Consider the following 115,343-nt stretch of genomic DNA (forward strand, 5'->3'; position numbering starts at 1 on the left):
CCCCCCATTCTGGCCTTGGCGCCCCCCATTCTGGCCTTGGCGCCCTCGAACCGGACCACACCGGAACTGTGGGCTACTTTCGCGCCTTCAATTCTTCCTTCTTCCATTTCCGCATCCGGCTCTTGCAGCTGCTACCTGATATGCCTACCATCTTTCACAACTTAGCTGACGCGGCCGACTACCTGGCCGAAGCGCCCGGCTTCATGGAAAGCTTCGGCTACTATAGCGCCACGACCAAGCCCTGGTTCTACTCCTTCAACTCGCGCCTGGCCGGCAGCGCGGCCCGCCCCAAGGCCTTCCGCACCTGGGACGACTGGCACGGCTTCAAGATGAACCAGAAGCTTTACCTCTGCTCGCAGGCGGGCCTGAAGTCGAATGCCATCGGCGAGAATTCCGATACCCTCGACCAGCTACGGGAGCAGTGGGCGGCCTGGCCCCGGGACTACTACGTCATCAACTGGGCCACCACCACGGCCCACGGCTCAACCTGTAACATCTTCTTGGGCGAGTGCCTGACGCTGTGCGGCTACGAAAACCAGGCCCAGCACGCGGGCAAGTACCTCTCGGCCTCCAGCTACTGGCACAACCATAATCGAGGCCTGGTTGATGAGGTTGGCAAGCGCGCTGGCAATGTTAAACGCGGGATGATTATGGGAGTGAACTACGGTGGGGGCACCTTTCACTTGGAGGTTATCACCAGCACTCTGATTGGCCATGATATTTTTGGCTTCAGCGTTGGCACCCCTTTTACCTGGCGTTCACGCGGAGGGGGGCGTAGCGGCGGACAGGACGGCGTAGAAAAATCGGGTGGCCCAGAGCGCACCCTGACTGACTCCAGGGTAAAATTGTTCCGATTAAGTCACTAACATCAACTGTTGTTATGAAAAACATCGGAAAGATATTATTGGTCCTTATAATCACCTTGTGCGCTTACTGGCTGTATAACGCACTCTGTCATTGGACGTGGGAAAACATCGGGGCCAGCTATGCAATGGGTGACTTATGGGAAGTGAGTCTTTTCTATGGGTTTCTTTACCTACTGTGCTTTACTAGGGTGATAGTGTTTGGAAATTCAACTCCGAGAAGAGTCGCCTATGGTTCGCTCATTGCGCTCATCGGAGGCTTGCTACCCCTATTCTCAGCAGGTATCTGGGAGTATATGCACACGAATATTCCTTACAGGCAAATAATGGCTTTAGAGCAAGGCTCTTACCCTGCTCTTCTGCTCACGCATGGCATGACCTTACTGGTAGTAAACATGCTCTTCCTGCTTCGCAGATATTTCGCTTCCCGCCCCCATGCTGTATCCGCCTAAGCGTGCCAGCAGTGTTAAATGGGCTACCGCTATAATGCTTCAACGTATCATCTAGAAGTAATTACCAGCGGGGCCGTGGGCGAAGAAAAATGGTTCGGCTTTGCCGAAGAAGACAAGAAAACGACCTTCAAATCGCGTGGTGGCGGACGGGGTGAGGGCGGCGATGGGATCGAAAAACGAGGAGGTGTCGCCCGTACTCTTAGCGAGCCGGGCTTGAAATTGTTCCGCTTGTCTCACTAGCCATAAACGGTATGCGAATGGTTTTACGCACGCTGGCCAGTTTAGTCGTTGCTTTTCTGGGCCTGCATGTATTCGAATTGCTGCTGGACCAGTTAACCAACTATGATTGGCTGGGATACAGCTACCGGGCGGACGAGTTGAGGGATGTACATTCCTTCTATGCCTTCAGCTACGGGCTAGTCTTTGCCCTAACCTGGTTCCTGCGCTGGCCGACCACGCCCCGGCGACGGGCGGCAGCCAGTGCCATCACCTTGCTGGGTGGGGTGCTGCCGCTGCTCAGCGTGTGCCTGGGCTACTACCTGCACACCGGCTGGCGGTTTCCCGCCCTGTTTGAGCACGGCCGACGCTTGCTCGCCGACGTTTTCTACTTGGAGAAATGGGCGCTGCTTTCACTGCTCGTCACGCACGGGGTGCTGCTACTGCTGCTCAACGGGCTGTTTTACTTCCGCCGCCCTCTGCCGCCGTCGCTCGCTTCCCGCCCAGTGTCTACCTAGCGACCCACGGCTCAACCTGCAACACCTTCCTGGGCGAATGCCGGACGCTATTGGGCCAGCTGCTTTAGCAGCCAGCCCACCACGTCTTCATCTACCTGCTCGCGGCACTCATTGAGGCCGTGGCGGCAGTTGGGGTAGAGGCGCAGCTCTTTGGGCTCGTGGGCACGGGCGTAGATACTACGGGAACAGGCGTCGGACAGCACTTCATCGGCCGACCCGTGCACCAGCAGCAAGGGGCGCGGGCTCACCTGCGCGGCGAGGTCGGTGCCGTAGGTTTGGCTGCTCATGGCCACCACGGCCGTCACGGTCTGGCTGAGGGCGCCGGCCGAAATCACCACCGCTCCCCCGAATGAGTGCCCTACCAGAGCCACGGCCCCATAGCCGCGCTGCTGCACCAGGTATTCGGCCCCCACCAAGGTGTCCATCACGCAATCCTCTAAATAGTTGGGCTTGCGGTAGTATAGCCGGAGCGAGGCAATGCCTTGCGCTGCCAGCCGCCCGGCCAGCCGCGGGTACATGCCCCAGGCCGGGCCATCGAGGCCGCCCCCGCTCCCCCTACCCAAACCACGGCCGGCGCGCCTGCTGGGGCCGGGTGTAGCCGCGCCGCAATGCCGCCCTCGTTGGTGTTCAGGGTCAGTTCTTCCACGCCCTCAACGGTCTGGTGCGAGGTGACGGACTCCAGAATGAATTCGAGCTTTTGTTTGCGCGCCATGACCACCTTTTCAGAACTACCGGGATGTTGGCTGTACTCAAGGAGGCCGATTTGGTCATGGCCGGGCCCGGTACGCCAATGCAGAAATAGCACTGAGTTGCGGCGGCTTGTAAAGCCCAATTCTAAACCAGCAGCTCGGCGCACTGCCGGGCAATTTCCAGCTCTTCGTTGGTGGGCACCACCAGCACTTTCACAGCCATCTCGGGGGCGTTGATTTCGCGCAGCTGCGAGCCGCGTTCTTGGTTGCGTGCTTCATCGAGGCCGATGCCCAGGAAGGTGAGATTTTCGCAGGCGAGGCGGCGCACGGCGGCATCGTTCTCGCCCACACCGGCCGTGAACACAACGGCATCGAGCCCACCCAGCGCGGCGGCGTAGGCCCCAATGTATTTCTTGATGCGGTAGGCGTAGAGTTGCAGCGCCAGCGTAGCGGTGGCATCGCCGGCCGCGGCGGCCTGGTTCACGTCGCGCATGTCGCTGAAGCCGGTCAGGCCGAGCATACCGCTTTGCTTGTTGAGCAGGGTGTTGGCTTGCTCGACGGAGTAACCGAGCTGGTTAACGAGGTGGAAGATGACGGACGGGTCGAGGTCGCCGGAGCGGGTGCCCATCACCAGGCCGCTGAGCGGGCCGAAGCCCATGCTGGTATCGAGGCAGCGGCCGTTGCGCACCGCGGCCATGCTGCACCCGTTGCCGAGGTGTACCGTAATGAGGCTAACATCGGGCGAGCCGAGGTAGGCGGCAGCTTGCTCGGCCACGTACTTGTGGCTGGTGCCGTGGAAGCCGTACACCCGAATGCCGTGTTCGGTGTAGAGGCTCGCCGGCAGCGCATAGCGAAACGCGTACTCCGGCAGCGTTTGGTGGAAAGCCGTGTCGAACACGGCCACTTGCCGCGCCCGCGGAAATATCTGCTCCGCCACCTCAATACCGAGGAAGTTGGCCGGATTGTGCAGCGGCGCCAACGAAAACAGCCGCTTGATTTCGGCCTTCACCGCTTCGGTGATGATGGTGGTGGCGGCAAAGGTTTCGCCGCCGTGCACCACGCGGTGGCCCACGGCCTCAATCTCGACCGGGTCCCGAATCACGCCCGTGTCGGCATCGGTCAGCAGCTCCAGTACCGCCTCCAGGCCAGCGCGGTGGTCCGGCAGCCGCTCCGGCGCCCGCTCAATCACCTGCTCCTCCCCGCCCCTGAACACTTTATGCCTGATACGCGGCTGCTCCAGCCCAATGCGCTCCACCAAGCCGCTGCACAACGGCTGCTCGGCCGGCCAGCGAAAGAGTTGGTATTTAATAGAGCTACTACCGGAATTGAGGACGAAGATGTTCAATGTTTTGAATTAAATATAAATTAAATCAGCTCTGCTGACTTTGAATGGCGGTAATGACTACCGTATTAAAAATATCATCTACCGTGCAGCCACGGCTGAGGTCATTCACCGGCTTGTTCAGGCCTTGCAATACGGGGCCAATGGCCAGCGCGCCGGTTTCGCGCTGCACGGCTTTATAGGTGTTGTTGCCAGTGTTCAGGTCAGGGAAGATGAGGACGCTGGCCTGGCCGGCCACTTCCGAATCGGGTAGCTTCTGGCGGCCCACCAGCGGGTCCACGGCGGCGTCGTACTGAATGGGACCGTCCACTTTCAGGTCGGGGCGCTTCTGGCGCACCAGCTCGGTGGCCTGGCGCACCTTCTCCACGTCGGCCCCCGCGCCGGAAGTGCCCGACGAATACGACAGCATGGCCACTCGCGGCTCGATGCCAAACGCCTGGCTGCTTTCGGCCGATGAAATGGCGATTTCGGCCAGTTGCTCGGCCGTGGGATTGGGGTTCACGGCGCAGTCGCCGAACACGGCCACCCGGTCGGGCAGGCACATGAAAAACACCGACGACACCACCGACACGCCCGGCTTGGTTTTGATGAACTGCAACGCCGGCCGGATGGTGTGCTGCGTGGTGTGCACCGCCCCCGACACCATGCCGTCGGCGTGGCCCTTATACACCATCATCGAGCCGAAATACGATACGTCGCGCAGCAGGTCGCGAGCCATGTCCTGGTTCACGCCCTTGTCCTTGCGCAGCTCGTAAAACGTCTCCACGTAATCGGCATAATACTCCGATTTCACCGGGTCGATGATGCGCAAGTGGCCGGCGGGCAGGCTCAAACCCAGCCGCTTGGCCGAAGCCGTCACTTCGCTGGGGTCGCCGAGAATGGTCAGGTCCACGATGTCCTGGTGGAGCAGCTGCGCGGCGGCCCGCAGAATACGGTCGTCGTTGCCCTCGGGCAGCACGATGTGGCGCCGAGAACGTTTGGCCCATTGCAGCAGCCGGTACTGAAACATGTGCGGCGTGATGCCTTCGGAGTGGAAGCTGACCAGTTTTTCTTCCAGTACCCGCACGTCCACGTATCGCTCGAAGGTGCTGATGGCTAGTTGAATCTTCTTCGGGTTGTCGGGCGTAATCCGCGACTTGATAGCACCCACGCGGGTCGCCGTTTCGAAGGTGCCCGTGGACACGCCCAGGATGGGCACCACGTTGGGCAGGCCTTCGAGCAGGCGGCGGATGGGCTCATCGGGCTCAGCCCCGGCCGTGAGCACGATGCCCGCCACCCGCGGGTAGCTGGCCGACAAATTGGCCTGCAATGCGCACACGATGATGTCGCCCCGGTCAGCGGGCGTCACAATCACCACGTTCTCCTTGAGGTAATTGAGAAAATTGGGCACCTGCATGGCTCCGATGACGTAGTTGTCGACCTGATTGCCCAACCCGGCTTCGCCAAACAGCAGCCGGCCGCCCAGCCCGGCGTGAATTTCGCGCATGGTGGGGTGCAGCAGCGTGGGGTCTTCGGGAATGACAGCCAGCAGCACGTCGGCCGGAAGCTGGTTGCGCAGCAGCTCGCGCACGTCGTCGGCCTGCGCGGGCGCCACGCGGTTGGCCACCGCCAGCAGCACCGGCACCTCACGCGCCTCAAAGTTGCGCAGCAGCGTCAGCACCGCGCTGATAACCTGCGCCGTGCTCTTGCCCTCGCCCGATACTACCAGCACTACCGGCACGCCCAGGTTTTTGGCCATCGACACGTTGGCATCGAATTCAAACACGGTGCCAGGCCCGAGGAAGTCGCTGCCTTCCACCACCGTAAAGTCGTAGTTATCCTCCCACTGCTTGAACTTGCGGATAACAGTATCAATCAGCTCGCCCTGGGCATCGGCCTCGAGCAGCCGCAGGGCCTCCGGGCGGGTGTAGGCGTGGGTGGGCGCATCAGCCAGCGGCAGCTTGAAGTAGCTCACCACCGTCTCGATGTGCGGGTCGGGCTGCTGCGCGGGGTCGTAGTCGATAATGGGCTTGAAGTAGCCCACCTTCCGGGCCTGGCCCAGCAGCATATTTACCAGTCCCAGCGCAACGAGGGACTTGCCACTGTAGGGCTCGGCGGCAACAATGAAAACGGCTTTCGTCATGAACTGATTAACGTAGCAGTTGGGGCTGGCGTTGGCCGGACGGGTGCTAGTGCACCACCAACCTGGCATATGTATAGGTGCTGCCCGGGTTTTTGCCAGTCCACATTACCTTGCTCAACAACAAGGCAGTGGCCGAGGCCCAGCAAACTCGGTACGGCTCCCAGGTTTTGGGCTCCAGCTTCCAGATTTGTCTCAAACCGCTCTTTTGAAGCTCCAGCAGTTCAATCACATTGGCCTGGCCTCCGCCGTACTCAATACCTTGAGAGCTAGCCACAATATAACGCATATCAGGCGAGAAAATAGGCTCACCGCACAGAGTAATCTGGCGGCCTGCTTCGTCAATCATCAAATACTCTGAGGTTTCATAGTAACTAAGCTTAAGCAGGTGGCAATGGAACTCCGGCAGAAAGCCCAGATAGTCGTGAATTAAGGTTTCTTCCTCTCCAATTCCCTTTTGCAGCGCCACCTCGTCCACGATGACATCCTTAAAAACCTTAGGACCTTTAGTTGTGGGAATCGTGATGCGTCCGTTGGCCTTTTTAAGGGGAAAGGTGCGCTGCGGCTGGGCCGCTCTACATGCCTTCTTTGCCTCCATATAAGCTGTCTTCATCAGCGGGCTACTCGTGACGCGCCCAGGCGCTGGATCGGCGACCGAGGTTTCAAAAAGCAGCGCCAGCAGCAGCAGCAAAGTGAGTTTCATAAAAATACTTGGGGAGTAAATGCTCTCACAAGGTACTGCCGCTCCCATCTTTGCAACCATGCCCAATACTGCCGCTCCCCTGCCCTACCTCGTCTTCGACTTCGACTCCACCTTCACTCAGGTTGAAGGCCTCGACGAGCTAGCCGACATTGCTCTGCAAGGCCTCCCCAATCAAGCCGCCGTAGTAGCTCAAATCCGCGCCCTTACTGACCAAGGCATGGCTGGCGAAATTGGGTTTCAGGAATCCTTAGCCAAGCGCCTGGCTCTACTCGGGGCCAACGAGAAGCATTTGGCGTCGCTGGTGGCCCGCCTCAAAACCAGGGTGAGCGAAAGCATCCGGCGCAACGGCAACTTCTTCCGGCAATTTGCCGACCGGATTTACGTGGTGAGCAGCGGCTTCCGCGAATTCATCGAACCGGTAGTAGCCGATTTCGGTATTACGGCCGACCACGTACTAGCCAACACGTTCACGTTTGACGAAGAAGGCCGCATCACCGGCTGCGACCCCGGCAACGTGCTCAGCCGCGACGGCGGCAAAATCCGCCAGCTCGTGCTGCTCGATTTGGACGGCCCCGTCTACGTATTCGGCGACGGCTACACCGACTACCAAATCCGCGAGGCCGGCCTGGCCCACCGCTTCTATGCCTACACTGAAAATGTGGCCCGCCCTACCGTGGTGGCCCGCGCCGACGAAGTGCTCCCCACCTTCGACGAGTTTTTGTACCAACTAAAACTTCCCATGACTCTTTCGTACCCCAAAAACCGCATAAAAGTCCTCCTCCTCGAAAACCCCGATATCCGCGCCAAAGAACTGTTTAGTGAAGAAGGCTACCAGGTAGAAACTGTGCCCGGCGGCCTCGACGAGGACGAGCTCATCCAGCGCATTGAGGGCGTAAGCATCCTCGGTATCCGGTCCAAAACTCAGGTTACCAAGCGCGTACTTGACGCCGCCAACCGGCTGATTTCTATTGGCGCTTTCTGCATCGGCACGAACCAGATTGACCTCAATGAGGCCATGAAAAAAGGTGTGGCCGTGTTCAATGCGCCCTTTTCCAACACTCGCTCGGTGGTGGAGCTGGCTTTGGGCGAAATCATTGTGCTGGCACGCCGCATTCCTGAAAAGAACCCCAAGATGCACGCAGGCAAGTGGGACAAATCAGCCAAAGGTTCCTTTGAGATTCGCGGTAAAACCCTGGGCATCGTGGGATACGGGAACATCGGCTCGCAACTATCGGTGGTGGCCGAGGCCGTGGGCATGAAAGTGGTGTACTTCGATGTGGCCGAAAAGCTGCAACTCGGCAACGCCGTGAAGTGCCGCACGCTGGACGAACTACTCGCCCAAGCCGATGTGGTGACCCTGCACATCGACGGCCGGCGGGAAAACGAAAACTTCATTGGCGAGAAGGAATTTGCTCAAATGAAGCCCGGCGCCCTTTTCCTCAACAACGCCCGCGGCCACGTGGTGGACGTGCCCGCCCTGGCTGCCGCCCTACGCTCAGGCCACCTCGGCGGGGCAGCCATCGACGTGTTTCCTTACGAGCCCAAAACCAATAACGAGAGCTTCGAGAACGAACTGCGCGGCCTGCCCAACGTGCTGCTCACGCCCCATATCGGCGGCAGCACGGCCGAGGCCCAGCGCAACATCGCCGAGTTCGTGCCCGAGCGCATCATGCAGTACATCAACACTGGCAACACCCAGCAGTCGGTCAATTTCCCCAATATCCAGCTGCCGTCGCAACAGGCCCACCGCCTCATCCACATCCACGCCAACGTACCCGGCGTACTGGCCAAAATCAACAACGTGCTGGCCGCCCACCACGTCAATATCCTCGGCCAGTACCTGAAAACCAACGAGCACATCGGCTACGTCATTACCGACATCAACCGTGAATACGACCAGGATGTAATTCAGGCCCTACGTGCAGTGGAGCACACCATCAAGTTCCGGGTGCTGTACTAAGCTTTTATGACGTTCTGGCGGCAGTCTTCAGGCAACGCAGTTGTCGTGATTGCCCGCCCGGAGGACGGGGGCAGTCTCCAGACTGCCGTAGCACAAGCAATGCATTCCCGCGCAAACTGGTTATGCACTAATACGGCAGTCTGGAGACTGCCCCCGTTCTTGTGGCTGGCAGTCACGGCAACTGCGTTGCCTGAAGACTGCCGCCAGGTCGTTTGTCATTTTCAGCAGAAACCACACAAATTATGGGTTACCAAATCCGCGACCAGCAGGCTCTGTACTTCCTCACCTTTACCGTCGTGGGCTGGATTGACATCTTCACTCGGCCTCGGTACAAAGACATTGTCATCGACAGCCTGCGCTATTGCCAGCAGAAGAAAGGCCTGGAGTTATTCGCCTATTGCCTGATGACTAACCACCTGCACCTCATCGCCCGCGCTGCTGATGGATATGAACTGTCGAACATCGTGCGGGATTTCAAAAAATTTACTGCCACTGAGCTGTTCAAGGAAATTACCAACTCGCCCACCGAAAGCCGCCGCGGCTGGCTGCAATGGCTCCTGAAACAGGAGGGCGAACGCAACCCGAGTAATCTGAACTTTCAGCTGTGGCAGCAGCGGAGCCATGGCGTGGAGCTGCGCACCCAGGAGATGGTCCAACAACGGCTGGCCTACACCCATGCAAATCCGGTGCGAGCGGGTATTTGCTATCGGGACGAAGATTATCTGTACTCCTCGGCTTCGTTTTATGCGGGGTTGGAAGCGGTGTTGCCAGTGTCGCTGCTGTTTTAGGCAGGTCTGTTTACGGCAGTCTGGAGACTGCATTCGTTTTTGTGGCTGGCAGTCGCGGCAACTGCGTTGCCTTGAGACTGCCGCCAGTAGCTATAGGACGAAAGCATTACAGCCGCTCGCGCACCTGCCGCAGCACCCGCTCCACTTCGTTGCGCATCGGGTAGCTGTCGACCACGTGGTTATTGTTCATAAAGCTGAATGCCACCAAACGGCCGCTTTTGGTGCGCAGGTAGCCGCACATGTTGAGGTTGTTGCTGAGGGTGCCGGTTTTGCCCCACACCCAGGGACCGGCGGCGTCGTGGTAGCGCTTACGCAGGGTGCCCTGGCCCCCACCGGCCGCCAGCAGGCTCAGCAGGCGCCGCTCGGGCACTTCCTGGTGCAGCTTGAGCAGCAGGGCCGTGAGCGTGCGTGGCGTGATAAGGTTGAGGCGGGAAAGCCCCGAGCCATCGGCCCAGAAAATGGGGTCGGGCAGGCCGGTGAGGAAGTTTTTGCGGGTGTAGCGGATGACGCGACCGGTGCTGAGCGAATCGTGGTTACCGATTTTGGTGGAGCACATCAGCAGCAGCTGCTCGGCCAGGAAATTATCGCTCACGCGCAGCATGCGGCGGTAGAGCGAGTCCACGCGCAGGCCGTGCAGCGTGCGGATGGAATCGAGGCCGGGGCGGGGACGCCACACGGCGCCGGTGGTGGCCCGGCGCAGGGTATCGCCCAGCAGCCGCAGCATCAGCCCGCTGCTGGTGCGAAAGGGCGTTTCATCAACCCATTTTTTGTGGGCCGGTAGCACGTAGAAGCGGTTTTCGAGCGGGGCACGCAGCACGTGCACGTCCTTGTCGAGGCCGGGCGTGAGCAGATTGGGCGTGGCCGGGCTCACCAACGGCGCGAAGAAGCGCGGAAATACCCGCACCCGCGGCATGACGGGCAGCGCCGGGCGCACGGCCGCCACCCCACCGGCCCGCGCTGGCAGCGGCGCGGAGGCATAAAAACGCACCGTGTGCCCGTATATCGGGAATGCTCCGCGCTCGGGCTGGAAGTAGTAGCCGTAGTCGTCCCAGGTCCAGCTCGGGCCGAAAGCGGGCACGCAGTTGATGGCACAGTAGGCCAAGCTTTTCTCCGGCCGGTTCAGCAGGAAGTTGTAGGCGCGGCGGCTGGGCACGTCGCCGTGCAACAGCGTAGGGTCGCCGGTGCCCTGGAAAAACAGCGTGTCGTTGCGGCTAAAGTAGCGCAGGCTGGGCAGGGAGTCGCCGAGGATGTGCAGACCGGCGTAGAAGCTGAACAGCTTCATGGTGCTGGCCGGGGTGAAATACTTGCTTTCCTGATAGCCAAACAGGTCTTCGCCGGTGGCGGCATCGGCGATGCTCAGCCCCACCTGGTGCTGGCGCAGGATGGCCGAGCTATCGAGCAGCCCTTGCAGCCAGGGCAGGCGCTGGGCGGTGGGCGGCGCGGCAGCCACGGGCGGCTTTTCGGGGGCCTGGGCGCAGGCCGACAGTTGGGTAGCCCCCAAGGTGAGCAACAACAGAAAGTAGAGAGGACGTAGCATCGGCCGCAACTTACGCAGCAAACGGGGCTGGGGTAGCTGAAGCAACCGCAAAAACCTCATCCATTGGTGTATTTTCTATTTTCGAGTAGCTACTCCGTAGTTTCGCGGTATGCTAAAACGCCTGCACCTCCGCAATTTCACCGTTTTTGAAGACGCCGACTTTGAGTTCGGACCGGGATTGAATGTGCTTGTAGGGACGAATGGCACCGGCAAGAGCCATGCGTTGAAGGTGGGGTATTCTATGCTTCATGGATTGTTAGATGCCTTTGAACAAATTCGCAAACCTTCAAATGCCAAGGTGGAACTGCTAAGCAAACGTGAGTTGCTTTTATGGAGCATAGAGGATAAAATTAAAAGTGTTTTTCAGCCAGTACCCCTTGTTTCAAGTGATCTAATTAGACATGGTGTAGATGCAAATGAGTCTAAAGTATCTGTAGAGGTGAACCATATCAATGAGCAAGTACAAATTTCAACTTCACTTACTTCAATATTTTTAAAAGGACCGACTGATGCTGAGACAACTGAATTTGAAAAAATAACCAATTTTGTATTCCCTGTATTAATTCCTGCCAAAGAGGTGCTAACGATGGGATGGTTGCCATCTATATACAGCCGTTATGTTATTCCTATTGATCAAACCTACCCCGACCTCCTACGCCTACTAATGGGCCCGCCCCTACGGCAGCCCGAACCGGCCCACATCGTAGCGCAGCTCCAGAAACTCATCGGCGGCAAAGTGGAAGAAGAAGGCGGCCATTTCTACCTCTCCTCTCCTAATCAGCCGCGCATGGAAATGAACCTCGTGGCCGAGGGTTTCCGCAAATTCGCTACGCTCTACAAGCTGCTTGTCAACGGCACGCTCACGCCCGAAACCACCCTGTTCTGGGACGAGCCCGAGGCCAATCTCAACCCGGCGCTGCTGAAGGAAATGGCCGCGGTGCTCACCGGGCTGGCCAAGGCAGGCTTCCAGATTATTCTGGCTACGCACAGCCTTTTTTTGCTGAAAGAGCTACACATTCTGGCGCAGCGGGAGAAGCAACCGGTGCGCTACTTCGCGCTGTATGCGGGGGAAGACGGGGCCACGCAGGTAGAGACGAAAGACGATTTTATCCAGCTCGAACACGTAGCAGCACTGGATGCTGAGCTGACCCAGACGTTCGATTTTGAAGCCGCTTTAGACGACGAACATGCCGGTGATTCCTGAGGGTAGTCTCGTCTTCAACTTTCCAGATGCCGATGACTGGCACGCGTTCAAATACGACGAGAAGGACCCGGCAAAACCCAGCTTTTACCGCGAGCGCATCGAGAAAATCAAGAGCATGAAAGGCGTGGATATCGTGGCCGGTATCCGCCCCGATTTTTACGACCTCATCCTGATTGAAATCAAGGATTTTAGGAACGATGCCCCTGGTTTGCGCGAAAAGATTCGTACGAAGGAAATTCCACTTGAAATCCTGCAAAAAACGCTCAACACTTGGGCAGCCCTTAGTCTGGGGGCTCGTAACGAGGATGCTTTGCTGGCACCCGACTTACGGGCCGCTATCCGCCGATCACCCGAACGGCTGAAGCTGGTGTTTTTTCTAGCGCAAACTCGCATTCAGCAGTCGCCACAGGAGCGCGACACGCAGCAGAAGATGCAGAACCGTCGCGTCCAGCGGCAAGACCTGCTGAAGAAGATGCGGGAAAAGCTAAAGCCCCTGGGCATTCAGTGCGATTTGGCCGATTTCGACGACCTACCCCCGCGTTGCGGCTGGGTGGTGACGGACCAATTAGTAGACTGATGCTATGGCGCACCTTGAAACATATTCGGCTTGCAAATGAGAATATGTTTCATACCTTGAAACATATTCTCATTTGCAAGCCGAATATGTTTCACCCCTAGCCCGTTCCATAATGGCCCGCCCCTCCAATTTTCCCGACTCGCGCCTGGCCGTCCTGCGGCAATACCTGGGCTTACCGCAGCAGGAACTGGCCGACTTTCTGGGCATCAGCCGCGGCATGCTGGCCAACCTCGAAGCCAACCGGCGCTCTATGAGCCAGGCCGTGTACGAGCGCGCGGCGCCGCTACTGGCCCTAGTGCCCGAAGGCGCGTTGCTGGTCGTGCTGGCCGCGCCGGTGCCGCCCCCTACCCTGCCCACCGCGCCGGCCCCCGGCCCGCTGGAAGCCCGCCGCGACTATTGCGTGTGGCGGGCCGCCAACCTGCGCTACGAGCTGCGCGCCCTCAACGGGCGGGCCAACGTGGGCCTGCGTTGGCAGCAGGCCCTACCCGCGCTGCTGGCCGCCATGCCGCCAGCCGCCCCGGACGCCCCCGACCTGCCGGCCCCCGATGCCAGCCTGGCCACGCGCGCCGCCTGGGTCCGCTTCACCTACCCTCGGCATCTAGTCCAGCAGTGGGCCACCGCCTTCACCCCCGACGATGCCGCCCGCCACCACCTGCTGCGCCTCCAAGCCGAAGCCTTCGAAACCGAAGCCGCCGCCCTGGCCACGTTGCTGAAGAACTAAGCCGCCAGGAAAAAGCCCGTCATGCTGAGCGGAGTCGAAGCATCTCTCCCGCGCAAGTATTGAGTTTACTGCTATGGGAGAAATGCTTCGACTCCGCTCAGCATGACGTTCTGGTTGGCGAAATTTGACGTTTTTTTTTTTTAAAGAGCCCCTTACCGCCAGCATGACGGGCTGGTTGGTGACGGTCTTTTCTAAAGAGACGCTTACCGCTCGATGTGCTTGATTTTGGCCTCGTCGAGGTCCAGTTGGGCTTCCTGTTGGCGCAGCACTTCTTCCTCGAAGGTGTCGTGGTGGCGCAGGTGGGCCAGAGCCTCGCGCTGCACGCGCAGCACGTCGAGCAGCACCAGGTGGTACTGGCGCAGGGCCTCGCGGCCCGACTCATCGGCTTCGAGGGCATTCAGGGTGCGGGTGGTGAGGTTCAGCTCGGTTTGCATGCGCTGTTGCAGGCGGGCAATGAGTTCATTGCCTTCGGTCTCGGCAGGATATTGGTTTTTGAGATGGTCCACGGCGGCCTGGCGCAGGTGCAGGCGCACCCCGGCTTCCTGCTCTTCGGGCGGAAGCCGGTCGTCGGGGTCGGCCAGCCGGGCGAAGCGGATGATGGCCGGCAGCGTGAGGCCCTGCACCACCAGCGTGACCAAAATGACCACGAAGGTGATGAACAGCATCAGGTTGCGCTGCGGGAATTGCAGGCCGTCGGCCGTCGTCAGGGGCACCGACAGCGCGGCGGCCAACGATACTACCCCCCGCATGCCAGCCCAGCCCAGCACCAGCGGGCCCTGCCAGCCGGGACTGGCCTCGCTGGTGCGAATGCGTTGGCTGAAAAAGCGTGGAATAAAGGCGGCCGGGTACATCCACAGCAGCCGGATGACAATCACGAGCACGCTCATCAGCAGGCCGTAGGCAATGGCTTCGTGCAGGGAATACTCGCCCAGCCCCTCCACCGCGATGGGCAGCTGCAAGCCAATGAGAATGAACACCAGCCCGTTGAGCACGAAGCTCACGCTCGACCACACGCTGCCAGCCTGCAGGCGCGTATTGGCATCGAACACCCGGTGCGAGAGGCGCGAAAGCAGCAGCCCGCCGCTCACCACCGCAAGCACGCCCGAAAAATGAAATTCTTCGGCCATCAAATACATCACGTAGGGCGCCATGAAGGTGAGCACCGTGTTGATGCTGGGCGTGGTAGGCAGGTATTTATGAATCAAATAAAAGCCGTAGGCCACGCCTATTCCTATCGCCAGCCCCATGCCGCTCACCAGTAAAAAACTGCCCACCGCCTCGTGCCACACAAACGTGCCCGACACCACGGCCGCCAGCGCAAACCGAAATACAATCAGGCTGCTGGCGTCGTTAATCAGGCTTTCGCCTTCCAGAATGGCCGTCACCCGCCGCGGCACCTTGATGCCGCGCAGCACTGAAGTGGCCGCCACCGCATCGGGCGGCGAGATGATGCCACCCAGCAAGAACCCCAGCGCCAGCGTGAACCCCGGAATAATGGCCTGCGCCACCACCGCCACGATGACCGACGTGAAGGCCACCAGCCCAAACGCGAGCAGCGCAATGGGCCGCCGCCAGCGCCAGAAGTCGTGCCAAGACGTGTACCACGCCGCCTCATAAAGCAGCGGCGGCAGGAAAATCAGAAATATCAGGTCGGGGGCAATGGCAATGTGCGGCAAGCCCGGCACGAAACTCAGCACCAGCCCGCCCAACACCAGAAAAATAGGGTAAGAAATCCCCAGCTTCTGCCCCAGCATCACCAACAAAAAGACGGCGAAGAGCAGACCGATAATGAGCAAAAGGGTTGAGTGCAGCATAAGTAAGCGCAGCGGAAGAAAGCTCCAAAGAAACGTCATGCCGAGCATAGCGAAGCATCTGGCGTGAGCTGGCAATCCCGACGCAAGAAAAAATATAGTGGCGGCACACGAGATGCTTCGCTGCGCTCTGCATGATGGTTTTATCAGACGAAAAGCCTGCAAGCAGCTACCCCGCGACGCAGATTTTTTCCTATTCCAAATCCGGAAGCCGTACTTTTGACCCCCGTCATGCCCGAACGCCAAACCCCCACCCCCTCCGCGTCGGCTGCGAAATTCATTTTCGTTACCGGCGGCGTCACTTCTTCATTAGGCAAAGGAATTATTTCCGCCTCTCTCGCCAAGCTGCTGCAAGCTCGCGGCTTCCGAGTCACCATCCAGAAGTTCGACCCCTACATCAACATCGACCCCGGTACGCTCAACCCGTACGAGCACGGCGAGTGCTACGTGACCGACGACGGCGCCGAAACTGACCTCGACCTCGGCCACTACGAGCGGTTCCTGAACACACCCACCTCGCAGGCCAACAACGTCACCACCGGTCGCATCTACGACCACGTCATCCGGCGCGAGCGCGAAGGCGCGTTCCTCGGCAAAACGGTGCAGGTGGTACCCCACATCACCGACGAAATCAAGCGGCGCATGCTGCTGCTGGGCCAAAACGGCCAGTTCGATGTGGTCATCACCGAAATCGGCGGTTGCATCGGCGACATCGAGAGCCTGCCCTTCGTGGAGGCCGTGCGCCAGCTCCGCTGGGAGCTGGCCGATTCGGATTCGCTGGTTATTCACCTCACGCTCCTACCCTACCTGAAGGCGGCCGGCGAGCTGAAAACCAAGCCTACGCAGCACTCCGTGCGCGACCTGCGCGAGGCCGGCCTGCAGCCCGACATCCTGGTGTGCCGCTCCGAGCACCCGATTCCGATGGAGATGCGCCGCAAAATCGCGCTGTTCTGCAACGTCAAAATCAACTCCGTTATCGAGTCGCTCGACGCCGACAGCATCTATTCGGTACCGCTGCTCATGCGTAAGGAGGGCCTGGATGAGCGGGTTATCAAGCGTCTGAAAATGACTGGCGGCGCCCAGCAACCCGATTTGGAAGCCTGGAAAGACTTCCTCGGCAAGCTCAAAAATCCCACCGAGGAAGTGACCGTGGCCCTCGTGGGCAAGTACGTGGAGCTACCCGACGCCTACAAATCCATCAACGAGGCCTTTGTGCACGCCGGCGCGCAGAACGAGTGCAAAGTCACCGTCCGCAGCATTCAGTCCGACCACATCACCCCCGACAACATTGCCGGCCTGCTCCACGGCTGCGATGGCGTACTCGTAGCCCCTGGCTTCGGCGAGCGCGGCTTCGAGGGCAAGATTGCCGCTGTGCGCTACGTGCGGGAAAACAATATCCCCTTCTTCGGCATCTGCCTGGGCATGCAGGTAGCGGTGGTAGAGTTTGCCCGCCACGTGCTGGGCCTGCAAAACGCCAACTCCACCGAAATGGACGCGCTGACGCCCAACCCCGTCATCGCCATGATGGAGGAACAAAAAAACATCACGCAAAAGGGCGGCACCATGCGCCTCGGCGCCTACGCCTGCGACTTGCGCCGCGGCTCCCGCGCCGCTAAGGCCTACGGCCGCAACCACATCAGTGAGCGCCACCGTCACCGCTACGAGTTCAATAACCAGTACCTGGCCCAGTTTGAAGAAGCCGGCCTGCAAATGACTGGCACTAACCCCGAAACCGGCCTCGTGGAAGTAATCGAGTTGCCAAGCCACCCCTGGTTCGTGGCCGGCCAGTTCCACCCCGAACTGAAAAGCACCGTGGAGCAGCCACACCCGCTGTTTACCCGCTTCGTGCGCGCCGCCATCCAGCACCGCAAAGCATAAGCTAAATGTGGTGCGGAGCCTTCGCTCCGCGAGTACGCGCCGCACAGGTAATTGTGGCATCAAGGCAGGCAGGCAGAAACGCGCAGCAAAGGCTGCGCGCCACTGTGCGCCTAGCCCACTATCCGCGCCGTACCTTTGCCCTTTCGCAACCTCATTACGTAATGGATAAAAATCAAGCAACCGGCCTGTTCCTCATCTCGGCCTTGCTCCTCGTGTACCTGTTCTTCTTCAGCCCGAAGAATCCTGACGAAAAAGCGCCCGGCAAAACCCCGGCCGCTACCACTGCCGCCGGAAGCACCGCCGCCACTCCCGCGGCAGTTCCGGCCATCGCCCCGGAAGCCGCCCTCGACACCACGGCGGGCGTTGTGCAGGACCTCACCTTGACGAACGCCAACCTCACCGTCACTTTCTCGACCCGCGGGGGCCGCGTGACCGCCGTGCGCCTGAATAAGTATAAGACGTTTTTCGGCCAGCCACTCGATTTGTTCGATGCCAAAAGCGCCCGCCTCGACACCCGCTTCCGCACCGTGGACGGCAAAACCATCAAGTTTTCGGACCTGGTTTTCCAGTCGGCTACCTCGCAGGCGGCCGATGGCGCAGCGGTGCTCACCTTCACGGCGCCGGTGGCCGGTGGCAGCATCGTGCAGGCTTATACCCTGCCAGCCAACAGCTTTGAGCTGAAGTACGACCTGCGCCTGAATGGCCTGGAGCGCACCTTGGCCCAGGAGCCACTCACGTTCACCTTCGTGGACCAGGTGCGTCAGACCGAGCAGGACCTCAAGCAAAACCGCAACCACACCACTATCAACCACTACCTCGCGGCCGGCGACCAGGGCTCGCTGAACGAAACCAGCGAAACCCCCGAAGAATATAAAGCCACGGGCCCGGTAAAATGGGCCGCTCACAAGCACGACTTCTTCGTGGCCGGCCTCATTGCCGACCAGCAGCCCTTCAGCGGCGGCGCGTTCAATTCGAATGTGAACCTCGCTGACTCATCGACTATCAAAACCTTGAGTACCACCCTCACCCTGCCGGTGAGCGAGGTGGTGCAGGGCCGCGGCCAGTACCGCTTCTTCTTCGGCCCTAACTCTTTCAACCTGCTGAAAGATGTGGCGCCCGAGTTCGACCGCAACGTGTATCTGGGCTGGGGCCTGTTCCGCTGGGTCAACCGCTTCGTGGTGCTGCCGGTGTTCCACTTCCTGGAGCAGTTCATCAGTTCTTACGGCCTGATTATCGCGCTGTTGGTGCTACTAATTAAGCTCGTAACGTGGCCGCTCACCTACAAAACCTACGAGAGCCAGGCCCGCATGAAAGTGCTGAAGCCAGAAATTGACCAGCTCAAGGAAAAGTACGGCGACGACCAGACCAAGGTGCAGCAGGAAACGATGAAGCTCTACTCCACCTTTGGGGTGAGCCCCCTAAGTGGCTGCGTGCCCACGCTGCTCACCCTGCCCATTCTGTTCGCCATGTTTCAGTTCTTCCCTAACGCTATCGAGCTGCGCCAGCAAAGCTTTCTGTGGGCCAAGGACTTGAGCAGCTACGATGTATTCGTGAAGCTGCCTTTCTACGTGAAATGGTACGGCGACCACGTTTCCATGTTCACGCTGATGATGACGGCCTCTACCCTGCTCATGACCTGGCAAAGCAACCAGACCAATACAGCCATGCAGGGCCCGATGAAGACCTACAGTTACCTGATGCCCATCATCTTCCTGTTCGTGCTGAACAGCTTCGCTGCCGGCCTCACCTGGTACTACTTCGTGTCAAACGTCATCACTTTCGCCCAGCAAGCCATTACTAAGTCCTTCGTCGACGATACTAAAATCCGTGCCCAGCTCGAAGCCAACAAAATCAAAAACAAGGACAAGAAGCCCGGTGGCCTGCAAGGCCGCATTGCCGAAGCCATGAAAGCAGCGCAGGAGCGCGAAGCGCAGGCCCGGCGCAAATCGTAGTCGCAAGTTTAGCATATAGGAGAAGCCCATTATGCTTCGGCTCCGCTCAGCATGACGGGCTTTAGCTTAGCATTAACTTCCTTTTCTCAAATACCCTAAGCCGGCAGAATGAAACCCTAGGCATGGTTTTCGTTCTGCCGGCTCTTTGTTCACCTACTTTCGGGACCTCACCTTCACTGCTTCATCCGCCGCCTACTATGCGCTATTTCACTGCTCTGCTACTTCTTTTCGCCTTGGGGCTCACCTTCCCGGCTTGCGCTCAAAAGACCACGCCCCAGCAAACGAAGACTAAGAAAAGCCCTAAAAAGACAGCTACGCCTCAGGGTGATACTAAGACTGAAGTGGGCCCCGTGCTCACCTTTGAGCGCACGCCCTGCTTTGGCACCTGCCCGGCTTACACGATGAAGGTATTTGCCGACGGCCGCGTAGCCTACGAAGGCCGCCACGCCGTGCCCGTGATGGGCCAAAAGGAGCTTAAGCTCCCTGCTACTACTGTGGCCGACATGTTGCGCCAGACCCAGGAGGCTCATTTCGACCAATTCCAGGACCGATACTCGCATGGTGCTACCGACTTACCCAGCACCGTGGTGGGTGTCCGGCAAGCCAATGGTCAATTGAAAACCGTGGTGGTGGAAGACGGCGCGCCCGATGAACTTGTAGTCCTCATTAGCTATCTGCGCAACCAATTCGACCCTCTAGTCGGTCTCTCTACCACTCCAGACCGCTAATCCATAGTAACTTTATCCCTGAAGCAGCCTCTTTTCTACCCGCTATGACCGCAGCTCACCGCCTCGACTACATCAACATCAGTCTAATGCTACTTTCATTCAGCATAGCTATGTTTTTGCCCTTCGAATTATTCTTGTTTTCGTACGCTGTGTTGGGCCCCGCTCATTATCTCACCGAAATTTCCTGGCTGCATCAGCGACGATACTTCACCCATGGCCCCCGCGACTACCTGGCGCTGGTAGCACTGGCCGTGGTGGCGGCGTTATTCTTCCTGAGCTATACCACTGAGCTACTGGTTCCAGTTCGCCCTTCGTCGCCCCTGCCCTACAATACGGTTGTATATCTGGCTTTTGCTGGGGCACTCATCATGGTGGTGGTAAAGAGCATGTTTTATCGTTTTGTGAGCGTGACTTTACTCATACTCTGCGCCACGTTTTCGCGGAGCTACATCCTGTTCTTCTCGTTTTTTCTACCCACCCTCATTCACGTCTATCTGTTCACGGGCTGCTTCATTTTGTATGGCGCGTTAAAGTCGAAGCACCGCACAGGCTTAGTTTCGCTGGTCGTTTTTGTACTCTGCCCCGTGCTGTTTCTGCTCTTACGCCCCGTGGGTGGGCCTGCTACCGCCTACGCGAGCACCGCTTATAAGATGTTTGAGGGCATCAATTCAGTTATTATTAGCTGGTTTCAGGACGGCCAGCCGGGAGGAGACTCCCTGCACAGCTTGGTTTACGCCTCTCCCACCGGCCTAATGGTGATGCGCTTCATTGCCTTCGCCTACACCTATCACTACCTTAATTGGTTTTCCAAAACCAGCATCATTCAGTGGCACCAAATGCCCAAGGCTCGTTTGGCCATGCTTGCGCTAATTTGGGCGGCTTCCGTCGGCATCTACTGGATTGACTATCAACTGGGAATGAAGTGGCTCTTTTTTCTGAGTCTGGCCCATGTCTTCCTGGAGTTTCCGCTCAATCACCGCACCATCCTGAATATCGGCAAGGAATTGCGTGGGATGCTATTCGGCCGTAAGCAGTTGGCATCATCTCAGAGCGTGTAAAAGCCTTTGGGTCGGTGCAGTGTGGTGCTGGCGCGAGCATTCGACAAACCCGAAATGCTAACTTATCTGCTGAATCGCGGCGGTGTGAGCTACTAGCAGTTCTCAACATGAAGCTATCGGTCTCCTTCAAATCTACTCCTTTTGCACTCGCTCCAGCAGCAACTGGTTCATAGGATTGGGAGTAAGGCCGCGCACGTTGTTCTGCGTCAACCGGACCACTTCGTCGTAGTATAGGCTAATAACCGGGCTTTCCTCCACGATTATGCGGTCCATGGCCTGGTAGAGGGCCGTACGCCGGGCCACGTCCTGCGTGCGGCGGGCTTCATCATACAGCTTATCATAAGCCGCATTTTTGAAGTGGGTTTTATCCGGGCCAGCGGGACTGAAATTGGGACTGTAGAACAAGGCTAAGTAGTTCTCAGCATCGGGGTAGTCACCTAGCCAGCTTTTGGCGAAGAAGGCAACGCGGCCATTATCCACCAAGTCCTGCTGGGCCGCCGATTGATTGATATCAATCTGGACCTGCGCGCCCACATCAGCCCACTGCTTTTGCAGATATTCGCCTATTTCCTTGCGTTCCAGCACCGTGCTCAGGCGCAAGCGCAGCGGGCGCTGCGGTCCGTAGCCGGCGGCGCGCAGCAGTTGCCGGGCCTTCTGCGGCTGGTAGGTGTAGCCGGGCACTTCTTTTTCGGAGAATGAGGGCAACGCCATGGGCACGAAACCGGAGGTGCCGGCGTGCCCCACCCGATTCAGCAGATAAGTTAGCATTTCGGGCTTGTTCAGAGCATAGTTCAGGGCTTGGCGCACGCGCTTGTCGCGCAGGGCGCGGCCCTGCACGGCCTGCTCGCCAGTCAGGTTAGCCGAATCGAGTTGAATGCCGAGGTACTCCGTGTTCAGGTAGGGCACTTTCTCCACCCGGAACTTGCCCTGAAAATCCTCCCGAATAGTGCCGTCGGGGTGCATAATCAAGTCGCGCGAGCCAGCGCGGATGCCCGACAGAAAATCCAGCTTGCCTTGCTGAAAGGTCAGAAACTCGGTCTTGCGGTCGGCCAGGAAGCTCACGGCCACGGCATCGAGGTACGGCAGCGGGCGCCCTTGCCGGTCGCGCCGCCAGTACGTCGGGTTTTTCTCGAAGAGTAGCACGTTGCCCTCGTCCCACAGCTTGAACCGGAATGGCCCGGTGCCCACCGGGTGCTCGCGGAAGTCTTTGCCGTACTTTGCCACGGCCTCGTGAGGCACCACGTAAGCGTAGTGCATAGTCAGGATGCCCAGAAACGGAATAAACGGCTCCTTGAGATGAATGCGCAGTGTCGAGTCATTTGCCGCTACGAAGGCGGTATCGCTGGGGCTGCCGTCGGGCTTTTCCAACACTTTGCCCCGGAAAATCCAGCCCCCAGTGCTGGCCGTGGCCGCATCCAGAATGCGCTTGAAGGAATACACGAAGTCGGCCGCCGTCACCACGCGCCCCTTGCCGCCGGGGAAAACCTCGCTGTCGTGAAACCGCACGCCCGACCGCAGCACGAAGGTATAGAGCCGCCCATCGGGTGAAATGCTGAACCGCCGCGCCAGGGCCGGAGCTGGCAGCAGGGTCGAATCCAGCTCCAGCAGGCCGTTGAACAGCTGCTCATCGGCCCAGCGGTTGGCCTGGTTGCGGGCAAAGGCGGGGTCGAGCGAAGTAAGCGCCTCGGGCTGGTTGTAGCGGAACACGCGGCGCTCGTCGGCGGCCGGGCGGGCCGCGTCGTGGCAGCCAGCCAGCGCCAGCAGAGCCAGCCAGCATCCAAAAGGTTTAGCCAATAAGCTGGCCCAACGAGCCAAAAAAGGGGGCATGCGAACAGGGAAAGAATGTATCTTTGTGCAATGCTACGGCAAAAGTTATTAGTTCTTTGTTGGCAGTTATTCGTCGTCAGTTATTAGTTAATCAGGGTCAGAATGACCATCAACTGATAATGAACCGCCAACAATCACTAACTAAGAACTAGCAACTGACAACTGACAACTAGAGACTCATGGGAAAAATCATCGCGGTAGCCAATCAAAAAGGCGGGGTGGGCAAAACCACTACCTCCATTAACCTCGCGGCGTCCCTGGCCGCCCTGGACTACCGGACCCTGCTCGTCGACGCCGACCCTCAGGCCAACGCCACTTCCGGCGTGGGCTACGACCCCAAGGACATCCAGAACAGCATCTACGAGTGCATGGTGGACGGCATCAATGCGCACGACATCATTCTGCCTACCAACATTCTGCCTCACCTCGACCTCATGCCCTCCCACATCGACCTGGTGGGCGCCGAGGTGGAAATGATAAACCTGCCCAACCGCGAAGAGAAAATGAAGGAGGCCCTACGCCCCCTCGCCGACCAGTACGACTTCATCATCATCGACTGCTCGCCTTCGCTCGGCCTCATCACGGTCAACGCACTCACGGCCGCGCACTCGGTCATCATCCCCGTGCAGTGCGAGTACTTCGCCCTCGAAGGACTGGGCAAGCTTCTGAATACCATTAAAATCATTCAGAGCCGCCTTAATACTGAACTCGAAATCGAAGGCATCCTGCTCACGATGTACGACGTGCGCCTGCGCCTCTCCAACCAAGTGGTGGAGGAAGTACGCATGCACTTCCAGCAGCTGGCCTTCGACACCATTATTCCCCGCAACGTGAAGCTAAGCGAGTCGCCCAGCTTCGGCATCCCCGTCATTCTGCACGACGCCGAGAGCAAAGGCTCCATCAGTTACCTCAACCTGGCCCGCGAAATAGTGGAGAAGAACAGCGTAGAAGCCCGACCCGAGGAAACTGCTGAAGACGAGCGGATTTAGCGTTTTATAGCGAATCAACTAATGGCGCCAGAAACAACTGAAGATGCTTATCACGAAGGTGGCATGTTCTTCAAGCCGGGCTTTGGAGTTGACGAATGGGAGGCACTAAAGCAACGCTTACCTGTTGGCTCAGTTATCACTGGCAAAGTCGTTTATCAGGCCCCTTTCGGCGTCTTCATTGATGCCGGTTTGGGCTTTCCAGTGTTGATGCACCACGGCTGGTTTGCTTGCGGAACTCGATTTCCTGATGATTACCCCCCTTTACACAGTAAATTAGTTGGCCAAGTACTTGATTTCATTGGCGTTGACATCAGCACTCACCGAGAAATTCTTATTTGTCCAGTAAGCCCCAGCGGGGCAACTTATCGGTAGCAACCTCAGTTTCTCCGGATTCTCGAAGCCCCGTCGGGGCGGCATTCGTTGAACGAGTGTCGCCCCGACGGGGCTTCATGATTCTTCTCACCCAGTTTTGCTACCGATATGCCGCCCCGATGGGGCTTTTCATCGGCTTGATTTCAAGCTCAACCGCCCACCTCAAACTTCCAGCTTGCCCTTCGCCCAACAATCCGTATTTTTGACGTTCGGTTGCCGCTTGCCTTTTATGGACCCGGCCGATGTACTATGCCTGTAGAGAAGAACGAAGAGAAATTGCAAGCTGCCCTAGCCGCCGCCGCCGCAGTAAAACGCAAGAGTGGCCTGGGCCGGGGCCTCAACGCCCTGATTGAGGGCAGCTACGAAAAAAAAGGTGACCGGCCCGGCTCCGGCGACCGGCTGGTGTCGCACCCCGTCAATTCAGTGGGCTTTATCTCGGTGGAGCATATTGAGGCCAACCCCTACCAGCCCCGCACCCACTTTGACCAGCAAGCCCTCCAGGAACTGGCCGATAGCATCAAGATTCAGGGCATTATTCAGCCCGTGACCCTGCGCCAGCTCGGCACCAATTCCTATCAGCTCATCAGCGGGGAACGGCGCTTGCAGGCGTCTAAACTGGCGGGGCTGGAGACCATTCCCGCCTACATCCGCAAGGCCGACGACCAGCAAATGCTGGAAATGGCCCTGATTGAGAACATTCAGCGCGAAAACCTGAATGCTATTGAAATTGCCCTCAGCTACCAGCGCCTGCTGAGCGAGTGCAACCTGCGCCAGGAGGAGTTGGGCGACCGGGTGGGCAAAAACCGTTCAACCGTGACCAACTACCTGCGCCTATTGAAGCTGCCACCCGATGTGCAGATTGGCCTGCGCGACGCCGAAATCAGCATGGGGCACGCCCGCGCGCTCATCGGCCTCGACGATTCTAAGGCGCAGGTAGACCTGTTTCGCAAGATTGTGGCCGAGGAGCTGTCCGTGCGCCGCGTTGAGGAACTAGTGCGGGCCGGTTTTGGTCGGGCTACTGCGAATGGTGAAAAAACGAGCGATTCTGCCACCACCGACGCGCCCCCCCAACCGGTGGTACCAGCGGCCGAGCTGCGCCGTGCTGAACGCCACCTCACCGACCGGTTTGGCTCGCGGGTGCAGGTGCGGCCCGGGCCTAAGGGCAATGGAGAAATTAAAATTGCTTTTGATTCAGTTGAGGACATGCAACGGATTCTGCACATTTTGCAACCATCCTAAAGCCTCTGGGTTCCGCCGACGCCCAATGCGCCGGACGTTCTTGGGAATGCTAGCTTGCTAGTATGCTAAATCCCGGGCGCTTTCCGTTAGCGGATTTGCTATGAAAAAATTGCACCACCACATCGCAGCCTTTTTGATTCTGGCTTGCACCCAGCTGGCGGGCCATAGCGGCTGGGCGCAGGTATTTAATCCGAACAATCCGACTAACCCCAACGACCCTACCGCGCCATCGCCCGCCGCGATTCTCGGCGACACCACCGAGCGCCGGGAAGTGGTGGTGACACCCGAAGCCAAGCGCCTAAAAGCCGCCGCCGACTCCGCCAAACGCACGGAGCACATGTTTCGGGCCTTTGGTTTCAAAGGCATCCGGCTCACGCGCCCCGGCAAGGCCGCGCTGCTGGCTATGGTTTTGCCTGGCGCAGGCCAGATTTATAATCGGCGCTGGTGGAAATTACCCCTTGTGTATGGAGCACTCGGCGGCGTGATATACGGCGAGTATTTTTATCAGACCCGCTACCGCGAATTCGCTGACGCCTACAACAACATTACCCAAGCCAAAATCAACCCCGAAACGAATGCCCCCTTCAAGGTTCGCGATGCGGCGCTAGGTCCTCGGGCCCGGCTGGTAAGCAGCGTCCAAGGACTGAACAGCGGCGTGGTATTCTACCGCGGCTACCGCGACATCTTCTACCTCTACATCGGCCTTGCTTATAGCCTGCAAATTGTGGATGCGCTGGTTGATGCCCACCTCAAAGACTTCGACGTGAGCGACGACCTAAGCCTGCACTGGCAGCCAACCATGCTGGCGGTGCCCGGCCAGCCGCTGGCGCTGCCCATGGCTCCGGGTGTTATGTTCGCGCTCCGGGTGAAATAATTTTTAGTTGTCCGTTGCGGATAGTCAATTGCCCGTTTTCAAAGCCCCGCCGTTGACAGCCACGACATCCAACCCAGTACATAACTGATAATCACTCCATGAAGATTCTACTCGTCGGCTACGGTAAAATGGGTCAAACCATTGCAGCACTGGCTGCCCAGCGAGGCCACGAAATTGCTGGCATCGTAGACCTGTATACCAGCACGCTAACCATCGCCGACTTCACACCCGCCACGGTCGATGTGGCCATTGAGTTCACTCACCCTGATTCGGCCTTTGTCAACGTCACGGCATGCCTGCGCCAGGGCCTGCCGGTGGTGTGCGGCTCCACAGGCTGGCTCCACCATTTCGACGAGGCCAAAGCCCTGACCAGCGAACTCAACGGCAGCCTGTTTTACGCCTCCAACTACAGCGTAGGCGTGAATCTGTTCTTTCATTTCAATGAGTATATCGCGGCCAAAATGCACCAGTTTGGCGGCTACGACGTGGCGGTACGGGAGATTCACCATACCCACAAAATCGACCAGCCCAGCGGCACGGCCCTCACCACTGCCGAGGGCATCATGCGCCACTTCCCTGCCAAAACCACTTGGCGCAATGCCCCCGCCGAAGCTCCCACTGAGCTGGCTATCCTCAGTGAGCGCACCGGCGATGCGGTGGGCACGCACATTGTCACCTACTCGTCGGCTGTTGACACGCTGGAGCTTAAGCACGAGGCCCACAGCCGCGAAGGCTTTGCGCTGGGCGCCCTCTTGGCGGCCGAATGGCTGCCCAGCCGCACGGGTGTATTTGGAATGAAAGAACTGCTGGATTTGTAACATCCTAGATTTCTGCCGGAGGCAACGGCGTCTTCTGGCGTTCTGCTGCGTTTCTTTGCCTGATTTTCACTGCCAAGCCCAAGCTTGCCTCCCATGTCCTTGCTCAAAACCGACCCCACTGCTCCCCCGAAGCCCCCCAAAACGAAAACCCGCGAGTGGGCCGATTCGCTGATTTTTGCCATCGTGGCGGCCACGCTCATCCGTTGGGCCACGTTTGAGGCGTACACCATCCCCTCGCCCAGTATGGAAGGGTCCCTGTTGGTGGGCGACTATCTGTTTGTGAGCAAGCTACACTACGGCCCTATCACGCCCCAAACGCCGCTGCAAGTGCCCCTCACCCACCAGACAGTGTGGGGGACGGGCCTCAAAAGCTACTCTGAGCTGATTCAGTTGCCTACTTACCGGCTGCCGGGCTTCAGCAGCATTCAGCGCAACGACGTGGTGGTATTTCACGTGCCGTGGGAGGCGCAATACCCCGCCGACCTGCGCACCAACTACATTAAGCGGTGTGTGGCCGTAGCCGGCGACACCCTCGAAATCAAAAACGCTCAGGTGTACCTCAATGGTAAGCTTGGCGTGGCACCTCCTGGCCTGCAAACCACCTATTTCATGCAGGTTGACAACCCCAACGACGAGGTACTCGCGGCCCTGCGTGCCCAGGGTGTGGTCGACTACGAGCAGCCCGGCGGCCTGCCACAAGCCATTTCCGGCCCCGATGGCAAGTTTGGCTACATCATCAGCTGCACGAAAGCCGCCGCCGACTACTTCCGCCAGCAGCCCTACGTGAAGGGCCTGACCGTGCAGGAGCCCCAGGTGCAGCTGTTTCCGGATGTGGCTGACTTCCGCAACTCCGGCGCTATGAGCGCTACCCCCCGCAACTGGTCGCTCGACGGCTACGGCCCGCTGCCCATCCCCAAAAAAGGCCAAACCATTGCCCTGAGCCCTGGCAACGCCGCCATCTACTACAAAATCGTGGCTCGTTATGAGCACAACGAAGGCATCACCTGGCAGGATGGCATGATTTACCAAAATGGTAAAATGCTCACCAGCTACACCGTGAAGCAGAACTACTACATGATGATGGGCGACAACCGCCACAACTCCGAAGATTCACGCTTCTGGGGCTTCGTGCCCGAAGACCACATCGTGGGTAAAGCAGTGCTCATCTGGCTGTCCGTCGACCCCAACGCCGACTTCTGGCATAAAATCCGCTGGAGTCGCCTCTTCAACATCATCCATTAATGCTCCTCTTCAGCCTGACCGCTGGCGGCAGCCAACGGTGATAGAGCAAAACACCGCACCTCTCCAAAAGATAAAAAGCCCCGACTCGCTGTAGCGTCGGGGCTTTTTCATGTCTTCTCTAAACGTGAAGCTCAACTGACATTCGCTACGCGGCTACCAGGCGCTTCCCGGCCACATTCGAGATGACCTCAGAGCAGATGAAGTCAATGAACGACTTACCGGTTGATTAGCAGGCTACGAGTAATCGTTGCTCCCTGCTTGGTCCGTAGCAGCACCCGGTAGAATGTTTCGTTTTTAAGAGTCGATACGTTCATCTCACGAATGCCCTCTTTGGAAGCGCTATGCAGGACGGCCGTTCCCAATGAGTTGAATACCATAACATCTGTTACAACATCGTCATTTTCGAGGCTGAACTGGATGGTAGTGCGCGCAGGAACTGGGTACAGCACCAGTGAGCCCTGAACCAGGGTTTCGGCAGCAGAGGCCTGGGCAGCATCGGTCGGCTGAATAGTTGAGTCGGCTACTCCACGGGCGGCGGTACCAAAGCTCTGACGCGATGTCTGTACCGAAAGCGTGTAGGCCGCCGACGAAAGGACGGCCCCATTACCGGCCACTACCCGTACTCTATACGTGCCTACTGCCAATCGGCTGCTCGTCGTGATAATGTCGGCAGACGTACTGGTGTTTGAGCTGGCCCCAATAACTCCACCCGACGCGTTGAGAAGTTGAACGTCGTAGTTGCTGGGCAGATTATTGAGCGTTACGCGCACGAACTGCGACTGTCTGGAAACTGCAAATGAGTAGAAGTCAACGTCTGTCAGACCACAAATAGTAGCTTGCACGCTACTGCCTACGGTTAGGGCACGGGCCGAGGCGAGGGTATTATTCGGCTCAAAAGCATCGCCGTTGCAAGTGGGTGCCTGCGGGGCCGCGTTTACCGTAACGAGCACGTCGTCGCTTCCCGTACTTCCTGAATTATTCGCAACGGTCAGGCGGAACGTGTACGTACCCTGCACTAGGTTGCTGACGGTGGTTGTGGCCGAAGACACGTTCTGGAAGCTAGCCGTCGCCGGTCCCGCTACCTGCGTCCAGGCAAAACTGGTAACACTGCCGCCAGTGCTGATGCCACTACCCGTCAAGGTCACTTGATTAGTTGGCAGCGCAATCGTTTGGTCGGCGCCAGCATTGGCGGTGGGTGCGGTATTGGGGGTTGGAGTGGTCGTGGTTCCGTTCACCGTAATCACGATGTCATCACTGCCCTTGTTCCCAGCGCGGTCCGTCAGCGTCAGGCGAAAAGTGTACGTTCCCTTGACCAGGTTGTTGAAAAGAGGATTAAGCGAACTAGGGTTTTGGATAGAAGCCGTGCTTGGCCCGGATAGCTGAGTCCAGCTGACAGTTACAATGTCTCCGTTGGGGTCTTGTCCGCTCGCCGCTACGCTAACACTATTGGTGGGTAGTGTAATGGTGCGGTCGGCTCCCGCGCCGGCAAAGGGCTTGGTGATGTTGGGGTCCGATACGGTAATCATCCGTCCTATATCGCCACCCGTGCCATTGGTGCTGGGCGTCGTAAAGGTGTATACGCGATGTTCGCCCTTCACCGGTAGTAACCCCAGGCTGCTACCCAGTCTTCCATCGCTCCTGAAACTGATGAGTTCTGGATAAGGAAACGTGGGTGGCGCAACGTCAAACACCCAAACCAGGAGGAAGGTATACGTGGTGTTGGGCGCAAGAGCCGATAGGGAGATGCCAGACGTCAAAAACGTACTGGCAACCATAACATTTGGGTTTGGGTTAAATGTCAAACGCTCGTTATATAGCGTATCAGTATTTTTGCGGGCAAGCACCAAGACTCGGGCAAAGTTGGATGGATTCGTAATGAACTCCTCATTGGGGTAGTCAAAATCCAGCTGGGCCGACGTGGGCTGGAGATTACTGAGCCTCAGATTATAGACAGGATGTGGGATTTGTTGTGACTGTCCCAGTGAAGGAAGGGCTACTCCAACCATCAGGAGCAGGGCGATTATCGGCCAAGCAAACAAGGAATATAAGGTGTGTTTCATGATTTTGTTGAATGGATCAATTGATTTGAGCTTGTTTTAGTCCAAACTCGGAACCTGATGCATTATGGTTGCCTCAAACTCAAACCAAGGCTGATACAACAAAATATAGTAAAATGAAAGACGTAACCTTGTATCTCCCACCCTAATGGTGAGCCCAAATGTGGAGCAAGCCCACCAATTAGGAGCACGTCTCAAAAATGTAGCTGTGCGCTATTGTACTATTTGGCTGAATGCACCTGATATTCCTGACAGCAAAAAAGCCTGGAGATTATGTACTGCCCGTCTGACTAAATTGCCACAGGCTTATTTAAAAGGCTAAAAGGCGGCAGGCAGGTTACGCCACGTACCGCGGGTGCGCGCTTGGCAAAAATAGGATGGCCGTACGAGTGACCCTCAACTTGTAAGACCCCTCCTTCCCAAACCCTCTCGGCATCGTTAAAACATTCTCCGTAGCCCCTCCAACATCCTCCGATCCCGCTAAAACAGTACCAAGTAAGCACAACAAGACGTTACCGAGGCCGCCAAAACAGCCCCGGCTTACCGGAAACACTCTCTGACATCAACAAAACACTACCCGATGGATCAAAAACACCCACTGGGCTTACCAAACCCTACCATTCTATCGGCGTCAGCCCCTGACTCTCTAGCCAGGCATTGGTCTTGCTGAAGGGCTTGCTACCAAAGAATCCCTTGTCGGCCGCGTACGGCGACGGGTGCACTGACTTTAGTACCAGATGCTTCTTCTCGTCAATCAGCTCGGTCTTTTTGCCCGCATAGGCTCCCCAGAGAATGAATACGACGTGCTCTTTCTCCTCCGAAACCTTGCGGATAACGGCGTCGGTGAACTCCTCCCAGCCCTTTTTCTGGTGCGACGCCGGTTCGCTGGCCCGCACCGTGAGCGTGGCATTCAGGAGCAGCACCCCCTGCTGAGCCCAACGGTCGAGGTTGCCATTGGGCGCCGGCGGCGTGCCAGGAATATCAGTTTGCAGCTCCTTAAAAATATTTTGCAACGATGGCGGCGTGCGCTGCCCTTCCTGCACCGAAAACGACAGCCCGTGCGCCTGATTGCGCCCGTGGTACGGGTCTTGCCCCAGAATCACGACCTTGACCTTGTTGAACGGTGTGGCATCGAAGGCGTGGAAAATTTGAGACCCGGCCGGGTAAACCGTAGCCGTAGCGTATTCGCCTTTCACAAAAGCGGTAAGGCGTTGAAAATACGGCTTCTCAAACTCATCAGCTAACACCGGACGCCAGCTTTCGGCTATTTTTACCATCGAAGTTTTTTTAAGAAAATAAACGGGCTTTTGCGGCGTTGAAGTGTCGCTTTTGCGTAAAACCAATTCCGGCGGGCTACTGTTACGCCCGCAGCTCCCAATTAGCTCGACACCTATGCCAACCATCACTACGCAAGGCGTCACCGTTTCGGTTACGACCAATTACTTGCCCGATTACTCCAGTCCCGGTCAGGAGCACTTCGTTTTTGCCTATAAAATCGATATTCGAAATAATAGTGAGTTCACCGTGAAGCTCCTTCGCCGCCACTGGCACATTCATGACGCCAACGGCGTGGTGCGCGAGGTAGAGGGCGAAGGCGTAGTAGGCCGCCAGCCCGTACTGGAGCCCGGCGAGTCGCACCAATACGTGAGCGGCTGCAACTTAAAATCGGGCGTCGGCAAAATGCGCGGTACCTACCTCATGGAGCGCCTCGCCAACGGCCAGGAGTTCACGGTGGAAATCCCGGAGTTCACCCTCATGGTGCCCTACCGCCTGAACTAGCAGTTAGTTTTGAATGAAGTAGCGCGAACTTTGCAGACGCGTCCCCGCGCCGCAAGGTTGTCGTTCCGGGACACGGCCTACACAGTTCGCGCTACTTGTTTCAACTTCTCGCTTACCTCCGCTTCTGGCTTCGTTCGGGCAATGCCCACGGGCTGCACTCGCCGTTCGTATTTGGCCTCTATACTACGGTGGTGCGGCACACCGGCCGCTTTGGGGCCTATGCGCCCATTGAGGCGCGTCGGCAGCAGCTGCTTCAGAGTGCCACTAGCGTCAGCGTTATCGATTTCGGTGCGGGGTCGCACACCGGTGCCGGCCAGCAGCGCCGCGTAGCTGACATCGCCCGCACGGCGGCCAAACCGCCGCACCTGGCGCAGCTGCTTTTCCGGCTGGTCAATCATTTTCGCCCCGCCACCATCCTGGAGCTGGGTACGTCGCTGGGCCTCACGACTGCCTACCTCGCCGCCGCCGACTCGCGCCACCGCGTCCTCACCTTCGAGGGCTGCCCCAACATTGCGGCCCTGGCCCGCGAAACATTCGCCACGCTCCACCTGCGCAACATCGATATCATCGAAGGTAACATCGACCACACCCTAGCCCCCACCCTAGCCACGCTCACGGCCCCCCTCGACTTCGCCTTCTTCGATGGCAACCACCGCTACGAGCCGACCCTGCGCTATTTCGAGCTTTGCCTGGCTCACCGCACCAACGACTCCGTGTTCGTCTTCGACGACATTCACTGGTCCGCTGAGATGGAGCGGGCCTGGGAAGCCATCAAGGCCCACCCGGAGGTAAATATCACCGTCGATTTATTCCATATCGGACTCGTCTTCTTTCGGAAGGGTCAGCCCAAGCAGCACTTCTGGCTGCGCACGTAAGCCTGTAGCGCGGACTCTGCGAGTCCGCGTCGGGACCGCACGAAACGCGGACTCACAGAGTCCGCGCTACGATTATGGCAGTTGGTTCAGTTCTACTTCTCCCGTTTCGCGAATAGCCTGCCGCACTCGTGTGAGCTTCACCAGCAATGCCTCCAACTGGTCGAGCGGCAGCATATTGGCGCCGTCTGACAGGGCGGTGGCCGGCGTGGGGTGAGTTTCGATAAACAGGCCATCAGCGCCCACGGCAATGGCGGCTTTAGCAATGGTTTCGATAAGCGCGGGCTGGCCGCCGGTTACGCCGCTGCTTTGGTTGGGGCGCTGGAGCGAGTGCGTCACGTCCATCACCACCGGCACCTGGAACTCGCGCATCGCGGGCAGGTTACGGAAGTCCACCACAAGGTCAGAATAGCCAAACGAGTTGCCGCGCTCAGTGAGAATGACGTGCTCATTGCCCGATTGGCGCACCTTATCCACGGCCCACTTCATGGCCTCACCGCTCAGGAACTGGCCTTTTTTGATGTTCACCACCTTGCCCGTTTCGGCGGCAGCGATGAGTAAATCTGTTTGCCGGCACAGAAACGCCGGAATTTGCAGCACGTCTACATACTCGGCCGCCAGCGCGGCTTCCGTCGACTCGTGGATGTCCGTCACGGTCGGCACGCCGATTTCACGCCCCACTTTTTGCAGGATGCGCAAGGCCGCTTCATCGCCAATGCCCGTGAAGGAATCGAGCCGCGACCGGTTGGCTTTGCGGTAAGAACCCTTGAAAATATAAGGAATCTGGAACTTGTCGGTGATGTGCCTGATGCGCTCGGCAATGCGCAGGGCCATGTCCTCCCCCTCGATGACGCAGGGACCGGCCATGAGAAAAAACTGGCCGGAATTGGTATTACGAAAGTGCGGAAGGGTTTGAGCGAGGGCAGTAAGCATGAAGTTGGTTGTTAGTTATTGGCTGAACGTCATGCTTCGACAAGCTCAGTATGACGTTTTAAGTATTAAGTATTGGTGTTACGCTTCAAACAAATAAACAGCTCCCTCCCCTGCCGCGGTTTAAGCGAATTATGCGCGGTTTCGAAATGCCGAAACTCGAAATACGGCGCGAAGTATTCCCGGTATTCCTCTTTAGTGCCCCCAAACGGCGGCTCCTGCACCGGCCCAAAATCCGTGTCGAACAGCAGCCCCATCAGGGTGCCACCGGGCCGCAGCAGCGCCGCGCACTGCCGGGCATAGGCGGGCCGCAGGGCCGGATTCAGGGCACAAAAAAACGTTTGCTCCACAATCAAATCGTAGGGCTCCGCGTTAGGCAGGGTGAAGAAATCAGCCAGCAGCAGGTGTTGGACGGGGAAATCGGGCACGCGGGCCGTGAGGGCCTGCAATGCTTCCGGGGCAATATCTGCCACGAATACTTCCCGGAAACCGCGCTGGTGCAGGTACTCGGCCTCGTAGGCCCGGCCCGCGCCGGGGATTAAAATGCGCGGCTGCGTGGCTACGTCGAGTTGGTCGAAATAGGCGCGTAGTGGCGGGGTCACTGCATGGGCATCCCAACCGTCGCGGCCTTCAGTGTAACGGCCTTGCCAATAGGCTAAATCAAAGGGGGGTAAAACCGTTTCCATCCCGTTAAAGTATAGTTGAAACTTGCCAGGGCACGGAAGTCCCCTATTTTTACGCCAAATGTACGTGTCACATTGTGGCCTAGTCCTTAATTACATCACGCTTTTCTAGTTTAATTATTCCCGCATGGACCCTAACGAAACTCCTGAACCCCGCTCCAATAATAGCCGCGTCCTGCTGTGGGTAGCCCTCGTGCTTGTGCTGCTGGGCATCAACGGCGTCCTGTTTTATCTCAATCAGCAAAAGGGCGAGAAGAACGAGGAGCTAACCACCGAGGTACGGGCCAAGGACAGCAAGCTGCAAGAGCAAATCAAACAATATGAAGCGCTAAAAGCTGATTTTGAGCGCCAGAGCCAGGAGTTACAAGCCTTGGGTCTAAGCAACGATTCCCTCGAAAACAAGATTGCCAACGTCAACGCCGACTTGCTGAAACTGCGCTCCTTCCGGGCCAACAGCTTTTCCCTCGCGCAGCAAAAGCTGTTTCGCCAGCGTGCCGTGAACCTCGAAAGCCAGCTGCGTAAGAAAGACAATGACATTGCCCAGCTCAAGAAAGACAATGAGACGCTCTACACCGAAACCACCACCCTCAAAGAGCGCCAGAACAAGCTGACCGACACCATCAGCACCCTGGCTCGTAACAACCAGGACCTGTCGACTAAAGTAGGCGTCGCCTCCCGCTTGCAGTCTGAAAACATCAAAGTGGCCATCATCACGTCGAAAAACAAAGAGCAGGCCGACGACAAAGAAGAGTTCAAGGCCAAAAAAGTAGAAAAGGTGAGAGTAACATTTAACTTGGCCCGCAACGACGTTTCCGCGAAGGAAACCAAAGCCATTTACATGCGCATTCTGGAGCCCGACGGCGCCGCCCTCTATAACCTGAGCACCGGCGGCGGCACCTTCACCGTGGACGGGCAGGAGGCCTTCTACACCCAGAAACAAGACATTGTGTACGACAACACCAAACAGAGACTGGACTTCACCTACGCCAAAGGTGCCGAATACAAGAAGGGCCAGCACACGGTGGAACTCTACGAAAGCGGCCAGCTGATGGGCAAAAAGACGTTCACCCTGAAGTAGAGGTCCTCTCAGAAAACGGAAATTATAGCACGTTAAGCCCATCGGGCATGGGTGATAGTGTTACAACGCTACAGGCGTGATGTATAATCAGACGCCTTACCCGACCACGAAAAAGGCCCTCAGCAGTGCGCTAAGGGCCTTTTTCGTGGTCGGGAGGCGGAAATGATGGCAGAACTCAACAAGCTTCTGGCTGAGAATCACAAAAATTTGGTTAATCCCCCCAATCTCACAGTATTCACAGAACAAACAGAGCGCATTTACGGCACCACCCTTTTCTTGAACTTTCTTTGATTGAGTCTACCAGCGCTATCGTTCGGAGACTGCGGAATTGAGGCCGGGGGCTACGCGCTCCACCACGAGGCGCTCGGCACTTTTAGCCGCTGCCAGACGTAACAACTCGCGCAAGGCTGCCAAGTCGGCTGCACCGTAGGCCGCTTGCTGAAGCTGGAGCCTGTTCGTGAACACGACCTGAGTCGGCGTCAGGTGCGTCACGGTGAAGGAATACCGACCTGCTCCCTTGGGCAACGCCAGGGCTAGCGGCGCAGGGGCGGAGGCCACAGCAAAGCCCGGGGGCAGGGTGAGAATTACTTGGCTCAACCACTCCTGTGGGGCACCCAAGTCGGCACCGGGCGCAGCCGAGGCATGCAGTACCTCCTGCAAGAGCGAGGGTAGCTGGGCGGGTAGCTCCAGCAGCAAGGCCGTCAACGGCCCGCCGGGGTGCACCCGAGTCGCGGCTACGTCGAGCGTGAGGGGTTTGGTGGATTCTGCGTGGGAGTTTAGGCGGAAATTGGTGAGCGTCCACGTGTCGTAACCCGCGAAACGCCGCCCGAGGTAGGCGCGTTCGGAACTGGTGCGCAATGCGTGCCGCTCGCGCAGGCCCGCGTAACCGCCTTCCTCTAGGTGAATTTGTCCCTGCAAATCACCGGCCGGGGTGAGCTGGAGAGAGTACGTGGCTCGGTGGACGTAGCCTTGCCCCGGCTCCAGGGTCACCCACCGCCCCGGGCCTTTGGCCGGCAGGACGCGGCCCCGAACGCCGTGCAGCCGTTCGGGTAGCAAGCCCACGGGCACCAAGGGGTCCGTAGCGTCGAGAAATAGGGAAGAGCTATCGGGACGGAGGAGCACAGCGGCCAGGTAGTTGAACCGGTCCTGAGACGGATAGTCTTCCAGCACCCGCCCATGGGCCCGCGTGCTGAGCACCACCGGGTCGGCTGGCAGGCCGGCTTCGCGCAAGGCCAGCACCAGCAACAGATTTATCTCGGCAGCATTGCCCCGGTGGGCGGCCCACGCCTGCCGCAGGGGCCGTTCCGCCCAGAAAACTTCTTGGTCATCATACTTCATGTGTTGCTGCACCCAGGCGTACACGGCCGCCGCGCGAGCCGCGGCCTCCGGATGCTGCCGGCGCAACTGAACCATCTCGTCACGCAGAAACCCGCCCCCGTGCAGGCGCTGGCCTACTTGTTCATCGGCGCGCAGCCGCTCGTCGATTCGCTCCCAGGTGGTGGTGTAGTTACGCTCGGGATACCCGGGAAGGGCCATGCTTTTCAATTCGATTTCCAGTTGGGCCTGGTAGTCCCGGACGGTGGGCAGGAACGACCAGTCAGGGAGCACGGGCACGTCGCGCAGGACCCAGCGGGAGAAGGTAGCGCCGACGCCACGCTGCAAATCGGTTGGTCGGATGGGCAAGTTGTAGGCCTCCACGGTTTGCGCCGTCAGCGCCTGCATCGTCAGGCCGCCCCGGTGTTCGTTGACGGCCGGGGGATGGGCACTGCGCAACACCATGTGGTAGTTGAGAAAGGTCGGAACCTCCAGTCGAAACTCACTCCAGCGGACCGGAATGCGCCGCTGGAATACCCAGACGGGCAGGCGCTGCAGGTCATCCGACACCAGGGTGTAGGTAAACTCCACAATGGAGCCCACCCGCACTTGCGGCAGCGTAAAGCGCTGGCTGCGCCAGCGGGGCGTCTCGAGCAGGGTAAACACGGCCTCGGAGGCGAGGGTGTCGCGGTGAATCTGCCCCCCAACTAGGTTATAGGTGGCCCCGCGCAAGCCCCGGAGAGAGGCATGGTCGCCTTTCTCGTCCTTCCACAAATCCACAATGCCGCTGGCGTAGTCAAAGCCACTGGGCTTGCGAATCAGAATACGCGTGTGGCGCTTTATTACTACCTGCAACTGACCTTGACGCCCATCGATATGCGCCTGGGCATAGTCGCACAGCACAACCGCCACGGCAGCCGTATCGGTTGCGGTCAGGACGGGCGCAAAGTCCTGCGGCATGACCTGACCATACTGAATAGGTGACGGCTGCGCTTCAATATGCCGCGGCCACAGTCCAAGGCTCAACAGCAGCATCCAACCAACGAATGTGAAGCAGATGCCTGGGGTTGTGTTTTGTTGCGCAATTCGGAGGATACTCATCCCCACAAATGTAGTCGGCCCACACCACCAGGGGACGTTAACGATTTGTTACGAGCAAGGCCAGTGCCCTTGGCCATTCAGGGGGGCGAGAGGGTGTTTTTTTAAGCACTGCGCGGAAGCAGTGTGCCAGTGTGGCCGAAACCGGAGTCTACAGGCACACCGCTTAAAAGCGGGGTTCCGAGAAGTTGGAGCAGCAGGGCCGTGTAATAAAGGTAGGCCCGCAAGCGAAGGTAGAATTGCTGTCAGTTCAGTTCTCTAGCACGGAGCGCACCGAATAGACTTCCTACTAAACTTTATCTTCTTTTTAGTAAACGGGCACTTTGAGTTGGACACTTCGAAAAACGGCTTCTCCACCCCTCCAAATAAACGGTATCAAAAAACGGCTCAGAAAACCGGCGTTTCCAGGCCGTTTGGGCACCCGCAACAACCCTCCAGAAAACGACCGTTTGTTAGAGGAGCTGGCGTTCCCGAAACTCATCCCTTTGGCGCCTTTCGTAAATGTTGATTCGTAGACGAATTTCGTAAACTCTCCCGGACCCACAGTAACTTCCTGGCCACCTGATAGTGGACTGTTGCTAGTACTTTAGCGACAGGAGGGTTTTACCTTTGCTGAAAACACGACGATGATTAAGCTAGCCCGTATGCAGCCGGAAGAAGGCGCCTGTTTTTACCCATGGATTGGCGACCCCGACGTCATTCACTATTCGCTGTCTGCTTTCCAATCCCTGAAAACGCCGGCGCAGATTGACCACTGGTTCGCGGCGACCTTACGGGACGAGAAAAGTATCAATCTGGGCATTTACTTGCAAGAGACCAATGCCTTAATTGGCTACGCGGGCCTCTCGAACCTTTCTGCCACCAACCAGTCCGGTGAATACTTCATCCTGATTGGGGAGAAAGCCTACTGGGGGAGGGGGGTAGGCACGGCGGTCACGAAACAGGTGCTGACCCTCGGCTTTACCGTGTACCGGCTCAATCGCATTATGCTCACGGTTTCCGAATTGAATCTGAGCGGCATAAAAGCCTATACTAACGCCGGCTTTGTGGTAGAGGGGCGCCTGCGAGCGGCCTGCTGTCGCAACGGCCTGTTCCACGATAAAATCGTCATGGCTGTCCTGAAGGCAGAATGGCAATCGTAATAGGGGCTAGTGATCCACGAAAATGGTCCGAAGGGAAACGCGGCCATTCAGTCTAGGGAGCCAATTAACGAGAAGGCTCTGCTTGTACTGGAGGCTTTCTAAAAAGCAGCACCAGCGCCACGACATCGGCGACCAACGTAACGGCCTCCTTCCCGGCTCCCCACACGTCCTCACGCACCCCATTGAGCGCCTCTTCGTCCCCGCTGAGCAGGGGCCACACCGTGGAAACAAGGGTAAAGGCCACCAACAACAGGAGCAGAAGTTTCGCCCAGCGTTTGCCTAACCGGATGGCGTAATAGAGCAACGCTTGGAGCAAGTGAACCAGCAACAGCATGCCAAACAACGGCGACTGGGTGCCCTCTGGCGCATCAATGAGAAATAGCCCCATTATACTGAGCACGAAGGACACGCTCAAGGCGGCATACAGAATATTGGAAGCCAGGACGTCCTTCGGGTGCGGTTCGACTGCTTGCATCATGGGCGGGATAGGAAAGCGTGCAAAGGTACGTGTCAACCAAAAGCGCCGAACAAGCACCGAATGCGGCCTTGTGGTTGACTAAATTCTATGACTGGACCTGTAATTAGAGTTTAGTCAACCGGTGGTTTAAACTTAACTAGACTTGATGTTCATTACTGCGTTTAGAAAAGATTTCTTGTTTGAACGCCTTATAGCATCCGCGCTGCGGTCTTGAAAACAGCGTTTCTGATGCTTTATTCGGAGCGCTTAATTTGAACATCCACGACCAGGGTGGAGACGCTTAACGTACTATTTTTCCGTTTTCTGAGAGGACCTCAAGTAGGTTCGGCATTGGCCGGAATCGCTGGCTCGGCACAAACGGCCAAGCCCCAGGTTGCCCCAAAAAAGCCGCTCCTGGGAGCGGCTTTTTTGGGGCTGGCAGTTCGCGCTAGGGTGTGCTGGTAGTAAAGTTGACAAGCCGGCCATGCAGATTGCTCTGCATGGCCGGCTTTTGCTTACCTAATTGGCCTTCCTACGCGGGCAGGCTGGGGCGCAGGGCCACGAGGGCGTCCACGTAGGCCGCGGCCTCGTCGTAGAGCAGCGTGGCGATGTGCAGCTCGTACTTGAGGAGCTCCCGGTCGTCCTCACCCCGGCTCTCGGCCTGGCTGGTGAGGCGGCCCTGGCGGGTGAAGAGGCGGCCGATTTCGGCCTGAGCGGCGCCAATGAGCTTCGGGTCGGTGAGGGTGGCCAGGTCGGCCTGGGCCTCGGCGATGTCGGTGGTGAGGCGCGCGGCCTCGCTCTGGCGGGCTTCGGGCGAGCCGAAGGTTTGGATTTCGACGCCGAGCGTGCCCTTGCGGGCACCGGCCACGTCGCGCTTGAGGGTGAGCGGGGGCAGCAGGGCATCCACGGTGCGCTGGGATTTCACACCGCTGAGGTCGGGGGTAGGCATAAGCTGAGGATTAGGTTGAGATTGGGGTTGAGGAAAAAGAACTTGCGGGCGCAAGGTAAGCGCCGCATCCGGTTTGGCAAGGGCCGGGCGCGGGCCGGCTGGCGCGGCGCTCGCGGGGCCGGGCTTTTCGGCGGCCAGGGCCTGGGCCAGGGCGGCGGCTTCGGCCAGCAGGCCGGCGTGGCGGGCGGCCAGCAGCGCGGCCGGCGCGGGCCCGCTGTGGGTGTGCCATTCGACGGCCGCCCCGCCTTGCAATTGCAGCAGCTGCCCCAGCTGGCCCTGGCGCTGGGCGGGGGTGAGCGGGGCGGCCTCAATGGCGGCCAGGGCAGCGGGCAGGGCCTCGGCCGCATCCAGGCGGGCGGCCGCCGCGGCGGCGCGGGCGGGCACCTCGTGGGCCAGGCGCACCCGCAGCACCTCGGCCTGGGCGCGGCACTGCGCCAGGCGCTCGGCCACGGGTGCCCAGTCGACTGGGAGCGGGGGGCCGGGCGGGGTGGCCAGCAGGGCAGCCAACGCCCGCAGGCGCCGGGCGGCGGGAGCCGGCAGGGGCCGGGTGCCGGCCTCGGCGTCGTTCACCTTCGGTTGCGACACGCCCAGCAGGCCCGCCACGTCCGCCTGCGACAACCCGAAGTGCTTCCGCACGGCTCCCAGCAGGCCGGGCGGCGTATTCTTAATCCAACGCACCATATAGGGGGGTTCTGTCGGGGCCGCCGCTCGTCGGCAGCCCTCCTACAAGTTTACATCCTTTAGGGGTTGGATTTAGAAAAAATAAAAAATCCAACCCCGACCCTACTTCACCGCCAAGCGCTGGGGCCGGCTGGCACCGCGCAGCAGGTAGAGGCCGGCGAGCAGGTCCCGCAGGTCGAGGGCAGTTTCGGGGCCAGTTGGGGGATGACTATCCTACAAAGACCGGAGAATCCAACAGCGGCTAAAACGCGGTAGCCGTCGCAGAAGGTGCCGAAGCCATGCTGCTCCCAGACCTCCAGGATTTCCGGGGCACCGAGTCGCGGTAGCGGGCCAGGAATGCCGGGGTAGGTCGGTCAACAATGGTGTAAGCGAGAAAAGGGGCAAGCAGGTGAGCACGGGCGGCGACTAGCGTTCGAGGATACCGGTGAACTGGCTGATGAGGAAGATATGCTCCCGTAGCTTCACTTTCTCCAGGTGCTCCACGGTTTCGGGACCGCCCAGGGCCAGCAGGGGCACGTAGCCGAAGCACTCGTCAAAGGACGGTTCACCCAACCACTCCCGGGCGGCAGGGTACGGCTCCCAGAGCAATTGATTAGACAGCGTTTCACCATCGGCTAAATCGTCAAAGAAAAAATCAAGCCCCTTGGCTATGATGCTGACGTTGCCGTGACGATAATCTACCAGGGATAAAAAATCAAACTCCCAGATGAGCAGGTCACCCATTGCGGTGGCAAAGAGGACGACGGGCGGGCCTTGGCTAGGGGTACTGGTGAGTTGATAGGTGTCGGCCAACAGATCGGCGTAGTCGTCGGGGTTCACCACCTTCAGGTAGCCGTCGCAGAACGTACCAAAACCGTACTGCTCCCAGACCTCTAGGACTTCCGGCGGTACCAAGTCACGATAACGAGCGATGAATTCAGGGGTGGGCCGGTCAACAATAACATATTCTGGGAAGTGTTCAAGCAGCGTAGTGAGCATAACAAAGTAGGGAACAGGTAAACAATGGTGGCGCAAGCGAAATGCGGCCTAATTAGAGTACTGGCAAAACAATGTCCAAGTAAGTAGTGGCTTGCTCCTCGGGTGTCATGGCAGTGGCATAAGCACGGATTTGGCGGTCGATACCTTTGATGCGTTTGGGCCAAGCCCCGCCGATGGCGTAGTTGACCCGGGCATCGCCTACGCCCGTAATCAGGTGGCCGTGGCCGCCGGCAATCTGGTCTGGGTCATGCAACGCGGTTTGGGTCTGGAGCCAGTCGTTGGCCAACTCAGTAGCTTTAGCTCGACTTAAGGTGCGGTCTTGACGACGTAATTCATCTATTTTATACCCAAGAGCTTTTTCCCGCGCCAACTCCTGGGCCTTCTTGCCCTTGGGGTCGCGGCCATCGGGTTTGGTCTTTTTGCGGTTCTGGTAGGCATCACGGTTGGCGAGAAACTCGGCCACGGTGAGCCGGTTTAGGCCTTGCTGCTGGCCCGTGAGTTGGCGCACGTACTCGCCCCGGTCTAGGGCGGGCTTGCCCTTCGAGGGGCCCTTTACCTCAAACGGCGGGTCGGCCGTGATGCGCGGCAGCCGTGGTACCCCGTCGGCCCCCACCACGAAGGGCAGGGCCGCCGCGACGGCCACCGGCGGCACCCCGTGGTCCCGAGCCGCGGGCGCCACAAATGCCGCGGCCGGTCCGCCCGCGCTCATCGTGAAGCCACCGGGGCCGGTCAGCGCCACATGGGCGACGTAGCGGCCGTTTTCCCCTTCCTCAAACTCCTCCTCGTAGCCCGTGCAGTAGGCCGGGGCCAGGCTCACCGTTTCGATGGCGCTGCCCCCAGCGCTGTCGAAGAAGATGACATCGGCCGGGTAGTGCGTGACGGGCGCGGCGGCCAGGGCGGCTAGGAAGTCGTCGGTCGGTACGTCCATCACCAGGGCCAGCTTGCCGTGGCGGACCCGCTCAATGGCCCGGCCCCGGTCATTGGTGCTCTGGTCAACCCCGTAGGAACAGGTAATGAGGGGGTAGATGTGCCCGGCGATATGCAGCTCGGCATAAATGGCGCCAATTGGTAGAAGGGGATAACGGTGGAAGGAGGCCTCAAAGCTAGTGGATTCTACTGTCTTTGGGGAATAGTCATCGGGGTACGTTTTGTATTTGATTTTAAAACGTACCCCCTTGCCATCATCGCACCGCCCAACCCCAAAAAGCCCGCCAGCCCTAACGGGTGGCGGGCTTGGGGATGAGGACCTATACAGAAACAACACCAAACAGAAGCTGGACTTCACCTACGCCAAAAGCGCCGAATACAAGCAAGGCCAGCACACAGCGAAACCCTATGGAAGCAGCCGGCTGATGGGCAAAAAGACGTTTAAAATGAAGTAGTTCAGAAGTGCAGATTCAGTAATTTTTAACACAAAAAAGCCTGGTTCATCAATTGATGGCCCAGGCTTTTTTGTACGCTTTGCTTGCTGCCTACACGGCATCCGCTACCAGCGCCTCGTATTTATCGAGCTTGGCAAGCACGGCCAAAATGTTCTCGGTAAAGAGCGTAATAACGGAGCCCTCGGGGGCCGTTTCCAGCACGTGGTCGATGGCGGCCATCTCGTTTTCGATGTACGTGATGGGCAAATCAGGTTTGTCGAGGCGCAGGCCGCGTTCCATCAAGACTTTGATTTCCTCGGCGGTTTTGCCACGCAGGTCGCGGTCCTGCCGCAGCACCACTTCGTCGAAAATACGGCCCGCCACGCGGGCAAAACCCATGGTATCCTCGTCGCGGCGGTCGCCCAGGCCCGAGACTACCCCAATCTTACGGGTAGCGGTGGTAGCGTCCATGAACTCGGCAAATTTCTGAATGCCGGCCGTGTTGTGCGCGTAGTCCACGATGACTTCGGACTTCGGAAACTTGTAGATGTTCATTCGGCCTGGTGTTTTCGAGGCCGATGGTACGAAGGCGCGGAAAGCCGTTTTGATATCGTCCCGGTCGAAGCCCGCCAGGTAACCAGCCAAGGCCGCCGCCAGGCTATTTTCAATATTGAAGCCCGCCCGGCCGCCAAACGTAACCGGGAATTCGGCCGCCCGGTCGATGCGCAGCTTGTAGCTGTTTTTATAGATGGTGATGTAGCCTTCCTCGTACACGGCCGCCACCCCGCCCGCTTCCACGTGCTCCAGAATGCGGGGGTTCTTCTCGTTCATGCTGAACAGAGCCACGCGGCAGTCCACGGTGCGCGCCATGGCATACACTAGGTCATCGTCGGCATTGAGCACCGCCCAGCCGCTTTTGCGCACCGTGCGGGGCAATACGCCCTTCACCGCCGCCATTTCTTCCACGGTGTAGATATCCCGCATGCCCAGGTGGTCGGCCGCCACGTTGGTCACCACCGCAATGTCGCAGTTGGTGAAGCCCAAGCCGGAACGGAGCATGCCGCCGCGAGCGGTTTCCAGCACGGCGTAGTTCACGGTGGGGTCTTTTAGTACAAATTCGGCGCTGACGCCGCCGGTACAGTCGCCCTTTTGCAGCTGCACGCCCTGAATGTAGATGCCATCCGTAGTGGTGAACCCTACTTTATAGCCTTTGCTGGCCACCAAGTGCGCAATAAGGCGCGTGGTGGTCGTCTTGCCATTGGTGCCCGTTACGGCAATGATGGGAATGCGGGCAGTGGCGCCGGGCGGAAACAGCATGTCGACCACCGGAGCGGCCACGTTGCGCGGCAGCCCATCGGCGGGCGAAATGTGCATGCGGAAACCGGGCGCGGCATTCACCTCAATCACCGCCCCGCGGCTCTCGTTGAGTGGCACGGCAATATCATTTGCCATCAGGTCAATCCCGCAGATGTCAAGCCCCACAATGCCGGCCACCCGCTCGGCGAGCAGCACGTTATAGGGGTGCATCTGGTCGGTAACGTCGCTGGCCGTACCACCGGTGCTGATGTTGGCCGTGCTCTTCAGATACAGCGTTTCGCCGGCCGGCAACACCGACTTTAGCGTCAGGCCCTTGCTTTTCAGAATATTGGTAGTGTGCTTGTCAGCTTTAATAGCGGTCAGCACTTTTTCGTGGCCTACACCACGGCGGGGGTCTTTGTTGACCTCGTCAATGAGCTCCTGAATAGTGCTGCGGCCATCACCGGTCACAGCGGCTGGCGTGCGCTTGGCGGCGGCAATCAGCTTGCCATTGACTACGAGCAGGCGGAAGTCGAAGCCTTCCACAAACTGCTCCACAATCACGGCCCGCGAGTATTCCTGAGCCGCTTTCAGGCCGGCCGTCGCGTCCTCCCAGTTTGTAATGCGAATGGTAGCGCCTTTGCCGTGGTTACCATCGAGGGGCTTGGTCACGATGGGAAAGCCCAGCCGGTCGATGGCATCGCGCAACCCTTCCTCCGAATACACGGTGGTACCGCGCGGCACAGGCACGCCCGCGTCGTCGAGCATGGCCTTGGTGCGGTTCTTATTGCCAGCCACCTCCACCCCGGCGTGCGAAGTGTAGCTCGTAGTAGTGGCCCAGATGCGCTTTTGGTTGACGCCGTACCCCAGCTGAATGATGTTGCTATTCTTGAGCGCGATGTAGGGAATGTTGCGCGAGGCCGCCTCCGCCACGATACTGTAGGTGCTGGGCCCGATAAACTCCTCCTCCCGAATTTCGTGCAGTTCGTCGATGATGCGCTTCAGGTCGACCTTCTGCTTGCGGCAGGCTCCTTCCACAATTTCTACTGCGGCCTCAATGGCCCGGCGGCCGGCCCGCTCCTCCTGGTAGGCAAAGACGACGTACTCGACGCCTTCTTCGCGGGCGGGATACGACTTACCCCAGTACACGGGCATGCCAGCCAGTCGCTGTAGTTCCAGGGCTACGTGGTAAATAACGTGGCCCAAGGGCTCACCGTCGTTCAATTGGTCGAGGTCCAGCGGCGGGCGCTTCGCCGACTGCTTGCCGCCGCTCATGCCATTGGGCTGGGGCTGGCCAATGTCGGGAAATAATTTCATGAGCCGGTCTCCCAGCCCAGGCATGGTATTGGACCATTTACCCGCGAATTCTTCTAAATCAACTTTGGAAACGATGAGCTTGGTGTGTTTCACGGACCAGTAGCTAGGTCCACGCATGGTACGTAGGTCTATTATTTTCATAACACTAAAGGATGGGCGTTTGAAATACCGTACGTACGGATTTCCGGCTTGGCTGCGAAATGTAGGTATAATGCTGCCTAAAACTGTAAATCATGATTTCCGCCATGAAAAAAGCCCCGTCTGCCAAGTGGCAAACGGGGCTTCTTCGTTGGTAATCAGAGGTGACGGGCGGATTCGAACCGCCGTAGGAGGTTTTGCAGACCTCTACCTAGCCACTCGGTCACGTCACCAGTAGTGGTCTTTTGGGAGCGCAAAGGTAGGCAGCCCAGTTGGGGTAGGCAAGATTTCAGTATAAAAAAAGCCCCGGCGTTGCGGCCGGGGCTTTTTCTCAATCAAAGTCAGGCACTAAGCTTTGGCTTCGTTATCCTTTTTGTCGGCGGCATCGTCGCCGGCAATCAGGTCTTTGGCTTTGTCAACCAAGTCACCGGCTGCTTCCACAGCATCCGTAGCAGCGTGCTTCACCGTGTCGAAAGCCGCAGAAGCAGCACCGGTGATGCCGGCCAGCAGGCCACCTTCCTCAGCAGCCGGAGCGGGCTTAGCAGCAGCAGCGGCTTTCAGCTTCTGCTCACCAGCCTTGCGCTCGTTGCCCATCATCTGGTCGCGCAGGGCGCTCAGCGCGTCGAGGTCGCCCAAGGTCGATTTCTCTTCCGGCTTCTTCAGGTCGCTGATTTTGCCTTCGCCCTGGGGCTCACCGCCTTTGGCATTGGTTTTCTTCTTGAACTTGGCGTTGCGGCTGTCGTCTTCAGCAGCAGCTTCCTTGTTGAAGATAGCCGTGTGCGAGAGCACAATGCGACGGTCATCCTTCGAGAACTCGGTCACGCGGAAGTCCAGCGCTTCGCCGTTCTCGGCAGTCGTGCCGTCCTCTTTCACCAACGATTTGGGGTAAGCAAAGCCCTCGATGCCGTAAGGCAATTCGAGCACCGCGCCACGCTCCGACTTCTCGGTGATGGTAGCCCGGTGTACCGAGCCAGGCGTGAATACCGACTGGAACGTGTCCCAGGGGTTTTCTTCCAACTGCTTGTGGCCCAGGGCCAGGCGACGGGCACCCAGGTCCAGCTCCAATACTATTACGTCCAGCTTGTCGCCCACCTTCACCACTTCAGAGGGGTGCTTGATTTTCTTGGTCCACGACAGGTCCGACACGTGCACGAGGCCGTCTACACCTTCTTCCAGCTCCACGAACAGGCCGAAGTTGGTCAGGTTGCGCACGAGGCCGCTGTGCTTGGTGCCTACGGCGTACTTGTCGCCGAAGTCGCCACGCGTCCAGGGGTCTTCGGTCAGTTGCTTGATGCCGAGGCTCATTTTGCGGTCTTCGCGGTCGAGCGTCAGAATCTGCGCTTCTACCGTGTCGCCCTGCTTGATGAAGTCCTGCGGGTTGCGCAGGTGCTGGCTCCAGCTCATTTCCGAAACGTGGATGAGGCCTTCTACGCCCGGTACCACTTCCATGAATGCGCCGTAGTCGGCCACGTTCACGATGCGGCCCGATACTTTCGAGCCCGGCTGCAGGTCGGCGGGCAGCGAATCCCATGGGTGGGGAGTCAGCTGCTTCAAGCCAAGGCTGATACGCTTCTTGGCTTCGTCGAAATCCAGAACCACGATGTTCAGCTTCTGGTCCAGGGTCAGTACTTCGCTCGGGTGAGCGATGCGGCCCCACGAGATGTCCGTGATGTGCAACAGACCGTCGACGCCGCCGAGGTCGATGAACACGCCGAAGTTGGTCATGTTCTTGATGTTGCCTTCCAGAATCTGACCCTTTTCGAGGTTGTTGAGGATGGCTTCGCGCTGCTTCTCGAGGTCTTTCTCGATGAGTACTTTGTGCGAAACAACCACGTTATCGAAAGCGGAGTTGATTTTCACAACTTTCACTTCCATGCGACGGCCAACGTAAATGTCGAAGTCGCGGATGGGCTTCACGTCGATTTGCGAGCCGGGCAAGAAGGCTTCTACGCCGTCGAGCTCCATGATGAGGCCGCCTTTGGTGCGACGCTTCACTACGCCTTCCAGAATCGTATCCAATTCCAGCGCGTCGTAAATAGCCTTCCAGGCCTGCTTGATTTTAGCTTTCTTACGGCTCAGGATGAGCTGGCCGTTGGTGTCTTCTTGGTCTTCGATAAACACTTCAACCTCGTCGCCGATTTTCAAATCGGGCAGGTCGCGGAATTCAGTAATCGACACCAAACCATCGGATTTGAAGCCGATGTTCAGGATTACGTCGCGGTCGGTGATGCCAACCACGGTTCCCTTCACTACTTCCTCTTCCTGTACGGTCGTGAGTGTGTCACCGTACATTTTCTCCATCTCGGCACGCTGGTCTGCCGAGTAGTTTCCACCAAAACCGGTGGCTCCGACATTATCCCAGTCGAAATCGTCAACTAATTCTGCCATAATAGCTTTTGGACACCTCTTAGATAAACGTAGCAGCCGGTGCCCGGGCCAGTACGCGGTTCTTGTTGAACACCTTGCCGTTGCGCAGCAAAGCCCGCCACCCTGGCGGGGGCGCAAAGGTACGGATTATGAGGGAGTTTTCCGAATGAAGAATGCAGGTTATCTACTTGTCAATCTCTTCATTGAGAAAGGCTGGCTTGATTTGAATACTGTTGCGCATGGCTGCTACAGTTTCTCTGAATTTTGGACTGTCCTTGCCTTTAAAGGAAACTCGCACCCTTCGGTTGGGCCCAAAATATGTGATTGATTTACAGTAATACGCCGGCCCCTTTTCATCTATTTGGCTTCTATAGCTGACCTCTACCGTTTTAGTTTTCGGCGAGACAATTATCTCCTCATCAGTAGCAGAAGGGTCTTTCTGCTTTAGAGTACGGGCTTCCGCTTTAGCATCTGGCTTGAATGGAAAGGAACGTAGGAAGCTTCCTGGTTGAATGGTCGACCCAACAACGCAAAAGCTTCTCGTTGGAGGTGTTATTGGAGTTTGCACCAATGAATCTTCTCCAAAATAGTCACTTGGCTCGCTGTAGGAGCATCCATTACAATCGGAAGCCCACCCATGCAGCATTTGATGATTGGTCCATTCGACTGGAATTGTTAAGCTCACACATCCTTTGAGTGCCGTAACTGGCACTAGTACTGGCAAAGGCTGAGAGCATCCTGCGACCACGCAGCCAAAGCAACAAGCCTTTAACAACGTCATTTTCATAGTAGGCCATTATTGGTGAGTAACACAGTAGAATCGTCGCCGCTCACTCGCTTATTGCCGCAAGCAAGCCACAATCTTAACGCTACGCCGCCAAACCCCACACAACGCCACGTCCGTAAGGATAGAATACCAATTCATCCAAACTCCTTACCTCATGGCCTATATCAAAGCAGGCGAAGACACGGCTGGCAACCCGATTAATATTTTCTACGAAGACTGGGGACAGGGCGCCCCGGTGGTGCTCATCCACGGCTGGCCGCTCGACCATACCATGTGGGAGCACCAAGCTATTGATTTGGCTAAGGCCGGCAACCGCGTTATTGCCTACGACCGGCGCGGTTTCGGCCGTTCGTCACGCCCCTGGACGGGCTACGACTATGATACGTTTGCTGCCGACCTCAACGCCTTGCTCGAAGAGTTGGACTTGAACAATGTAACGCTGGTCGGCTTCTCGATGGGCGGCGGCGAAATAGCGCGCTACCTTGGCACCTATGGCGACGCCCGCATTGCCCGCGTAGCTTTTGTGGGCGCGGTGACGCCGTTCATGCTTAAAACCGACGATAACCCGGAGGGAGTGCCGCAATCGGTGTTCGACCAAATCGGTGATGCCCTTACGAAAGACCGGTTCGACTTCCTGCAAAGCTTCGCCAAAAGCTTTTATGGCGTGGGGATGATTAGCCATCCCGTGAGCCAGGCTGTGCTGGATTGGAACTTCACGGTGGCCTCGCTGGCGGCGCCGAATGCGACCCGCGACTGCGCCGTAGCTTTTTCTACCACTGATTTTCGCGCCGATTTACAGACGATAAAGGTGCCCACGCTGGTCATTCACGGCGATGCGGACGCTACGGTGCCCTTCGAGGCCAGCGGTGAACGGACGGCCAACATGATTTCGCACGCCGAGCTGAAGGTGTACAAAGGTGGGCCGCACGGTTTATTCTTCACCAACAAAGACGAGTTGAGCCGTGACCTACTTGCTTTCATCAGCAAGTAGAACCCTCCTCTTAATTACAAACAGGGAAGGCCCGATTAACAAGCTCTGCTTGTTAATCGGGCCTTCCCTGCGAAAAGCTCATTGGCAAAACAATTGAAAGAATAGTGGGTGAGCATCCCGAAACCCCAATCTTTCCACTAGGCGTAGCTTTGACCCATCGGGCTCCTACGGGGCCACAATTATTCCAGTATCATCCTCCATGAGCGTTGCTTCTTCGCTGTCTAAGTTGTCTTTCTGTCGGCGCATTGCTCGCACGCCCGGCACTTTTCTACGGTTGGTGCTACAGAGCAGAGCAGCAGCAAAAAGTCACGCGAGTCCTACGCAGGCACAGAAAGCAGAGCAGATTGAATATTCGCTTAAGCTGGCTAATGCGCCCCACCCTACCGCTTTGCGAACGTACGCCGGCGACCTGAGCATTCTTTACGAAATTTTCTGGCAGCACTCTTATGATTTGCCTCAACTACAGAACGGCCGGTTCCGCACGGTGGTAGATGTGGGGGCCAATGTAGGCTTGGCCGCACTGTTTTTTCTGGAGAAATTTCCAGTTTCGCGGCTTGTTTGCGTAGAGCCGGAGCCCGCTAATTTCCGGCTGCTGCAACACAATCTGCGCGGCACTCCTGCCGTGGCTGTGCAAGCCGCGCTGGGCGTAGCCGATGGTAAGGTGAAGATTGACTCTAGCCCACAAGCGTACAATGCCAAAATCAGTGCGGAAACGGGAACTGTGGAAGTGGCAGCCATTTCCATGTCCACCTTGCTGCAATCGCAGGACCTGCCCTGGGTCGACTTATTAAAAATCGACATTGAAGACTACGAAGAGCAAGTATTTGCCAACTCTACCGATTGGCTGAAGCAGGTGGGCCTGTTGCTCATTGAAATCCATTCGGTGGCGAGCTACACAGTTGTCCAGCAGGCAGTGCGGACGCAGGGATTTTCCTGGGAGCAAGCAGCAGGCCGACACGCTCAAATGGGACTATTTGTGGCGCGTAACCCCCAGCCTCCCTTGGTATAACGTCCTAAAAACAAAGACCTCACCTCAGCAATTGCAGCCTGAGTGAGGTCTTTGATGCGCTAAAAACGCTGCTGATTAATTACGCGGCCCGGCCCATCTGACGCAGGAAGCCTACGTGAGAGGCAACCGCGTAGCGGGTGCGGGAATAGTTGTTGTACGTAATATCAAACTCACGGCACACCTGCTGCACAATCTTGCTGATGGCGGGGTAGTGCACGTGAGAGATTTTAGGAAACAAGTGGTGCTCAATTTGAAAATTGAGGCCACCTACGAGCCAGCTTACTACTTTATTCTCAGTGGCGAAATTGGCCGTAGTGCGTACCTGGTGGATGGCCCACTCATCTTCCAGCTTGCCAGTGGTAGCGTGGGGCACAGGGAAAGCGGCATCTTCCACAGTATGCGCGAGCTGAAATACCATGCTCAGCACGAAGCCCGCAACGGCGGTACTCAGGAAAAAGCCTGCCAGCCAAGGCAGGAAACCCACCATGTAGATGGGCAGCGCCACGTAGAGGAACAGGTTCAGGGCTTTGAAACCCCAGAAGCTGATGTGCTCACCGATGCTCATTGGCTTGAGGTTAATAGCCCCGATTTGGCGGGTGAAGTATTTTTGGTAGTCCATGGCAAAAATCCAGGACGTGTAGAGCATGCAGTACAGAGCCCAGAAGTAGAAGTGCTGATAGCGGTGCAGCGGGTGCTTGGGCTGGTCGGGGGTCATACGCATCCAGGGCTGGATGTTGATGTCATCATCGTGACCCTCAATGTTGGTATACATGTGGTGGATGAGATTATGCTTCGAATTCCACATGTAAGGGCTACCGCCCAGCACCCCCAGCGTATAAGCTGCAACCCGGTTGACCCACGGATACTGTGAAAAGCTGCCGTGCGCACCATCGTGCATCACATTGAAGCCAATGGCCGAAATGACGCAACCCAACAACGCACATTCTAGAAGGGCCCAGCCAGTACCCGGCGTGAAAAACACCAGGTGAACGTACAAGGCGACCATCATAGCCACGAGCAGAACACCTTTGAATACTAAGCTGGCATTTCCGGTCATCCGCTGGCCGGACTCGTTGAAGTACTCATCAATGCGGTTTTTCAACTCGGCATGAAACGAGCGGGTGGCAGCAAACTTGGGGAGAGCCATAAGCAAAGAATAAAGTGGAAGAAGTTAGAGTGGACCCAAACAAAGGTACCCCCTCCTAACCTTACATCCTTCAGCTTAGTTTAAATAGGCATGCCAATTCTGGTCAATTGTACCGGCTGAGAGCTTGAGAAAACCGGCCAGCGTCGGTTTCTTGGGCTGCTGCCGAATGGTTAGGCCTGCTTCATTAGGCGTATGATGGCCCTTGGCGTGGTTGCAGCGCGCACAAGCGGTGAGCAAATTAGTCCACGAAGATTCTCCGCCGCGAGAGCGCGGCACCACATGGTCCAATGTTAAGTTTTTGGTTGAGCCGCAATACTGACACTCAAAATGGTCACGCTTGAAGATGTTGTGGCGGCTTAGGGCAATGCCTTTATAGGGCACGCGCACATAGCGCTGCAAGCGAATGATGCTCGGCTTGGGGTAGGATTGCGAAATGGTCCGTAGGGTACCATGCTCTGACTTGGCCACCATTTCGGCTTTGTCGAGGAACAAGAGCACAAAGGCCTTTTGCACACTGCACAGGGTAATGGCCGTATAGTCGCCATTCAGCACTAACACTTTTTGGTCCATACAACGCGTTCAGGCTCGGATAACCCGCCGAAATCTAGCGGTTTCCAAGCAGATAAACAAGCCGTATAGGGTTAAGTTCATCGAGGAGCACGGCCGTCAACAGAACATCATCTTGGGCAGCGCTCAGCCTGACGCCTGGTGGCCGAAAACCGGTAGCCTCGCCTTCTAGTCTGGCAGCAGGCGCTTGAGCAGGCGCAGCTTGTGGGAATAGCGCTGCCGGTCGCGGCTGAAGATGCCGTTGTGGTCGAGCGGGTCGAGACGGACTTCGCCGTGAGCGTGCAGAATCTGGCCTTCGTCCATGACCATGCCCACGTGTACAATGCGGCCCTCGGCATTGTCGAAAAAGGCCAGGTCACCGGGCTTGGCTTGGGCTACGAAATGCACCGAGCGGCCGTGGTCAATCTGCTGGCGGGCGTCGCGCGGGAGCTGAATGCCCACTAGACCATAGAGTTGCTGGCAGAGGCCGGAGCAATCGAGCCCGAAAATGCTTTTACCGCCCCACACGTAAGGCGCCTTCAGATACACAAGGGCCATTTTGCGGAGTAGCGCGGCCTGGCGCACGGGGTCGGGTGCGGCAGTGGGGTTGGTGGCGGCACCGTTGAAAAAGTACTGCCGGTCGCCCAGGCGCAGGTTCATCCCGTCGAAAAATGGCAAGCGGCACCCTAGCGTGAGCGGGATTTTGGTGGTAGCATCACTCACGGCCTGCACTACATCGAGGGCCCGAGGGTGGTCTTGCGCACACCAAGCCGCATAGTACTCAGACGATACCGGCGTATGCTGCTTAACATCAATCCAGCCGAGGTAATCATCGGCGGCGAGCTGCACCTGGAGCCAGCTGTCCTGAGCCAGCAGTATCTGGTAGCACTCGCCAAACAGCAGCTGGGTAACCAACTCAGCCCGGTCGTTGGGCTCGGCGCGGACGGGGACGGCGCTCAGGGCGCAGATGCCGGGATTCAAGGGGTGAATGAGCAAATGAGTGGATGAGTGACTGCAAAGAACGGCAGCAATGGGTTCACTCATGCACTCATTTGCTCATTCACTCATTGCTTACATGCGCTCCATGTCGCGCTTCTGGGCTTTTTCCTTGAGGTCGTTGCGCTTGTCATAAAGCTTTTTGCCTTGAGCAAGGGCGATTTCGATTTTGGCGAAGCCACGGTCGGTCACGAACAGGCGCAGGGGAATGATGGTCAGGCCCTGGTCGACGCTTTTGCCAGCCAGCTGCTTGAGCTCGCGCTTGTTGAGCAGAAGCTTGCGTTCGCGCATGGCGTCGTGGTTGTTGTAAGTACCTAAAGAATAGGGCGCAATACGAATGGAATGAATCCAGAGACTGCCATCGGTGTGGAAGAGGCAATAGCCATCCGTGAGATTTACGTTGCCTTCGCGAATGCTTTTTATTTCGGTGCCCTGCAACATCACGCCCGCATTGTATTTGGCCAGAAACGTGTATTCATGGCTGGCGCGGCGGTTTTTGATATTGATGATGGCGGGTTTGTCGTCTTTGGCCATGGAAATGGGATGGGGTCGGGAACAGGAACGTCGCAGGCAGTACCGCCTGAACAGCTTTCAACGGCCCTGACGGAGCAATTGGGTCGCGAAGCTAGCACTTCGCAGTACCACCTACGTCAATTTCAACCGCGGGTCGGGGCTGCTGAGCTGGGTGGCGAAGTCGCCGGCTTCGTACTGGAAATGCGCCGTCATGGCTACCATAGCAGCATTGTCGGTGCAAAATGCGAAATCGGGAATGAATACCTGCCAGCCTTGCGTCACGCCTTCGGCCTCTAACGCCGTGCGCAGACCGGAGTTGGCAGCCACGCCGCCGGCCAGGGCTATTTGGGTCAGGCCGGCATCGGCCGCGGCCCGGCGGAGTTGGCGCAGCAGCGTAGCCACAATGGTGTGTTGGATGCTGGCACAGAGGTCGGCCAGATTTTCGGCCACAAAGTTGGGGTTAGTGGCGGTTTCTTTTTTCAGGAAATATAGTACTGAGGTTTTCAGGCCGCTGAACGAAAAATCGTAGCCGGGCATGGCCCCAACGGGGAAAGCAAACCGCTGGGCGTTGCCTTCGCGTGCCAGCTTATCGAGGTGGGGCCCACCGGGATACGGCAGGCCGAGGAGCTTGGCGGTTTTATCGAAGGCTTCTCCGGCAGCATCGTCGATGGTTTGCCCGATTACCTCCATTTCTAGAGCCGACTTCACCACTACGAGCTGGGTGTGGCCGCCACTCACGGTGAGGCAGAGGAAAGGGAAGCTCGGCTTGGGGTCGCGCAGGAAGTGAGCCAGAATGTGGGCCCGCATGTGATTCACGGCCAACAGTGGCTTGTCGAGCGCTAAAGCCAGCGTTTTAGCAAACATCCCTCCCACTAATAAGGAGCCGAGTAGGCCGGGGCCTTGCGTTACGGCTACGGCATCGAGGTCGGCTTGGGTGACACCAGCTTCCCGGAGGGCGGCCGTAACGACAGGCACCAAATGTTGCTGATGAGCGCGTGACGCCAGTTCGGGCACTACGCCACCGTACTGTTCGTGTACTTTTTGGGTGGCTACGACGTTACTTAGCAACTGGCCACCTGCCAGAACAGCCGCGCCGGTGTCGTCGCAGGAGGATTCAATGGCGAGGATGATGGGGTGGGCGGGCATGCTGAAATTAGTGATTTCGAATTATAAATTTTGACTTTCAGACGTTAGCCAGCGCGGCTAAACCGGGACATGCCCAGGCCGGCTGCTTTGCTCAATACGGCTGCATTTGGTACTTCGCGGCATGCTGTGGGGCGGGGCTGCAAAGGTAGCGGCACAGTTTGTGGGTAGCGTGAGGGCGCTTATATCAACGCTCCCGACGGGCGAAAGAGTTGAACCCAAGCCCAGCATCGTCCGTTCCCTTGGCTTGGCTGCGCGGCCAACGGTTGGACCCAACAGCTAAAAATCCGCAACTTTGCGGATTACCCCGCGTTTTTCTTTTTCATCATCTTTGCCCGGTGCGTCGTTTCTTCTCCATCTTGCTAAAAGTGCTGCTAGCCCTGGGGCTAATAGTGCTATTAGCCATCGTGGGGGTGCTGATTGCGCTACGGGTACCCAGCGTGCAAACGCGGCTGGCGCATAAGGCGGCCGATATGCTCACTCAAAAGCTTGGGCAGCAGGTAATAGTGGGGCGGGTAGATGTGCGGCCATTTTCCCGCGTGCTACTGGATGGGGTGCGCGTGCTGGACCGGCGCGGCGGCGAGCTATTCAGCATTGGGCGGGCCGATGCGGATATTTCTCTGTTTTCGGTGTTTGACCCGCGGCACCTGCACATCGGTACGCTCACGCTGAATGAACCGCGCTTTGAGCTAAAAAACCTGCCCGGCCAGCCCGATTCCACCACCTTCAGTCAGCTTATGGCGACGGTACGGCGGCTGGTGGGCCCCTCTACCGACACAACCAAAAAAGCACCATTCGATTTTAAGATTGGCGGTGTTGCCCTACGTAACGGTCACTTTGCCATTGAGAAAGCCGACGAGCCACGCGAGCCGACCTACGGCAAAAGCATTGATTATGACCATCTGCTGGTGGACAGCATTTATGCCGACATCTCCAAAATACGCTTAGGTGATACACTGGGGCTACGCATCAGCAATCTGCACGCAGTGGAAACGCCGTCGCAAACGCAGCTCCGCGAAATCACGGCGGATATGCTTTACGGACCGCACTTCTGGGAATTCAAGGACTTGAGCTTGCGTGTGGGTCGCAGCCAAATCAAAGATTACCTGCGCTTTGAATATCGGATATTCGGCAACTTCAGCGATTATAACGACTCGATGAAGACCATTGCCCGCCTGCGGGGCTCGCAGGTGTTCAGCGACGATATTGCCAAGTTTGCCCCGCAGCTGGCCACCATGCACGAATCGGTGGTTATTTCGGGGGATGCCTCGGGTTACGTGCGCGATTTCAAGGTAAACAATCTGGACGTGCGCTACGGCAAGGGCACGCACATCGTGGCCAAGCGCGCCCACGCTGATGGCTTGCCTAATTATCAGGAAAGCTTTGTTGACCTACGTCTGCTGCCATCGGTGGTAATGGCCAGCGACTTGCAGAAGTGGCTACCGGCCTCAGCCAACAAAATCGTGCAGCGCCTCGGCACCGTCAAGCTACAGGGCCAAGTGCTGGGATTCTATAACGACTTCGTGGCCAACGCTTCGTTCGATACCGCGCTGGGCTTTGTAGCTACGGACGTGAACCTCAAGACAAAGACTGACCTTACGCACGCGGCTTACGAAGGAACGGTGCGCTCTAACGCCTTTCAACTGGGCAAGTTTTTGGGCGATGAAAGCGTGATTCGGGACGTGACGCTGAATGGCAAAGTGGCGGGGGTAGGCTTTTTGCCGCCGTTTGCGCGGGGGCAGGTGGCCACCAATGTGCCGAGCATCTGGCTCAATGGCTACCGTTATAAAAATATTTCTCTTAACGGGGATTTTCACCAGCAGGCTTTTAATGGTCATGTCACCATAGATGACCCGGCCGTGCGCCTCGTAGCCGATGGCCACGTAGACTTAGACCACGAGCATCAGGATGTAGATATTAAAACCAGAATTGACTACGCCAACCTGCGCACGCTGGGCCTGATGGGACAACCGCTCACGGTAGCTACCACGGCCGCCGTCAAATTCAAAGGCTTGCAGCTCGACTCGCTCATTGGCCACGCGTATTTGCGCAGGTCACATTTCACCCTGGCGAACCGCAAGTTGGACCTCGATACGCTCGACATCATGAGCACCCGCAACAGCCGCAACCAGCGCCGCGTAACCCTGCGCTCGGAAGCGATGGATGCCAGCGTAACCGGAGCTTTCAATACTTCTGATGTAGTGCGCGACGTGCAGAGGCTTATCACCGAGTATCGCCTCAACTTTGAAAGCAACGCTACGGCCACGGCCGATTATTACCGGCGCAAAAGCAACCGGGAAGCGCTGGTTTATCAGGTTGACTTGCTGCTAAATCTGAAGCGCCCCAACCCCGTGCTGGCGTTGTTTGTGCCCGACTTGCAGGTAGCTAACGGCAGCCGCATCGACGGCTCGTTCCGCAATGGTGAGACGTCGATTTTTCAGTTGGGCGGCCACCTCGACAGCTTGCGCTACGGTCCCGTTCAAACAATAAATGACAACTTCGACTTCCTGACCTCCAAGCTGCCGAATAAGCCGGAAGTACTGGCTCAGGCCAGCATTACGAGCGACCGGCAGGTGCTCCCTACCCTGGGGCGCACCGAGAAGTTTGTGGTCGAAGGTGTATGGGACCAGGAGCGCATCAACTTCTCGACCTCGCTGGCCCAGATCGGCACTACGAACCGGGCGGCCATCAATGGGTCCTTGGGCTTTTTACCACAAGCATTGGAAGTGGTATTCCGGCAATCGGGCCTGCACTTGCTGGACAAGGATTGGACTATTGCCGCCGATAACTCCATTCGGATTTCAGAGTATGGCAAGGAGCTTGATATCACCAACCTGACCTTCAGCAATGGTGAGCAATTTGTGGGTGCCCAAGGCTTTATCTCGTCCGACACCAGCAAGCCGCCGCTTCAGCTTCAGATAAAAGACTTTGAGCTGGCGACGCTGAACAGCCTGACGGGGCAGCGCCTGGGCGGACGCGTGAATGCCCAAGGCACCGTAAGCGGCGTGTATGGCCCCCTCACCATCAGCAGCACGCTGGGAGTGGATTCGCTGACCTACGACAAGACTCTTATCGGGCAGGTAGCGGGCAGTGGCAACTGGGACAACAACGCCAATAAGCTGGTAGTGAACATGGACGTGGCCCGCGGCGGGCAGTCGGTGTTAACGGTACTTGGCGACATCGCGCCGCAGGATGCCACCAATCAGTTCAACCTGACGGGCACACTCAACGATGCTCCTATTGTGCTGGCTCAACCCTTTTTGGGCTCTCTGTTCAAAAACCTGGGCGGTACCGGCCAAGGCGAATTGCGGCTAACGGGCAAGTTCTCGTCGCCCAATCTGATTGGGGCTGTAAATGTGAGTAATGGCCGCCTCACCTTTGGCTACTTGGGTACGACGTACACTTTTGCCGACCGCATCAGCTTCACCAGCACCAGCATTGCGTTCCGCAATATCAAGCTGCGTGACCCCATGGGTAACACCGGCACCGTGGACGGAGTGGTGAGCCACCGCGGGTTCAGCAATATGAGTCTCAGTATCGCGGCCAGCTTCCGCAAGATGCAGGTACTTAATACTACGCGCAGGGACAATGACCTATACTTCGGCACGGCCTACGGCACCGGCACGGCCCGGGTAACCGGCCCTACAGACGACCTGAACATCATTGTCCGAGCCAGCAGCGAGGCTAGTACCCGCATTTCCTTGCCCCTCGACAATGCGGCCCGGGCCGAGAAGGCCGGCTACATCAAGTTTGTGAACAACAACCCCGTAGGTGATACGGTCATCACCAAAAAGGCGGAGACGGTGGCGGTGCAGGACAAAGTCGACTTGTCGGGTATCAAGCTCGACATGAACCTGACCATCACGCCGGAAGCCTATATGGAAATCCTGCTGGATGAAAGTACTGGCGACGTGATTCGCGGCTCGGCGGCCGGGCAGCTGCGCATGGCCATCGACACGCGGGGCGATTTCAATATGTTTGGCCAAGTAGAAATCGTACGTGGCGCGTATAATTTCACCTTGCAGGGCCTGGTAAACAAAGAGTTTGTGGTGCGGCCCGGTGGCATCATTTCCTGGAACGGTGACCCTCTGTCTGGCGAAATGAACGTGACGGCCACCTATACTCAGCGCACGTCGCTGGCCCCGATACTGGGCACGGGTTCTACTGGAGCCGCGGCCGTAGTACCCGTCACGGCGGTGATGACTCTGACCGGACCGCTGCTGTTGCCGGCTATTCGCTTGGGCCTGGAATTCAACGATGCGCCCGGCACGCTGCAAGGCGATTTGGCGGCCTTCACTTCGTCGTTGCGCAACGATGAGCAGGAATTGAACCGACAGGTATTCAGCCTATTGGTATTCAAGCAGCTTTCGCCACCGGGCTCGTTTGGCAATACGATTTCCTTGCGTGGCCAGGATAATACGGTGCAAAACAGCCTGGGGCAGATACTGAGTACGCAGTTGGGCTTACTCACTTCACAAATCGACCAGAACCTAGAAATAGACTTCAACATCAACGGCCTCACGGCTGAGCAGCTGCAGGCCCTACAAGTGCGCCTAAGCTACTCTTTTCTGAATGGCCGCTTGCGCGTAACCCGGGAAGGCGGCTTCACCAGCAATGCCAACCTGGTCAATAGTAACTCTGGTACTGCCCTGCCCGGCACCGGCAATACCGCCGGCCAGGCCTCCCTACTCGGCGACCTCAGCCTGGAATATTACCTGCGGCCCGACGGGAAGTTCCGCACCAAGCTGCGCTACGAAACCACCCCGCGCGACCTGGAAACCATTAATCAGCCGCGTGCGGGCTTGTCGTTGCTGCACACCGAGCAGTTTAATTCGTTTGGAGAGCTTTTCAGGCGCAAAAACCCCAAACGCAGGGAACGGAACACGCAAAAAGCCCGTCAGGGCAAGGAAGTGCTGACCGTGGACGAGGACCCAAAAACGAATCTCTGATGATAGATGATAAGCGCCCGGTAACTCTTTCTCTCAACAGGGAGGGAGTTACCGGGCGCTTATCATCGCATCATTATTCCCCTCACCACATCATTACTTCACTAGCAAAAACTACCTTTGCCAAAATATGGCCGCCCCCACTACCTATCATACCCGCAAGAAAAAGCTTGGCTCCTACCCTACTTTGCTCGTGGTGTTCAGCATTACGCTGGCTTTGGTGGTGATTGGTTTGTTTGGCTTATTGCTGATTCACGCGCAGAAACTTTCGGAAGTGGTACGTGAAAACCTGGAAGTTCAGGTGTACCTCGACCGCGAGTTGCCGGAAACGGAGCTGCTGCGACTGCAGCAGGACCTGGGCCAGCTCCCTTATGTAGCCGAGCGCAACGGCAAGCCCCAAATACGATTCGTGAGCAAGGAGGAAGGCGCCCGCCAACTGCTACAAAGTACCGGGGAGGACTTCCGACAGTTCCTCGGCGACAATCCCTTGCGCGACGCTTATGTGCTCAAAATCAAGCCACAATATACCGACACTACCCACCTTCGGCAGCTGAACCAACGTATTTCGACCCAGCGGGGCGTGTTTGAGGTGCAGTACCCGCAGGACTTGTTTGCCAGCATCAACAACAACCTGACGCGGGTGAGCCTGGTGCTGCTGGGCTTTGCAGCGGTGCTGGTGCTGGTGGTGGTGATTCTGATTAATAACACGATTAAGCTGGCGCTGTTTTCGCAGCGCTTTCTCATCCGATCCATGCAACTGGTGGGTGCTACGCGGCTCTTTATCCAGCAGCCGTTTTTGCGGCGAGCCACGTGGCAGGGGCTGGCCAGCGGCGTGCTGGCCGCCTTGGTTTTGGTTGCCCTGCTGCAATACGCCTACCTGGAAGTGGAGCCGCTCCGCCTGCTGCGCGACGACCTACGCCTAGGGCTGTTGCTGCTCGGCGTCATCGGCCTGGGCGTGGTTATCGGCTTTTTCAGCTCGGCCCGCGCCGTGCACAAATATCTAAAAATGTCGCTCGACGACCTGTATTAGTCGTTTTTCTCATTTGTTGAATGAGAAAAACAATATGGTTAAATGATAAATAGTACTTGTTAAATGAACCCTACTCCCGCTCCTCACTTCGCTTTCGGGCCACGCAACTACCGCCTCATGTGGCTCGGGCTGGCTCTGCTGGCGGCCGGCTTCATTACCATGATGTTTGGCGACAAGGATAATTATGGTGAGGATTTCGTCGGTATCACGCTGGGGCCACTGCTGCTTATCATCGGTTTTGGGGTTGAGTTTGCGGCCATCATGGTGCGCGACAAGCCCCTGGCTGGAAGCACCAAGACGCCCACTGCCACACCCGGTGTTACCTCCGAAAGCCTGACGTCGGCAGCCGCACCTGCACCGGCTGCTCCTGCCTACAAGCGCCTGTAATTTCCGTTCTGCATGACCTATTGGCACGCGCTGCTCCTCGCCATCGTGGAGGGCCTCACCGAATTTTTGCCCGTGTCCAGCACCGGCCACATGATTATTGCTTCGGCGCTGCTGGGTATTCCTGCCACTCCGTTTTTTAAGCTATATCTGGTTGTTATTCAATTAGGTGCTATTCTATCCGTATTAGCGGTGTACTGGCGGCGCTTCTTTCAAAGCATTGATTTTTACCTGAAGCTACTGGTGGCTTTCCTGCCAATTATAGTGGTGGGCTTGCTGCTGAAGAAACATATCGACGCCCTCCTTGAGTCGGTGACGACGGTGGCGGCCATGCTATTACTGGGCGGCATCGTGCTGCTCTTTATTGACCGCTGGTTTCCGCAAGAAGAGCCGAACAAAGGCGGCCACCCGGTTACGAACCCCAACTGGCGCGAGGCTTTTATCATCGGTTTATTCCAATGCCTGGCCGTGGTGCCGGGTGTGAGCCGCTCGGCCGCCACCATCATTGGCGGCCTCACCCAGAAGCTCACGCGCCGAGCAGCGGCCGAATTTGCCTTCTTCTTGGCAATGCCGACCATGGCCGCGGCGGCCGTGAAAGACCTCTATGACTATTACAAAGAGGCCAAAGCGCAGGGCATTGACCCAACGCACCTGTTCACGGCCGAGCAGGTGAAACAGCTGGTACTCGGCAATGTGGTAGCCTTCGTGGTAGCGCTGCTGGCCATTCGATTATTCGTGGGATTTGTGGCGAAATATGGGTTTCGGGCTTTCGGCATTTATCGCATCATCGCGGGCGGGATATTATTGCTGCTGATTGGGCTGGGCGTAAACATCCAACTGGTATGAGCATGAAAACGCTGGCTGATTTCGACTTCGAAACGGGTGAAGTCCTCTTGCTCGACAAGCCTTTGACGTGGACTTCGTTCGATGTGGTACGCAAGGTGAAAAATGCCCTGCGCATCAAAAAAATTGGGCACGCCGGCACCCTCGACCCCCTGGCTACTGGCTTGCTCATCCTGTGTACCGGGCGCAAAACCAAGGAAATCGACCAGATTCAGGCCCAGGAAAAAGAATATACCGGCACCTTTCGCCTCGGCGAAACCACCCCCAGCTTCGACTTGGAGACTGCCGTGGACATGGTCCGGCCCTACGCCCACCTCACCATCGAGCAGATTACGGCCGCGGCGCAGTCTTTCATCGGCACTATTCAGCAAACGCCACCCCTGTTCTCGGCCGTGAAAATTGACGGGCAGCGCGCTTATGACATAGCCCGCAAAGGCTTGAATGCGGAAATCAAATCGAAGACCATCGAAATAAAAGCGTACGAGCTGACGCGCATCGCGCTACCTGAAGTGGATTTTCGTATCGTCTGCTCCAAAGGCACTTACATCCGCAGCCTGGCCCGCGACCTGGGCCAGGCGCTGGGCTGTGGCGCCCACCTCACCCGCCTGGTGCGCACCCGCATCGGCGAGTTCCGGGTGGAGGATGCCTTTACGCTGGACGCCATTCAGGCCCTGCGGCCACCCCGGCCGGAAGGCGATAGCGGGCGTCCGCGCATTGAGCGCCCCCGCCCAGCACCTAACCGCGCCGGGCTGCAATATTATGCCGCACTCCAAGCCGATACCCTGGCTGCACAGGCGCATAACAACACTCCTGAGCGACCCGCTCCTGCACCCGAAACTGCGTCGGAATAATTGGGATTGAGTTCGGTCCGGCCCATTAGTTTGTGGTTTGGGAGGAAGAGGCACTACTCTACCGTAAACCAAAGTATAAATTCTTACTGCTACGGAGCAGAATTTCTTTGGCAGCTTACACGCAGGCTTGCGCCGCTAGCTGGATACTCCCACACGAAGCGGCCATTGTTATCCTGACAGTAGCTGTACGAGTTAGGATGGCGCCCGCTACCTTCGCGGCGGTACTTTTTCCTTCATTCGCTTCTCCGGCGCCCCCATGCACGTCATCCGCGACCCGGCCCAGTTTCCTTTTCTATCCAATGCCGTCGTTACGAGCGGCACCTTTGATGGCGTCCACATCGGGCATCAGCGCATTTTGGCGCGGCTACACGAAGTAGCCCAGGCCAGCGGCGGGCCGTCGGTGGTTATCACGTACTGGCCGCACCCGCGGCTGGTGCTCGGCCCGCCGCCCTCCCATCCCGAGCTGCTGGAGTTACAACTACTCAACACCTTGGAAGAGCGGATTGAGAAGCTCACCTGGTTCGGGGTCGATTACTTGCTCATTGTGCCCTTTACCAAGGAGTTTGCGCAGTGGACTTCGGAAGAATACATCCAGAATCTGCTGCTGAAAACCGTCGGGGCCCGGCAGTTGGTCATTGGCTACGACCACCGGTTTGGCAAAAACCGCGAGGGTGGTTTCGACTACCTCAGCCAGCACGCCGGCCGCTACGGCCTGACCGTAGAAGAAATTCCGCGTGAGGATGTGGATGCTGTGGGCGTCAGCAGCACCCGCATCCGTCAGGCCCTGCGCCAGGGCGACATCGCGACAGCCAACCGCTACCTTGGCTACCTCTATCCGCTCACAGGCACGGTGGTGCACGGCCAGAAGCTTGGCCGCACCATCGGCTACCCCACCGCCAACCTAGCCCCCATCGAGCCGCTCAAACTGGTGCCGGCGCGGGGCATCTATGCAGTGTGGGCTACTACAGCGGCAGGCACCCGGCACATGGCCATGCTCAGCATTGGCGTGCGGCCCACCATTGGGAATGATTTGGCGCAGACTATTGAGGTGAATTTGCTGGATTTCAGTGGTGATTTATACGACCATCTGTTGACCCTGGAATTTGTAGCTTGGCTACGGGCTGAAGAAAAATACGATGGATTGGACGCGCTAAAGGCCCAATTAGCGTTGGATGCGGAGAATACGAGGGCGGCATTGGCCTAACTCGCTTTTACCCCATATTATCCGATTCATAATGAGCAAATTAAAATTATTTCTATTATCCTGCTGCTGGCTAGGGGTCCTGGGCGCGGCGCAGGCCCAGGGCAAGCTCAAAGGCGTGGTGCTGGACTCCGTAACGCGAGAGCCCCTGGCATTTGCTAGTGTGTTTCTGGCCAATACCACGCTGGGAGCCACGACGACTGAGCAGGGGCAGTTTGAGTTTCCGCGCGTGCCGGCGGGCACCTACGACGTAGTGGGCTCCTACGTGGGCTACCGCTTGGCCAAGCAGTCCATCACCGTGGGCCCGACGCCCCAGCAAGTGACGCTGCAACTAGCCCCGACGGGCAACCAACTAGGGGAAGTAGTGGTGAAGCCCGCTCCCAACAAGCCGGAAGAATACCAGAAGTTCACCAAGCTGTTTCTGGGCGGAACCGCGTTTTCGGAGCAGTGCCACATCAGCAACCCCGAGCAGGTGCGCGTACTCTACGACGACTCGACCAAGGAGCTAACGGCCCGGGCCAAAGAGTTTGCCCAAATCGACAATGACGCCCTGGGTTATCGCCTGAAATATTACGGGCTGGACTTTTCTCACAACGACGAGGACCAGTCGCTTGCCTATTACGGCCAGCCCGTGTTCGAGGAAATGACCCCGCGCGATGAGCGCCAGCGGAAGCAGTGGGCCGCCAACCGCGCCGCAGCATACAAGGGCTCGTTTATGCATTTTCTGCGTAGCGTGTACAACAACCGGCTACAGGCCGAGGGCTTCCTGGCCCAGCAGGTGCGCGTGGTGCGCAACCCGCACTTCGAGCGCGCAGACAGCCTCCGCCGCACTATGCTGGAGGCTCGCCCCAATGGCCCGTTTACCAGGGCCGAACGCGACTCACTGACCTATTGGACTCGCCAGGTGCCAGTTACCGCCACACTCCTTCCCACCGCCCGGCCCATCGACAGCCTGCGCCGGGTCTCGCCCGACGGGCAGCATACATTTTTGCGCTTCACGGGCGAATTACAAGTGGCTTATTTTGGTGAGGCGCCCGACCCGCGCTACAAGCGGGCGATGTCGCCGCTGGGCGCGTCCGCCACGCCCTACCCCAGCAAGCGGCAAGTGTCGCGGCTGAAGCTGCAAGGCCGCGAGGCCGAGATTCAGGCCAACGGCTCGCTGCTCAACCCGTTGGAAGTGTACAACGGCGAATATTGGGGCTTTGAGAGAATTGGTGAATTTTTACCCGTCGATTACGTCCCCCCACCCACTGCTGCCGCTCCTGCTAAGCCATGATAGATAAAACCGTTTCCAACGCCCAGGAAGCCCTCCAAGGCATCGCTGATGGCATGACCCTGATGCTCGGCGGCTTTGGCCTCTGCGGCATCCCCGAAAACTCCATTCAGGAGCTGCTACGCCTCGGCGTGAAAAACCTGACCTGCATCTCGAACAACGCCGGCGTTGATGATTTCGGCATTGGCCTGCTGCTGCAAACCAAGCAGGTGAAGAAGATGATTTCGAGCTACGTGGGTGAGAATGCGGAGTTTGAACGCCAACTCCTCAGCGGCGAGCTGGAGGTAGAACTCATTCCGCAGGGTACATTGGCCGAGCGCTGCCGGGCTGGTGGGGCGGGCATTCCGGCCTTTTTCACGCCCGCCGGCTACGGCACCGAAGTGGGCGAAGGCAAGGAAAGCCGCGAGTTCAACGGCAAAATGTATCTGCTGGAAACTGCTTTGCATGCCGATTTTGCCTTCGTGAAAGCCTGGAAAGGCGACACAGCCGGCAACCTGATTTATAAAGGCACGGCCCGCAACTTCAACCCAATGATGGCCACAGCCGGCAAAATCACGGTGGCTGAAGTCGAAGAACTAGTGCCCGCCGGCGAGCTCGACCCTAATCAGATTCATACGCCGGGCATTTTCGTGCAGCGCATTTATCAGGGCGAGCGGTACGAAAAGCGCATCGAGCAACGGACGGTATCACGGATTTAGCCAGATTTCTTAGATTTCTCGGATTCTTTCTTCACCTGTTTTGGCTTGGGGAATGCTAGGGGTTAGGTTTTGAGTTGTTTTTTATGAAGGTCATGCTATGAGAAATTCTGTTTTCGCGTTCCTGCTGCTCGGCAGCTATGGTGCGATTGCGCAAGTAACGATGCCGGTGCGCAAGGCTCCGGTATCTGCAACTGCCGAGCCCGCCACCATCGACCCAGCCAGCGCACAGCCCATCGACAAGCTGCTACGGCAGTATACGGGGCCCAGCCTCGTGGCCGGAGCCATCGCACTGGTGATGCGTGACGGCAAAGTAGTGTACCGCCAAGCTTTTGGCCTTGATGACATGGAAGCCCACACTCCCCTGAAGACCAATGCCATTATGCGCATTGCCTCCCAAACCAAGGCTGTGACCAGCGTGGGCGTCATGATGCTTTATGACGAGGGAAAATTTCAGTTGGACGACCCGATTTCAAAGTATCTGCCGGCTTTCACTAATCCCAAGATACTGGCTACTTTCAACGAGAAGGACTCGACGTACACCACCGTACCGGCCAAGAGCGAAATCACCATCCGGCAGCTGCTTACGCATACTTCCGGCATCAGCTACCCGGTAATTGGTACGAAGGAGGCACGAGCTATTTATGCCAAAGCGCACATTCCGAGCGGCATTGGCACGCCTATGGGCACGCTGAGCAAGTCGATAGATGCGCTCGGAGCCCTCCCGCTCGTGCACGAGCCGGGTGAGAAATTTACTTATGGCCTTAGCGTTGATGTGCTGGGCCGGCTGATTGAGGTGCTGTCGGGCCAGTCGCTGGACCAGTACTTTCGCACCCGGATTTTTGAGCCGCTGGGCATGCGCGACACCTATTTTTACCTGCCCGCTACCAAGCAAGCGCGCCTGGCCCGCCTTTACACGGAATGGGACGCCAAAAAAACGGTACCCATGGCGCCGCGTGATGGCCTGACGCCAGACTACCCGAAGGCAGCCGGTACATACTTTTCGGGTGGCGCCGGCCTCTCATCTACCATCGACGACTATGCCGCTTTCCTGCAAATGATGCTCAACAATGGTACTTATAAGGGCCACAGCCTGCTCAAGCCTGCCACCGTCGCGCTGATGACCCAAAACCAGATTGGTGTCCTGAATCAGGGCGACCACAAATTTGGCCTCGGCTTCAGCATTACCATGCCCGAAAACGTGAAAGTGCCGGGCCTCTCAGCCGGCTCCTACGAGTGGGGCGGCATCTTCGGCACCACGTACTGGATCGACCCCAAGGAGAAGCTGGTAGCGTTGATATACACGCAGAAATACCCCAGCGTTACCAGCCGCCATTTGGCCGATGAGTTTAAAACCGCAGTTTATCAGTCTTTTGTACCCAGCCAGCAAGCCCTGGCTCCGGCAGCCGTCACTAAGTAGCCCGGCGCCTGTTTCTCCCTACCTCCCACCCCAAAAATCCGCGTAATCCGACCCATCCGTCGAATCCGTGGTTCAGACAATTATGCTTGACAAACACGGCATTGCCAAAAGAATAGCCCAGGAAGTAAAGGATGGCTCCTACGTCAACCTCGGCATCGGCATTCCCACGCTGGTAGCTAACTACATCCCAGCCGGCATCAACGTTGAATTACAGTCCGAAAACGGCCTGCTCGGCATGGGCCCCTTCCCTACCGAAGACCAAGTTGACCCTGACCTTATCAACGCCGGCAAGCAGACCGTGACCACACTGCCAGGCTCCAGCATCTTCTCTTCGGCTGATTCGTTCGGCATGATTCGCGGCGAGCACGTAGACCTCACCATTCTCGGCGCTATGGAAGTATCGGAGCGCGGCGACATTGCCAACTGGAAAATCCCCGGCAAAATGGTGAAGGGCATGGGCGGTGCCATGGACTTGGTGGCATCTGCCAAAAACATTATCGTGGCTATGCAGCACGTGGCCAAAGACGGTTCTTCCAAACTGTTGACTGACTGCACACTGCCCATCACCGGCCTGCGCTGCGTGAAAAAAATCGTGACTGAGTTGGCCGTCCTCGATGTGACGCCCGACGGTTTCGTGCTGCGCGAGCGGGCGCCCGGCGTGAGCGTGGAACAGATTGAAGCGGCCACCGCCGGCAAACTAGTGGTGCCCGAGGGCGAAGTGCCGGAGATGACGATTTAAGGATGTAGGAACAAAGCCCGAGGCCGTATCTTCGTCGCCCCTCATTAGCACGATTTTATGCGCCGACTCCTACCCTTTTTTCTGCTGACAACCGTTTCGGGCTGGGCCCAACCCACCTCACCCGTCATCGACCGAACCGACATGCCGGCACCCAGCGCCTCGGCTCCTGTCGACACGCTGCGGCTGAGCATAGCCAGCCCGGTGCTACCCACTGCGGCTACGCCCCTCACCCAGCGCGGCGCCAACCAGACCTGGAACTACACCAGCCTGGTACCGGTGAGCCAACGCGTGGAGCAGTTTGTGCAGGTGAGTTCCTTTGCCGCCACAGCCCCTCTTTACTCGCTCACTTTTGGCGTTTTTGGCGGTGTGAACCGGGCCACCACCGCCTCACCGCAGTCACTGCCCCTGGCGCTGCCCTCCGGCGTGCCGCTCACGCTGACCGATACCTACCAATTTTATAATACCTCGGGCGCGACGGCGGCCACGCAGGACTTCCGCTCGGTGGGCTTTGGCGGCTCGCTAGCGGGCAACGCCGTGCCCGTCACCTACGCCAGCCAAGCACAACAGGACATAATCTACCGCTTTCCGCTGAGTTTCGCTAGCCAAGCCGATTCCAGCGAGTCGTTTTTTGCCACACCGACGGCCCTGGCCACCGTGGCTTACCTCAGCCAGGAGCGCAAACGGGTGAACCGCGTTGACGCCTGGGGCACCCTTACTACCCCATTCGGCACGTTCAACACCGTGCGGGTAGTGAGCAAATTGATTGACCACGACAGCGTCGCGTTCGGCGGCACGCCTGGCTTTGGCTTCGACCTGCCCGTGACCCGCGAGTACAAATGGCTGGCCAAAGGGCAGCGCGTGCCGGTACTCACCATCATCACGCAAGAAGTGCTGGGCAGCGAAACCATCAGCGGTGTGCAATACCGCGACAGCTACCGCCGTATTGTGCAACTGGCTACCCGCGATGCGGTCACCCAGGCCGTGCTGACTGCGTATCCTAACCCCTCGGCCGTAGGCAGCTCACTGGCACTTACGGTGCCGGCAAGCCGCGAACCACTCATGGTATCAGCCACCGACCTGGTGGGCCGGGAGTTGTTTCGGCGCAACTTCGGCAGCACCTTAGGCACGCTCATCTTGGATGCCGAAGCCTTTGGCAACTTCCGCGGCCTGGCCCTGCTGACGGTGACCACCAGCTACGGCACGGCTACATGCCGCGTAGTGCGGGAATAATTTTGGCATTATAAATTTCCTTCTATTAGAAAGTGAATCAACAGGTTCAAGATTGTGTGAGTTGGCTTTTGGGCAGCGCCAAGTGCTTGGCGGCACTATTGTAGCATGCCATAAATATTAATTACGACAATGTGAGAAAGGCACTTTTGCTCTTGCTGATATTGCAACTACCGGCTTGGGGCAGCCAGATTGCGGTTGACTTGAATTCAGAAAACCTGGTAAGTTGGAGTGTTTGGGAACTCAAAGGCACTACAGCACTACGATGCAGTTAAAATATTGGGTTGCGCTTGAATCCATTGACGACTTACCCAAGCGCATTGCCCTCACAGCCGCACACAAGTTTCAGCCACTAAACGAGATGCTCAAGCAGGAGTATCACTTGGTGAAGCTCTACCCCGGCCTCGATTACCTGCATCCAGGCGGCATATTAGACTCGGCGCACGCGGCAGGGACTGATACCTCGATTATTCGGCTGGATGCGGCCCGCCCTAGCGCCGTTGTGCTGGTGAGTCCAGATGTAGCTAGGCCCGGTTTTTCGCTCTACACCCTCTACATTGAGCAGGTCGGGGACGGCTATAACTACGATGAAGCCAAGCAACTGGTGCCCAATAAATTCTTTAGCCCTTCGATTGGCTTCATACCCGTCTTTCCCAAACAAGCAAAGTAGAAAGGTGGCTGCAGGTTATAAATTTATTGCACGCCCGCACCGTTCTGCCTGATTTTTCGTTTGATTACCCGTCGACCAAGTCTGTCGGCGTTTTTTTGCGGATAATTTTGAGGGGACCCTTCGGGCTAGCGGCCACCGCACCGCCTTCGCCTCGTTTTTCCAGCACTTTCGATTTCGACATTATATGGCCACTTCCTCCAACGGCAAAGCTACCTCTGCTGCCTCCTCCAACGGCAAAACCGCTACCAGCGGCTCCCACGCCAAAAAAGTGGGTAAGCCTGGTCCGGCATTAGCCCCGGTCGAGCGCCTCACTCCCACTGCCGTGCCGGCCCACAAGCTCGTACTGCGCACCCTCCGCCGCTCCGACTTCAAGGCCATCAAGGAAATTATGGATAAGGTATATTCCAACATGGAAGGTGCTTGGGCGGCCGATGAGTTCGCGGCACTGCTCCGTAAGTTTCCCGATGGTCAGATCGGTATTGAAGACAACGGCCGTCTGGTGGCGGCAGCGCTAGCCATTATTGTGGATTACAGCAAGTTTGGCGACCGCCACACCTACGCCAAAATCACGGGCCATGGCAAGTTTGACACTCACGACGACGATGGCGACACGCTCTACGGCGTCGACGTATTCGTGGACCCCGAGTACCGCTCATTGCGTCTGGGCCGGCGCCTCTACGATGCCCGCAAAGAGCTGTGTGAGAACCTAAACCTGCGCGCCATGGTGGCTGGTGGCCGCATTCCCGGCTATGCGGCCTACGCCAACGAGATGACCCCGGCCAAGTACGTGGAGATGGTGCGCAACAAGGAGGTAGTTGACCCCATCCTCACCTTCCAGCTCTCCAACGAGTTTCACGTCCGCAAAATCATCCGCGGCTATTTGCCCTACGACTCCGAAAGCAAGGCCTACGCCACGCTGCTCGAATGGCTGAATGTGTACTACGAGGAGGAAGAAAAGCTCATTGGCAACCAGAAGAGCAACGTCCGTATCGGCATCGTACAGTGGCAGATGCGTGCCACTCGGAGCTTGGAAGATTTACTCCAGCAGATTGAGTTTTTTGTGGACACAGTCTCTGGCTATAAATCTGACTGCGTGCTGTTTCCCGAGTTCTTCAACGCGCCGCTCATGGCACTGACCAATGAGGACTCGCCATCGGTGGCCATCCGGGCCATGGCGGCTTTCACCGAGCCCATCAAGGCTAAGATGATGGAGCTGGCGGTGAGCTACAACATCAACATCGTGGCCGGCTCGATGCCGGTGTACGAGGACGGCAAATTGCACAATGTAGCCTACCTCTGCCGCCGCGATGGCACCGTGGACGAGCAGTACAAGCTGCACGTGACTCCCGACGAGGCCAGCTACTGGGGTATGCGCGGCGGCGATAAACTCAAGTGCTTCGACACGGACTTTGGTAAAATCGGTATACTGGTGTGCTACGACGTCGAGTTCCCTGAGCTGGCCCGCATGCTGAGCGATGAAGGCGTGAAAATTCTCTTTGTGCCTTTCTGGACCGACACCAAAAATGCCTACCAGCGCGTGCGTATCTGCGCCCAGGCCCGCGCCATCGAAAACGAATGCTATGTGGCCATCACCGGCTCGGTGGGCAACTTGCCGCGGGTCGAGAACATGGACATTCAATACTCGCAAAGCGCCGTGTTCAGCCCGTCAGATTTCGCCTTTCCGCACGACGCCATCGTGGCCGAAGCCACGCCGAACACAGAGATGACTCTCATTGCCGACCTGGATCTGGACCTACTCAAAGACCTGAATACCAGTGGAGCCGTGCGTAACCTACGTGACCGCCGCAAGGACCTGTACTCGTTGAGTTGGTCAATCAAAAAATCCGACCGCGACGACGACTTGCTCGAGCAAGGTGCCGAGCGCCTGCCCCGCACCAGTCGCCGCAAAGCTGTAGCCGCTGGTTAATTTGGCGCCGCCTGCCGACCAAGCTAATCAACATTAAAAAAAGCCCCTTCCGAGGGGCTTTTTTGTTGCATTGGGAACAGCTGACTTCTGCGTCAACGCACAAAACGGCTTCATTTATCCGTTATCCGTGTACTTCGCCTGCCGGAGACAGAAGTTTGTAGTACACTGCCGTCGCCTCCAATTGGCCAGCAACATTTTTGACGTAGGCTGGTATCAATCCCACTAGGTTAAACTGCAAGCTCTGGTATAGTGGCTCCGCAGTGTCGCCGTGGCGCGTATCCAGCACTAGGGTCGTGCGTCCCAGTTCCCGGGCCTTTTCTTCCATAGCCAGCATTAACTGCCGGGCAATGCCTTGGCGGCGCGCCTGCGTATGCACCAGCATTTTGGCTACTTCGGCCCGATGCAGGGCGTTGGGTTTTGTAGCAAGGTCCAATTGAACGGTGCCTAGGATGGCGTCTTCGGTATGACGCTGGGCAATAAGCAAAGTTCGGCGCCCGGCATCTACTTCTTCGGCCACGCTCATCCAATACTGTTTTGCTTCGGCAAGTGCTAATGGAGGCAAAAAGCCAATCGAAGCGCCCGAGTCGACGGCGTCTTGCAACAAAGCTGATAATTGGGGTACCAAACGGTGAGCCTCGCCCCCGCTAAGCACTGAAATGGCAACATTCATTTTAATCGGTGGTTGATCGGTAACACAAAGCAAAATCTAAAGTAGCGTAAACTGCGAATTGCCCTAGCCGGGAGTCTCTTTTGTGCGTAAACTGCGGCCCCGTTTTCCTCTTTCAAGTACCTTCTTCCCTACTCACCTTAAAAAAAACATGCGCGTTTTCATTACCGGAGCCAATCGCGGCCTGGGCCTCGAACTTACCCGCCAGTACCTTGAGCGCGGCGACCAGGTATTCGCTGCCAGCCGCCAGCCCGAGCAAGCCACTGATTTGCAGCAGCTACAAAGTCAGTACGCCGACCGCCTCACACTACTGCCCCTGGACGTGACCAGTGCCGAATCTATCGCGGCGGTCACCCAAGCCGTCAGTGCCGCTACCGACGGCCTCGACGTGCTTGTCAACAATGCCGGAGTGTATCCACACGCGGGCTCTGGCGATGCGCACCAGCGCTTGGGCCAGCTCACCCACGACGATGCCATTGAAACGATGCTGGTAAATGCCATTGGGCCGCTGCTGGTATCGCAGGCACTGCTGCCGCTGCTTCGCAATGGCAACAAGAGCCGCATTCTCAGCATTTCCTCTGGCCAGGGCTCCCTCACCTGGAAGGCTACCGGCGACCCTTACCACTACAGCGCCAGCAAGGCCGCCCTGAACATGTACATGCGCAGCTTGGCCGCCGAAATTGGCACCTACGGCCTGATTTCGGTGATAGTAGACCCGGGATGGATGCGCACCGAAATGGGTGGCGACCACGCCACTCAGGAGCCCGCTGACTCGGCCCGGGGCATCATCCGCTTAGCCGAACAGTTGCACGCTGAGGAAAACGGCAGCTTTGTGACTTGGCAGGGTCAACCCGTACCGTGGTAAAAAATTGCGACTTGAGGAGGTGACTTTCAAACGGGTTACTCTCCTGAATCAAGGCAAAAATCTATTTATAGGCAGGCCCGTCCGGTTGAGTAATCAGCGGACGGGCCTACTTTTTCCCTGCTTTGAGGAGACATTTCCTTGAAGTCTTAGGAACAGTTATACCAATTATACATTGACGGTCTTCGTAACTTGAGGCAACCTACACTGCTGAACGGACACCCCCATTGATGGCTTAAGCAACACGCTGCCATTTTTTGCCTCCAAATTAGAAGAGAAAGCTCTTCGCGGCAGCTATTGAATTCAAACCGGCGGGTTTCAGCAAAGATCTACTTGAGGATAATGAATGACAATCTAAAGCTTTGTACGAAGAGCAAGGACTAAGTGGTCATGATAATTTTTTCACAAAAATCAGGTTTTAGCAATAAATCAGATTCTAAAACCCCTTATTCACGACATTTTTATTAAAAATAAAGTGTGCGGTTACGAAAATTTCATCTGTATATTGGGCAATCAACCGAACTATTTCTCAACTAAAAAGCAAACCCATGAGAAGATTTTTAATGTTATTTTTTGTTGTGGTTTCGGCGTTTATGGCGCACGACCTGCGGGCTCAGGACCGGACGGTTTCCGGTACCGTGGTGGGCTCCGATGGCGGCGCCCTCCCGGGCGTGACCGTGCTCGTGAAGGGCACTACCATAGGTACTTCGACCGGCGCAGATGGCAAGTTTTCCATAGCTGCCCCCTCAACGGCCACCACGCTGGCGTTTTCCTACGTGGGCTACGCCTCCCAGGAAGTAGCCATTGGCGATAAGTCATCTTTTAATATCAGCTTGGCTGCCGACACCAAAGGCCTCGATGAGGTGGTGGTGGTGGGCTACGGCACGCAGTCGCGCCGCGACCTGACGGGCAACGTGGCCTCCATCAGTGGCAAGGAAATTTCCACGACACCCATTCAAAGCTTCGACCAAGCCTTACAGGGTCGGGCCTCAGGCGTGAATATCACCACTCCCAACGGGGTGCTGAATAACCCACCGGTTATCCGCATTCGCGGGGTCAACTCCATTACACTCAGCACATCGCCGCTTTTCGTAATCGATGGCATTCCTGCGTTCAGCGGCAATACCTCGGCAGTGGGTAGCGTGCCGAATAACCCGCTGAGTAACGTCAACCCCTCCGACATTGAAAGCATTGAAGTACTAAAAGATGCCTCGGCCACGGCCATTTACGGTTCGCGGGCGGCAGGTGGCGTCATTCTCGTGACCACCAAAAAGGGCAAAAAAGGCCAAAGCCGGGTGTCGGTAGAATCGTGGGCGGGCTGGAGCCAGCCGGTACGACTATTCGACGTGCTCAACGCCGAGCAGTATATCAACATCAAGAACGAGTCCGTGCGCAACCTGAACGCCAACCGCATTGCGTTGGGTCAACCCGGTAACAACGTGGAAGGATTCCGGCCGACGTTGGACGCCAATGGCAACCCAGTCGACGTCGATTGGTACGACTACGTTTACCGCACGGGCTTTTCGACTTCCAACACCCTAAATTTTTCGGGCGGCACCGAAAAAACCAATTACTACACGTCGGTGGGCTACACCAACCAAAAAGGCATGTTGGAGGAAAACGAATTCCGGCGCATTTCGGCGCGGCTCAACCTCGACCACAAGCTGTTTAAGAATGTCACGCTCGGCACCCGGGTAGGCTATTCTAATAGTTATAACAAGTCTCCTAACTCGGGTTCGACAGCCGATGGTGCTTTCGGAACCGGTGGCCTGGGCCGCTTACCGCTGGTGTTGCCGCCTAACGTGCCCGCTCGTAATCCTGATGGAACTTATAACACCAGCGGGGCCGGCATTGGGCCAGGCGCTAATTTGGAGCCCACGTCGACGACGGGCGCAGCGCTGGGCGCTAACTTTTACAACCCGCTGGTGGACCTGGAGAACAACTACTTCACCTCCGATGGCAACGAGATTCAGGGCAGCGTGTATGCCAGTTGGGAAATTCTAAAGGGCCTGACGGTGCGTACCACTTACGGTATCAACAACATTCTGTTTGAGGACAAGTCCTTCAACACCGCCATTGGCGGCGATGGTTTTGCCACAGTGGGCGGAGCCTCTAATTATAACCGAACCAACAAGAGGTGGAACTGGCAAAACACGGCCCAGTACGACCGCACCATCGGCGAAAAGCATAACCTTTCGCTGCTGGTGGGCAACGAGCAGCAGCACACTAGCATTGAGCGTTGGGGCGCTACCCGCACCGGTGTGGCCGACCCTTTCATCACCAACTACCAGGGCGCTTATGTCAATATATCCGCGCCTACTACTACCCTGGGTGCCAACCTTCAAAGCGAAAATTACCTGCTCTCCTATTTCGGCCGACTAAACTACGATTTTAGCAAAAAGTATTTGGCTTCCATCAACTTCCGGCGCGACGGCTACTCAGCCTGGGCCGAAAAATGGGGTAATTTCTACGGCGCTTCGTTGGGCTACATCGTGTCAGAAGAAGATTTCTGGAAGAATGCGCCCTTCGCTGGCACCGTCAACTTTTTGAAATTCACGGGCAGTTACGGTGAGGTGGGCAACAGCCAAGGAGTCGACGACTTTGCCTCGCTCTTCACCTACGAAAACAATTACTACGGCGACAATGCCACGCTCTACTACAGCAGCCCGGGCAGTCCGCGTCTCACGTGGGAAACCAGCAAGAAAACCGACTTTGGTGTCACCTTCGGCTTGTTCAACGACCGGATTACGGGCGACCTGTCCTACTACCGCAACCTGGTAGACGGCCTGATTCTGCGCGTGCCCCAGGCGCCTTCCAAAGGCATCCCCGGCGTTGGGGCTACGCCAACCGACGTGGCCAACATCAACAACAACGCGTACTTGGCTAACGTGGGCTCGATGCGCAATACCGGCATTGAGCTAAATTTGCGGGCCACCGCCATCCAAACTCCCAATTTCACTTGGACAGTGAGCGGCAACTACACGACGCTCAAAAACCGGGTGTTGAATCTGGCTACCGAAGGCCAGCGCATCGGCACCCCCACGCAGCTCGAAACGGTGAACTACACCGAAGTGGGCCGCTCAGTAGGCGAACTGCTGGCCGTGCCTTCGCTGGGCATAAATCCGGACAACGGCCGGCGCATTGTGCAGAAAGCCGACGGGACGGTGGCCCAGTACAACCACTCGGGAGGCGGCTGGACGAACCGCGACACCGGCCTCCCCACCGCCGCACCCAACCAGTTGGTAGACGGCCGCTACTACGGCCCGACGCTGCCCAAATGGTACGGCGGCTTCGACAACACGTTCCAGTACCGGAGCTTCGACTTGGGCGTGTTCGTTCAGTTTTCGGGCGGCAACTACATCTACAACGGCACCAAGGCTGGCTTGCACGACATGCGCTTTTGGAACAACGACGTGGACATTCTGGACCGCTGGACGGAATCGAACAAAAGCGGTTCCTGGCCGCGGGTGGTGTACGGCGACAACGTATCGAACGGGTCGGCGCTGGTTTTGTCCTCCAACGTCGAGAAAGGCGATTTTGCCCGCCTGCGCAACGTCACGCTGGGCTACAATGTGAAACCCGCCATCCTAACGCCCTACAACATCGCCAGCGTGCGCGTGTATGCCCAAGTGCAAAACGCCGCCCTGCTCACCAACTACTCGGGTATCGACCCGGAAATTTCCACCAACTCGGGCACCAACGCCAACACCGGTGCGGGCGTCGACCGCAACTCCGTGGGCCAGGCCCGCACGTTCACGGTGGGTCTCAACGTAGGTTTCTAAACACGACAGTCAGATGAAATCATCCATAAAAAGACTATTTGCGGTGGGGCTTTGCACCATTACCTTGGCAGTGGGAACTTTCTCTTGCCAAAAAGACAGGTTGGACCCCGTTCCTACCTTGCTCTATCCCCAAGAGGTGGTGTTCGACACCCCCGCTCGCGTGCTTCTGCAAGTCAACAGCCTGTATTCCTACGTGAAGTCGGGTGCCTTTTTGGGCGGACGCTATCAGATTTATGGCGACATACGGGCCAACGACTTCCTGAACTTGCGCAACAACGGAGTGACCGGCTTAGCGGTGTGGAACCACCTCTCACTGACCGAACAGTCGCAAAACGACGTAGTCAACACGTGGGTGGCGGGCTATCTGGCCATCAACCAGATTAACTTGTTTTTAGCTGGTATGGATGCCAATGCCAGTAAATTCGTACCCCCGATTTTTCCCCCTAACCCTACCAGCCCGGTCAATTTCGCGACCGTCACGGCAGTCCAATACAAGGCGGAAGCGCGGTTTTTGCGAGCCCTGACTTATTACTCTCTGTTGCAATTGTACGCCCGCCCCTATATCGATGGCAACGGCAGCAAACCCGGCCTGCCCCTGCGCTTGAAAGCCGAAACTGACGACACCAACAACGATTTGGCCCGCAGCACGGTGGCAGAGGTATATGCTCAGATTCTGGACGACCTCAGCTTTGCGGAACAAAATCTACCGCTCGTTTACACCGTTTCGGCCACTAATCTTACTCCTAACCCCACGCTCAACACCACAAGAGCTCATCGCAATACCGCTATTGCGTTGAAAACACGGGTGTACTTGACCATGGGCCGGTACGAAGATGTCATTCGTGAGGCCAATAAAATAGTGCCAGCCACTGGCCCATTTCAGGCATCGACTGGCGTACCGAACGCGTTGAATGCATCCATAACCGCAGTGTTTGCGGCCCCACAGGAAACCTCCGAAAGCATCCTGAGCTTCCCCTTCAGCGCTCAGAACCCTCCTGGTACTCAGAATCAGTTGGCTTTTTATTATCGCCCCACCCCAACAGGGAACGGCGAATACTCGCTGAATTCCGGTGCCGGTGGAATTCTTATGAATCCCGGCTTCCTGACCAATGACGTGCGGCGCACCAGCCTTATTACCCAATCGGGCAGTACCTCCTACTTAAATAAGTATCCCAACGGCGCGCCCTACCTCGACAAAGCCCCGGCTATTCGGTACGCAGAGGTTATGCTGAGCTTGGCCGAAGCCCGTTTCCGTACCGTTGGCCCGGCCGACCCGCAGGCCCTGGCCTTGCTGAATGCGGTGCGCGTGCGGTCTACTTCAGCAGCGGCGACTTACGCTGCCTTTGCCTCAACGACGGATGCCGTGAACGCCGTGTTGCTGGAGCGCCGCATTGAGTTCCTCGGCGAAGGCATTCGCAACATCGACATCATGCGCCTCAACGCCCCCATTCCAGGCAAAGGGACCGTGAGCGCCGTCAACCCCACCGACGTGCTGTATGTATGGCCCATCCCGGCCCCCGAGTTGGCAGCGAATAGGCTGATGGTACGCAATTAGTTGGAGTTCGTGTAAAGTCCTCCGCCTCAACGGGCGGTTACAAAAAGGTCCGCTGAAACTCAGCGGGCCTTTTTCATGATCCTCGCCGACGATCAGGTGCTCAACTCAAATTGAAGCTGTTTGAGGTAATTAGATTTTTTGTTAAAACGGCCCTGCTTCGACCAGCGCAGCAGGGCCGTTGTCAGTTTAGAAGTATCGAACTTGGTTTCGGTGATGAGACATTCGGGCAGGACGCGGCGTTTCGCCACACCCATTCAAGCTCTTGCCTTGCGCTGGGGCGAGCAGGCCCACCACTTGTCCGTCGTGGTTGAGCTTTCGGTGTGGCCTTGGGCGGCAGCTTGGTACTCGCCCAGGCCACCGTCCGCCGCGCCTCGCTTGCCAGGCTCGCCCCACCCCTGGGATTGGCTGCGGGTCTTCGTTGGGTCTTTCTTGCCCGCCTGGCAGGCCGCATAGAGCGCGGCAATCCGGGGCGGGGCGAGGGCCGGACTATCAGCAGCCACTGCCGCGCCTAACGCTGGCCCGGGCACCCCATGCTCCCGCACGGCCGGGGCCACGTAGGGCGTGGATCTCCCCCGCTCCCAATGCCAGCCGTCTCGGAGAGGGCGCAATGATTCACGTAGGAACCCAGGTGCTCATTCCCCGACTCAAAATTCTCCTGGTAACCCACGCAGTAGGCGGCGTGGAAGGTGAGCGTCTTGCCGGCGATGCCGTCATCGGATACCACGAGCGGGGCGGACAGACGCTTGAATGGGTCCCCACCCCAGGTGAGCAGCAGGCTATGGTCCGGTACGTCGGCCAGCGCGTAGAGCAGGCCCCACATCACGTTGCCAATGACCTGGCCCCGCTGGTCGGTGGCCTAGATAGCCTCGTATCGGAAGCGGAGGAGGGGGATGAGGTAACCAGCTACATGCAGCTCCGCATGAATAGACGCCATGTAAAGAAGCAGTGAAATAGAGAGGCAACAAAGCGAGGGCGTAGCGCACGAACTGGCCTAGGGGCGTTTCGCGCCGGGCATCGCTCAACGAATGTGAGTCGGCGGGGGCTGGTAAAGGGGGAGCCCCTACAGGAGGAACTGCGGGTTCCCACGCACACCGGCCGGGCCGATAGCCAAATCGCCGCCCGAAGGGGGTTCGAAAAACACTAGCAAAAAAAATGAACCCTCCTCTTATCGGGGTTCAAAAAAAGTTTTTCTTATTTTTGAACCCCCTCCCCTGCCTCCCGATGCCCGAGCTTCCCTACGCCCCCGACGAGCGGCTGACCGCCACCCGCGCCCACTTCGGCCTGAGCCAGCGCGAGGCAGCCCACTTGCTGGGCACTACCCAAGGCCGCCTCAATGATGCCGAGGCCGGCCGCCGCCGCCTGCCCTACGCGGCCAGCCTGCGCCTGCGGGCCTTGTACGCGCTGACGCTGGCCGCCCCCGCCGGGCCACCAGAGCCCGCCCCCGAAGAGGCCCACGACCTGGGCCGGGCCCACGGCCGGCTCGCCGCCTGCCGCTACGCCGCCGCCCGCCTGGCCTACCGCCTCACCACGCTGCTGCCCGCCCGCGCCGCCCCGGCCCGGCAGCGGCTGGCTGCCGCCGCCACCGTGCCCGCCGCCCTGGCCCCGGCCGATGTCACCGACCCACTGCCCCTCGCCCGCCTCGGGGCCCAACGCGCCCAGTGGGCCGTGTTGCTCAGCCAGGCCCGGCAGGAGCTGCTCGGCACCAGCGGCCGGGCCCCCACGCTGCTGGCCCAGGCCCGCCTGGCCGGCCTGCGCGCCGAAGCCGCCGTGCTGGCCGCCGCTCTCGAAGCTCAGGAGCCGGCCGACCCGGAAAGTTCGCTGGGGGACACGATGATATAAGGAAGCTGTTTAAGTAGTGTGGTCGTGCCCGTAGCGCAGACTTTTAGTCCGCGTCCGAGCACGAGTTACTGGCGCAGGGACGCGGACTAAAAGTCCGCGCTACAACCTGAAATCCGCTGTAAACTGCATTTCAACAGCACCTTGAGCGGAGTCGGTGTCCCGTAGCGCGAACTTTGTAGTTCGCGTCCCAGCGCCGTTCGGGCACACGAACTACAAAGTTCGCGCTACTATTAGCTATACACTGCTGCCGAAACTGCTCTAAAGGTGCAGGTACTGGTGGAATAGTGGCCAACCATGGCAGATTAAAATCATATTAAAATCAATCTAAACCCGCCAAAAGCTCGTAACTGAGGTGCTTCTATTTTTCATTTTTTCTCCACAACTCTCTTTATGCGACAGAATTCTACTTCCTTCCGATTGGCTGCCGCAGCTGGCCTGCTTATACTGGGCACGCAGGCTGCTCAGGCTCAGACAGTATACGGACTCTCCGTTGCCAGCCCTACCGTGGTAAACTTAGTTACATTTAGCGCGGCTACTCCGGGCACCTTCACGGCCACGGTGCCGCTTACCGGCTTAGGCGCCGGACAATCAATTGTAGGCATCGACACGCGGCCGAATACGGGCGAGCTGTTTGCGCTGGGATATAATCCTACTGGCACGCAGGCGCAGCTGTACAACGTCAACCGCACCACTGGTGTCCTCACGCCCATTGGCGCGGCCCTCACGCTGAATTTGGGTGCTACTCCTTCGCGCATTGGGTTTGATTTCAACCCCGCCGTAGACCGCATCCGGGTGACGAGTGCCGCCCGCACCAACTTCCGGCTCAACCCTAACAACGGAGCCTTGGCCGCCACCGATGCCACTTTGACTTACGCCGCGGGCGATGCTAACGCCAGCCAAACGCCCGGAGTTGGGTCTTCTGCCTACACCAATAGCTACATCGGCTCGACAGCAACCATCCTCTACAACTTGGACGAAGCCAACAGCCGCCTAGTAACGCAAATCCCGCCCAACGATGGCACTCAGAACACCGTGGGCGCTCTGGGCGTGGTCACTACCGGTGCCAACCAGGTCTCCGACCTGGATATTTACTTCAACCCCACTACTGGTACTAACGTGGCTTACATGACCAGTACTATTGTCTCCGGTGCCGCGGCCGCAACGTCCACCCTATACACGGTGAATCTGACCACTGGGGCCGCCACCGCGGTAGGGGCGCTGGGCACCGGCCCGCTGGTTGCCATTACGGACATTGCTTGTGCCATTGACCGCCCGACGACTCTGCCGGCCGTAACTGGCAACCTGGCCTACGCATTGGCCGGCGGCAACCTGCTGACCTTCGATACGGCGCTGCCCGGCAGCATCCGGACTTCCGTGGGCATCACCGGGGTCGATGCTACGCAGGCGCTGGTGGGCCTGGACATTCGGCCTGCTACCAACCGGCTGTACGCGCTGGGCTACAACGCGACGGCTCAGACCTATCAGCTTTACACCATCAACTCCACGACCGGGGTAGCCACAGCCGTGAACACTACGCCCATTGCCCTGGCATTGGGCACGGGCAAGGTCGGCTTCGACTTCAACCCCACCGTGGACCGTATCCGCGTAACGTCATCTAACCGGACCAACGTCCGCTTAATCCCTACTGACGGCACCATTGCCTTCACCGATACCCAGCTGGCCTACGCCTCCACCGACGCCAACAGCGCCGCTACGCCCAATATTGGAGCGGTGGCTTATACCAACAGCGTGGCAGGTACCACAGCCGCTACTACAACCCTCTACAATTACGACCTGAGCCTGAATATCCTGACCACCCAAAACCCGCCAAACGCTGGCACGCTAAACACCACGGGCGCTACGGGCATCACGGTGAATACCACTACGCCCAACGTGGACCTGGATATCTACTCCCCGGCTGCGGGCACCAACACGGCGTACCTGGTGGCTAACACAGGCGTCAGTGCCAACACCAGCCTGTACACGGTGAACCTGACCACCGGCGCCACCACGCTGGTGGGAGCCATCGGCAACGGCATCGCGGCCCGCGACATAACGGTAGCTGGCCCAACGGGCGTACCTACCGCAGCCCGCGAGCGGACCGACCTCGCTACAGGTTTCAGCCTCTACCCCAACCCTGCAACCAGCAGCACCCGCCTCGCTTTCACACTGGCCCGGGCCAGCCGTGTTGAGCTGGGTGTATTTGACACAATGGGCCGCCGTGTGACCACCCAGACTGCCGGGCTGCTACCCGCCGGCCCCCAGGCCCTGGCGTGGGAAAGCGCCAAGGTGAAAGCCGGCTTGTACGTCGTCCGCCTCACGGTAGATGGACAGACGGCCGCTACGCGTCAGGTTGTAGTTGAATAAGCTACCGAGTTCTTTTGTAAAAAGCCTCTCTGAGTATTCAGAGAGGCTTTTTTTGTTGCTCAGGCAAAGTTTCCTCGCCTGAGCAACAACCAACTACACCTGGTGAGCCAGGTAAGCATGGTCGCGCAGCACGGTTTGCAGGAAAGCCTCATCCTCTAAGTCGGTGTGGATGCCGGTGATGGATTTGACTTTATTGGCTACCTCGTTCAGTATCTCGTAGTTTTGTCGGGCGTGGGCTTGTTGCATCAGTTGGCGTATCAGGGCCACATCGTGGTCGGCGAGCAGCGCTGCTTGAGGGAATACTACCTGATAGCCTTCCAGGATACTGGGCGCGGCTAGCGGTGAGGCATGGCGGGTAACTGGGCGCAGCTTAAGTACAGTGGTGCCGGCAGCGATGTCGCCAAGACGCTGCCCACGGCCGTTGGCCGCAATGGTGACAACCGCGACCAAACCGGCAAACAGACCGGTATCGATGAGGCGCAACAGCCAGCGCAGCAGGTAGTCGCCCAGGCGTGGGGCGGTACCATCGAGGCGCATCACCTTGATGTCGCGGGCTTTTTTACCAATGCTCTGGCCGTTGAAAAATATCTCCGAAACCAGGTTGTAGAAGACATAAGGAACTGCAACGAGCAAAACCAATAGCCCCCCCGTAAGGCCACTGTTCAGTTTTAAGGCGCTAAATAGCAGCGCCCAGGCAATGGCCCAAGCGCCCAGCACCAGATTATCGAGCATGGCGGCCACGATGCGGTCGCCCAGGCTGGCGACTTCGTACTCAAGCGTGACGTTTTGGGCCGTGTGGACGCGGATGATGCTCATGGATACGGACAGGCGGTGAGGGTTCGGCCTCGAAAATAGGGCTCCATCGCTCGATTGTGGTCATTCCGACAAAAACTAACTTAGCTCAGCAGTTGGAGCGGTACCTTGGTCGGGAGAAGAGGCAACAAATTACGCTTCTCCGGGCATAAATTGGAGAAGCCAGCTGCTGGCGGCAGGGCTCTCAGCCCGATTAAAACAAGTTATTTCAGAACGGTTATGTTAGCCATGCGGCTCGCTGGCGGCGGCTCCCTATCTTTAAGGCCTTCAACTCTGAAAAATGCGAGAAGCCGTTTTTTTGCGCCAGAACCAGGAGCGCTGGCAGCAGTACGAGCAGCCAGCCGCGGGCCCCGATGAGCTGGCGGCCCGTTTCGTGGCCCTCACCGACGACCTGGCCTACGCCCAGACGTTCTACCCCGGCTCCCCCACCACCTCCTACCTCAACGGCCTGACTGGCAAGCTACACCAGCGCCTCTACGCCAACAAGCGCGAGGGGCGCGGACGTTTTGCCCGGTTTTGGGCCGTGGAGCTGCCGCTGGTGGTAGCGCGGCACCATCACACGCTCGCCGTTACGGCAGTACTCTTTGCAATTTTCACATTCGTCGGCGCCTTGTCGGCAGCCTACGACGACTCCTTCGTCCGGGTGATAATGGGCGACAGCTACGTGAACCAGACCATCGAAAACATCCGCAAGGGTGACCCGATGGCCGTGTACAAGAAGGAGAACGAAACCCTGATGTTTCTGGGCATTACGGCCAACAACATTTTCGTGGCCCTCAACATCTTCGCCCTCGGGGCCACTCTGGGCGTGGGCACCCTCGTGCAGATGTTCCGCACGGGCCTGATGCTGGGCTCGTTCCAATACTTTTTCTACCACTACCACGTGTTGCGCACGTCGGTGCTCACCATCTGGATTCACGGCACGCTGGAAATTTCGGCCGTTATCGTGGCTGGGGCGGCGGGCTTCGTTATGGCGCGGGGGCTGCTGTTTCCGGGTACCTACGGCCGGGGCGAGGCCTTCCGCCAATCGGCCCGCGATGGCCTGAAGATGGCCATTGGCTTGGTGCCCATTTTTGTGATAGCGGGTTTTCTGGAAGGGTTCGTAACGCGTCACACCGAAATGCCACTGGCGGCTAGCTTGGCCATCATCGGCAGCTCGGCGGCATTTATCGGCTGGTATTTCATCCTTTACCCCATCCGGCTGACGCGGCGGCTGGGAGCGGATAAGGTAGGGGCTGCAGAGCTAGCAATGGACAATTAATACCGACGACTCCATGTCCCCCATTCAAAAAAAACCAACCTTCACTCGGGAGGCCGATTTTCGTCGGGAGCGTGACTTCGGCGCTAAAATCGGGGCTACTTTCGAGTTTGTGGCGGCGCAGTTCAAGCCCCTGTTCCAATGCGTGGCCTACTTCGTGCTACCGGCCGCGCTGGTGGGCGGTATCGGCATTGGGCTGTTTATGAGCAACATGCTGGGAATGATACCCCAAATGGGTCAGCGTACGGGTAGCGCGACTACTATCAGCCGGGGTTATTCTGGCACTGACGCTTTTTCGGCCAGCTCCGTTGTGGGCGTGGGCCTAGCTTCCATCGGTTTTCTGGTAGCGTTTCTGCTATTGTCGGGCACGGTCTACGGCTTTGTGCGGGTACGCATGAGCACCCCGCCCGATGAGGTAGTACAGCCCGCCCAAGTTTGGGCTTTCGTGTGGAGTCGCCTCGGCCGTATAGTACGGGCTTGGCTGCTGTTGGGGGTGGTGATGCTGGTAGGTACGGGCGTCGTAGCCGGGTGCCTGGCGCTGCTCGGGCCGGGCTTCGTGTTCCTCATTTTCTTCCCCATGATGTGGGCCATCGTGTGCCTTACCCTTTATTTCCCAATTCTTTGGATAGAAGACGGCGGCGTGGTGGCGGCCCTGGGGCGGGCCTTCTATCTGATAAAGGGCAAGTGGTGGTCGACTTTGGGTTTATATATAATCATGTCGTTCATTACCAGCACAATAAACTACGTTTTTATTATCCCTTTCTACGGACTGATGGCCGCGCGCGTCATGCTCAAGGTACCCGGTTTCGACTCGGAAATCCTGAGCGTAGTAACCATGAGTATCTATGTACTGGGGTGGGTTTTTACGGCCGTGCTACCGTTGTTGGCCATGCTGTTTCAATACTTCAACCTCGTGGAGCGCAAAGAAGGCCTGGGCCTGCGCCTGCTGGTCGACTCGCTGGGGCAAGGCCCGCCACAGGTAAGCAGCACTACCTACCAGCCTGACGAAGAAGGCGAATATTGATGAACAGCCGGTTGTCGATTTTTATCAATTATTCAACGCCTACTTTGTTATTGCCACCCTACCGTTTGCTATTAACTACTCAGCCCTACTTACTTGCTATTCCTCTTGCGCGAACTCCTGGCTAAGCTGAAAAATGCAGGTAAGTGGCAGCACCCTGTCCGGCGGGTGCTACTGGCCCTATGCCTGGTAGTGGCTGGGGCGCACTCCGGAGCGCAGGCTCAATCCAGCCCGCCTTTCAGCCTAGTGAAGGACGAGGCCAGCGCGCATCCTCACCCCCTGCCGCCCGACCGTACCACTGCCCTACCCGACCGCCGGGCCGACGCCGCTCGCCTGCGCGAGCTGGCCGCGCAGCGCGAGTTCCGCTACGTGGAACCCGATGCCAGTACCGATGCCTGGGATGCCTTTTGGGCACGGATCTGGCGCTGGCTCGCACGCGTGTTGGGCACCCGCACCGGCCAGTCAGCATGGAATCTTACCTGGAAATACGGCACCTATGCTGTAGTGCTCGGCCTCCTGGTTTTCGCGGTGCTGAAGCTGCTGAAAGTAGACATCACCGGCGCGTTTGGCCGCTCGGCGCGGCGCAGGCAGCTGGCTTACGACACGGCTACGGAAAATATTCACGAAGTAGATTTTCCCATTCGCATTGCCGAAGCCGAGGAAGCCGGCAACTTCCGCCTGGCCACTCGCCTGGGCTATCTCGAAGTGCTAAAGCACCTCACCGACCGCGGCCTCATCCGCTGGCAGGCCGATAAAACCAATCACACCTACTTGACCGAGCTGCCCGCTGGCTCGCTGCACGAGGCCTTCCGCAATGCGACCCGGCAATTCGAGTATGTGTGGTACGGCGAATTGCGGCTGAATACGAGCCTCTATCAGCAGGCACGGGCTGGCCAACGGGCCGTAACGGCGCAACTGACCGGCATGCGGAGCACGCCCCCCGCTACCGCTGCTTTTTCTAACGCCTTGCCCGTCTGATGCCCCAGCTTACCACCTTTCGCCTGTACCTGCTGGGAATCGCGCTGCTGTTTGCGGGCTACGTCACGCTGGAATACAATCGGCCCAAGCCCCTGGACTGGTCGCCGACCTACACCAATAAGGACAAGATTCCCTATGGCACCTATGTGCTGTACGACCAGCTTCCGCGCCTGCTCGGCACCGACTCCATTGAGGCTGTGCGGCTGCCCGTGTACAGCCAGCTCACCGGCTTGAGCCTGGACGACATCAGCGAAGAAGCCCCCCCCCTTAACGACGACGATACCACAGAAACGGATTCCACCGCCACCGACGTGGCTTCTACTGACTCCAGCGCTACGACAGAGGGCGATGAACCTGACAACGAGGATATGACAGACAGCACGACCATGGCTGAAATCAGCGAAACGGCGCAAGCTGACTCTACTATTGCCGACGCCGACGAGGAAGAGTATACTGGTGACGACGAGGACAGCGACGACAACTCTACTATTCCCCTCCGCGATGCCCGGGCAAACTACGTATTCATCAACCAAAACTTTGAGCTCAGTCGCCTTGATGCCCGGGCTTTACTTCAATTTGTGGCTCGTGGCAATGATGCCTTTGTGGCGACCCAGGAATTGAGAGGCTACCGCGGCCTGCTGCGCGACAGCCTGGGCTTCAACTTACTGGAAATAGACCTTACCACTCACAAAGGGTCCAAAGGCTTGCCCGTTGTTGATTCGGTGGAGGTGCACTTTACCAATCCAGCACTGGCCCATGCCCGCATTCGCCTGCCTGGCAGTAGTGCCGGGCAGCGTATTGTGGTCGATTCGGGCCGCGTGGGGCGCACGCTGGCCACCGACGCCCGGAACCGGGCCATATTTGTGCGGCTCGATTATGGCCGGGGCCACTTTTACCTCTGCACCACACCAGTGGCTTTCACCAACTACTACTTGCTGAAACCCACTACAACTGCCTTTGCCGCCGCAGCCCTGGCTTACCTACCCGCCCGCCAAACCTGGTGGGACGAGTACCAGAAGCAGGGCCCCATAGGCGAGCAGTCAGTGCTGCGCGTCCTGTTCGCGCACGATGCCCTGCGCCTGGCCTATTACCTCAGCCTGGCGGGTGGGCTGCTGTTTGTGCTGGTTGCGGCGCGGCGGCGCCAGCGCATTATCCCTACCATCAAGCCTTTGCCTAATACCACGCTGCTTTTCACGCGCACCGTAGCTAGTCTCTACCGCCAGGGCAGCACCCACTCCCTCATCGCGGAGAAAAAAGTGGCCCTGTTCCTGGACTACCTGCGCACCCGTTTCCAGGAAATGAGCCCCGACTTAGGCGATGAAGCATTTCGCGAGCGGCTCAGCCAGAAGTCCGGGGTGCCTCGCCCCCGCGTGGATGAGCTGCTGCGCCTCGTGAATTTTGCCCGCACGGCCCCGCAGATGACCGACCAGCAACTGCTGATACTGAGCAAGGCGCTGGCTGATTTTCGCCACGAAGCTGGTCGTTGATGATAATTGCACTGAACTCAGAAACCCAGTTTTTAGTAAATAGTATTATTCCGCAAATAGGCCTCTAAAGCGCTCAAAAACGTGTTTTTAGGTCAATCTTCCCACCTGCTTCGCGCCAAACTTACCGCCCTGCCGGACCCGCTCATTTTATGGAAAACGACCACCTCGACACGCTGCCCGAACCGACTACTCCCGGGTCCGCTTCAGACGGCAACTTAAGCCCGGAAGCCCCTAGTGTCGCACCTTCCGCGGTAGAAGTGCCGGCTGCGGCCGAGCCCTCTTTCGCCCCGCGCACCGACTTTGCCCACCTGACGGCCCAAACCGAGGCTGTCCGCACGGAAATCGGCAAAATCATTGTCGGCCAGCAAGACTTGCTGGAACTGCTGCTTACGGCCATACTCGCCGATGGCCACGTGCTGCTCGAAGGCGTGCCGGGCGTAGCCAAAACGCTCATGGCCAAGCTACTGGCTCGTACGCTGGAAGTCCCATTCAGCCGCATTCAGTTCACGCCCGATTTGATGCCTTCGGACGTACTGGGCACCTCGGTTTTTCGGCAGAATAAGTCGGAGTTCGAGTTTCGGCCCGGTCCCATCTTCGCTAGCGTAGTGCTGATTGACGAAATTAACCGTGCCCCCGCCAAGACGCAATCAGCTCTGTTTGAGGTCATGGAGGAGCGCACCGTGACGCAGGACGGCACCGCCTACCCTATGACGGAGCCCTTCCTGGTGCTCGCCACCCAAAACCCGGTGGAGCAGGAAGGCACCTACCGCCTGCCGGAGGCCCAGCTCGACCGCTTCCTGTTTAAGCTGCACGTGGGCTACCCCACCCTCGCCGAGGAAGTCCAGATTCTGAGCGGCCACCACGCCGGCCTGGGCAGCACCCACCTCGATGCCGTCCGGCCCATTCTTTCGGCCACCGACCTGCACGCCCTGCGCCAACAAGTGCGTCAGCAGCGCGTAGAGGCCAATATCCTGGAATACATCGCCAAGCTTGTGGGCCAGACCCGCGCCCATAAATCCTTGTATCTGGGCGCCTCGCCCCGCGCCTCACTGGCTCTGCTCAACGGGGCCAAAGCGCTGGCCGCCCTACGCGGCCGCGACTTCGTGACGCCTGAGGACGTGCAGTTCTTGGCACCCAGCGTGTTGCGCCACCGCATCATGCTCACGCCCGAACGCGAAATGGAAGGCGGCACCCCGGATGAGGTGGTAAAGCAGATTATGCAGGCAATTGAGGTGCCGCGGTAGAACGAGTTGCCGGAGAGTAAGCCACGCATTTTCAACTTTTAATCCTCAGTTTTCAACTTTCCATTGAGCCTATTTCTCACCCCGCGCTTCTTCATCGCCTTGGCTTTATTGGTCATGGGCTTCGTGGTGGCCTTTTTTCTGCCGTGGCTGCTTGGGCCCATGCGCATCGCGCTGGGGGTGTTTGTCGTGCTGGCCTTGCTCGATGCGCTGCTGCTTTATGCCCCCGCCAAGAACAAGACTGCGCCCGTGTTTGGCCGCCGCGTGCTAGGCGAAAAGCTGGCTAATGGCTCCCAAAATGACATTCAGATTTACCTCGAAAACAATTACCGCTTCCTTATTCAAACCGAGACGATTGATGAAATCCCACATCAGTTTCAGCGGCGCGACGTCCTATTCAAGACTGCTGTGAAGCCGGGGGAAACCCAGATTATTAACTACCAGCTGCGGCCCACCAAGCGCGGCGAGTACGAGTTTGGTGCGCTGAATATCTACGCCGCCTCGCCGCTGGGACTGGTGCGGCGCCGCTTTCGCTACGAGCAGGGCAAGGTGGTACCGGTGTACCCCTCGTTTTTGCAGATGCGGCAATACGAGCTGCTGGCCATTCACAATCGCCTCACGGAGGTGGGCGTGAAGCGCATCCGCCGAGTGGGCCACAGCCTGGAGTTCGAGCAAATCCGGCCCTACGTACCCGGCGACGACCCGCGCAGCATCAACTGGAAAGCCACGGCCCGCCGCGCCGGCACCGGCGCTACCGATGAGCTGGTGGTGAACCATTTCCAGGACGAGCGGGCCCAGCAAGTGTACTGCCTCATCGACAAAGGCCGGGTGATGCGCATGCCCTTCGACGGCCTTAGCCTGCTCGACTACGCCATCAACGCCACACTAGTGATGAGCAACATTGCCCTGCTCAAGCACGACAAAGCTGGACTGCTCACCTTCTCAAACCGCCCCGGCGCCACCCTGGCCGCCGACCGCCGTCCCGGCCACCTGCTGAAGCTGCTGGAAATTCTTTACCGTCAGAAAACCAAGTACCTCGAAACTGATTTCGAGCTGCTCTACGCCACCGTGCGGGCCCGCGTGAAGCAGCGCAGCCTGCTGATTTTGTTCACCAACTTCGAAACGCTGCACGGCATGCAGCGGCAGCTGCCCTACCTGCGCCGCATGGCCAAAGACCATTTGCTGCTGGTCATCTTTTTCGAGAATACCGAGCTGCGCGAATACCTGGACGCCCCCGCCGCGAGCACCGAAGACGTATACAACCAGACCATCGCGGAGAAATTTGCCCAGGAAAAGCGGCAAATTGTGCTCGAATTACAGCGCTACGGCATCTACTCGCTGCTGACGGCGCCCAAGGATTTGACGGTGAATACGGTTAATAAATACTTGGAATTCAAAGCCAGAGGATTGATATGAGGAGATTGCAAGCCGGATACGCGGGGCTGTTTTGGGTGATAATGACCCTTTGGACTACCAGCCAGCTGTTGGCCCAACCCGTGCATTCACTCCTGCCCCTGCCCGCCGAGATGCGCTGGGGCCAAGGCCGCCTGAACCTGAAAACCCCGCTGAAGCTCCAGCTAGACAATTCGCCCGACCCCGCGGTGGGTGCGGCAGCCCGCCGCTTGCTCACGCGGCTGCAGGGCCCGACCGAGCCCGCCACCGGCCCGCTACTCCAGATTCGCTACGGCCAAACGGGCCGGCCCGAGAAATTCGACGAGGAGCGCTACAGCCTGCGCGTAACGCCGATGGGCGTGAGCATCGACGCCCCCACCAGTCTGGGCGCGTTACGGGCGCTGGCCACGCTCGAGCAGCTGCCCATCACCGAAAAGCGGCAGCGCTACCTACCCGAAGTCGACATCGTGGACCAGCCGCGCTTTGCCTGGCGGGGGCTGCTGATTGACGCGGCGCGGCACTTCATGCCCGTTGCCGTCATCAAGCGCAACCTCGACGGCATGGCCGCCGTGAAGCTGAACGTGCTGCACTGGCACCTGACCGACGACCAGGGCTTTCGGGTGGAAAGCAAGGTGTTGCCGCGCCTGCACCAGGTAGGTGGCGCCGATGGCTTTTATACCCAGGCCCAGGTCAGGGAAGTCCTTGCCTACGCGGCGGCGCGGGGCATCCGAGTGGTGCCGGAGTTTGACGTGCCGGGCCACGCCACCAGCTGGATTGCGGCCTATCCGCGGCTGGCTTCCAACGACTCGGTGTATGCCGTAGCACAAAAGTGGGGGGTGCTGAATATTGCCCTGGACCCTACCCGGGAAACCACTTATTCACTGCTCGATTCGCTGTTTACGGAGATGACGGCGCTGTTTCCCGACCCGTATTTCCACATTGGCGGCGATGAGAACGACGGCCGGCAGTGGCGGCGGAACCCACGCATTGCGGCCTACATGAAGGCCCACAAGATGCTGAAGGCCGACGGCAAAACCGTGGATAAACACCAGCTCCAGACCTATTTCAACCGGCGCGTGCTGGCCATGGTCCAGAAGCGCGGCAAGATAATGGTGGGCTGGGATGAAATACTGGGCCCTGATTTGCCCCAGGCGGCCGTTATCCAAAGCTGGCGCGGCAAAAAAGGCCTGAATGATGCCGCCAAGCTCGGCCACCCGGTGCTGCTCTCCAACGGCTATTACATTGATTTGAATTACAGCGCCGCCAGCCACTACGATGCCGACCCGCTGCCGGCCGATACGCCCCTTAGCGCCGCGGAGCAAAAGCTGGTGCTGGGTGGCGAGGCCACAATGTGGGCCGAATTTGCTGATTCTGTCATAGTAGACTCGCGCATCTGGCCCCGGGCCGCCGCCGTGGCCGAACGACTATGGTCGCCGCAAGCTGCCACCCAGAACGTGCCCGATATGTACCACCGGCTGGCTGCAGTTTCCGCCGGATTGGAAACCCTGGGCCTGCGCCACCGCCGGGCCCCCGAAATGCTGCTCCGGCAATTGGCCGGCGCGGCCGATGTGGCCCCTCTGCGCACGTTGGCCGAAGTGATAGAGCCCGTAAAAGAATACAAACGCCACTTCCAAGGCTTTGCCTACACCACCCAAACGCCCTTGAACCGGCTGGTTGACGCGGCCCCGGCCGAGTCGGAAGTGGCCCGGCGCTTCGGCCTTTTGGTGGATAGCGTGCTTGCGGCGGGCCCGGCCGCGCCGGGCCGCTCGGCTGCTGTGGCCCGGCAATTCGCGGCTTTGCGCGTGCAGCTGCTGCAATGGCAAAGCAACGATACCCGCCTCCAACCAGTAATGGCCCTGCACCCGACTTTGCGCGAATATCGCCCGCTTTCCGTGCAGCTCGAAGCCATTGCCACCGTGCTACTAGAGCGCCTCACCCAATTGCAAACCAAGCAGTCTCCCTCCGCCGAATGGCTGACGACTGCCAAAGCCACGCTCGACATCGTGCAGAAGCCAGTCGGCCAAGCTGAGCTGGCCATTATGCCGGCCGCTCGCAGGCTGATTGGTAGCTAGCACGCTATCTTTTTATTCTGGCTCCTGTTTTGGTTAATTTTCCCGCACCGCGCCTGTTTTTGCTACGGCTAAGCTTGCTGCTGGCACTGGCGCCATTCCTGCTGCTGACCGCCTTCAACCAGCCATTTTTTGATGATTTCCGCAACGCCTATTGGGCGCGAGCCTACGGCATTTGGGGAGTGCAAAGCTGGCTGTACCAAACCTGGACCGGGCGTTTTCCCACCACATTCCTCATGACGGTGCTGAACCCAGTCTGCTACGGCTGGCTGGGGGGCGTAAAGCTGGTTGCTGCCGTGCTGTTCGTAGCGCAATGGGCCAGCATTGCTCACTGCTTGCGGGCATTGCTTCAGACAGCGCTACGAGGAGCATGCTCCTGGAGCACGGCCATTTGGCTGGCAGGACTGATACTGGCGCTGTTCTGCAATGCCGCGCCGGTGCCGTTCTCCTTTTTGTACTGGTTTTGCGGGGCAGTAGCCTATCAAATTCCCCTGATTGGCTTGCTGAACTTCGTAGCGCTGGCCCTGCGGGCTGGCTGGGGACCGGCTCCGAAGCAATGGCTATCCGCCGGGTTAGCGTGCGGCCCGCTGGTGCTGGCCTTGGCCGGCAACGAGCTCACGCTGGTGCAGGCACTACCGGTGCTGGCCGCGCTGGGGCACTTTTTACCACACGCCGCCCGCCCCAAATTCTGGTTATGGCTGACGGTGGGCGGCATCGTCACTACTGTGGCGGTGGTAGCTCCCGGCAACTGGGCCCGCGCCACCGCCATGGCTCCTAACGACCCGCTCCACGCCTACCGCTGGCTAGTTTTAGGACCGCGCACGGCTTATTCTCTGATACTTTTCCTCGTGAAGCCCATGATTAGCCTGAGCCTGCTCGCCGCCGCTATTGCCGGGTTATGGCTGGGTTTCCGGAATAGCGGAGCAGCCGGAGTGGCCCGGTTAGAGCGTCGGCAATGGTGGGTGGTGCTCCTTGGATTTGGCGTATTAAATGCCATTGGTTTCTTGTTATTTCGCTACCTGATTGTCGGGCCTCCATTGATGCGGGCGCAGAATGAAATCCTGCTGGTGATGTTGATTTCAGTGGCTGCGCTAGGGTGGCTAGTGGCCCAACAGCTACCGGCATTGGCTACTTGGGGGCCTTTTTTGCACCGATACGGCGGCTTGTTTGCCGTGCTGTTGGCGGGCCTGTTTGCAGTTGGGCACGTGCCCGAAGCGTGGCGTGAGCTATGCAGCAGTGCGGCCCTATTCGACACGCAGATGCAGGCCCGGTTTGCCGCGTTGCGCGCCGCCCATAGCGTTGGGCAACCGGTGGTAGTACTTCCCCCTTTGCGCGTGCCCTATGGCCGGGTGCTCATTCCGCTACGTCAATTCAGCCGCGACATCGAGTTTGATATCGACCTCACCCCCGGCTGCGAAGGCAACATTAACGGCGTGATGGAGCGCTATTTTGAGGTGCCGGACGTGTGCTGCCGCCCAACGGCTCCGCCCCTGCCGGTGCCAAAATAACGACGCCTAAACCCAGCTATTTTCGTCAGGACAGGTTATCTTGCCAGTATGCAAGCAGAAATTACCCAAGCCCTGGCCGCCCTCAACTTCACCGCTATTGATTTCGAAACCGCTAATGAGCAACGGGCCAGCGCCTGCGCCGTGGGCGTGGTGCGGGTACGCAGCGGCCAGATTGTCGATACCTACCAGACGCTCCTGCGCCCCCGTGTGCTGCGCGTCGACTGGCGCAACTACCAGGTACACGGCATCGCCGAAACTGATTTGCACGAGGCCCCTACTATTGCCGAAGTGTGGCATGAATTGCATCCCTACCTGCACCGTCAGCCGGTAGTGGCCCACAATTCGGCGTTCGACGTGAGCGTGCTCGAATACACCCTGCGCGACCACGACCTGCCCATCCCCACTTTCCATTCCCTGTGCTCGGTGAAGCTGAGCAAAGTGGCCTGGCCCCACCTGGAGCGCCACAAACTCGACCACGTAGCGGGCCATTTTGGCATTCCCCTCAATCACCACGACGCCCTTTCTGACGCCCGCGCCTGCGCCGAAATCACCGTCCGCGCCCTGCAGTCCGGCACTGAACTGCCCATGTGCTTTAAGCAACGCGAGCTAACGGCAGGCCTGGCGCGACGAGCGGCGCAGGTAGCCCCGCGCTAGTAAACCAGCATTATTTGAGTGCCCTTCCCTTGGGCGAGGAGATGGTCAGCGGATGGCTACTGCCACTAAAACAGCACCGATACCTGCATCCGACCCGTGTGCACGGTATTCAGCCCGTTGGCTTTGCGGCCGTCATAGGCTAGCGTGATATTAAGGCCGTTGCTGAGGCGCTGCTCCACGTTCAGGTTCCAGGTGAAGTTGCTGCCGGGGCGGAGGGCGTTGAGGATTTCGATGGCCACGACGGAGTTGGGGTCAGTGGCATCAAATTTCACACGGGTATAGCGGGTGGCCGCCGTCAGCGTGCGTTTGTTCACCTGGCTCAGCCGGGTTTCGATGCCTAGCTCGTCAAAGATGCCGGGGCTCAGTTCGGCGTCGGGAATGTCGAGCGTATTCTGTTTTTGGGTGTGCAGGTAAGTGCCGGTGAGGCGCAGCGAAGGCGTGGGCTGGTAGCTAATTTCGGGCTGCACGGCGTAAATCAGCAGGCGGTAGTTGCGGGTGGGCAAGTAGGTGCTGCTCGATTCGCGGATGTCGCGGCTGCCGTTGAGGCGGCCCGTGAAAGAGGTGGCCAGCGTCCGGCGCACGAGCAGGCTCTGGGTAGTCAGGTTGCGCACGTCGGAGCCCTGGGCGAGCAGAGTTTTCTGCTGGGTTTGCTGTATAGTAAGCTCCGCCCCAAAAATGGGACTCGACCGGTTGAAGTAAAGCGTGTTGCGGAAGAGTTGGTTGAAGGCCAGCAGCTGGTCGTCCTCCTTATCGTAGCTGAAGGGGCTCAGGCGCGAGAGCAGCGAAGGGTCGGTGGTGCGGCGGTCGACGGTGATGCTGCTGAGCGTGGCGAAGCGCGACGCGGCGGCGCGCCAGCCCCCGGCTTCGCGCCAGCCGCGCGGGGCCGCCGTAGTGAGGCGGTAGCTGAGCCGGTTGGTGAAAGCCGTGATGTAGTCAGCAGTAGGCAAGTAGACCTTAATAAAGGTCCGGTACTGGGCATCCGGCGTCTGAGCCTCAAAAAACTCCTCCTTTTGCTGCTGCCCATCGCCGTTGGTATCAACGTAGTAATGAGTACCCTGACCAGCGGGCACGGCCAGAAAAGAATAGTCACGCTTCAGCTCACGACCCGTGGCTACGCTGTAGTTAAACTCAGAGCGAATTTGGTTTTGCAGCAGGCTGGCGTTGTAAAACACCTGCCCGAGCACCGTGCGGTCGCGTGCGAGGCCCAACGAATCGAGGTCACGATAAGTGGCCAGCACGCGGATGTCCTGGTTTTTACCAAGCCGCGAGGCCATCGTGCCCTGCCAGGTTTGGGCAATGCCCCGCCGCTGCAGGGCCGTTTGTTCCGGGTTGGGGGCCTGGTCGCGGCGGTAGCTGTAGTCGAGGCGGAACTGGGTGCGGGCCGAGTCGCGGCTCTGGAGGAACACGTTGTGCTCGTCGAAATAATTGGCCGAGCGAATAGTATCGGTACTGGTCGAGCTGACGCGGTTTTTGTCGAAGCGATAGGTGTAGCCAGGCACGATGTTGCCACCCACGAAGCGGCCCGTGGCCTCGCCCCGCGCCCAGTCGGACTGAAAGCGGCCAGCCTCGGACTTGAGCACGAACAACGAGCCGCGCATTTCCAGGTTGCCAACCTTTTGGGCCGCATCTAGCCAGTGCTGCAGCCCGTTCACCTCGCCGGGCCGGAAACGGCGGCTGAGGCGGTAATTGACGTTGTTGTTGATGTCCTTCGCCAGCCCCAGGCTGAAATTAAAGATGTTGTCTTCGCGGGCTGTGGTGCCGTTGGCATTGCTTTGCAGAGTGCCGGTAGCACTCCAGTTGCGGTCGAACTCAATGTCACGGTAGCGGTCAATCGGCGAGAAGCGCTTGCCCGTGTACTCATAGTCCAGAGTGGAGCGCAGGCGGTAGTCGCGCAGCACCCCCGTCAGGGCCTTCGGCAGGCGCCGGTCCTGCACCACGTAGCCCGCGCGCACGGCCACGTCCTGGTCGCTTTCGTTCGAGAAACGGTTGCGGTCAAGTCGGGAGCGGGCCGCATCCGCAAACACCGTTGTGCTGCTGTCTATCTGGTAGCTGACCCCACCGGTCACCATTTGCTTGAGCAGCGGCGTGGGGATGCGGCGCAGCGGCAGGTAGCGCCCCAGGCCGGGCCCCACGTATTGGTACACACGGCCGTTGCTACTCAGCTCGGTGGTCGACAGGTTGTAGTCGCCCCTACCCGGGCCCACATCGGTGAAAACCACGGAATATACTTCGCGCAAGGTATCGGCACCCACGGCGCGGCGGTATTGGCGCGTGAGGGGGTCGCGGTTGTAAAGCACCTGCGTCCGGTTGTATTGCACCAGCGTGGCCCCGTCGGCTTCGGCAAAGGCCACGTTACCGGCCTGTTGCAGCCGCGCCCGCTGGGTACTGTCCAGGTTGAGATTGGGGGCGTTGTCGGGGTTGTCGGCTTCCTGATAAAAATTGCCGTGCACACTCAACCGACCCAATTGCTGATAGTGGCTCAGCGCATAAAGGGAACGGGCATAATTAAGGTCCGAATATTCAAAATCAATCTTAATCCGCGTGTTGCGGGTGATGAGGTGGCGCGGCGTAAACGTGACTTCGGCCAGGTTGTAGTCGATGGTGTAGTCAGCATCGAAGCCCCGGGTTTGCAGGCGGCCGTCCAGGTACACCTTTTCCGAGTTGGCCAGCACGATGATAAACTGCTCGCCATTGGGGCCACTGAGGCGGTACGGGCCCTGCACGTTTTCAATGGGCGGCACGTCGGTACTGGCAAATTTACCCTTGGCTACCCCGCCCGCCGCCGAGGTAGAAGAACGCCACACCAGCCCCTTCCGCACACCCGCGCTGTTTACCGTGGCCCCCGCCACCGGTGCGCCATCGCCCACCGGCAGGGGAGCCCCGCCACTGCCCTGACGGTTAGGGTCGGTGAGCTGGGGCTGGCTGATGGCCGGTGGGTTGAGGGTACTCGGCGACGGTCCGCCGGGAAAACCATTTGGTCCCCCGCCCGGCACACCGCCGGGCAACTGCCCGGCCGTCCCGTTCAGAAATACTGCATTCGATACTCCCGGCGCTGCCCCCAAGCCTGATAGGCCCACAATGGGCGGGCCAAAATTAGCCTCCGCCGCGGCACCCTGGATGTTTTTATAGTAGCGCAGGAAGTAATCGGGCTTGTTGCGCAGTACCACGTCGCCGGCCGTCAGGTTCCAGTTGGGATTTGTGAGGGTGATGTAGATTCTGTCGAACTGCTGCAGCTGCTGAGTGTTGCCCTCGGGCTGAAACGGCACGTTTTGGTCGCTGATGGCTGCCGTTAAGTTGATGTTATCGGCCAGCTTGCCCTCCAGCTGCAGGTTCAGGGCCGAGTTGACGAACACGTTTTGGGTATTGCCAAAGCTGATGCCCCGCGCCAGATTACCCGTCTTATTGATGCCCGGCGTACTCAGAATCTGCTCCTTCACCGAGAAATCCTCAAACCGCATTGCCCCCTGCCGAAAACCCAGGCTGTCCATCAGCCGCAGCGGCCGGCGAAACCGGGCAGCCGACAAGCTCAACGGCAACACCCGGTAGTACAGCAGGATAGAATCGGGCAATGGTACGCCGCTGCTATCGCGCGGGGCCGGCCGCACCCAGCGGTAGCGGTCGGTGCGGGCGTCATAGTCTACTGACTGGCCATTAGTCGTGACGGACGAAGGCACCGCGGTCAGCGTATCGGTAAGGGCGAAGCTGGTAGTATCGCGGCCCGGCTCGAGGCGCACGTAGCGGCAGCGCCGGGTGTTAGGTGGTGGTGCCTCAGCTGGCTTAGCGGGCCGTACCTGCGCCCTGGCGTTTTGAGACAAAAAAATCAGCGCCGCGACGAGCAGGCCCGCAAAGGGAAAGCACAGGCGTAAGCGGCGAATCATAGAGTAAAGGTCGGGTTTGGCGAGTAACGACAGAGGCGAGTGGTTTCGTGCCGTTGCGGTTACATTCAAAAAGGCATCAGCCCGCCAGCGGCAGCTCAATAAAGAAGGCCGTGCCCTCCCCCACCACAGTTTCAAACCAAATTTTGCCGCCCGCGCTTTCAATCCCACGCTTGGCCACGGCCAACCCAATACCTGAGCCGCTGGCCTTGGTAGTGAAGTTGGGCACAAAAACCTTTTCGCGCACTTCTTCCGTGATGCCTGCTCCATTATCCCGGATGGCTACCCGAATACGGCCGCTATCTGCCGCAGCCAGCGACACGTCGATATGCGGCTCGCGTCCCTCGGGCACGGCTTGACGGGCATTGATCAGCAAATTGTTAAAGGTCCTGACCAATAGATTTTCATCGGCATACACCACGTAGCAGCCCGTTCCGGCGTCAGGAGGCAAGTGTAGCTCCAAGGCACCATCATCGGCGTCGGGCTGATGCAGGGCGGCGCACCGACGCAGGATAGCCGCCACATCGAGCCGCTCCGGCCGCATGGCCGGCAGGTTGGTAAAAGTGCTGAAGCTTGTGGCGATGTCACTCAGCACGTCAATCTGGGTAATGAGCGTCTGGGAAATGCGGCCGATGAGCTCCTCGGCATTGGCGCGGCGCTCGGTTATGGCTTTTTGCAGAAACTGCAGGCTCAGCTTCATCGGCGTGAGCGGGTTTTTGATTTCGTGGGCCACCTGACGGGCCATTTCGCGCCAGGCTGCTTCTTTTTCTTGGGCAGCCAGCTCGCGCTTGCTGGCCTCCAGCTTGGTGAGCATGGCGTTGTATTCGCGCACCAGCAGACCAATTTCGTCGTCGGAGCTACGGTAGTCCAGCAGCTCGTTTTCGCCAGTAAGGGTAGTTTGGGTCAGCTTCTCCGTGATAAGCTTGAGGGGTGCCGTCAATTGCCGCGCCGCCGCGAAAGCCAACCCCAGAAATAGCAAAAACATTAGGGTGAAGATGTTGAGAATGGTGGTAAAAAGCTCCGTCAGCTTGGTATTCAACTCTTTCTCCGAATCGAAAAAAGGAATTCCTACATAACCCAGAATGGGCCCGGTCGGCAGAGCCGTCTCGTCCAGAGCAGTTGTTTCCTCTCTTTGCAATGGCGAAACAGCTTTCGAAGAAACCGTCCTAGCGGTTCCATGCCCACCACCGTGACCAATGGTATGACCCGCCAAATCGGCCACCGCCTCCTCCCCCACACCCGCCCGCACGGGCAAGTACAACGAATTGAACGACAACGACCCGGCCCGCTCCGTGAGCAAGGCGCGCGGTCGTTTGCGCTCCTTCAACGCCACTTCAGCGTGCGGATTCAGCAGCGGCCCCAACAGGCCCGCATCGAAAATCAACGGCTGGCTACTGGCCAACAGCTCCCCGTGAGCATCGTATAGATTGAGGTCGGTTTCGGTGAGGGCCGCCACGTTTTTGGCCAGAGCAGCCAACGTGGGCCGCGCGGTGCTGTCCGACAGCAAGTGGCGTTGCCGGCGCAGGCTCTCCAAAGCCAACTGCCCGCGCCGCTCATAAGTGCGCGCCAAATCACGCTGGTACGAGTCAATTAGCTGACTAGCTGTGGCCACACTCACTACCACCAGCGGCACCACAATGCCCACATTCAGCAACAGCTGGATGCGGGTACTAAAATTGAGCCGCAACCGCAAAGTGGCCTGCCCCCGCATCAGGAGCACGCCCCCGCCCACTAGCAGTAAGAAAAACGACGACAATAAAAACTGAAACGAGAAATTAGCCAGCCAGTCGCTTACCGAATAAGTGGCTGTGGTCACGACCACGGTGCGGTCTTGCGAGCCTCGTACGGCAAAATGGTGGTAGCCCCGGCGGCTGATGCCCCCCACGTAGAGGCGTGGCTCGGCTAGCAAGGCCGGGGGCAAACGGTTGGCGTAGTCGAAGTCACCTTCGCTGTACACCAGCCGCCCACGATTGTAGCCCGCACAGCTCAGTTCCGTAGCCAGGCCGGGCTGAAAGAATTTTTGGTCAACTAACAGCTCGGGCAACACACTATAAGCCGTGAGTTTTTTCAGGGTGAGCTCCACCCGCACCGCGCCCAGGGGCAGGCCGAAACCGTTTACCCGCGTGCCCGGCACGGTGATATGTGCCACGTAGCGCCGTGAGCTGAACGGGTTACCGGAATGCACCAGGTACACACCGCGCTGGTCAGTCGGGGTGGCAATACGCTCGGTTTCGGCCCGCGAAGCAGTCAAGTGGGGCGTGCCTGGCAGCGCCCCAACCGGCTCACCCGCCTCATCGTACAAAATAATGTTACTCTCGTATTTATCAAAATAACCGCCCAGATACTGCCGGGCGATACGCTGCCGCACCGCCTCGGGTTGACCAAACGCTGCCGACAACGACCGCCGGACAAAAGGGTCGGCGGCAATATTCCGCATCACCACGCTCAGCAAATACTCCCCTTGCAAGTCATTATCGATTAGCAGGTTGCCTGCCAGTCGCTGCTTATCCACCAACAGCTGCTTTTCGAAATGCGCGTACAGGGCCAGCGCCCCGGTAGCCGATGTCAACGCCAATAATAGTACGATGAGCACCGAAGCTTGATAGCTGCCCATGGTGGGCGCCGCCTGCATGCCCACAGCCCGCACCAGCGACGCAAACAGCAGCAACACGCCCAACAGCAACACCCACGGCAGCCCCAGTGCCAGCCCAGCGCCCAGCACCGGCAGCGCGACCAAACCCGGCCCTAACAGCAACACCCGGCGGGGCACGTGTTGCAGCAGCGTCCCGGCCAGCTGCGTCAGCCCAAAAAAGCCCACCAGCCACGCCGCCGTGTGCAGCAGCACTGTCAGCGCCAGCAGCAGCCAAAAGCCGGTTATCTGCAAGTTGCGGGTTACATCCAAGCTCAGCTGTGAGCTGCCGAAGGCGGTGGAATAGTATTCGAACAGCAATAGCAGCCAGCTACCAAAGGCCGCACCGACAGCTGCCGCGACCAGAGCTTGCCTTCCCGCTGTACGCGGCGCCTGCACGCGCGCCAACACCCCAAAACGCCGCCAAAGCGCCGCGCCGCCCGCAGCAACCAACAAAATCAACAGCGCATCCAATAGTAAATCGCCCAACGATGGCGCCCACCATGAGGCAGCATACACGCGCGGGTCAAACAAGGGTAGCTCGATAAACGAATACGGCAACCCCATGTACAGAAGCACCACTCGTAGCGCCACCAACGGCAACAACATAGCCGCTACGGATGCGCCTGCCCGCCCGGCGCGCCACCAACGCCAAGCCAGCACCAGCCACCCGGCCGCATATAGCAAGCTGCCCAACCCCAGCAGTGCCAGTGGTACATACTGCCCCGTCAGCGGGTTGGGTTTTATCGTTTTAATAGAAAATAAGTAGTGCCCGTCGGCGGTTTCAAAGCGGGCCCGGTTATTCGAGGCGCTATCGGCTATCACTTGCAGTTCCATACCGCGAAACAGGGCCTGTTCCCCCCCTTCTCGCAGATACCGGTTACTAATGCCATAATGCCGCTTCAATGGCAAATAGGTTAGAATGAGAAACCGGCCCGCCGTGCGGCGCAGCAGTAGGAAATGCCCAACTGACGTTTCAATCAGGCCCTCCGAGCCAGTACTGGTGGCTTCCGCTTCGGGTCTCAGGGTGGTATCGGACCAGTAACGCAAAGTACCGTTTTCAAGGATGCACGTTGGGTAGGTAGTTTGTGCCAGCAACTTTTGGAAGCTGTAGCTACCATGCAGCAGTTGAGCAGCCACAATACTAGCTTCACGGCGGGCCTTGGTTTCGGCCTCACGCACGAATTGCTGCAAGCGCGCCACATCAGTGCGCTGCACGACGGCCGGTGCCTGGGCATATCGACTAGCTAAGTAGCCACCCACAAAACAAAGCGCTGCTCCCAACAGCAACAGCCAGGGTAGGCGCCCCCAAGCAGAAGGACGAATCACGGAGTGGTCCGGATTTGGAGAAGAACGCAGAGAAGAAAGAGCCAAGTAGTTGGTCTAAGCTATTGATATCAATTATCGCCATTTTGCTGCTTGTTAAGTGCAGCAAAATACCTCTCGAAATAAACCGCAGTTCGTCTTATCTTGCTACTTACCCGTCGGTCATTAGCGCAGCGTTACGCTTACCTGCAAAATCCACGCCTAACAAAAAATGCCACTTATCAGTGGCATCATTCTTCATTGAAAACTCTGCACTCAACTCATAATTTCCTGGAGTAGCGCGAATCAAAATGCTCCTTCCCAAAGCGTAAAGCATCACTGCGCGCATACCCGACCATTAGAGGCGCAAATAGAATAACAGCAGTAAACATCACCGCTGCGTAACCTTAAATCTCCAGGTCGTGGCCCAAAAGTACAGCACCATCTCCATGATAAATGGTCAGATGCGGTAGCTGGTATACATCGCTCCCAACAAAACCGTATCTCTCGCTCGAACGCCTGTTCGCACAAAAAGCACTTCTACGGCATCTTATCAAACTTTCACAAGTTTTTTTTACGCTGAGTAGGCAAATAGCTTGCGCTGAGGCAGCGTAATACCAGCAATCAACGAAGCAGTATCAGCCACTATTTCTTTGCTACTGCCTTGGGATGCGTACGCCGATACCAGAAATACCCAATGGCACCCATCAGGATGTAAGGCACTGTCATCATGTACACGATGCCCTTATTGAGGCCCGCTACATCATAGTCGTCCCGCTCCTGCCGAGCTGCTTCCACCTGCGATTTACACATCACGCATTGCGCACGGGCAGTCAATGGTGCCAAACTCACCAATATCCCCAGTAGCAGGGCGAAAGTCGCGGCAAAAAAGGTCTTTTTCATAGAATGACAAAACACTAAGACTAGAGTAAAGTTTCTGTTTTTAACCTTCGCTCGTTCGTATATAGCACTCACGCGTAGCGAGAGACTAACTTGTTAGGAGCATTAAGTATAATACGGCGCAATCATAAAGTAGACGATTACGCCTGTTACCGATACGTACAGCCAGATTGGAAAGGTCCACCGGGCAATACGCTTGTGCTTTGTGTATTGTCCGGTCAGGGCAAAATATAGTGTAAATAAAACCAGACCTACCGTTACCACCGCCAAGCTAATGTGCGTCAGCAGTAAGAAAAAATACACGTAGCGCACGGTCCCTACACCACCAAAATGCGTGCTAGGCACCTGTGAGTGGTAGGCCACGTACGACAACAGGAACAGCCCACCCAGTGCAAACGCCGTCCCCATCATGGCCCGGTGGCGTAGCACCTGCTTCTGACGAATGAAGTAGTAGCCAGCCAGCAGGCAAACCGCCGTCAGTGAATTAAGTACTGCATTCACTGCGGGCAGAAATTTCACCTCCGCGCCGGGAATTCGGAATAAATTAGGAAATGAAAAGAGCACTGCTACCAATAGCGGTACTACTACACCAAGTGTACCAAGGACAATCTTGTAGCGTGTGTAGTCACCCGGCGCCATCACGGGCGGGTGCAATTGTTCAGTGGGGGTGTTCATAATCGTAGAGCTGCACGGTGACTTCCGTGAGTAACCGGTCTATTTCGCGGCCGTCGGTGCCGTCATAAATACCGCGTACCCGACGTTGATTGTCAATCAATAACAGCCGGCCTGCGGGAATGTTGGCAGTATAAACTGCTCCCGGCAAGCGCTTTGGGTTGGCAGTCAGCCGAAACTCTCGTAACGTTAGCTTTTTAAGTGTATCAACGGGCCCGGTCAGGAAAAACCACTTACCAGCAATGGTGCCATACTGCTCGGCTAAACGAGTTAATGAAGCGGCTTTTTCAGCATCAGCATTTAGTACGAACGTGGCTAAGCGCACCCGAGGTTCGTGCCGAAACTTCTCCTGTACCCGAAGCAAGGCGCGGGCAACACTTGCACTGACCGCATCATCGCCATAAAATTGCGCGATATAAAGTCCTTTGCCCAACTCTTGGCTACTCACTTCGCGGCCTGTAGAAGCAGATAGCTGAAATGGCGCTACTTGGTGGAAAACAGTATCGCGCCGCCACTCCCCCCCAACCTGCGTGGAATCGACGCGGTCAGGCAGGTAAGTGGGCAGCGCGTAACGGTTGGTGCCGAAGCGAAAAAGGAACAGAAAAGCCAGTACCGGCACCAATAGCAGCAGCCCCAGCAATAAGGTTTGGCGGGGCCGCATCCGCTATTTGAACATGTTTTCCAACACTTCGCCGATGAATGAGCCTTCGGTAATTAAAGCTACCAACAGCCATATCAGCAGCGCCACTGGTACCAAGATGGTCCAAATCAGCCCTTTGGTTTCATGCTTTAAGTGCATGAATTCAGCCACAATAAAGAAGGCCTTGAATATAGTCAGGATGATGAAAATGCTGTTGCGCAGCGTGCTCGGATGCATCAAGAAAGCGAATACAAATTCGATAGCCGTAATGCCGACCAGAATGCCGAATACCCGCCAAATCCAGGCAGTGTTTGGTTTAGCGATTTCGCCAGGGGCGAGCGGTTGCTCAGTAGTTGCGTGAGAAGCCATGTCTTTAGAATTATGAATTATAAGTTATGAGTTATGAATTGAGAAACGGCGAATGTGCGGAACTCATAATTCATAGTTTGTAACCCATATATCAATTATTAAACGAGGTAGAAGAAGGTGAATACAAATACCCACACCAAGTCTACGAAGTGCCAGTAAAGGCCTATCTTCTCAACCATCTCGTAATGACCGCGCTTCTCAAACGTACCATTTGTGGTAGCAATAAAGCACCAAATTAGTAGACAGACCCCTGAGAAAACGTGGGTACCATGGAAACCGGTGATGAAGAAGAATAGGTCGGCGAAAAGCACTGGTCCGTATTGATTCATAGCTAGGTTAGCGCCATGAAACACGGTGCCATCGGCCATGAGGGTACCTTCGGTGTGGCCGTGGATGAAGTGACTCCACTCCCAAGCTTGGCTGCACAAGAAAATGCTACCAAACAGGATAGTCCACAGCAGCCACTTCTGCACATCAGCTTTATCCATGCGGTGGCCCGCTTCCACGGCCAATACCATTGTCACGGAGCTCAATATCAGAATCATCGTCATCAAAGCCACGAAACCCAGAGGCACGTTGGCGTCGCCCATACCGGGGAAGGCGTTGAAGACATGGTCCGGAATAGGCCACCAACGCGTGCTAAACACAAAGTCCTTGGCCTCGCCGGTAAAAACTTCATGCTTATGGCGAATCATGCCATAAGTGGTCAGGAAAGCGGCAAAAGTAAAAGCATCAGATAGCAGGAAGAACCACATCATCAGCTTGCCGTAGCTCGCCTTAAATGGTTCGTTGCCGCCGTCCCAGGTGCCGGTGCGCGGGGCGTCTTGGGTAGCGGAGGCAGCGGGTGGCTGCAAAGTGGTCGGTTGGGCCATAGCGGACAGCGTATCGTCGTTTTAGTGGTTCAAAAGTAAGAACAAATACAGGTACAGCCAAAGGCCGCCCAAGAAGTGCCAGTACAAGGTAGCGTTACTGATAGAAAGCATGGCACGCGAATGCACCTGATAATTAAGCGCCCGACGAAGCACCACAGCCACGAAAATAAGTCCCGTAATCAGGTGAAAAGCGTGCACCCCCATCAGCACATATACGAACGAACCTGAAGGATTGGCATCGGCGCCGCCGAAGTAAGTGTTACCCGCCACCAAATCGCCGAAGCTATGATACTGACCGGCCAGGAATGCTAAGCCCAGTATTAGAGTGATAGCCAAGCCGGTCTTTATTCGACCAATTTCGTTTTTACGAGCCGAGAAAAAGGCCCACTGCATGCTGCCACTACTCAGGGCAATAATGATAGAGTTGATAAGCAGTGAGACCGGGAGGTCAAACTCGCGCCAGTTGCCCTCATCGCGCCGCACGATGTAGCCGCTGGTGAAGGCTGCGAACATCATCACGATACTAAAGATGAGCAGAATGAGCAGTACACGCTTAGGATGCCAGCCTAACCCGACTTCCTTTTCAGCTAAAATTTCGGAAGGATTCATAATAATGGAAGCGCCCGCTTGCACCGACGCCAATTAATGATAAAAAAGGAGAAACTACGCGCTTGCGCAGCTCATCTATAACACCGAATGACTAGATTTTGTCCAGTACTAACGCAATTTGCACGATGGGCAAATAGAGAAAAGAGGCAAACATGATACGCAGTGCCGCCTTGCGCGACTGAGTCCTCATGAGTTGCACCGTCAGCAGCAGAAACAACACCCCGCATACCACTGCCACTAGCGCGGAAATTCGGCCCGAAATATTGAATTCCAATGGCAACAGGCTGAGTGGAATCAGGAGCAGCGTGTAAGTCATTATCTGGAATGCGGTACGCATATCACGGTTACCGGGCGAAGGCAGCATCTTAAATCCTGCGCGCTTATAATCTTCATCCGCTACCCAGGCAATGGCCCAGAAGTGCGGAAACTGCCACATGAACTGTATCCCAAACAACACCCAGGCTTCTACCCCAATATAGCCGGTAGCAGCAACCCAACCAATGAGTGGCGGCAAACCACCCGGGATAGCTCCTACTGCCACACAGATTGGCGAAATAGTTTTGAGAGGCGTATAAATGAAGCCGTAGAGAATAAGCGACAGCAATGAAAGCGCAGCCGTGAGCGGGTTAAAATAGTAGGTTAGCAGAGCAAGCCCAGCTACGCCTAAAATCACGCAAAATATCCACCCTTCAGCCGGTGAAATAATGCCCAACGGCAACGGCCGTTTGGCAGTACGGGTCATCAGTTTGTCCAGTTCCCGCTCATGAATCTGGTTGATAATGTTGGCGGAGCCTGTAACGAGCAGGCCTCCCAACATCACAAGCACAGCCCGGCTCCAGCTAAATCCATGTGCTCCCAGCATATACCCAATAGCGCTGGAAAACGCCACCGTGAACGAGAGCCGGAACTTGAGCAGTTGAAAATAGGCGCGGGCCTTAACCATCAATACCTGTTGTAATTTCGTTACCTAGCTCAACTTATTGAGCATAGACCAAACGGGGCCGCAAAGTTACGCAACAACCTGCCGGGCGGCATCCGTGGGTGCAATAGTTTCTAAGGTTTTTCGTGCACGTGTTACTGCTAATAGCAGCAGGAATTGTATCCCAAACAAAACCGTAGCTAGCGTGAGATGGACCGGCTGCACCGCTGCGGGCAATGCAAACGACGCCAAAACAATGCCCGCCAGAATCTCTAGACTAATAATAGTGAGTGTTGCTGTTACAAAGCGGCGTAAACGCGACTGAGCAAGTTGCCACAGTTCGTAGCTAACATAAATGTTCAGTAGTACTACTAAAGCGGAAACCGTTCGGTGCACACTAAAAACGCTGCCAAGCCTAGACACCCAGGTTTCCCGACTTAGGTAGCCAGCCGCGGCTGAGACAATATCCACTTGTTCTCGCACCTGTGTTCCCAGTGTAATCTGCCAGAATGTAAGAAGCAGCGCGGCCCAGAGGGCAAGCTGTAATCCCAGACTTGGCCTTTTACCAAGTTTAGCAGCGTATAAGGGTATCACTTGCCGTGTTTCCAGAGAAATTTTCTCCGTTCGCCATTGTGCCCGGTCAACTGCGTACAATAATAAAGCTACTATCAAAAGCGCTAGTGCCATGTGGACTGTTACCATAACAGGCAGCAGGTTGGTTGATACTACAAGTGAGCCCAAATAACCCTGTACACCAGTTAGCAGAAATGAAGCGAGAGACAACCAAAAGATGGCCCTGTCGCGCCGCCAGTAAGGCAAGGCAAAAACCACCGTCAGAAAAATAAATAGGCCAATGAGAGCACCCAACAAACGGTTTAGGTATTCAATCCATGTTTTAACCGGATTAAAATCCGTCTCGATGTATTGTGTGGGATGGGCAAAAATGCTGCCTGCCACTTGAGCAAAACCTATGCGTTGCAGCGTGCGAGCTAACTTTTGATTTTTCGCCACCCGCTGGGCGGTATAAATTTCTTTGTAGTTATCGGGTAGTTGGCTAGCTTTAGTAGGCGGCACCCAACTACCGAAGCATTTGGGCCAATCAGGACAGCCCATACCACTCCCCGTGCTACGAACAATGCCGCCCACCAAGATGAGCAGGTAAACTGAAACGACCGTGAGGATACCAACGGAGCGAAAGCGACGCGCGGCAGGACTAATTTGAACGCTTGTCATATTGAAAAATGAAACGCAGCTGCCAGCTTCAACTACCATTGCGTGCTAGCTATTTCTTCAAGTCCTAATCACTCGGCCAAATCAGTGACACAAAAACGGGCCGCCGATTTGGCGGCCCGTCTTGGGACTTAGTCGATTGTAATAGCCTAGTCGGCCATATCCTGCTCGTAGGGCAAGTTCGACGAATGTGTTTGCGAGTATGGCACGTTCTGCGGAATAAAATCCACCTCAGAGCCAGGCTTGCTGTAATCGTAGGGCCAGCGGTACACAGTAGGAATCTCGCCGGGCCAGTTGCCGTGGCCAGGGAGGACAGGCGTTGTCCATTCCAGCGTGGTTGAGTTCCAAGGGTTCTCAGTAGCGCGACGGCCGCGGAAAATACTATAAAAGAAGTTGAAAATAAAAATAAACTGACCGAGGAAGGCAACGATGGCTGCAATCGATATAAAGCGGTTCATATCAGCGAACTGCGAAAAAGCATCAAAACCAGTCCAAGCGTAGTAGCGACGGGGGAAGCCAGCAATACCGACATAGTGCATCGGCATAAACACTAAGTACACCCCAATGAAAGTCAACCAGAAGTGGATATAACCCAGCTTCTCATCCATCATGCGGCCGAACATCTTCGGGAACCAGTGATATACACCGGCGAATAGACCAAAAAATGCTGAACTACCCATTACTAAGTGGAAGTGAGCCACCACGAAGTAAGTATTATGCATCTGAATATCCAATGTGGCATTGCCGAGGATGATACCCGTGAGACCACCAGATATGAATAGCGAAACAAAGCCAATACCGAATAGCATAGCCGCTGTAAAGCGAATATTACCACGCCACAACGTAGCCAACCAGTTGAACACTTTCACACCTGAAGGCACAGCGATAATCAGTGTCAAGAACATGAAGACTGAACCAAGGAAAGGGTTCATACCCGTCACGAACATATGGTGGGCCCATACTACGAACGACAGCAGAGAGATGCCAATCAGCGAACCAATCATAGCACGGTAGCCGAAGATGGGTTTACGGGCATTCGTAGCTAATATTTCGGACACCATGCCCATGGCTGGCATGATTACGATGTATACCTCGGGGTGCCCTAGGAACCAGAACAAATGCTGAAACAATACCGGCGAGCCACCTTGGTTACTCAAAGCCTGACCAGCAATGTAGATATCAGACAAGAAAAATGATGTGCCAAATGACCGGTCAAACACTAGTAACAGAGCAGCCGAGAACAACACAGGGAACGATAGAATACCAAGAATGGCAGTCAGGAAGAAGGCCCAGATAGTGAGCGGCAACTTGCTCATGCTCATGCCCCGGGTACGTAGGTTGATTACTGTGGTAACGTAGTTTACACCACCTAACAACTGGGAAACGATGAAAAACACCATACTCACCAACCACAGCGTCATACCTGCACCCGAACCCGGGATAGATTGCGGCAAAGCGCTCAGCGGTGGGTAGATTGTCCAGCCCGCGGCCGCAGGGCCGGTTTCGATGAACAGCGAAGAGAACATGATAACACTCGACAGGAAGAAGAACCAATACGAGAGCATATTCATGAAGCCGGAAGCCATGTCGCGGGCTCCAACTTGCAGCGGTATTAGGAAGTTGGAGAATGTTCCACTTAAACCGGCTGTAAGCACGAAGAATACCATAATAGTACCGTGCATCGTCACGAGTGCCAAATAGAATTCAGGGTTCAGCTTACCAGCCTGAATCCATTTACCTAGGAAAGGCGTGAGCCACTCCATTGAACCTTCGGGCCAACCGAGTTGCAGACGGAATAAGCTTGAGAGCGTACCGCCTAGAATAGCCCAAAACATACCAGTAATAAGGAATTGCTTGGCAATTACCTTATGATCCTGGCTGAACACATACTTCCACAGCCAATGTTGGTCGTGATGTTCGTGGTCATCGTGATGCAGGTGGTCGCCATGCTCAGTGGCGGGAACCGCGGCGGAACCAATACCGCCCTGCGTTTGCACGCCCGGCGAAAGATTGGGTTTAGCTGCCATGTCTGACATAAAGGAATACCGTTTAGAATTGATTAGTAAGAAGCGGCCAGAGGAGCGGGTGCTACCTCTTCGGCTTCGGTAGGCTCAGCAACTTGAGAAACCATTGTTTTGGCTTTCTGTTTGAAAGCGGCCAATACTTCTGGGTTTTTCTGCGAAAAAGACTGCTGAGTTGCGTACCAGTTCTGATAATCGTCCGGCTCGTCCACAATAATAGTGGCCTTCATTGCAAAGTGGCTACCACCACAGACTTGGTTGCAAGCCAACTCGTAGTTGAACTTGGGGTTGCCCAAGCGAGCACGCATCTCATCCGTGGTAGTAGTAGGTGTAAACCAGAAGCGAGTGGGCATACCAGGCACGGCATACATCTGCACGCGGAACTGCGGCATGTATACGGCGTGAAGCACGTCCCGCGAGCGAATCTTAATCAGAACCGGAACGCCTTTAGGCACGTGAATTTCATTAGTGGTAAAATCGTCAAGTGACGATTTATCACTCAAGTCAAAGCCCCACTCGTTCACGGCGTCAATCATCCGATAATTAACTACGCCCAGCTTCATGTCGCGGCCAGGGTAGCGCACAAGCCAGTTAAACTGCTTGCCCATCACTTCAACTACAACTGAGTTCTTAGGTGCCGGACCAGTAATTCGGGTCCAAGCCTTCCAACCGGCGAAAATTAAGGCTGCCATTACTACGGCTGGAATTACTGTCCAAATAACCTCAATCTTGTTATTATGAGCGAAGAAGTAGGCCCGACGGCCATCCTTGTGCTGGTATTTATATGCGTAAATAAACAACAACGTTTGGGTAATGGCGAAAGCTATTCCAATCACCGTCATTGTTGTCCAGAACATGCGCTCCATCTGATGGCCATGGATGGAAGCAATGGGTGGGTTCATCTTGTTGAAGTTCTCAACGAAAGAGTAGGCAAACCAAGCACCACCGAACACCAAGAAAACCAGCATCAAAATAGCGTTTACGCTATTGCTCATGCCAATATCCCGGGTGAAAGTACCCGAAAAAATAGAAGTAAGAATCTGCAAGCGAAACAGCAGGCCGAAGACGACCAGCAGCAACACTAACACCAGCAAAATGGTAAGAGCAGTCATTGCGTTTTTAGTTAAGTATTAAGTAGTAGGTATTGAGCAAACACCTGCTGAACAGGTCCGGCACTCAATGCCGCATACTAAATTCTAGGTAGTGTGGTGGATGCTCTCGTCCAGAAAAGGATGATGAACCGGAACGAGTGAAGCAGAAGCCAGACGGCGTGTGAACAGGATGAGGAAGGCGCCAAGGAAAATAGCCGCAATGCCAATCTCAATCAAGAACCCACTTTCACCCTTCAAAGTTGCCGGCATGAACATCAGATAAAAGTCAGACCAGTGACCCGCAAGAATAGCGATACAGACTATTTTCATAATAATCATCTGGCGCTTAGCATCCCTAGTCATCAGGCCGAGGAACGGGAACACAAAATTGATGATAATGTTAAAGAAGAATAAGCCGGTATAATGTCCTTCAAACCCACCGAGGCGCTGGTTATAGTACACCGCTTCTTCAGGTAGGTTAGCGTACCAAATCAGCATAAATTGAGCAAACCATACATACGTCCAGAAGATGCTGAAGCCAAACATCAGTTTACCCAAATCGTGCAGATGGTTTGAAGTCAGAGCCTTTAGGTAGCCTGCTTGTTTCAGAAATATTGCCGTCAGAGCAATTGCCGCAATACCCGATACCCACCACGAAGCGAAGACATACCAACCAAACATAGTGCTGTACCAGTGTGTATCAACCGACATTACCCAATCCCAAGCCGACATTGAGGAAGTCACGGCGTATAGCACGAGAAACAGAGCCGAAGCATTGATACTCTTATGAAACCATACCGTGCCACCGAGTTGGTCTTCAGCTAAGGATAATTGGCGCAGCTTGTAGCTGAAATAGGCCCAGATAGCGAGGTAAACGACGGTACGAATGAGGTAGAAAGGCAAGTTAAGGAAACCACTTTTACCTGCAATGATGGCATCATAGTTAGGATTTCCCTTATCCATGATGCCATCATGAGTCCAGTGGAAAATGTCGTGACGACCTATAAGGAATATCCCGAGCATGATGACAGCACCGGGAATTATCCAAGCGCTAAGAGCCTCCGCGATACGCTTAACCATGACCGACCATCCAGCATAAGCCACATAGTTGATGGCCATGAATACGGTGCCAATGGTGGAAACACCTAGAAAGAACACATTGCTATGCCACAGGCTCACCAGCACACGCTTAAGCCAAACAGGACTTCCCTCGTGGTGTACCGAAGCGCCCACGCCGTGGCCAGCTGAAGCACCGAGATGACCAGCTGTCTCACCGTGTCCGGCTGCGCCCCAGCCTAAAACGGCAGCCAAGATGCCAAGAATAAGAACTACTACACCGGCGACGATGATGGTAATGAAAGTTTTACGGGCGCCATCCGTAACAACGAGCTGTTCAGCCGTGGCGC

At 57.5% G+C, this 115,343-nt stretch carries 94 protein-coding genes and 1 tRNA gene (1 of these 95 running past the window's edge); 51 read left to right on the forward strand and 44 right to left on the reverse strand.

The window, feature by feature from the left end; all coding sequences use genetic code 11:
• From WX88_RS14495 to WX88_RS14510, 3 genes are all read left to right on the forward strand, one after another.
• Positions 1-866 (forward strand): hypothetical protein (locus WX88_RS14495; protein WP_046245122.1); only part of this gene is annotated, 866 nt, incomplete at its 5' end.
• A gap of 467 nt (positions 867-1,333) precedes the next feature.
• Positions 1,334-1,555, forward strand: coding sequence for a hypothetical protein (locus tag WX88_RS30070; RefSeq protein WP_156176144.1), 222 nt, complete (start codon positions 1,334-1,336; stop codon positions 1,553-1,555).
• Between the two features lie 11 nt (positions 1,556-1,566).
• Entirely contained in the window at positions 1,567-2,049 is a 483-nt protein-coding gene (locus WX88_RS14510; RefSeq protein WP_156176145.1) for a hypothetical protein, read from the forward strand.
• A 47-nt stretch (positions 2,050-2,096) separates the two neighbouring features.
• Here WX88_RS14510 and WX88_RS30850 read toward each other — a convergent pair whose 3' ends face one another.
• From WX88_RS30850 to WX88_RS14530, 5 genes are all read right to left on the reverse strand, one after another.
• Positions 2,097-2,567, reverse strand: a complete 471-nt coding sequence (locus WX88_RS30850; protein ID WP_231590710.1) for an alpha/beta hydrolase — start codon at positions 2,565-2,567, stop codon at positions 2,097-2,099.
• A complete protein-coding gene (locus tag WX88_RS30855) occupies positions 2,486-2,761 on the reverse strand; it encodes a hypothetical protein (RefSeq protein WP_197076797.1) in 276 nt (91 codons plus the stop codon). The genes WX88_RS30850 and WX88_RS30855 overlap by 82 nt, the downstream gene beginning before the upstream one ends.
• A 122-nt stretch (positions 2,762-2,883) precedes the next feature.
• The gene (locus tag WX88_RS14520) at positions 2,884-4,083 is read right to left on the reverse strand and encodes an acetate/propionate family kinase (RefSeq protein ID WP_046245126.1); all 1,200 of its coding nucleotides are present in this window, start codon (positions 4,081-4,083) and stop codon (positions 2,884-2,886) included.
• A 25-nt stretch (positions 4,084-4,108) separates the two neighbouring features.
• Positions 4,109-6,202: a phosphate acetyltransferase gene (pta, locus tag WX88_RS14525; protein ID WP_046245127.1), complete on the reverse strand. Its 2,094-nt coding sequence runs from the start codon at positions 6,200-6,202 to the stop codon at positions 4,109-4,111.
• 46 nt (positions 6,203-6,248) lie between these two features.
• A complete protein-coding gene (locus WX88_RS14530; protein ID WP_046245128.1) occupies positions 6,249-6,902 on the reverse strand; it encodes a hypothetical protein in 654 nt (217 codons plus the stop codon).
• Between the two features lie 58 nt (positions 6,903-6,960).
• On the opposite strand from WX88_RS14530, the gene serA reads away from it, so the two are divergent.
• Positions 6,961-8,862 carry a phosphoglycerate dehydrogenase gene (gene serA, locus WX88_RS14535; RefSeq protein ID WP_046245129.1) on the forward strand — a complete coding sequence of 634 codons (1,902 nt, stop codon included), beginning with the start codon at positions 6,961-6,963 and terminating at the stop codon, positions 8,860-8,862.
• 242 nt (positions 8,863-9,104) lie between these two features.
• Complete coding sequence (locus WX88_RS14540) at positions 9,105-9,650, forward strand: REP-associated tyrosine transposase (RefSeq protein WP_046245130.1); 546 nt, start codon at positions 9,105-9,107, stop codon at positions 9,648-9,650.
• Between the two features lie 106 nt (positions 9,651-9,756).
• On the opposite strand, the gene WX88_RS14545 is transcribed toward WX88_RS14540, so the two are convergent.
• A complete protein-coding gene (locus WX88_RS14545) occupies positions 9,757-11,187 on the reverse strand; it encodes a D-alanyl-D-alanine carboxypeptidase/D-alanyl-D-alanine-endopeptidase (RefSeq protein ID WP_197076798.1) in 1,431 nt (476 codons plus the stop codon).
• A 109-nt stretch (positions 11,188-11,296) separates the two neighbouring features.
• Here WX88_RS14545 and WX88_RS28805 point away from each other — a divergent pair, with 109 nt between their 5' ends.
• From WX88_RS28805 to WX88_RS14560, 3 genes are all read left to right on the forward strand, one after another.
• Positions 11,297-12,391 carry an AAA family ATPase gene (locus WX88_RS28805; protein WP_072053019.1) on the forward strand — a complete coding sequence of 365 codons (1,095 nt, stop codon included), beginning with the start codon at positions 11,297-11,299 and terminating at the stop codon, positions 12,389-12,391.
• Positions 12,375-12,968 (forward strand): hypothetical protein, encoded by a 594-nt coding sequence (locus WX88_RS14555; protein ID WP_046245132.1) that lies wholly within the window; start codon positions 12,375-12,377, stop codon positions 12,966-12,968. Before WX88_RS28805 ends, WX88_RS14555 begins: the two co-directional genes overlap by 17 nt.
• A gap of 112 nt (positions 12,969-13,080) precedes the next feature.
• Positions 13,081-13,689, forward strand: coding sequence for a helix-turn-helix domain-containing protein (locus WX88_RS14560; protein ID WP_046245133.1), 609 nt, complete (start codon positions 13,081-13,083; stop codon positions 13,687-13,689).
• Between the two features lie 203 nt (positions 13,690-13,892).
• Here the strand turns inward: WX88_RS14560 and WX88_RS14565 are convergent, their stop codons facing one another.
• Positions 13,893-15,503 carry a Na+/H+ antiporter gene (locus tag WX88_RS14565; protein ID WP_082116039.1) on the reverse strand — a complete coding sequence of 537 codons (1,611 nt, stop codon included), beginning with the start codon at positions 15,501-15,503 and terminating at the stop codon, positions 13,893-13,895.
• 228 nt (positions 15,504-15,731) lie between these two features.
• Here WX88_RS14565 and WX88_RS14570 point away from each other — a divergent pair, with 228 nt between their 5' ends.
• The 4 genes from WX88_RS14570 (at position 15,732) to WX88_RS14585 (ending at position 21,116) form a co-directional block, all read left to right on the forward strand.
• Positions 15,732-17,378 carry a CTP synthase gene (locus WX88_RS14570; RefSeq protein WP_046245134.1) on the forward strand — a complete coding sequence of 549 codons (1,647 nt, stop codon included), beginning with the start codon at positions 15,732-15,734 and terminating at the stop codon, positions 17,376-17,378.
• Positions 17,379-17,539: 161 nt separating this feature from the next.
• A complete protein-coding gene (yidC, locus tag WX88_RS14575) occupies positions 17,540-19,330 on the forward strand; it encodes a membrane protein insertase YidC (RefSeq protein WP_046245135.1) in 1,791 nt (596 codons plus the stop codon).
• Between the two features lie 197 nt (positions 19,331-19,527).
• The gene (locus WX88_RS14580) at positions 19,528-20,058 is read left to right on the forward strand and encodes a DUF6438 domain-containing protein (protein WP_046245136.1); all 531 of its coding nucleotides are present in this window, start codon (positions 19,528-19,530) and stop codon (positions 20,056-20,058) included.
• Positions 20,059-20,102: 44 nt separating this feature from the next.
• Positions 20,103-21,116 carry a hypothetical protein gene (locus WX88_RS14585; RefSeq protein ID WP_046245137.1) on the forward strand — a complete coding sequence of 338 codons (1,014 nt, stop codon included), beginning with the start codon at positions 20,103-20,105 and terminating at the stop codon, positions 21,114-21,116.
• Positions 21,117-21,248: 132 nt separating this feature from the next.
• Here the strand turns inward: WX88_RS14585 and WX88_RS14590 are convergent, their stop codons facing one another.
• A complete protein-coding gene (locus WX88_RS14590; protein ID WP_082116040.1) occupies positions 21,249-22,943 on the reverse strand; it encodes an ABC transporter substrate-binding protein in 1,695 nt (564 codons plus the stop codon).
• Between the two features lie 179 nt (positions 22,944-23,122).
• On the opposite strand from WX88_RS14590, the gene WX88_RS14595 reads away from it, so the two are divergent.
• The 6 genes from WX88_RS14595 (at position 23,123) to lepB (ending at position 28,477) form a co-directional block, all read left to right on the forward strand.
• Positions 23,123-23,932, forward strand: a complete 810-nt coding sequence (locus tag WX88_RS14595; protein WP_046245138.1) for a ParA family protein — start codon at positions 23,123-23,125, stop codon at positions 23,930-23,932.
• Between the two features lie 21 nt (positions 23,933-23,953).
• On the forward strand, positions 23,954-24,304 hold the full coding sequence (locus WX88_RS30075) for a hypothetical protein (RefSeq protein ID WP_156176146.1): 351 nt from the start codon (positions 23,954-23,956) through the stop codon (positions 24,302-24,304).
• Positions 24,305-24,553: 249 nt separating this feature from the next.
• Positions 24,554-25,543, forward strand: a complete 990-nt coding sequence (locus WX88_RS14600) for a ParB/RepB/Spo0J family partition protein (RefSeq protein ID WP_082116041.1) — start codon at positions 24,554-24,556, stop codon at positions 25,541-25,543.
• A 100-nt stretch (positions 25,544-25,643) separates the two neighbouring features.
• The gene (locus WX88_RS14605; protein WP_052732705.1) at positions 25,644-26,417 is read left to right on the forward strand and encodes a DUF5683 domain-containing protein; all 774 of its coding nucleotides are present in this window, start codon (positions 25,644-25,646) and stop codon (positions 26,415-26,417) included.
• Between the two features lie 98 nt (positions 26,418-26,515).
• Positions 26,516-27,235, forward strand: coding sequence for a 4-hydroxy-tetrahydrodipicolinate reductase (dapB, locus tag WX88_RS14610; RefSeq protein WP_046245139.1), 720 nt, complete (start codon positions 26,516-26,518; stop codon positions 27,233-27,235).
• 93 nt (positions 27,236-27,328) lie between these two features.
• Positions 27,329-28,477: a signal peptidase I gene (gene lepB / locus WX88_RS14615; RefSeq protein WP_046245140.1), complete on the forward strand. Its 1,149-nt coding sequence runs from the start codon at positions 27,329-27,331 to the stop codon at positions 28,475-28,477.
• A gap of 215 nt (positions 28,478-28,692) precedes the next feature.
• Here lepB and WX88_RS14620 read toward each other — a convergent pair whose 3' ends face one another.
• Positions 28,693-30,252 (reverse strand): PPC domain-containing protein, encoded by a 1,560-nt coding sequence (locus WX88_RS14620; protein WP_197076799.1) that lies wholly within the window; start codon positions 30,250-30,252, stop codon positions 28,693-28,695.
• 896 nt (positions 30,253-31,148) lie between these two features.
• A complete protein-coding gene (locus WX88_RS14625; RefSeq protein WP_046245142.1) occupies positions 31,149-31,811 on the reverse strand; it encodes a uracil-DNA glycosylase in 663 nt (220 codons plus the stop codon).
• A gap of 115 nt (positions 31,812-31,926) precedes the next feature.
• Between WX88_RS14625 and apaG the strand changes: the two genes are divergently transcribed.
• Complete coding sequence (apaG, locus tag WX88_RS14630) at positions 31,927-32,313, forward strand: Co2+/Mg2+ efflux protein ApaG (RefSeq protein ID WP_046245143.1); 387 nt, start codon at positions 31,927-31,929, stop codon at positions 32,311-32,313.
• A 95-nt stretch (positions 32,314-32,408) separates the two neighbouring features.
• Positions 32,409-33,188, forward strand: coding sequence for an O-methyltransferase (locus tag WX88_RS14635; RefSeq protein WP_046245144.1), 780 nt, complete (start codon positions 32,409-32,411; stop codon positions 33,186-33,188).
• A gap of 72 nt (positions 33,189-33,260) precedes the next feature.
• Here WX88_RS14635 and kdsA read toward each other — a convergent pair whose 3' ends face one another.
• Positions 33,261-34,118 (reverse strand): 3-deoxy-8-phosphooctulonate synthase, encoded by an 858-nt coding sequence (kdsA, locus tag WX88_RS14640; protein WP_046245145.1) that lies wholly within the window; start codon positions 34,116-34,118, stop codon positions 33,261-33,263.
• Between the two features lie 65 nt (positions 34,119-34,183).
• Positions 34,184-34,801: a methyltransferase domain-containing protein gene (locus tag WX88_RS14645; protein ID WP_046245146.1), complete on the reverse strand. Its 618-nt coding sequence runs from the start codon at positions 34,799-34,801 to the stop codon at positions 34,184-34,186.
• 124 nt (positions 34,802-34,925) lie between these two features.
• Here WX88_RS14645 and WX88_RS14650 point away from each other — a divergent pair, with 124 nt between their 5' ends.
• Positions 34,926-35,876 (forward strand): hypothetical protein, encoded by a 951-nt coding sequence (locus tag WX88_RS14650; RefSeq protein WP_046245147.1) that lies wholly within the window; start codon positions 34,926-34,928, stop codon positions 35,874-35,876.
• Positions 35,877-36,182: 306 nt separating this feature from the next.
• Here the strand turns inward: WX88_RS14650 and WX88_RS14655 are convergent, their stop codons facing one another.
• Entirely contained in the window at positions 36,183-38,150 is a 1,968-nt protein-coding gene (locus tag WX88_RS14655; RefSeq protein WP_231590711.1) for a DUF3857 domain-containing protein, read from the reverse strand.
• A gap of 764 nt (positions 38,151-38,914) precedes the next feature.
• On the opposite strand from WX88_RS14655, the gene WX88_RS14660 reads away from it, so the two are divergent.
• Complete coding sequence (locus tag WX88_RS14660; protein ID WP_046245149.1) at positions 38,915-39,430, forward strand: GNAT family N-acetyltransferase; 516 nt, start codon at positions 38,915-38,917, stop codon at positions 39,428-39,430.
• Between the two features lie 64 nt (positions 39,431-39,494).
• On the opposite strand, the gene WX88_RS14665 is transcribed toward WX88_RS14660, so the two are convergent.
• From WX88_RS14665 to WX88_RS30080, 8 genes are all read right to left on the reverse strand, one after another.
• Positions 39,495-39,908, reverse strand: coding sequence for a hypothetical protein (locus tag WX88_RS14665; protein ID WP_046245150.1), 414 nt, complete (start codon positions 39,906-39,908; stop codon positions 39,495-39,497).
• A gap of 511 nt (positions 39,909-40,419) precedes the next feature.
• Entirely contained in the window at positions 40,420-41,517 is a 1,098-nt protein-coding gene (locus WX88_RS27720) for a helix-turn-helix domain-containing protein (RefSeq protein WP_052732706.1), read from the reverse strand.
• 405 nt (positions 41,518-41,922) lie between these two features.
• Positions 41,923-42,495, reverse strand: coding sequence for a T6SS immunity protein Tdi1 domain-containing protein (locus WX88_RS14680; protein WP_072053020.1), 573 nt, complete (start codon positions 42,493-42,495; stop codon positions 41,923-41,925).
• A 52-nt stretch (positions 42,496-42,547) separates the two neighbouring features.
• Positions 42,548-43,756: a type VI secretion system tube protein TssD gene (tssD, locus tag WX88_RS29480; protein WP_231590712.1), complete on the reverse strand. Its 1,209-nt coding sequence runs from the start codon at positions 43,754-43,756 to the stop codon at positions 42,548-42,550.
• Between the two features lie 211 nt (positions 43,757-43,967).
• On the reverse strand, positions 43,968-46,610 hold the full coding sequence (gene cphA, locus WX88_RS14690) for a cyanophycin synthetase (RefSeq protein ID WP_046245152.1): 2,643 nt from the start codon (positions 46,608-46,610) through the stop codon (positions 43,968-43,970).
• A 159-nt stretch (positions 46,611-46,769) separates the two neighbouring features.
• Positions 46,770-46,840: transfer RNA gene (locus WX88_RS14695), tRNA-Cys, on the reverse strand.
• Between the two features lie 115 nt (positions 46,841-46,955).
• Positions 46,956-48,995, reverse strand: coding sequence for a 30S ribosomal protein S1 (gene rpsA, locus WX88_RS14700; protein WP_082116044.1), 2,040 nt, complete (start codon positions 48,993-48,995; stop codon positions 46,956-46,958).
• 163 nt (positions 48,996-49,158) lie between these two features.
• Complete coding sequence (locus tag WX88_RS30080) at positions 49,159-49,761, reverse strand: hypothetical protein (RefSeq protein ID WP_156176148.1); 603 nt, start codon at positions 49,759-49,761, stop codon at positions 49,159-49,161.
• A 154-nt stretch (positions 49,762-49,915) separates the two neighbouring features.
• On the opposite strand from WX88_RS30080, the gene WX88_RS14705 reads away from it, so the two are divergent.
• Positions 49,916-50,752, forward strand: a complete 837-nt coding sequence (locus WX88_RS14705; protein ID WP_046245153.1) for an alpha/beta fold hydrolase — start codon at positions 49,916-49,918, stop codon at positions 50,750-50,752.
• 199 nt (positions 50,753-50,951) lie between these two features.
• Positions 50,952-51,761, forward strand: coding sequence for an FkbM family methyltransferase (locus WX88_RS14710; protein WP_082116045.1), 810 nt, complete (start codon positions 50,952-50,954; stop codon positions 51,759-51,761).
• A 79-nt stretch (positions 51,762-51,840) separates the two neighbouring features.
• On the opposite strand, the gene WX88_RS14715 is transcribed toward WX88_RS14710, so the two are convergent.
• The 5 genes from WX88_RS14715 to tsaD all read right to left on the reverse strand — a co-directional run bounded on the left by WX88_RS14715 (position 51,841) and on the right by tsaD (position 56,109).
• Positions 51,841-52,908, reverse strand: coding sequence for a fatty acid desaturase family protein (locus WX88_RS14715; RefSeq protein ID WP_046245155.1), 1,068 nt, complete (start codon positions 52,906-52,908; stop codon positions 51,841-51,843).
• Positions 52,909-52,983: 75 nt separating this feature from the next.
• A complete protein-coding gene (locus WX88_RS14720; protein ID WP_046245156.1) occupies positions 52,984-53,478 on the reverse strand; it encodes an HNH endonuclease in 495 nt (164 codons plus the stop codon).
• A 165-nt stretch (positions 53,479-53,643) separates the two neighbouring features.
• A complete protein-coding gene (locus WX88_RS14725; protein WP_231590713.1) occupies positions 53,644-54,450 on the reverse strand; it encodes a C40 family peptidase in 807 nt (268 codons plus the stop codon).
• 75 nt (positions 54,451-54,525) lie between these two features.
• Positions 54,526-54,984, reverse strand: coding sequence for an SsrA-binding protein SmpB (smpB, locus tag WX88_RS14730; protein WP_046245157.1), 459 nt, complete (start codon positions 54,982-54,984; stop codon positions 54,526-54,528).
• Between the two features lie 111 nt (positions 54,985-55,095).
• Positions 55,096-56,109, reverse strand: a complete 1,014-nt coding sequence (gene tsaD, locus WX88_RS14735; RefSeq protein WP_046245158.1) for a tRNA (adenosine(37)-N6)-threonylcarbamoyltransferase complex transferase subunit TsaD — start codon at positions 56,107-56,109, stop codon at positions 55,096-55,098.
• A 335-nt stretch (positions 56,110-56,444) separates the two neighbouring features.
• Here tsaD and WX88_RS14740 point away from each other — a divergent pair, with 335 nt between their 5' ends.
• From WX88_RS14740 to WX88_RS14800, 13 genes are all read left to right on the forward strand, one after another.
• A complete protein-coding gene (locus WX88_RS14740) occupies positions 56,445-61,055 on the forward strand; it encodes a translocation/assembly module TamB domain-containing protein (RefSeq protein ID WP_156176149.1) in 4,611 nt (1,536 codons plus the stop codon).
• A gap of 127 nt (positions 61,056-61,182) precedes the next feature.
• Positions 61,183-62,082, forward strand: a complete 900-nt coding sequence (locus WX88_RS14745; RefSeq protein ID WP_046245160.1) for a cell division protein FtsX — start codon at positions 61,183-61,185, stop codon at positions 62,080-62,082.
• Between the two features lie 63 nt (positions 62,083-62,145).
• Positions 62,146-62,469: a DUF3098 domain-containing protein gene (locus WX88_RS28815; RefSeq protein ID WP_082116047.1), complete on the forward strand. Its 324-nt coding sequence runs from the start codon at positions 62,146-62,148 to the stop codon at positions 62,467-62,469.
• Between the two features lie 12 nt (positions 62,470-62,481).
• Complete coding sequence (locus WX88_RS14755; RefSeq protein WP_046245161.1) at positions 62,482-63,312, forward strand: undecaprenyl-diphosphate phosphatase; 831 nt, start codon at positions 62,482-62,484, stop codon at positions 63,310-63,312.
• A gap of 2 nt (positions 63,313-63,314) precedes the next feature.
• The gene (truB, locus tag WX88_RS14760) at positions 63,315-64,160 is read left to right on the forward strand and encodes a tRNA pseudouridine(55) synthase TruB (protein WP_316932331.1); all 846 of its coding nucleotides are present in this window, start codon (positions 63,315-63,317) and stop codon (positions 64,158-64,160) included.
• Between the two features lie 256 nt (positions 64,161-64,416).
• A complete protein-coding gene (locus WX88_RS14765) occupies positions 64,417-65,364 on the forward strand; it encodes a bifunctional riboflavin kinase/FAD synthetase (RefSeq protein WP_046245162.1) in 948 nt (315 codons plus the stop codon).
• A gap of 31 nt (positions 65,365-65,395) precedes the next feature.
• Complete coding sequence (locus WX88_RS14770) at positions 65,396-66,637, forward strand: carboxypeptidase-like regulatory domain-containing protein (protein WP_046245163.1); 1,242 nt, start codon at positions 65,396-65,398, stop codon at positions 66,635-66,637.
• On the forward strand, positions 66,634-67,332 hold the full coding sequence (locus tag WX88_RS14775; protein ID WP_046245164.1) for a CoA transferase subunit A: 699 nt from the start codon (positions 66,634-66,636) through the stop codon (positions 67,330-67,332). The genes WX88_RS14770 and WX88_RS14775 overlap by 4 nt, the downstream gene beginning before the upstream one ends.
• Before the next feature lie 97 nt (positions 67,333-67,429).
• A complete protein-coding gene (locus WX88_RS14780; protein ID WP_046245165.1) occupies positions 67,430-68,749 on the forward strand; it encodes a serine hydrolase domain-containing protein in 1,320 nt (439 codons plus the stop codon).
• Positions 68,750-68,831: 82 nt separating this feature from the next.
• Positions 68,832-69,488 (forward strand): CoA transferase subunit B, encoded by a 657-nt coding sequence (locus WX88_RS14785; RefSeq protein ID WP_046245166.1) that lies wholly within the window; start codon positions 68,832-68,834, stop codon positions 69,486-69,488.
• Between the two features lie 57 nt (positions 69,489-69,545).
• Positions 69,546-70,718, forward strand: coding sequence for a hypothetical protein (locus WX88_RS14790; protein WP_046245167.1), 1,173 nt, complete (start codon positions 69,546-69,548; stop codon positions 70,716-70,718).
• Positions 70,719-70,980: 262 nt separating this feature from the next.
• The gene (locus tag WX88_RS14795; RefSeq protein WP_046245168.1) at positions 70,981-71,385 is read left to right on the forward strand and encodes a hypothetical protein; all 405 of its coding nucleotides are present in this window, start codon (positions 70,981-70,983) and stop codon (positions 71,383-71,385) included.
• A gap of 388 nt (positions 71,386-71,773) precedes the next feature.
• Entirely contained in the window at positions 71,774-73,312 is a 1,539-nt protein-coding gene (locus WX88_RS14800) for a carbon-nitrogen hydrolase family protein (RefSeq protein WP_156176157.1), read from the forward strand.
• 121 nt (positions 73,313-73,433) lie between these two features.
• Here WX88_RS14800 and WX88_RS14805 read toward each other — a convergent pair whose 3' ends face one another.
• Positions 73,434-73,982, reverse strand: a complete 549-nt coding sequence (locus tag WX88_RS14805; protein WP_046245169.1) for a GNAT family N-acetyltransferase — start codon at positions 73,980-73,982, stop codon at positions 73,434-73,436.
• 148 nt (positions 73,983-74,130) lie between these two features.
• Between WX88_RS14805 and WX88_RS14810 the strand changes: the two genes are divergently transcribed.
• The 3 genes from WX88_RS14810 (at position 74,131) to WX88_RS14820 (ending at position 80,178) form a co-directional block, all read left to right on the forward strand.
• Positions 74,131-74,844, forward strand: coding sequence for an SDR family oxidoreductase (locus tag WX88_RS14810; protein ID WP_046245170.1), 714 nt, complete (start codon positions 74,131-74,133; stop codon positions 74,842-74,844).
• 545 nt (positions 74,845-75,389) lie between these two features.
• Positions 75,390-78,623, forward strand: coding sequence for a SusC/RagA family TonB-linked outer membrane protein (locus tag WX88_RS14815; protein WP_046245171.1), 3,234 nt, complete (start codon positions 75,390-75,392; stop codon positions 78,621-78,623).
• Positions 78,624-78,741: 118 nt separating this feature from the next.
• Entirely contained in the window at positions 78,742-80,178 is a 1,437-nt protein-coding gene (locus WX88_RS14820) for a RagB/SusD family nutrient uptake outer membrane protein (RefSeq protein ID WP_231590714.1), read from the forward strand.
• A gap of 92 nt (positions 80,179-80,270) precedes the next feature.
• Here the strand turns inward: WX88_RS14820 and WX88_RS30085 are convergent, their stop codons facing one another.
• Genes WX88_RS30085 through WX88_RS32120 form a run of 3 tightly spaced genes read right to left on the reverse strand, consistent with a single transcriptional unit; the run spans position 80,271 to position 80,998 of the window.
• Entirely contained in the window at positions 80,271-80,426 is a 156-nt protein-coding gene (locus WX88_RS30085; RefSeq protein WP_156176150.1) for a hypothetical protein, read from the reverse strand.
• Between the two features lie 6 nt (positions 80,427-80,432).
• A complete protein-coding gene (locus tag WX88_RS14825; RefSeq protein ID WP_156176151.1) occupies positions 80,433-80,786 on the reverse strand; it encodes a hypothetical protein in 354 nt (117 codons plus the stop codon).
• Positions 80,687-80,998 (reverse strand): hypothetical protein, encoded by a 312-nt coding sequence (locus tag WX88_RS32120; protein ID WP_197076801.1) that lies wholly within the window; start codon positions 80,996-80,998, stop codon positions 80,687-80,689. Before WX88_RS32120 ends, WX88_RS14825 begins: the two co-directional genes overlap by 100 nt.
• 401 nt (positions 80,999-81,399) lie before the next feature.
• Between WX88_RS32120 and WX88_RS14835 the strand changes: the two genes are divergently transcribed.
• Together WX88_RS14835 and WX88_RS14840 are read left to right on the forward strand one after the other, a co-directional pair.
• Positions 81,400-82,017, forward strand: coding sequence for a helix-turn-helix domain-containing protein (locus tag WX88_RS14835; protein ID WP_046245175.1), 618 nt, complete (start codon positions 81,400-81,402; stop codon positions 82,015-82,017).
• A 390-nt stretch (positions 82,018-82,407) separates the two neighbouring features.
• Positions 82,408-84,384 carry a DUF4394 domain-containing protein gene (locus tag WX88_RS14840; protein ID WP_082116050.1) on the forward strand — a complete coding sequence of 659 codons (1,977 nt, stop codon included), beginning with the start codon at positions 82,408-82,410 and terminating at the stop codon, positions 84,382-84,384.
• A 93-nt stretch (positions 84,385-84,477) separates the two neighbouring features.
• Here WX88_RS14840 and WX88_RS14845 read toward each other — a convergent pair whose 3' ends face one another.
• Positions 84,478-85,200, reverse strand: a complete 723-nt coding sequence (locus WX88_RS14845) for an RDD family protein (RefSeq protein ID WP_046245176.1) — start codon at positions 85,198-85,200, stop codon at positions 84,478-84,480.
• A gap of 277 nt (positions 85,201-85,477) precedes the next feature.
• Between WX88_RS14845 and WX88_RS14850 the strand changes: the two genes are divergently transcribed.
• The 9 genes from WX88_RS14850 (at position 85,478) to WX88_RS14890 (ending at position 96,805) form a co-directional block, all read left to right on the forward strand.
• Complete coding sequence (locus tag WX88_RS14850; protein WP_046245177.1) at positions 85,478-86,458, forward strand: stage II sporulation protein M; 981 nt, start codon at positions 85,478-85,480, stop codon at positions 86,456-86,458.
• A gap of 13 nt (positions 86,459-86,471) precedes the next feature.
• Entirely contained in the window at positions 86,472-87,479 is a 1,008-nt protein-coding gene (locus WX88_RS14855) for a hypothetical protein (RefSeq protein WP_046245178.1), read from the forward strand.
• Positions 87,480-87,584: 105 nt separating this feature from the next.
• Positions 87,585-88,454, forward strand: coding sequence for a DUF4129 domain-containing protein (locus WX88_RS27730; RefSeq protein ID WP_197076802.1), 870 nt, complete (start codon positions 87,585-87,587; stop codon positions 88,452-88,454).
• Positions 88,454-89,941: a DUF4350 domain-containing protein gene (locus tag WX88_RS14865; RefSeq protein ID WP_046245179.1), complete on the forward strand. Its 1,488-nt coding sequence runs from the start codon at positions 88,454-88,456 to the stop codon at positions 89,939-89,941. The genes WX88_RS27730 and WX88_RS14865 overlap by 1 nt, the downstream gene beginning before the upstream one ends.
• 149 nt (positions 89,942-90,090) lie before the next feature.
• Entirely contained in the window at positions 90,091-91,185 is a 1,095-nt protein-coding gene (locus WX88_RS14870) for an AAA family ATPase (protein ID WP_082116051.1), read from the forward strand.
• Between the two features lie 114 nt (positions 91,186-91,299).
• Entirely contained in the window at positions 91,300-92,598 is a 1,299-nt protein-coding gene (locus WX88_RS14875) for a DUF58 domain-containing protein (protein ID WP_082116057.1), read from the forward strand.
• Between the two features lie 41 nt (positions 92,599-92,639).
• On the forward strand, positions 92,640-94,646 hold the full coding sequence (locus WX88_RS14880) for a beta-N-acetylhexosaminidase (protein ID WP_046245180.1): 2,007 nt from the start codon (positions 92,640-92,642) through the stop codon (positions 94,644-94,646).
• Between the two features lie 29 nt (positions 94,647-94,675).
• Entirely contained in the window at positions 94,676-96,151 is a 1,476-nt protein-coding gene (locus WX88_RS14885) for a DUF6056 family protein (protein WP_046245181.1), read from the forward strand.
• 48 nt (positions 96,152-96,199) lie between these two features.
• Positions 96,200-96,805, forward strand: a complete 606-nt coding sequence (locus WX88_RS14890; protein ID WP_046245182.1) for a 3'-5' exonuclease — start codon at positions 96,200-96,202, stop codon at positions 96,803-96,805.
• A gap of 65 nt (positions 96,806-96,870) precedes the next feature.
• On the opposite strand, the gene WX88_RS14895 is transcribed toward WX88_RS14890, so the two are convergent.
• The 13 genes from WX88_RS14895 to WX88_RS14955 form a co-directional block, all read right to left on the reverse strand.
• Entirely contained in the window at positions 96,871-100,683 is a 3,813-nt protein-coding gene (locus WX88_RS14895) for a hypothetical protein (protein WP_046245183.1), read from the reverse strand.
• A 76-nt stretch (positions 100,684-100,759) separates the two neighbouring features.
• Complete coding sequence (locus tag WX88_RS14900) at positions 100,760-104,638, reverse strand: sensor histidine kinase (protein WP_231590716.1); 3,879 nt, start codon at positions 104,636-104,638, stop codon at positions 100,760-100,762.
• Between the two features lie 621 nt (positions 104,639-105,259).
• Complete coding sequence (locus WX88_RS14905) at positions 105,260-105,517, reverse strand: hypothetical protein (protein WP_046245185.1); 258 nt, start codon at positions 105,515-105,517, stop codon at positions 105,260-105,262.
• Positions 105,518-105,619: 102 nt separating this feature from the next.
• Positions 105,620-106,189 carry a DUF420 domain-containing protein gene (locus WX88_RS14910; RefSeq protein ID WP_082116053.1) on the reverse strand — a complete coding sequence of 190 codons (570 nt, stop codon included), beginning with the start codon at positions 106,187-106,189 and terminating at the stop codon, positions 105,620-105,622.
• Positions 106,173-106,847 carry a thioredoxin domain-containing protein gene (locus tag WX88_RS14915; protein WP_046245187.1) on the reverse strand — a complete coding sequence of 225 codons (675 nt, stop codon included), beginning with the start codon at positions 106,845-106,847 and terminating at the stop codon, positions 106,173-106,175. The genes WX88_RS14910 and WX88_RS14915 overlap by 17 nt, the downstream gene beginning before the upstream one ends.
• Positions 106,848-106,850: 3 nt before the next feature.
• Positions 106,851-107,195 (reverse strand): cytochrome C oxidase subunit IV family protein, encoded by a 345-nt coding sequence (locus WX88_RS14920; RefSeq protein WP_046245188.1) that lies wholly within the window; start codon positions 107,193-107,195, stop codon positions 106,851-106,853.
• Between the two features lie 98 nt (positions 107,196-107,293).
• Positions 107,294-108,067: a cytochrome c oxidase subunit 3 gene (locus WX88_RS14925; protein ID WP_046245189.1), complete on the reverse strand. Its 774-nt coding sequence runs from the start codon at positions 108,065-108,067 to the stop codon at positions 107,294-107,296.
• Between the two features lie 21 nt (positions 108,068-108,088).
• Positions 108,089-108,676, reverse strand: coding sequence for a cytochrome c oxidase subunit 3 (locus tag WX88_RS14930; RefSeq protein WP_046245243.1), 588 nt, complete (start codon positions 108,674-108,676; stop codon positions 108,089-108,091).
• A gap of 91 nt (positions 108,677-108,767) precedes the next feature.
• The gene (cyoE, locus tag WX88_RS14935; protein ID WP_046245190.1) at positions 108,768-109,619 is read right to left on the reverse strand and encodes a heme o synthase; all 852 of its coding nucleotides are present in this window, start codon (positions 109,617-109,619) and stop codon (positions 108,768-108,770) included.
• 66 nt (positions 109,620-109,685) lie between these two features.
• Positions 109,686-110,867 carry a COX15/CtaA family protein gene (locus WX88_RS14940; RefSeq protein ID WP_231590717.1) on the reverse strand — a complete coding sequence of 394 codons (1,182 nt, stop codon included), beginning with the start codon at positions 110,865-110,867 and terminating at the stop codon, positions 109,686-109,688.
• Positions 110,868-110,974: 107 nt separating this feature from the next.
• On the reverse strand, positions 110,975-112,852 hold the full coding sequence (locus WX88_RS14945) for a cytochrome c oxidase subunit I (protein WP_082116054.1): 1,878 nt from the start codon (positions 112,850-112,852) through the stop codon (positions 110,975-110,977).
• Positions 112,853-112,884: 32 nt separating this feature from the next.
• On the reverse strand, positions 112,885-113,958 hold the full coding sequence (locus WX88_RS14950) for a cytochrome c oxidase subunit II (protein ID WP_046245192.1): 1,074 nt from the start codon (positions 113,956-113,958) through the stop codon (positions 112,885-112,887).
• A gap of 84 nt (positions 113,959-114,042) precedes the next feature.
• A protein-coding gene (locus tag WX88_RS14955) for a hypothetical protein (RefSeq protein ID WP_046245193.1) crosses the window boundary here: on the reverse strand, positions 114,043-115,343 show its 3' portion. Its footprint extends 25 nt past the window's final position; the window shows 1,301 of its 1,326 coding nt (coding positions 26-1,326); its start codon lies off the right edge, out of view; its stop codon occupies positions 114,043-114,045.

This window comes from Hymenobacter terrenus, assembly GCF_000972495.1.
Classification (GTDB): domain Bacteria; phylum Bacteroidota; class Bacteroidia; order Cytophagales; family Hymenobacteraceae; genus Hymenobacter; species Hymenobacter terrenus.

Bases quoted from the DNA above. Each gene is read 5' to 3' on its own strand.
- WX88_RS30070 (WP_156176144.1), top strand. From the start codon at position 1,334: ATGGGCTACCGCTATAATGCTTCAACGTATCATCTAGAAGTAATTACC.
- WX88_RS14510 (WP_156176145.1), top strand. From the start codon at position 1,567: ATGCGAATGGTTTTACGCACGCTGGCCAGTTTAGTCGTTGCTTTTCTG.
- WX88_RS30850 (WP_231590710.1), bottom strand. From the start codon at position 2,567: ATGTACCCGCGGCTGGCCGGGCGGCTGGCAGCGCAAGGCATTGCCTCG.
- WX88_RS30855 (WP_197076797.1), bottom strand. From the start codon at position 2,761: ATGGCGCGCAAACAAAAGCTCGAATTCATTCTGGAGTCCGTCACCTCG.
- pta (WP_046245127.1), bottom strand. From the start codon at position 6,202: ATGACGAAAGCCGTTTTCATTGTTGCCGCCGAGCCCTACAGTGGCAAG.
- WX88_RS14530 (WP_046245128.1), bottom strand. From the start codon at position 6,902: ATGAAACTCACTTTGCTGCTGCTGCTGGCGCTGCTTTTTGAAACCTCG.
- serA (WP_046245129.1), top strand. From the start codon at position 6,961: ATGCCCAATACTGCCGCTCCCCTGCCCTACCTCGTCTTCGACTTCGAC.
- WX88_RS14540 (WP_046245130.1), top strand. From the start codon at position 9,105: ATGGGTTACCAAATCCGCGACCAGCAGGCTCTGTACTTCCTCACCTTT.
- WX88_RS14545 (WP_197076798.1), bottom strand. From the start codon at position 11,187: ATGCTACGTCCTCTCTACTTTCTGTTGTTGCTCACCTTGGGGGCTACC.
- WX88_RS28805 (WP_072053019.1), top strand. From the start codon at position 11,297: ATGCTAAAACGCCTGCACCTCCGCAATTTCACCGTTTTTGAAGACGCC.
- WX88_RS14555 (WP_046245132.1), top strand. From the start codon at position 12,375: ATGCCGGTGATTCCTGAGGGTAGTCTCGTCTTCAACTTTCCAGATGCC.
- WX88_RS14560 (WP_046245133.1), top strand. From the start codon at position 13,081: ATGGCCCGCCCCTCCAATTTTCCCGACTCGCGCCTGGCCGTCCTGCGG.
- WX88_RS14565 (WP_082116039.1), bottom strand. From the start codon at position 15,503: ATGCTGCACTCAACCCTTTTGCTCATTATCGGTCTGCTCTTCGCCGTC.
- WX88_RS14570 (WP_046245134.1), top strand. From the start codon at position 15,732: ATGCCCGAACGCCAAACCCCCACCCCCTCCGCGTCGGCTGCGAAATTC.
- yidC (WP_046245135.1), top strand. From the start codon at position 17,540: ATGGATAAAAATCAAGCAACCGGCCTGTTCCTCATCTCGGCCTTGCTC.
- WX88_RS14580 (WP_046245136.1), top strand. From the start codon at position 19,528: ATGCGCTATTTCACTGCTCTGCTACTTCTTTTCGCCTTGGGGCTCACC.
- WX88_RS14585 (WP_046245137.1), top strand. From the start codon at position 20,103: ATGACCGCAGCTCACCGCCTCGACTACATCAACATCAGTCTAATGCTA.
- WX88_RS14590 (WP_082116040.1), bottom strand. From the start codon at position 22,943: ATGCCCCCTTTTTTGGCTCGTTGGGCCAGCTTATTGGCTAAACCTTTT.
- WX88_RS14595 (WP_046245138.1), top strand. From the start codon at position 23,123: ATGGGAAAAATCATCGCGGTAGCCAATCAAAAAGGCGGGGTGGGCAAA.
- WX88_RS30075 (WP_156176146.1), top strand. From the start codon at position 23,954: ATGGCGCCAGAAACAACTGAAGATGCTTATCACGAAGGTGGCATGTTC.
- WX88_RS14600 (WP_082116041.1), top strand. From the start codon at position 24,554: ATGCCTGTAGAGAAGAACGAAGAGAAATTGCAAGCTGCCCTAGCCGCC.
- WX88_RS14605 (WP_052732705.1), top strand. From the start codon at position 25,644: ATGAAAAAATTGCACCACCACATCGCAGCCTTTTTGATTCTGGCTTGC.
- dapB (WP_046245139.1), top strand. From the start codon at position 26,516: ATGAAGATTCTACTCGTCGGCTACGGTAAAATGGGTCAAACCATTGCA.
- lepB (WP_046245140.1), top strand. From the start codon at position 27,329: ATGTCCTTGCTCAAAACCGACCCCACTGCTCCCCCGAAGCCCCCCAAA.
- WX88_RS14620 (WP_197076799.1), bottom strand. From the start codon at position 30,252: ATGGTTGCCAGTACGTTTTTGACGTCTGGCATCTCCCTATCGGCTCTT.
- WX88_RS14625 (WP_046245142.1), bottom strand. From the start codon at position 31,811: ATGGTAAAAATAGCCGAAAGCTGGCGTCCGGTGTTAGCTGATGAGTTT.
- apaG (WP_046245143.1), top strand. From the start codon at position 31,927: ATGCCAACCATCACTACGCAAGGCGTCACCGTTTCGGTTACGACCAAT.
- kdsA (WP_046245145.1), bottom strand. From the start codon at position 34,118: ATGCTTACTGCCCTCGCTCAAACCCTTCCGCACTTTCGTAATACCAAT.
- WX88_RS14645 (WP_046245146.1), bottom strand. From the start codon at position 34,801: ATGGAAACGGTTTTACCCCCCTTTGATTTAGCCTATTGGCAAGGCCGT.
- WX88_RS14650 (WP_046245147.1), top strand. From the start codon at position 34,926: ATGGACCCTAACGAAACTCCTGAACCCCGCTCCAATAATAGCCGCGTC.
- WX88_RS14655 (WP_231590711.1), bottom strand. From the start codon at position 38,150: ATGCCGCAGGACTTTGCGCCCGTCCTGACCGCAACCGATACGGCTGCC.
- WX88_RS14660 (WP_046245149.1), top strand. From the start codon at position 38,915: ATGATTAAGCTAGCCCGTATGCAGCCGGAAGAAGGCGCCTGTTTTTAC.
- WX88_RS14665 (WP_046245150.1), bottom strand. From the start codon at position 39,908: ATGATGCAAGCAGTCGAACCGCACCCGAAGGACGTCCTGGCTTCCAAT.
- WX88_RS27720 (WP_052732706.1), bottom strand. From the start codon at position 41,517: ATGGTGCGTTGGATTAAGAATACGCCGCCCGGCCTGCTGGGAGCCGTG.
- WX88_RS14680 (WP_072053020.1), bottom strand. From the start codon at position 42,495: ATGCTCACTACGCTGCTTGAACACTTCCCAGAATATGTTATTGTTGAC.
- cphA (WP_046245152.1), bottom strand. From the start codon at position 46,610: ATGAAAATAATAGACCTACGTACCATGCGTGGACCTAGCTACTGGTCC.
- rpsA (WP_082116044.1), bottom strand. From the start codon at position 48,995: ATGGCAGAATTAGTTGACGATTTCGACTGGGATAATGTCGGAGCCACC.
- WX88_RS30080 (WP_156176148.1), bottom strand. From the start codon at position 49,761: ATGAAAATGACGTTGTTAAAGGCTTGTTGCTTTGGCTGCGTGGTCGCA.
- WX88_RS14705 (WP_046245153.1), top strand. From the start codon at position 49,916: ATGGCCTATATCAAAGCAGGCGAAGACACGGCTGGCAACCCGATTAAT.
- WX88_RS14710 (WP_082116045.1), top strand. From the start codon at position 50,952: ATGAGCGTTGCTTCTTCGCTGTCTAAGTTGTCTTTCTGTCGGCGCATT.
- WX88_RS14715 (WP_046245155.1), bottom strand. From the start codon at position 52,908: ATGGCTCTCCCCAAGTTTGCTGCCACCCGCTCGTTTCATGCCGAGTTG.
- WX88_RS14720 (WP_046245156.1), bottom strand. From the start codon at position 53,478: ATGGACCAAAAAGTGTTAGTGCTGAATGGCGACTATACGGCCATTACC.
- smpB (WP_046245157.1), bottom strand. From the start codon at position 54,984: ATGGCCAAAGACGACAAACCCGCCATCATCAATATCAAAAACCGCCGC.
- tsaD (WP_046245158.1), bottom strand. From the start codon at position 56,109: ATGCCCGCCCACCCCATCATCCTCGCCATTGAATCCTCCTGCGACGAC.
- WX88_RS14745 (WP_046245160.1), top strand. From the start codon at position 61,183: ATGGCCGCCCCCACTACCTATCATACCCGCAAGAAAAAGCTTGGCTCC.
- WX88_RS28815 (WP_082116047.1), top strand. From the start codon at position 62,146: ATGAACCCTACTCCCGCTCCTCACTTCGCTTTCGGGCCACGCAACTAC.
- WX88_RS14755 (WP_046245161.1), top strand. From the start codon at position 62,482: ATGACCTATTGGCACGCGCTGCTCCTCGCCATCGTGGAGGGCCTCACC.
- truB (WP_316932331.1), top strand. From the start codon at position 63,315: ATGAAAACGCTGGCTGATTTCGACTTCGAAACGGGTGAAGTCCTCTTG.
- WX88_RS14765 (WP_046245162.1), top strand. From the start codon at position 64,417: ATGCACGTCATCCGCGACCCGGCCCAGTTTCCTTTTCTATCCAATGCC.
- WX88_RS14770 (WP_046245163.1), top strand. From the start codon at position 65,396: ATGAGCAAATTAAAATTATTTCTATTATCCTGCTGCTGGCTAGGGGTC.
- WX88_RS14775 (WP_046245164.1), top strand. From the start codon at position 66,634: ATGATAGATAAAACCGTTTCCAACGCCCAGGAAGCCCTCCAAGGCATC.
- WX88_RS14780 (WP_046245165.1), top strand. From the start codon at position 67,430: ATGAGAAATTCTGTTTTCGCGTTCCTGCTGCTCGGCAGCTATGGTGCG.
- WX88_RS14785 (WP_046245166.1), top strand. From the start codon at position 68,832: ATGCTTGACAAACACGGCATTGCCAAAAGAATAGCCCAGGAAGTAAAG.
- WX88_RS14790 (WP_046245167.1), top strand. From the start codon at position 69,546: ATGCGCCGACTCCTACCCTTTTTTCTGCTGACAACCGTTTCGGGCTGG.
- WX88_RS14795 (WP_046245168.1), top strand. From the start codon at position 70,981: ATGCAGTTAAAATATTGGGTTGCGCTTGAATCCATTGACGACTTACCC.
- WX88_RS14800 (WP_156176157.1), top strand. From the start codon at position 71,774: ATGGATAAGGTATATTCCAACATGGAAGGTGCTTGGGCGGCCGATGAG.
- WX88_RS14805 (WP_046245169.1), bottom strand. From the start codon at position 73,982: ATGAATGTTGCCATTTCAGTGCTTAGCGGGGGCGAGGCTCACCGTTTG.
- WX88_RS14810 (WP_046245170.1), top strand. From the start codon at position 74,131: ATGCGCGTTTTCATTACCGGAGCCAATCGCGGCCTGGGCCTCGAACTT.
- WX88_RS14815 (WP_046245171.1), top strand. From the start codon at position 75,390: ATGAGAAGATTTTTAATGTTATTTTTTGTTGTGGTTTCGGCGTTTATG.
- WX88_RS32120 (WP_197076801.1), bottom strand. From the start codon at position 80,998: ATGTGGGGCCTGCTCTACGCGCTGGCCGACGTACCGGACCATAGCCTG.
- WX88_RS14835 (WP_046245175.1), top strand. From the start codon at position 81,400: ATGCCCGAGCTTCCCTACGCCCCCGACGAGCGGCTGACCGCCACCCGC.
- WX88_RS14840 (WP_082116050.1), top strand. From the start codon at position 82,408: ATGCGACAGAATTCTACTTCCTTCCGATTGGCTGCCGCAGCTGGCCTG.
- WX88_RS14845 (WP_046245176.1), bottom strand. From the start codon at position 85,200: ATGAGCATCATCCGCGTCCACACGGCCCAAAACGTCACGCTTGAGTAC.
- WX88_RS14850 (WP_046245177.1), top strand. From the start codon at position 85,478: ATGCGAGAAGCCGTTTTTTTGCGCCAGAACCAGGAGCGCTGGCAGCAG.
- WX88_RS14855 (WP_046245178.1), top strand. From the start codon at position 86,472: ATGTCCCCCATTCAAAAAAAACCAACCTTCACTCGGGAGGCCGATTTT.
- WX88_RS14865 (WP_046245179.1), top strand. From the start codon at position 88,454: ATGCCCCAGCTTACCACCTTTCGCCTGTACCTGCTGGGAATCGCGCTG.
- WX88_RS14870 (WP_082116051.1), top strand. From the start codon at position 90,091: ATGGAAAACGACCACCTCGACACGCTGCCCGAACCGACTACTCCCGGG.
- WX88_RS14875 (WP_082116057.1), top strand. From the start codon at position 91,300: ATGGGCTTCGTGGTGGCCTTTTTTCTGCCGTGGCTGCTTGGGCCCATG.
- WX88_RS14880 (WP_046245180.1), top strand. From the start codon at position 92,640: ATGACCCTTTGGACTACCAGCCAGCTGTTGGCCCAACCCGTGCATTCA.
- WX88_RS14890 (WP_046245182.1), top strand. From the start codon at position 96,200: ATGCAAGCAGAAATTACCCAAGCCCTGGCCGCCCTCAACTTCACCGCT.
- WX88_RS14895 (WP_046245183.1), bottom strand. From the start codon at position 100,683: ATGATTCGCCGCTTACGCCTGTGCTTTCCCTTTGCGGGCCTGCTCGTC.
- WX88_RS14905 (WP_046245185.1), bottom strand. From the start codon at position 105,517: ATGAAAAAGACCTTTTTTGCCGCGACTTTCGCCCTGCTACTGGGGATA.
- WX88_RS14910 (WP_082116053.1), bottom strand. From the start codon at position 106,189: ATGAACACCCCCACTGAACAATTGCACCCGCCCGTGATGGCGCCGGGT.
- WX88_RS14915 (WP_046245187.1), bottom strand. From the start codon at position 106,847: ATGCGGCCCCGCCAAACCTTATTGCTGGGGCTGCTGCTATTGGTGCCG.
- WX88_RS14920 (WP_046245188.1), bottom strand. From the start codon at position 107,195: ATGGCTTCTCACGCAACTACTGAGCAACCGCTCGCCCCTGGCGAAATC.
- WX88_RS14925 (WP_046245189.1), bottom strand. From the start codon at position 108,067: ATGGCCCAACCGACCACTTTGCAGCCACCCGCTGCCTCCGCTACCCAA.
- WX88_RS14930 (WP_046245243.1), bottom strand. From the start codon at position 108,676: ATGAATCCTTCCGAAATTTTAGCTGAAAAGGAAGTCGGGTTAGGCTGG.
- cyoE (WP_046245190.1), bottom strand. From the start codon at position 109,619: ATGGTTAAGGCCCGCGCCTATTTTCAACTGCTCAAGTTCCGGCTCTCG.
- WX88_RS14940 (WP_231590717.1), bottom strand. From the start codon at position 110,867: ATGGTAGTTGAAGCTGGCAGCTGCGTTTCATTTTTCAATATGACAAGC.
- WX88_RS14945 (WP_082116054.1), bottom strand. From the start codon at position 112,852: ATGGCAGCTAAACCCAATCTTTCGCCGGGCGTGCAAACGCAGGGCGGT.
- WX88_RS14950 (WP_046245192.1), bottom strand. From the start codon at position 113,958: ATGACTGCTCTTACCATTTTGCTGGTGTTAGTGTTGCTGCTGGTCGTC.